This is a genomic window from Streptomyces sp. NPDC014891 (assembly GCF_043081085.1).
In the GTDB taxonomy this organism is placed as follows: domain Bacteria; phylum Actinomycetota; class Actinomycetes; order Streptomycetales; family Streptomycetaceae; genus Streptomyces.
The window spans coordinates 1-112,999 of record NZ_JBIBWF010000005.1; the positions used below are offsets into that span (position 1 = coordinate 1).

A 112,999-nucleotide genomic window follows, 5' to 3' on the forward strand; every position below is an offset into this window, starting at 1 on the left:
GCATACGCGCTGCGAGTCCTTGGCCAGTCATACGCCGAGCACCCCGCCTACCAGCAGGAATGGCGCCCATAGCCCTTCAAGGAGACAGGCCCTAGCCGGCCTGGGGGTTCTCCCGGTCGTAGACCTCGGTCAGCTCCCGGCAGCGCTTCACGTCGCCGGCCATCGCCTCCAGGAGGTCGTCCAGGGTGTCGAACTTCAGCATCCCGCGGACGTACGCGAGGAAGTCCACCGCCACGTGCAGCCCGTACAGGTCGAGGCCCTCGCGGTCGATCGCGTACGCCTCCACCGTCCGCTCGGTGCCGTCGAACTGCGGGTTGGTGCCCACGGAGATGGCGGCCGGCATCCGCTCCCCGGCGGCCGTCAGCCAGCCGGCGTAGACGCCGTCGGCGGGGACGGCGGTGTGCGGGAGGGTCTCGACGTTGGCCGTCGGGAAGCCGAGCTCGCGGCCGCGCTGCGCGCCGCGGACCACGACGCCCTCGACACGGTGCGGACGGCCGAGGATCTCGCCGGCCCCGGCCATGTCGCCCTCGGCGACCAGGCGGCGGGTGAGGGTCGAGGAGAAGGGGTCGCCGCCGCCCGCCGTACCGCTGACGTACAGGTCGATGACCTCGACCTCGTAGTCGTAGGTGGCGCCGAGTTCGGACAGGAAGGCGACGTTCCCGGCGGCCCGGTGGCCGAAGCGGAAGTTCGGGCCCTCGATGACGGCCTTCGCGTGCAGTTTGTCGACGAGCACCTTGACGATGAAGTCGGCCGGGGACAGCTGGGAGAACTCGGCGGTGAACGGCAGGACGAGCACCGCGTCCACGCCGAGGCCGGCGATGAGCTCGGCGCGCCGGTGGTGCGGGGCGAGCAGGGGCGGGTGGCTGCCGGGCCGCACGACCTCGGAGGGGTGCGGGTCGAAGGTGACCACCACGGAGGGGACGCCGAGTTCCCGGGCGCGCTCCACGGCCCGCCCGATGATCAGCTGGTGTCCGCGGTGCACCCCGTCGTAGGAGCCGATGGTGACGACGCTGCGCCCCCAGTCCTGGGGGATGTCCTCCAAGCCACGCCAGCGCTGCACTGTGACCGCTCCTCGTCCGCCTGTTCGCCGATTACGCAGGTCTAAGACTGCCATGCCCGGGGCCGTCGGTTCGCATCGGCATGGAAGTGCCGTGGGTCCGCAGCGCCCGGAGGGTCTCCGCCCCGAGCAGCGGCACCCACGCCCCGGGGTCGGCGGACGCCCAGCCGGCGAGCAGCCCGGCGAACACGGGCCGGCCGCGGACCCGTCCCGCCAGGGCCCGGTCGAACAGGAGCGTTCCGTCGGGCGTACGGGACCAGAGGGTGCCGACCCGGTGGGTGAGCGCCCGGGTGCGCGGCTCGCTGCGCCGCTCGGCGTCCTCGGCCGCGGCCGCCAGGAGGGCGTCCAGGACGGTGGACTCCCCCGTCCCGCCCGTGGACCGCTCGTGCTCCAGGAGTACGTCGAGGAGTTCGGTCCGCAGGTACCGGGAGGCTCCGGTGCCGGGCGCGGCGAGGACGGGGGCGAGGGCGCGGCGGACCGGTGCGGGGCCGCCCCGGATCAGGCCCGCGACCAGCGGGAAGAGGACGGCCCTGGCGGCGGGGCCGTGCTCCAGGCGGTGGTCGACGAAGGCGGCCGCGTGGACGGCGCCCTCCGGGTGGCGGACGAGGTAGCCGCGGACGAGGGCGGCCGCCCGGCGGGCGAGCGCGGGCGTGTCGACGTCGGCGAGGGCCCGCAGGGCGGCGGCCGGGGCCTCGCCGGTGCCGTCCAGGCGTGCCCCGAGGGCGGCGAGGACCGGCCCGGGGTCGGCGGGGAGGGCCGCCACGAGGGCCGCGGGCGGCACCCGGGGTTCGGCGAGGGCGCGGGGCAGGTACCGGTCCCGGGTGTGCGGGTCGCGGATCAGGAGGCCGAGGGCCGCGCCGTGGAGGGGCCGGTCGCCGGGCCGGGAGAGCAGGGCGAGGGCGGCGAAGCGGAGGAGTTCCCGGTCGGCGGGGCGGTGGGCGTGGTCGGCGGCCAGGTGGCCGTACGCGGCGGCGGCGACCCGCCGCTCCGGGCGCCCGTCGTCGTGGGCCCAGCGGTCCACGGCCCGGCAGACGGCGGAGGGCTCGTCCTCGGCGAGGGTGGCGAGGAGGCCGTCGGCGAGCGGGTGGGCGGTGGCCACGAGCGCCTCGCACAGGTCGTCGACGGCACGTCCCCGGTGGGTGTGCAGCAGGTCCCGGGCGGCGGTGGCCACGGTCGCGCCGGGGTGCGCGGAGAGGGCGCGGTCGTCGCCGAACCAGCGGCAGAGCTGGGGCTGCACGCCGCGCGGGTCGGCGGCGAGCAGCGCGGCGACGACGCCGAGGGACCGCTCCTCGTCGATGGTCTCGCCGATGTCCTCGCCGGCCGGTCCGCCGGGGTCCGTGACGGGGGCCGGGTCCGCGGGGACGAGCCGGCGCAGCAGGTCGATCCGTTCGTCCTCGCCGAGCGGGAGCGCCAGCCAGAAGTCCGGCCCGAACGCGGCGAAGACGGCGTGCCGCCCCGCGTGCGGCGCGTCCGGTCCGGTGCCCGCGCCGATCCGGTCGGCGAGCAGCCGGAGGACGGGCAGGCAGGGCCGGGGGTCGGGCAGCCGCCGCAGGGTCTCGCCGAGCAGCCGGGCGGCCCACCAGGGCCCGTCGCCCGAGGCCCCGCCCGGGATCGCGGCGTAGCGCCCGAGGGCCTCGGCGAGCACCGCGAGCCGGGGCGCGAGGGCGGCCGGGCCCCGCTCCCGGTGGAGCAGCAGGAGGGCCTGGAGGACGGGTCCGATGCGGTGCCGGGGCACCGGTGGTGGCGCCTCGTCGGGGGTGCGCGGGCGCGGCACGGCGGGCCCGGGCGCCGGGCCGGGCGGACCGGCGGAGGGGAGCGCCGAGGGGGCGCGGGGCGCAGGCGGGGCGGCGGGTCCCTGCGGGACAGCGGACCCCGATGGGGCCGCGGGCTCCGACTGGGACGCGGGCTGCGACGGGGCCGAGGATCCCGACAGAGCCGCGGACCCCGACAGAGCCGCGGACCCCGCCAGGGCCGAGGATCCCGACAGGGCCGCGGGATCCGGCGGGGCCGCGGGATCCGGCGGGGCGGCGGGTCCCTGCGGGAGGAGCGCCGCCAGGGCGGCGTCCAGGTCCAGGTGCGCGGCCTGCACCCAGTCGGCGAGCTCCTCGTGGGCGAAGCGGTAGCCCGCTCCCGCTGGAACCAGCAGTCCTTCGGTGAGGACCGCCGAGGCCCAGCCCTCCCGCCAGGGGAAGAGCTCCTCGAAGGAGGGGCGGTCGAGGACGCCGTGGCCCGGGCCGAGGCAGCGGCGGGCCGCCTCGTGGACCTGGCCGGTGACGCGTGCGGCGAGGCGGCGCACGGCGGTCCCGGAGGGCAGCGGCCGGGATCCGGCGGCGATCCGGACGGCGATCCGCAGGCACATCAGGTCGAGGTGGGCGGTGAAGATCTCCTCGCGGTCCGGGCGTCCGGGGACGTCGGCCGGCAGCGCGGCCCGCACCTCGGCGAGCAGTCGCAGGGCCAGCGGGTGGCGGGCGTCGGCCTCCGCGAGGTCCTCCTCCCCCAGCCCGTACCCCGCGCGTACGGCCCGGGCCTCGGCGGCCGAGTAGGGCCCGAGGACGAGGGCGGCCGGCAGCCCTCGGGAGGCCGGGTCGCGGCGGCCCGGGGCGGGCCGGTGGAGGGCGCCGGGGCGGTAGAGGGCGCCAGCGCGTTCCCAGTGCTCGGGGCGGCAGGCGGTGACGAGGCGGACGTGGTGGGCGCGGAGCCAGGTCTCGGTGGCGGCGGTCCAGTCGGCGAGGCGGTGGGCGAGCCGGGGCGGCATCTCCTCGGGGCCGTCGAGGACGACGAGGAGGGGGCGGCCCGCCTCGTGGGCGAGGGCGGCCGCCCGTTCGGGGGTGGCGGTGCCGGTGTCGCCGGGCGCTCCGGAGGCGGCGACGATCCGGCCGGCCTGGCCCAGGGCCCGGCCGACGGCGTCGGCGAGCGAGCGGTCCTCGGCGCGCAGGTCGGCTCCGCGGAGCCGGACGGTGGGGGCCGGGGCGACGCCGCGGGCGCGGCGGGCGCAGAGGGCGGCGAGGGCGGTCGTCCGTCCGGTGCCGGGTGCGCCGACGAGGGCGAGCACCGGTGCCCCGCCCGCGGCGAAGCGGGCGAACTCGCGGACGCAGTCGGGGCGTTCGACAGGCTCGGGCCAGGGGTCGGGTTCCCGTGCGGGGCCGGTGGAGGTGGCGGTGAGTTCGAGGATGCCGGCGAGGTTGAGGTCGGGTCCGTAGGCGGGGACGGTGGCCGCGTTGCGCCGGAGGAGGGCGGCGAGCCGGTCGTCGGTCCGCAGCCGCACGGCGTATCCGGCGGCCCGGCGGTCGCCGTGCAGGGCGGTGCCGAGGACGGCGAGGACGGTGCCGGTGGCGGTGTCGAGGACGGGGCCGCCGGCGGCCTGGCCGCCGAGCCGGAGGGCGTCGGCGCCCTCGGTGCCGACGGCGAGTTCGAGGGCGTCGGAGAGGCGGTGGAAGCGGTCGGCGGCGGTGTAGGTGACGGCGGCGGGGCCGAGGACCCGCGCCTCGCGCCAGCCGTGGGCGGGGATCCGCACGTAGGTGCCGGGCTCGATCTCGGGCCGGGTCGCCAGCGGCAGCGGCCGGACGCCGAGGCCCTCGGTCCGGACGAGCGCGAGGCCGCTCTCCGGCAGCGGGGTGACGGCCTCGGCCTCGGCGAGCCAGGTCCGGTCGTCGGGCGTGCGCAGGAGGACGCGGCTGAGCCCGTCGACGGCCTCGTGGCTGGTGACGACCGTTCCGTGGTGGTCGGCGAGGAAACCGGTGCCGCGCGGCCGTCCCGCCGGATCGCAGATCCGCACCAGCGTCGCCAGGTCCCCGCGTCCCATGGTGTCGACGGTAGGTCGCCGTTGATCACACGGGAGACCATCGGGAGGGAAAGCGCCCCCTGGCGCTCCCCCTTTCACTTCGAGCGCCTCCCTGATCGGGTGGTTCTCCGGTGTTCCGCCGGACAGGATCTCGCGGGGGAATCCCGGGGGGGGGGAGACGAGTGGGGCGGGCACGCGTGCGTGCCCGCCCCACCGCGAGCCCCCGAGGGGCTCCGAACCGCTCGGATCAGCCGAACTCAGCCGAACACGGCCAGGCTCTTGGCCTTGCCCTTCTGGTCCTCCACCAGGGCCAGCAGCGTCCCCTCGGGCCCGAAGACGGCGACGGGACCCGCCGGGTACGCGGGCATCTCCAGACGGACGCCGTTGAGGAGCAGCTTGGCCCGCTTCGCGTCGACGTCCCACCGGGGGAAGGCCGCCGAGGCGGCGTCGGCGACCGGCATGACCGTGAGCTCCTCCTGGAGCTGGTCGAGCGTCCGCGCCGAGTCCAGCTTGTACGGGCCGACCCGGGTGCGGCGCAGCGCGGTCAGGTGTCCGCCCACGCCGAGGCCCGCGCCGAGGTCCCGGGCGAGGGCCCGGATGTACGTACCGGAGGAGCAGACGACGGAGACGACCAGGTCGACGACGGGGGTGCCGTCCTCGGCGGTCGCCTCGCGGACGTCGTACACCTGGAAGGAGGAGACCGTGACCGGACGGGCCGGGATCTCGAACTCCTCGCCGCCCCGCACGCGGGCGTACGAGCGCTTGCCGTCGATCTTGATCGCGGAGACCTTCGACGGCACCTGCATGATGGCGCCGGTCAGCTCGGCGACGCCCGCGTCGATGCCTTCGCGGGTCACCTTGGAGGCGTCGACCGAGGCGGTGATCTCGCCCTCGGCGTCGTCGGTGATCGTCGTCTGGCCGAGGCGGATGGTGCCCAGGTACTCCTTCTCGGTCAGCGCGAGGTGACCGAGGAGCTTGGTGGCCCGCTCCACGCCGAGGACGAGGACACCGGTGGCCATGGGGTCGAGGGTGCCCGCGTGGCCGACGCGGCGGGTCTTCGCGATCCCCCGCATCTTGGCCACGACGTCGTGCGAGGTGAAGCCCGACGGCTTGTCGACGATGACGAGGCCGTCCTGGGGACCCCGCCCGGCCTGGGCCGGGGGGGTCTTCGCTGCGTTGCTCATTCGGCGGCTTCGTCCTCGCCCGGCTTCTTGTAGGGGTCGGCGTCTCCGGCGAAGGTGGCGCCCGAGGACGCCTCGCGCACCTGCTCGTCCGAGGCGCGCGCCCGGTCGAGGAGGTCCTCGATGGTCCGGGCGTTCTCCGGGAGGGCGTCGGCCACGAAGGCCAGGGTCGGGGTGAACTTGGTCCCGGCCGCGCGGCCCACGGCCGACCGGAGGATGCCCTTGGCGCTCTCCAGGCCGGCGGCGGCGCTCGCCCGCTCCTCCTCGTCGCCGTAGACCGTGTAGAAGACCGTGGCCTCCCGCAGGTCGCCGGTGACGCGGGTGTCCGTGATGGTCACGTGCGTGCCCAGGCGGGGGTCCTTGATGCCGCGCTGCAGCTTCTCGGCGACCACCTCCCGGATGAGGTCTGCCAGCTTCTTCGCCCGCGCGTTGTCGGCCACTGGTCCTTCTCCTTCTTTGCCTTGCTCAACTTCAGTCTTCATCAGTGTGGAGCCTGCGGCGCACCGACAGCAGCTCCACCTCGGGGCGGGCGGCGACGAGCCGCTCGCACCGGTCCAGTACGTCGCTGAGGTGCCCCGTGTCCCCCGACACCATCGCGACGCCGATCTCGGCCCGTCGATGGAGGTTCTGGCCGCCGACCTCGGCCACGCTCACCGCGAATTTCCGCTGGAGCTCGGCGACGATCGGTTTGACGACGGAGCGCTTCTCCTTCAACGAACGAACGTCGCCGAGGAGCAGATCGAAGGACAGTGTCCCCACGTACATGTATGTCCGGATGTCCCGCCGGTTCGGGTTCGGTGTGCCCGCCGACCGCTCGGCGGGGACATCCGAAACCGTACACGCAACGGCCGGGGCCGATCGACGGAATAGTTTCCGCCGACCGGCCCCGGCTCACTGCTGCGATCGGACGCGATCAGGCGCGCGGCTTCTCGCGCATCTCGTACGTCGCGATGACGTCGTCGATCTTGATGTCGTTGAAGTTTCCGAGGTTGATACCGCCCTCGAAGCCTTCGCGGATCTCGGTGACGTCGTCCTTGAAGCGGCGCAGACCGTGGATCGTGAGGTCCTCGGCGATGACCTTGCCGTCGCGGACGAGGCGCGCCTTGGTGTTGCGCTTGACCTCGCCGGAGCGGATGAGGACACCGGCGATGTTGCCCAGCTTGGACGAGCGGAAGACCTCGCGGATCTCCGCCGTACCGAGCTCGACCTCTTCGTACTCGGGCTTGAGGAGGCCCTTGAGCGCCGCCTCGATCTCCTCGATCGCCTGGTAGATGACCGAGTAGTACCGGACGTCGACGCCCTCGCGCTCCGCCATCTGCGCGGCACGGCCGGCCGCACGGACGTTGTAGCCGATGACGATGGCGTCGGAGCCCATGGCCAGGTCGATGTCCGACTCCGTGACCGCACCCACACCGCGGTGCAGGACGCGGATGTCGACCTCTTCGCCGACGTCGAGCTGGAGCAGCGAGGCCTCGAGGGCTTCGACCGCACCGGACGCGTCGCCCTTGATGATGAGGTTGAGTTCCTGGACGAGACCGGCCTTGAGCACCTTGTCGAGGTCCTCGAGGGACACCCGGCGGACGCGCTTGGCGAAGGCGGCGTTGCGCTCACGCGCAGCGCGCTTCTCGGCGATCTGACGGGCCGTACGGTCCTCGTCGACGACCAGGAGGTTGTCGCCGGCACCCGGGACGTTGGTGAGACCCAGGACCAGGACGGGAGTCGACGGGGCCGCCTCCTCGACGTTGTTGCCCTTGTCGTCGAGCATCGCCCGGACGCGGCCGTACGCGTCGCCGACCACCACGGTGTCGCCGATGCGCAGCGTTCCGCGCTGGACCAGGACGGTCGAGACGGCACCGCGGCCGCGGTCGAGGTGGGACTCGATCGCGATGCCCTGCGCGTCCTGGTTCGGGTTGGCCCGCAGGTCGAGCGAGGCGTCGGCGGTGAGGACGACGGCCTCCAGCAGGGAGTCGATGTGCAGACCCTGCTTGGCGGAGATGTCGACGAACATCGTGTCGCCGCCGTACTCCTCGGCCACCAGGCCGAACTCGGTCAGCTGACCGCGGACCTTGGTCGGGTCCGCACCCTCGACGTCGATCTTGTTGACCGCGACGACGATCGGGACGCCGGCGGCCTTGGCGTGGTTGAGCGCCTCGATCGTCTGCGGCATGACGCCGTCGTTGGCCGCGACCACGAGGATCGCGATGTCGGTCGACTTCGCACCACGGGCACGCATGGCGGTGAACGCCTCGTGACCCGGGGTGTCGATGAAGGTGATCTTGCGGTCCTCGCCGTTGACCTCGGTGCCCACCTGGTAGGCGCCGATGCCCTGCGTGATGCCACCGGCCTCGCCCGCGACGACGTTCGTCTTGCGGATCGCGTCGAGCAGTCGGGTCTTACCGTGGTCGACGTGACCCATGACGGTGACGACCGGCGGACGGGAGACCAGAGCCTCTTCGCCGCCCTCGTCCTCGCCGAACTCGATGTCGAAGGACTCGAGGAGCTCGCGGTCCTCCTCCTCCGGGGAGACGATCTGAACCTGGTAGTTCATCTCGTCGCCGAGCATCTGCAGCGTGTCGTCGGAGACGGACTGCGTGGCCGTGACCATCTCACCGAGGTTCATCATCACCGCGACGAGCGACGCCGGGTTGGCGCCGATCTTCTCGGCGAAGTCGGTGAGGGAGGCACCGCGCGACAGGCGGATGACCTCGCCGGCACCGCGCGGGAGCATCACGCCGCCCACGGACGGGGCCTGCATGGCCTCGTACTCCTGGCGCCTCTGACGCTTCGACTTGCGACCGCGACGCGCGGGACCGCCGGGACGACCGAAGGCGCCCTGCGTGCCACCACGGCCACCGGGACCGCCGGGACGACCGCCGAAGCCGCCGGGACGACCGCCGAAGCCGCCGCCACCGCCGGGACCACCCGGACGACCGCCGCCGCCACCGGGACCGCCGGGACGACCGGCGAAGCCGCCGCCGCCGGGACCGGCCGGACGACCGGCGAAGCCGGGACGACCGCCGCCGCCGGGACCGCCCGGACGACCGCCGGGACCGCCGGGACCACGGCCGCCGCCGCCCGGACCGGGACGCGGGCCGGCAGCGGGACGCTGCGGCATCATGCCCGGGTTGGGACGGTTACCGCCGGGCGCGCCGCCCGGACGCGGAGCCTGCGGACGGGGCATGCCGCCGGGGGTGGGGCGAGCGCCGCCCTGACCCTGCGGGCGCGGGGCGCCACCGGGGCCGCCCTGCGGGCGCGGGGCGCCCGGCGTCGCGCCGGGGCCGCCGGGACGGGGGGCACCGCCGCCGGGACGGGGCGTCTGCGGACGCGCCATGCCGGTGGAGCCACCCGAGGTGAAGGGGTTGTTGCCCGGACGCGGGCCGGCCGGACGGGCACCGCCCGGCCGGGGAGCGCCCTGGCCCTGCGGACGCGGGGCACCCTGGCCCTGCGGACGCGGTGCGCCCTGACCCGGACGGGCGGGACGCTCGCCGGTGGGGCGGGGGCCCGGAGCGGCGCCACCGGGGCGCTGACCGGCGGCGGGAGCCGACGGAGGCGCGGTGAACTCGGGGGCGGCCGGAGCCGGGGTGACCGGCTTGGGCGCGGGCTTCGGGCCCGGGCGGGGGCCCGAGGCGGCCGGAGCCGGAGAGGGGGTGCTGCTCGCGGGCGCGGCCGGGGTGGCCGGGGCCGCAGGCGCGGCGGGGGCCGGCTTGGGGGCCGGGGCGCCGGGCTTGGGGGCAGCGGGACGGGCCGCGGCGGCCGGAGACGGCGCCGCGGGCTTCGAGGGGGCGGCCTTGCGAGGCGCGCCGGGCTTGGCAGCGGTCTTGCCGGCGTTGCCACCGGGACCCTGCAAAGCATCAGTCAACTTGCGCACGACCGGCGCCTCGATCGTCGAGGACGCCGAACGGACGAATTCACCGAGTTCTTGGAGCTTGGCCATGACGACCTTGCTCTCCACACCGAACTCCTTGGCGAGTTCGTATACCCGGACCTTAGCCACTTCGCTCCTTTGAGGTCCGGGTTACCGCCGGACCGTCGCTACTTCATGGGCGTACTCATCGCGTACTCATCGAGTGCTCATCGCAATCTCGACCTACTTCCAACTCGCGAGGTACCTGACCGCACGGTGTTCCGTGCCGTACTTCTTCACTGCGGTGCCGGCCGTTCGACGGTGAGGCGTACGTCCGCCGTGTCGAGCGGGCCCTGGACCCTGAAGGCCCTCGGGAACGCTCGGCGGCGGACCGCCAGGTCGAGACAAGCCACGGCGGGGTGCACGTACGCACCCCGGCCGGGCAGCGTACCGCGATGATCGGGGACGCACTCGTCCTTGTTCACCACGATCCGCAGCAGATCGCTCTTGGCCGCTCGCTCCCGGCATCCCACACAGGTTCGCTCAGGGCACGCGCGGGCATGCGTCCGGCCAGACACGATTAAGTCTACCTCCCCGTACCGACCTCACCTGTTTGGGGCAAGAATCGAACAGTTGTTGGCCAAAAACGGTCTCAGGCCTCGGAACCGCTCGGCTCGGTGTCCGGGCGGATGTCGATCCTCCACCCGGTGAGGCGCGCGGCGAGGCGGGCGTTCTGCCCCTCCTTGCCGATGGCCAGCGACAGCTGGTAGTCGGGGACCGTCACCCGGGCGGAGCGGGCCGCCAGGTCCACGACCTCGACCTTGGACACCTGCGCCGGGGAGAGCGCGTTCGCCACCATCTCGGCCGGGTCGTCCGACCAGTCGACGATGTCGATCTTCTCGCCGAGCAGCTCCGCCATCACGTTGCGGACGCGGCTGCCCATCGGGCCGATGCAGGCGCCCTTGGGGTTCAGGCCCGAACGGGTGGAACGGACGGCGATCTTGGTGCGGTGGCCGGCCTCGCGGGCGATGGCGGCGATCTCGACGGAACCGTCGGCGATCTCCGGCACCTCCAGGGCGAACAGCTTCTTCACCAGATTGGGGTGGGTGCGCGACAGCGTGACCGAGGGGCCGCGGACGCCCTTCGCCACCCGGACGACGTACGTCCGCAGGCGCAGGCCGTGCGTGTACTCCTCGCCCGGCACCTGCTCCTGCACCGGGAGGATGGCCTCCAGCTTGTCGTCCAGCCGGACCAGGACGTTCTTCGGGTCCTTGCCCTGCTGCACGACACCGGCGACGACGTCGCCCTCGCGGCGCGCGTACTCGCCGAACGTCACGTCGTTCTCGGCGTCCCGCAGACGCTGCTGGATCACCTGGCGGGCGGTGCTCGCCGCGATCCGGCCGAAGTCGGACGGGGTGTCGTCGAAGTCCTTGGGCTCCTGGCCCTCCTCCAGCTCGGAGGGGTCTTCCTTGGCCCACACCGTCACGTGGCCGGTGGCCCGGTCCAGCTCCACGCGCGCGTGGCGGCGGGCGTCGGGGGTGCGGTGGTAGGCGATGAGGAGGGCCGACTCGATCGCCTCGACCAGCAGGTCGAAGGAGATCTCCTTCTCATGCGCCAAGCCCTTGAGAAGCTTCACGTCGATGTCCACGGCTACGCCTCCTCTTCCTTCTTGTCCTTGCGGTTGAACTCGATCTCGACACGCGCCTTGGCGATGTCGGCGAAGACGACCCGGCGGGCGGTGGGCTTGCGCCCCTTCACGCCCGGCACTTCGAGGTCGAGGCCGTCCTCGTCCACGGCGAGGATCCGGGCGACGAGCTCGCCGTCCTCGGCGAGCTGGAACTTCACCAGGCGGCCGGTGGCGCGCACGTAGTGGCGGTGCTCGGTCAGCGGGCGGTCGGCACCGGGGGAGCTGACTTCGAGGACGTACTCGCCCTCGCCCATCGCGTCGCTCTCGTCGAGCTTCTCGGAGATCGCGCGGCTCAGCTCGGCACAGACGTCCAGCTCGACGCCCTCGTCCGAGTCGACGACGATCCGCAGCAGCCCGCGGCGGCCGGCCCGGGACACCTCGATCTCTTCCAGATCCAGGTCCTTCGCGGCGACGAGCGGCTCCACGAGTCCGCGCAGCCTGTCGCTCTGGGTGGTGCTCATCCGGGTGACTCCTCGGCCGCGTGTGCTGTTGTGGGTTCGTCGCGTGTCAGACCAAAGGGTATCCGGTCCGGGAGGGTGTTGCCGTCCACCGGCCCGGGGCCCGCGGGTACGCTCGCCTGCGGTGATCCCGACGATCTTCGACGACGTACCACGGCTGAGGGAGAGAGCGTGACGACGACGGGCAGGCGCGCACTCCTGACGGCGGGGGCCTCGGCCGCCGCGGCCGCGCTCGCGGGCTGCACCTCCGCCGGGGACCCGGGTCCCCGGAAGCCCGACCCGGCCGCACGGGAGGCCGAACGGGTGGCGCGCGCCGAGGCGGCGCTCCGACTGCGCTCCGTGACCGCCTCCAGGACCCTGCTGGAACGTTACGACGCCGCCCTCGCCGCCCATCCGGCCCTCGCTCCCCGGCTGACCCCGCTGCGACGCTCCGTAGCGGCGCACGCCGCGGCGCTCGGCGAGGGCGGGACGACCGTGAAGCCCGCGACGGCCCCGCCGACCACCGGCGCGACCACCGGCGCCCGCGCCTCCGCACCCGCCTCGGCCCGCCCCTCCCGCCCGTCCCCCGCCGTCGCGGCCGACCCCCGGGCCGCGCTGAAGGAGCTCGCGGCGGCCGAGCACGCGGCCGCCGACGCGCACACCGCCGCCCTGCTCACCGCCCCGCCCGAGTACGCCCGGCTGCTGGCCTCGGTGGCCGCCGCCGGCGCCGCCCACGCCTATCTGCTGACCGAAGGAGCACGGGCATGAGCGCCCTCGACGCGACCCAGGCCGCGCTGGCCGCCGAACACGCGGCGGTCTACGGGTACGGGGTCGTCGGCGGCCGGATCGGTCCGGACCGCCGGGCCGAGGCCACCGCCGCGTACGAGGCGCACCGGGCCCGCCGGGACGCGCTCCGCCGGAGCGTCCGCGACCTGGGCGGTGCGCCGGTGGCGGCCGAGGCCGCGTACGAGCTCCCGTTCCGGGTCGCCGACCCGGCCGGCGCGGCCCGGCTCGCGGCCGTCCTGGAGGACCGGGTGGCCGGGGTCTACTCCGATCTGGTCCGCGCCGCCGAGGGCCCCCGGCGGCGCGAGGCGGCCGCCGCGCTGCGGGAGGCGGCGGTACGGGCGGTGCGCTGGCGCGGCAGCGACGTAACCTTTCCTGGGCTCGCCGAGCGGGTGTGAGCCCCGCCCCGACCGAAGGAACAACGTACGCATGGCTTTCGAACCGCCGCAGCGACTGATCAGGACGCTCGGCGAGACGTACGGGGACGCCGCGGCGGCCGAGTGGCTCGGGAGGCTGCCCGGGCTCGCCGACCAGGTGCTCGACGGCGCCTCGCTGGACGGCGAGCGGGTGATGGCGCCCGGCGGACGCAGCAGCCTGGTCGTCCTCGTCAGGCGGTCCGACGGCTCCCCCGCCGCCCTCAAGCTCGCGCCCGCGTTCGCCCGGCCCGACCTGGAGCGGGACGCCCTCGCGCACTGGAACGGCTGGGGCGCGGTCCAGCTGCTCGACGAGGCCGCGGAGGGCGCGCTCCTCCTCGAACGCCTGCACCCCGAGGTCGCGCTGCGCTCGCTCCCCGAGGCCAAGGCGCTCCTGGAGGCGGCCGGGACCGTGCGGAAGCTGTGGGTCGAGCCGGCCACCGGCCACGGCTTCGAGACGGTGGCCGAGCGGACCGCCCGCCAGGCCGCGGCGATGGCCCCGCACCTGGCCGGGGAGGCGACCGCCGAGCTGACGGCGGCGGCGCTGGCGGCGCGCGAGGAGCTGCTGGCCGGCCCCTCGGAGACGCTGCTGCTGCACGGGAACTTCCGGCAGGGCAAGGTGCTCGGCGGGGACCGCGCGCCGTGGCTGGCCGTCGGCCCCGAGCCGCTGGTCGGCGAGCGGGCGTACGACCTCGCCCGGCTCGTACGGGACCGGGTCGAGGACCTGGTGGCCGCCTCCTCGGGGGCCTCCGCGGCCCGGCGGCGGGTCAACCGGCTGGCGGACTCCCTGGACCTGGACCGGGAGCGGCTGCGCGGCTGGACCCTGTTCCGCGCGGTCGAATCGGGCACGCGGGCGCTCACCGCGGGACGGCGGCAGGATGCCGAGCTGCTCCTGGAGTTCGCGGGCTGGCTGTAGGGGAATACCCTTTTTGTACCGTTCGGCTCGACTCAGGGGGCCGTGATGATCGAAGAGCTGCTGATGGCGGCTGCCGGTGCGGCCGCGGCGATGGCCGTCTACACGGGCGCGGCGGCGCGGATCGTGAAGCAGTACGAGCGCGGGGTCGTCTTCCGCTTCGGCCGGCTGCGCCAGGACGTGCGGACGCCCGGCTTCACGATGATCGTTCCCGTCGTGGACCGCCTCCACAAGGTGAACATGCAGATCGTCACGATGCCCGTGCCCGCGCAGGAGGGCATCACGCGGGACAACGTGACGGTGCGGGTCGACGCGGTCGTCTACTTCAAGGTCGTGGACGCGGCGGAGGCGCTGATCCGGGTCGAGGACTACAAGTTCGCGGTCTCGCAGATGGCACAGACCTCGCTGCGGTCGATCATCGGCAAGAGCGACCTCGACGACCTGCTGTCGAACCGGGAGAAGCTGAACCAGGGTCTGGAGCTGATGCTGGACTCCCCCGCGATCGGCTGGGGCGTGCAGATCGACCGGGTCGAGATCAAGGACGTCTCGCTGCCGGAGACGATGAAGCGCTCGATGGCGCGGCAGGCGGAGGCGGACCGGGAGCGCCGGGCGCGGGTGATCAACGCGGACGCCGAGCTGCAGGCCTCGAAGAAGCTGGCGGAGGCGGCCGGGGTGATGTCGGCGCAGCCCGCGGCGCTCCAGCTCCGGCTGCTGCAGACGGTGATGGCCGTGTCGGCCGAGAAGAACTCGACGCTGGTGCTGCCGATTCCGGTGGAGCTGCTGCGGTTCCTGGAGCGGGCGACGCCGGGGGCCGGGGCGGAGGAGGCGGACGGCGCGGCGACACGGCCGGCCGCCCCGCCGGTGTACCCGCGGGGACTGGTGGACGGGGCCGGGGTGGAACCGGTGGAGGACCTGACGGGCGCCTCGGTGGAGCCGGCGCCGCCAAAGGAGTGAGCGCCGCCTGGGCACGACGACGGGGTGCGGGGCCACCCGGAGAAGTGACCGCCCGGGCACGACGACCCCGGGCACGACGACGGGGTGCGGGGCCGCCGGACGGCTCCGCACCCCGTTCGCGTCACGCGGTGAGGCGGGCCAGGGCCTCGTCGACGGTGAGCTCCTCGCGCTCACCGGTGCGGCGGTCCTTCAGCTCCACGACGCCCTCGCCCGAGCGTCGGCCGGCGACCAGGATCTTCGGGACGCCCATGAGCTCGGCGTCGGTGAACTTGACGCCCGGCGAGACGCCCGCGCGGTCGTCGACCAGGACGCGCAGGCCCGCGGCGGCCAGCTTGCCGGAGACCTCCAGGGCCAGCTCGGTCTGGAGGGCCTTGCCGGCGGCGACGACGTGGACGTCGGCCGGGGCGACCTCGGCCGGCCAGCACAGGCCCTTCTCGTCGGCCGTCTGCTCCGCCAGCGCGGCGACGGCACGCGAGACGCCGATGCCGTACGAGCCCATGGTCACGCGGACCGGCTTGCCGTTCTGGCCCAGGACGTCGAGCTTGAGGGCGTCGGCGTACTTGCGGCCCAGCTGGAAGATGTGGCCGATCTCGATGGCGCGGTCCAGCGTGAGGCCGGTGCCGCAGCGGGGGCACGGGTCGCCCTCCTCGACCACGACGACGTCGACGTACTCCTCGACCTCGAAGTCGCGGCCCGCGACGACGTTCTTCGCGTGCATGCCCTCCTTGTTGGCACCCGTGATCCACGCGGTGCCGGGCGCCACGCGCGGGTCGGCGACGTACCGGACCTTCTCCAGGCCCTGCGGGCCGACGTAGCCCCGGACGAGGTCGGCGCGCTCGGCGAAGTCGGTCTCGGTGACCATCTCGACGGCGGCCGGCGCGAAGTGGTCCTCGACCTTGCCCATGTCGACCTCGCGGTCGCCGGGGACGCCGACGGCGACGATCTCGCCGTCGACCTTCACGAGGAGGTTCTTGAGGGTGGCGGAGGCCGGGACGCCGAGGGAGGCGGCGAGGGTCTCGATCGTCGGGGTGTCCGGGGTGGGGATCTCCTCGGCGGCCGCGACGGCCGAGCCGTCGACCGGCGCGAGCGGGTACGAGACGGCCTCGGTGTTCGCGGCGAAGTCGCAGTTCGGGCAGTCGGCGAAGGTGTCCTCGCCGGCCTGGGCGGGGGCCAGGAACTCCTCGGACTTCGAGCCGCCCATGGCGCCGGCGGTGGCCGCGACGATGCGGTAGTCGAGGCCGAGGCGCTCGAAGACCCGCTGGTAGGCCTCGCGGTGCAGGGCGTAGGACCGGGCGAGGCCCTCGTCCTCCGTGTCGAAGGAGTACGAGTCCTTCATGAGGAACTCGCGGCCGCGGAGGATGCCGGCGCGGGGGCGGGCCTCGTCGCGGAACTTGTTCTGGATCTGGTAGAGGATGACCGGCAGGTCCTTGTACGACGAGCACTGGTCCTTGACGAGGAGGGTGAAGATCTCCTCGTGCGTCGGGCCGAGCAGGTAGTCGCCGCCCTTGCGGTCCTGGAGGCGGAAGAGCTCCGCGCCGTACTCGTCCCAGCGGCCCGTCGCCTCGTAGGGCTCACGCGGCAGCAGCGCGGGGAGGGTGACCTCCTGCGCGCCGATGGCGTCCATCTCCTCGCGGACGATGCGCTCGACGTTGGAGAGGACCTTCTTGCCGAGGGGCAGCCAGCTCCAGATGCCGGCGGCGGTGCGGCGCACGTAGCCGGCGCGGACGAGGAGCTTGTGGCTGAGGACCTCGGCGTCGGCCGGGTCGTCGCGCAGCGTCTTCGCCATCAACTGGGACATGCGCTGGACCGGTGCGTTGGCCATGGTTCTCGTACTCCTGCCGGGTAAGGATGATGGCCCCGAGATTAGCCGGGCCTCCCCGGGTCGGAGAAATCAGTTCCGGCGCTTGAGCGGCAGGGACGCGCCCATCACCGCGTACGGGCGGACGGCGCTCGGGAAGTGCACCTGGCGGGCGAGGTCGTGGTAGCCGAGGGAGCGGTAGAGGCCGCGGGCCGGGCTGTCGGTGTCGATGGCGGAGAGGATCGAGCGGGGTTCGGCGGCCTCGTCGGTGATGGCGGTGATCAGCTCGCGGCCCACACCGCGCCCCTGGTGGTCAGGGTGGACGTGGAGTTCGGTGATCACGAACGAGTCGTCGAGCCACTCGACGGTGCCGGTGGAGCGCAGGTACGACTCGACGACGGTGGACCACCAGTGGCCGCGGTCGTTGGGCATCCCGTACACGAACCCGACGAGCCTCCCGTCGGGGGTGGTGGCCCCGTGGGCGCGGGCGCCCGGGTTCAGCAGGTGGCGCAGCACGATGTGGCGGCGCACGGCGACCTCGTCCTGGTCCAGGCCGAAGGCGACCGCCTGCACGGCGAGTGCCTCGTCCACCCGGGCGGCGAGATTGACCGGTCCGATCATGACCTCTGCGTCATCCATGCGGCGCACCCTACAAGCGGCCGGGTGCTCAGAACAGCACGCTCATGAAGGCACCGGTCTCCTGGAAGCCGACGCGGCGGTACGAGGCCCTCGCGGGGGTGTTGTAGTCGTTCACGTACAGGCTGACGACGGGTGCGACGTCGGCCAGGGCGTACTGGAGGACGGCGGCCATGCCCGATTCGGAGAGGCCCTTGCCGCGGTGCTCGGGGGCGACCCAGACGCCCTGGATCTGGCAGGCCTGGCGGGTGGCGGCGCCGATCTCCGCCTTGAAGACCACCTTGCCGTCCTCGATGCGGGCGAAGGAGCGGCCGGAGCCGACGAGCTCGGCGACCCGGGCCTGGTAGAGCAGTCCGCCGTCGTTGGCGAGCGGGGAGATGCCGACCTCCTCGGTGAACATGGCCACGCACGCGGGCATGATCACGTCCATCTCGTCCTTGCGGACGCGGCGCACCAGCGGGTCGGGCGCGACGGTCGTGGAGGGCTCCTCGGCGACCATGAGCGGCTGCCGGGCGCGGACGTCGCGCGCGGGGCCCCAGCTGGGCTCCAGCAGGCGCCACAGTTCGGTGGTGGGCTCGGCGGGCCCGACGATCGAGGAGCAGCGGCGTCCGGTCCTGCGCGCCCGGTCGGCGAAGGCGCGCACGGCCTCGGGCGTCGCGCAGAGGGGGACGAGGTTGGCGCCGGAGTAGCAGAGCGAGCGCAGCCGTCCCTCGCTGTACCAGCCCCACATCTCGCCGCCGAGGCGCCAGGGGTCGAGCCCGGCGACCTGGACGCGGGCGGTCACGAAGGCGTTCTCGACGGGGGCGCTCTCCAGAACGGCGAGTGCGGCGCCGAGGTCGGCGGGTTCGAGGACCCGGGTGGCGGGTTGTGTCAGCACGAGGGGGCCTCACCGTACGGTTCTACGTGGTCTCCGCACTGTACCCCTCCCGCCTGGGGCGGGGCCCTCCGCGCGGACGAAGCCCCCCGTCCCGGGCGGGACGGGGGGCTTCGGGGGGGCCGGGACCGCTCAGCCGGCGACGGCGACCGACGGCTCGCCGCTGGCGACGCCGTCCTTCTCCATCTGCTCGGCGATCTTGAGCGCCTCCTCGATGAGGGTCTCGACGATCTTCGACTCGGGGACGGTCTTGATGACCTCGCCCTTGACGAAGATCTGGCCCTTGCCGTTGCCGGAGGCGACGCCGAGGTCGGCCTCGCGGGCCTCGCCCGGGCCGTTGACGACGCAGCCCATGACGGCGACGCGCAGCGGGACGGTCATGCCGTCGAGGCCGGCGGTGACCTCCTCCGCCAGCTTGTAGACGTCCACCTGGGCGCGGCCGCAGGACGGACAGGAGACGATCTCCAGGCGCCGCTGGCGCAGGTTCAGCGACTCCAGGATCTGGATGCCGACCTTGATCTCCTCGGCCGGCGGCGCGGAGAGGGAGACGCGGATGGTGTCGCCGATGCCCTGGGACAGCAGCGCGCCGAAGGCGACGGCCGACTTGATGGTGCCCTGGAACGCGGGGCCGGCCTCGGTGACGCCGAGGTGCAGCGGGTAGTCGCACTGGGCGGCGAGCTGGCGGTAGGCCTCGACCATGACGACCGGGTCGTTGTGCTTGACCGAGATCTTGATGTCGCGGAAGCCGTGCTCCTCGAAGAGGCTCGCCTCCCAGAGGGCGGACTCGACGAGCGCCTCGGGGGTGGCCTTGCCGTACTTCTTGAGCAGGCGGGCGTCGAGCGAGCCGGCGTTGACGCCGATGCGGATCGGGGTCCCGGCGTCGGAGGCCGCCTTGGCGATCTCCTTGACCTTGTCGTCGAACTGCTTGATGTTGCCGGGGTTGACGCGGACGGCGGCGCAGCCGGCGTCGATCGCGGCGAAGACGTACTTCGGCTGGAAGTGGATGTCGGCGATCACCGGGATCTGCGACTTCCGCGCGATGACCGAGAGGGCGTCGGCGTCGTCCTGGGTGGGGCAGGCCACGCGCACGATCTGGCAGCCGGAGGCCGTCAGCTCGGCGATCTGCTGCAGCGTGGCGCCGATGTCGGACGTGCGGGTCGTGGTCATCGACTGCACGGAGACGGGTGCGTCACCGCCGACGGCCACGGTGCCGACCTGGATCTTGCGGCTCTTGCGCCGCTCGGCGAGCCGGGTCGGGACGGTCGGGATACCGAGAGAAATCGCGGTCATCTTTTGTGCAACCTCAAGGTTGTGCGTCGGCGGGCTCAGGTGTCCGAGGTTACCGCCCCGGGGACGGGGGGCCGGACACCACCGGGTCCGGCCCCCCTGCGGGCTACGTGATCTTCACCGGGTTGACGAGGTCGGCGGCGAGGACGAGCAGCGTGAAGCAGACGAAGACTCCGGCCACCACGTACGCGGCGGGCATGAGCTTCGCCACGTCGAAGGGGCCCGGGTCGGGGCGCTTGAAGATCCGGGCCGTGTGACGGCGTACGGACTCCCACAGGGCACCCGCGATGTGACCGCCGTCCAGCGGCAGCAGCGGGAGCATGTTGAACAGGAACAGCGACACGTTGAACCCGACGAGCAGGTTCATGAACATCACGAGGATCGTCGTCGGCGGGGCCTCGACGGTCATCAGCTCGCCGGTGATGCGGGCGGCGCCGACGACGCCGACGGGCGAGTCGTCCGCCCGCTCGCCGTCGCCGAAGGTGGCGTCCCACAGGCCGGGGATCTTGCCCGGGAGGGCGATGACCGAGTGGACGCCGTTCTCCAGGAGGTCGCCCATGCGGTCGGTGGTCTCGCCGAAGCTGAGCGGCGCGACCTCGGTCTTGGAGGCGAAGCCGAGGTAGCCGGCGTCGACGTACCGGACCGGCTGGACGACCCGGCCGTCCTCGTCCTTGGCGAGCACCTTGTTGGCGACGAGGTCGGGGCGCAGCTCAAGGCGCTGACCGGCCCGCTCGACGGTGATCGTCGCCGGGCCGATGGTGTCGCGGATGCGGTCGGAGAGGGTGTCCCAGTCGCCCACGGGGGCCCCGTTGAACGCGACGATCTTGTCGCCGTCCTTCAGGCCGGCCTTGAAGGCCGGGGAGACCGGGTCGCCGGCGGCGCACTTGTCGCGCTTCTCGTCCTGCTCGATCACGCACTTCTGGACGCCCGCGACCTGGGTCGTCTGGCCCTCGATGCCCAGCGTCATCATCGAGCCGAAGAACAGCGCCACCGCCAGGACCAGGTTCATGAACGGTCCCGCGAACATCACGATCACGCGCTTCCACGGCTTGCGCGTGTAGAAGAGCCGCGTCTCGTCGCCGGGCCGGAGCTCCTCGTACGAGGCCTCCCGGGCGTCCTCGATCATCGAGCGCCAGGGCGAGGTCGAGCGGGCCTCGATCTTGCCGTCCTCGCCGGGCGGGAACATCCCGATCATCCGGATGTAGCCGCCGGCGGGGATGGCCTTGATGCCGTACTCGGTCTCGCCGCGCTTCTTCGACCAGATCGTGGGGCCGAAGCCGACCATGTACTGCGGCACGCGGATGCCGAAGAGCTTGGCCGTGGAGAGGTGGCCCAGCTCGTGCCAGGCGATGGAGACGAGCAGGCCGAAGGCGAACAGCACGAGGCCCAGGATGTACAGGAGCATTTCGGTCATGCGCGGGCCTCCGCTGTTGCCTTCGCTGCGAGCTCTCGGGCCCGGGCGCGCGCCCAGGTCTCCGCTTCGAGGACGTCCGGCACGGTGAGGGAGGTTCCCGAGGCGGGAACGCCGTGCTCCGCGACGACCGCTGTGACCGTATCCATGATTCCGTTGAACGGCAGCCGTCCCGCGAGAAACGCCTCCACGCACTCCTCGTTGGCGGCGTTGAAGACGGCGGGAGCCGTGCCGCCCAGCTCGCCGACGTGCCGGGCCAGCGCGACCGACGGGAACGCCTCGGTGTCGAGCGGGAAGAACTCCCAGGTGGAGGCCTTGCTCCAGTCGAAAGCGGGGGCCGCGTCGGGGACCCGCTCGGGCCAGCCGATGCCGATCGCGATCGGGCCGCGCATGTCGGGCGGGGTGGCCTGGGCGAGCGTGGAGCCGTCCGTGAACTCGACCATCGAGTGCACGTAGGACTGCGGGTGGACGACGACCTCGATGCGGTCGAAGGGGATGTCGTAGAGGAGGTGCGCCTCGATGACCTCCAGGCCCTTGTTGACCAGGGTGGCGCTGTTCACCGTGATCACCGGGCCCATGGCCCAGGTCGGGTGGGCCAGCGCGTCCTCGCGGGTGACGTCGGCGAGCTGCGCGCGGGTGCGCCCGCGGAACGGGCCGCCGGACGCGGTGACCACCAGCTTGCGGACGTCGGCGCGGGTGCCCGCGGCGAGGGCCTGGAAGAGGGCGGCGTGCTCGGAGTCGACCGGGATGATCTGGCCGGGCTTCGCCAGCGCCTTCACCAGCGGGCCGCCGACGATCAGCGACTCCTTGTTGGCGAGGGCGAGGGTCCGGCCCGCCTCCAGGGCGGCGAGGGTCGGCGCCAGGCCGATGGAGCCGGTGATGCCGTTGAGGACGGTGTGGCACGGCGAGGCGGCGAGGCGGGTGGCCGCGTCGGGGCCGGCGAGGAGCTCGGGCAGCGGCTCGGAGCCGTACAGCGCCTTCAGGGCCGCACGGAGCTCCTCCACCACGTCCTCGCGGGCCACGGCGACCGCGGCGACCTTCAGCCGGTGCGCCTGCTCGGCGAGCAGCGCGACCCGGCCGCCCGAGGCGGCGAGGGCGGTGACCCGGAAGCGGTCGGGGTTGCGCAGCACCAGGTCGATGGCCTGCGTGCCGATGGACCCGGTCGAGCCGAGGACGACGATGTCCCGGCGTCCTTCGGAGACGTCGAAGGCGATATGGGGGTCGGCGAGAGGAGAGGGGCGGTCGCTCATGCCCCCATTCTTGCCGCAAACGCCGTGCGGTCTTCACGGGGTGGCGGTCTTCACGTGGATGGCCGCCCCGCCGGACCGCCGGCCGTCACGCGGCGGCGGCCCTCACGGGGTGCCGGCGAAGCCGCCGAAGACCCGGTGGAAGTCCGGGAAGGTCTTCTTCACGCACCCGGGGTCGTCGAAGGTGATGCCGGGCGTGCGCAGGGCGGTGACCGCGAACGACATGACGATCCGGTGGTCGCCGTGGGTGGCGATCTCGACGGGGCCGGAGGGCGCGCCCGGCTGGATCTCGATCCAGTCGGGGCCGGTGCGGACCGTGATGCCGAGCCGGCGCAGGTTCTCCGCGCAGGCGTCGAGGCGGTCGCACTCCTTGACGCGGGTGTTGGCGACGTCCTCGATGCGGACCGGGCCGTCGGCGAAGGGCGCGAGGGCGGCGAGGGTCGGCATGGTGTCGGAGATGTCGCGCATGTTGACCGTGAGGCCGCGCAGCGTGCCGGTGGAGCGGACGGTGGTGCCGGCGGCGGTGGTGTCGACGTCGGCGCCCATGCGGCGCAGCACCTCGACGAAGGCGAGGTCGCCCTGGAGGGCGCCGGTGCCCAGCCCGGGGACGGTCACGGAGCGGCCGGGCTCCAGGGCGGCCGCCGCGAAGAAGTAGCTGGCGGTGGAGGCGTCGGGCTCGACGCCGTAGGTCCGGGCGCGGTAGCCGGTGGGCGCGACGCGGTAGGTGCGGCCGCCTTCCCGGCCCCGCTCCTCGGTGATCTCGGCGCCGAAGGCGCGCATCATCGCGAGGGTGATCTCGACGTACGGCTCCGACACCAGGTCGGTGACGGTGATGTCGAGGCCCTCGGCGGTGAGCGGGCCGAGCATCAGCAGCGCCGTCAGGTACTGCGAGGACTGGCCGGCGTCGAGGGTGAGCGCGCCGCCCTTCACCCCGCGGGCGTGGACGTCGAGGGGGTGGTGGCCCTCCGCGCCGCCGTGCCGGAGGTCGACGCCGAGGTCGCGCAGGGCGGTGCTGAGCGGGCCCAGGGGTCGTCGCCGCATCTGGGCGGAGGCGTCGAAGCGGTACGTGCCGTGGCCGGCGGCGGCCAGGGTGGGCAGGAAGCGGGCGGTGGTGGCTCCGTCGCGGCAGTACACGTCGGCGGAGTCCGCGCCGGGGCCGGCGGGACGGCCCTCGACGTGCCAGGCGTCGGCCTCGCGGCGGACGGCGTAGCCGAGGGCGGTCAGGCCCTCGGCGAAGCCCTCGGTGTCGTCGGAGACGAGGGGCCGCAGGAGGGTGGTGGTGCCCTCGGCCGCGGCGGCGAGGAAGAGCGCGCGGGCGGTGACGGACTTGGATCCGGGGATGTCGATGACGGTCACCCGCCCCATCCTGCCGTGCCCCGTCCCCTGCCCGCGCCGCGGTCCGGAGCGTGGACGGGGGCGTGGACGGGGACGCCTGAGACCGGACGGGACGGGACCGGCCTGGGACCGGACCGGAACCGCCTCGGACCGGACCGGGCCCGCCTCGGGCGGCGCCTCCGCGCCGTCCGCGCGGAGGCGTCAGGGGATCCGGCGGTGGACGTCCGCTTCCGTCGAGGGTCCCGGGCTCGCGTCCGCGATCCACGGGCCCTCGTCGCCCGGGTCCACGATGCCCTCCTCCAGCCAGGTGTACCGGCCGGCCAGGACGCCGTCGGCGACCCGCCGGTCGACGTCGTCGGTGTTGGACCAGAGCCGTCCGAACAACTCCTCGATCCGCAGCCGGGCCTGGTCGCAGAAGGCGTCCGCGAGCTGGCGGGCCTCCCGCCCGTGGTCGCCCGTGGTGCGCAGGAGTTCGGCCCGTACACAGGCCGCGCTCATCGCGAAGAGCTCCGCGCCGATGTCGACGATCCGGCCGAGGAAGGCCTGCTTGAGCTCCATCCGGCCCTGCCAGCGGGACATCGCGTAGAACGTGGAGCGGGCGAGCTTGCGGGAGGTCCGCTCGACGTACCGCAGGTGCCGCGCCAGCTCGCCGAACTCCCCGTACGCGCCGGGCAGCTGTCCCGGTCCGGTGACGAGTCCCGGCAGCCAGCGGGCGTAGAAGCCGCCCGCCCGCGCGCCGGCCCTCGCCTTGTCGGTGAGGGACTTCCCGGGGTCGATGAGGTCCCCGGCGACGGAGAGGTGGGCGTCGACCGCCTCGCGGGCGATCAGCAGGTGCATGATCTCGGTCGACCCCTCGAAGATCCGGTTGATCCGCAGATCGCGCAGGACCTGCTCGGCGGGGACGGCGCGCTCGCCGCGGGCGGCCAGCGAGTCGGCGGTCTCGTAGCCGCGACCGCCGCGGATCTGGACGAGTTCGTCCGCGATGAGCCAGGCCATCTCCGAGCCGTACAGCTTGGCGAGGGCGGCCTCGATGCGGATGTCGTTGCGGTCCTCGTCGGCCATCTGGGAGGCGAGGTCGACGACCGCCTCCAGCGCGAAGGTGGTGGCCGCGATGAAGGAGATCTTGGTGCCGACGGCCTCGTGCCGGCCGACCGGTCCGCCCCACTGCTCGCGCACGCCCGCCCATTCGCGGGCGACCCTCAGGCACCACTTCCCGGCGCCGGCGCAGGCGGCGGGCAGCGAGAGCCGTCCGGTGTTGAGGGTGGTGAGGGCGATCTTGAGGCCGGCCCCCTCGGGCCCGATGCGGTTCTCGGCGGGGACCCGTACGCCGTGGAAGCGGGTGACGCCGTTCTCCAGGCCCCGCAGGCCCATGAAGGCGTTGCGGTGCTCGACGGTGATGCCGGGCGAGTCGGCCTCGACGACGAAGGCCGTGATGCCGCCGGGGCCGCCGTCCGAGGCGGGGACCCGGGCCATCACGACGAGCAGGTCGGCGATGACGCCGTTGGTGGTCCACAGCTTCACGCCGTCGAGGACGTACGCGTCTCCGTCGGGCACGGCGGTGGTGGCCAGCCGCGCCGGGTCGGAGCCGACGTCCGGCTCGGTCAGCAGGAACGCGGAGATGTCCGTACGGGCCAGCCGGGGCAGGAAGGCGTCCTTCTGCTCCGGAGTGCCGAAGAGCTTCAGCGGCTGCGGTACGCCGATCGACTGGTGCGCCGAGAGCAGGGCGCCGACGGCGGGGCTCGCGGAGCCGACGAGCGCGAGGGCCCGGTTGTAGTACAGCTGGGTGAGGCCGAGGCCGCCGTACTTCCGGTCGATCTTCATGCCGAGCGCGCCGAGCTCCTTGAGTCCGGCGATCGTCTCGTCCGGGATGCGGGCCTCGCGCTCGATGCGGCCGCCGTCGATCCGGGTCTCGCAGAACGTGCGGAGGGCGGCGAGGAAGGCCTCGCCCCGCCGGGCGTCCTCGTCGGCGGGGAGCGGATGGGGGTGGACGAGGTCGAGCCGGAACCGGCCGAGGAAGAGCTCCTTGGCGAAGCTGGGCTTGTGCCAGTCCCGCTCACGTGCGGCCTCGGCGGTCTGCCGGGCCTCGTGCGCGGTGACCCTGGGCCGCTGGGTGGGGGCGGACATGGACACCTCCTCGGTCTCACTGTCCGTCGTACCCGATTTCCCGGGGTCCGGACAGGCGGGAGAACCGTCTCTCCGGCGTACGGAGGCGCCGGTGGGGACGGGCGGAGGCCCGGCGGTACGACGAAAGGCGGTCCGAACCCCCGCACAGTGGGTTCGGACCGCCTGGTCTCGTGGTCGTGGGCCGTACGGGGTACCGGTCGTGCCGTACTCCGCCGCCCCGCGCCGTGCTCCTAGAGCGCGAGGCCCGTCAGGACGAGGACGCGCTCGTAGGTGTAGTCGTCCATGGCGTACTTGACGCCCTCGCGGCCGACGCCGGAGCGCTTGGCGCCGCCGTACGGCATCTGGTCGGCGCGGTACGAGGGGACGTCGCCGACGATCACGCCGCCGACCTCGAGGGCCCGGTGGGCGCGGAAGGCGGCCTGGAGGTCGTGGGTGAAGACGCCGGCCTGGAGGCCGAAGTCGGAGTCGTTGACCGCGGCGAAGGCCTCGGCCTCGCCGTCCACCCGGGTGATGGTCAGGACCGGGCCGAAGACCTCGGCGCGGGCCAGGGTGACGTCCGCCGGGAGCTCGGTGAGCACGGTCGGGGCGTAGGTCGCGCCTTCGCGCTTGCCGCCCGCGAGGAGCTTCGCGCCGGCGGCGACGGCCTCGTCGACCCAGGACTCGACGCGCTTCGCGGCGGCCTCGTCGACCAGCGGGCCGACGTCGGTGGCGGCGTCGGACGGGTCACCGGTGACCTGCGCCTCGACGGCGGCGACGATCTTCGGCAGCAGGCGGTCGTGGACGGAGGAGTCGACGATCACGCGCTGGACGGAGATGCAGGACTGGCCGCCCTGGTAGTTGGAGAAGGTGGCGATGCGGCTCGCCGCCCACTCCAGGTCCTCCTCGGAGGACCAGTCGGGGAGGACGACCGCCGCGGCGTTGCCGCCGAGCTCCAGGGTGCAGTGCTTGTGGGGCACCGACTGCTGGATGGCGTAGCCGACCGTGTCCGAGCCGGTGAAGGAGATGACCGGGAGGCGCTCGTCCTTGACGAGGGCGGGCATGCGGTCGTTCGGCACGGTCAGGATCGACCAGGAGCCGGCCGGCAGGTCGGTCTCGGCCAGGATCTCGCCCAGGATCAGGGAGGAGACCGGGGTCGACGGGGCCGGCTTGAGGATGATCGGGGCGCCGACGGCGATGGCCGGGGCGACCTTGTGGGCGCTGAGGTTCAGCGGGAAGTTGAACGGCGCGATGCCGAGGACGACACCCTTGGGGATGCGGCGGGTCAGCGCGAGGCGGCCCGCGCCGCCGGCCTCGGTGTCCAGGCGCTGGGCCTCGCCGGCGTTCCAGCGGCGGGCCTCCTCGGCGGCGAAACGGAAGACGGAGACGGCACGGCCGACCTCACCGCGGGCCCACTTGATGGGCTTGCCGTTCTCGGCGGAGATCACCAGGGCGATCTCCTCGGTGCGCTCGGCGAGCCGCTTCGACACGTGGTCGAGGGCGGCGGCGCGGACGTGCGCCGGGGTCGCGGCGAACTCGTCGACGACGGCGTGCGCGGCGGCGACGGCCTCCTCGACCTGGGCCTCGGTGGGCACGCTGACCTTGCCGACCAGACGTCCGTCGAAGGAGTTCGTGACGTCGAAGGTGGCCTCGCCGGTGGCCTCGCGGCCGGCGAGCCAGAAGGCGTGGGTGGTCGTCATTGCGTCCCGGCCCTTTCCGTATCGGGGGGTGCGAGCGATTGCTCTCGTGACACGTTAGGGCCGGGGCGGCGCCCGTGGGCTTGTCCGGTGTGGAGTGATGGGCCGGAAGGGCTGTCCGAATTGGCCGAAGCGAGGGGGTGCGGCGGGCGGCCGCGGGCCGGGGCGGACCGGGGCGGGAGCCCCGGCGGTCAGCCGCGCCGCTCCGTGGAGACGATGAGGCAGACTCCGCCGACGACGATCGCGCCGCCCAGGACGATGGGCCACGACAGGGCCTCGTTCAGGACGAGGGCGCCGAGGGCGACCGCGACGACCGGGTTGACGTAGGCGTAGGTGGCGACGAGCGACAGCGGCGCGGCCTGGAGGAGCCAGGCGTACGCGGTGAAGGCGATCAGCGAGCCGAAGACGATCAGGTAGGCGAGGGCGATCCAGGAGCGGGTGGAGATCTCCGCGAGGTCGAGGCCGTGCTGCTCGCCCCGGAAGAGGCCGAGGGCGATGCCGGCGAGACCGCCCGCGACCATCTCGTACGCGCTGGCCGTGAAGGGGTTCGGGGGCATCGGGAGGCGGGCGGAGGAGAACGAGCCCACGGACCACAGCAGGGTGGCGACCACGACGAGGACGACGCCGCCGACCTTCACCTCGCCGCTGATCCCCGGCAGGGTGAGGACGGCGAGGCCCACGAGCCCCAGGAGCACTCCGGCGAGTCCCCCGGCGCTGGGCCGCAGGCCGGTGGCGGCCTTCAGGATGACGACCCAGGCCGGGACGACGGAGATCAGCAGGGCGGCCAGGCCGGAGGGTATGGAGGTCTCGGCGAGGACGACGAGGGCGTTGCCGCCGAGGATCAGGAGCAGGCCGACGAGGACGGCGGAGCCGAGCTGCCGCCGGTCGACCCGGAGGGCGGCGGGGCCCTGGCGCCAGGCGATGATCCCGGCGAGGAGGAGTCCGGCGGTGACGAAGCGGACGCCGGCGGAGAGGAACGGCGGCATCGTCTCGACGGCGATCCGGATCCCGAGGTACGTGGAGCCCCAGACGACGTAGACGATGCCGAGCGCGGCCCAGACGGCCCCGGTGATCCGGCGGACCGGCGCGGCGGGCGGGGTGGCGGGCGTGCGGGGCCCGGGTGTGGCGGCGGCCCGGGGTGCCGGTGTCTCGGGGGCCGGATCGACGGCGGGGCTTGTCATGAGCAGGAGAGTAAGGAGTCACCGGCCGGATGACCAGGAGAACTGCCCGCGATCGGGCAGGCGGGGCCGGGGTTCCGCGCGCCGGGAGGGTGCGGACGGGAGGTGGCAGGATGTCGGGACCCCACCGCGGAGGCGGTGCGGGGACACGGAGGACAGGGGGACTCGCATGATCATGGTCGCGTTGACCGGCGTCCTGGTACTGGTCGTCGGAGGCTGCGTGTGCGTGGTGTGGGCCGCGCGGGGCGGCCCGCGCTGGGTACGCGGGGTCGCCGCCGTGACCCTGGCCCTCGGAAGCGCGGTGCGCAGCGGCAACCGCCGACCGGGCGTGAGGAGCGGCGGGGACGACGGGGGCGGGGACAGCTAGGTCCGGTCGTCGACCTCCCGTCGCCGCCCTGAGGGTGGGGTGGGGACAGCTAAATCCGGTCGTCGGCGTCCCCTCGCGCCCTGGGGGCGGGGCGGGCGGGAGTTCGACGAAGGGGCCCGGGCGCCCCCGGCGGCTGCCGCCGCTACTCCGCCCCGCCCTCCCCGGTGGCCTTCAGCGCCAGCCAGAGTTCCATCCGCACGTCCGGGTCGTCGAGCGAGCGGCCGAGGATCTCCTCCACCCGCCGCATCCGGTAGCGCAGCGTGTGCCGGTGCACGCCCAGGTCGGCGGCGGCCGCGTCCCACTGGCCGTGCCGGGACAGCCAGGCGCGCAGGGAGGCGACGAGGTCGCCGCGGCCCGTGGCGTCGTGGTCCCGGAGGGCGCGCAGCATGCCGTCGGCGAAGGCGCGGACCGCGTCGTCAGCGAGGAGCGGCAGGACCGAGCCCGTCGCGAGGTCCTCGTGCTCGACGAGGGCCTTGCCCCGCCGCCGCGCGACCGAGAGGGCCTGTTCCGCCTGCTTGTACGCGGCGGCGGCGGTGACCGGGCCGGCGGGGGCGGAGAGCCCGATGGTGAGGCCGGCGTCCTCGGCGTCCCGTTCCGCGTAGCCCTCGCAGGCGGCGACGACCGCGCCGGCGTCGCCGGCGAGGACGACGAGCCGCTGCTCGCTCTCGGGCACGGTCAGCACCGCCTCCCCGGCCCGCGCGGCCGCGGACTCCAGGGCTTCGGCGAGGACCTGGAGCGCCGGTTCGCCGGCGGGCTCGGCGCCCGCGGTCTCGGCGACGAGCAGCCGGAAGGGGGCGTCGAGGAGCCCGCCGTACACGTCCCCGGCCACCGCGCGCGCGTGGTCGGACTGACCGGCGAGCATCAGCTGCAGGACCGCCGCGCCGAGCCGCTGCTCGGCCGCCTGGAGCGAACGGGAGCGTTCCGTCGTGAGGGTGAGCAGGGCGATCGCCGAGTGCACGGCGTACCGCTCGGCCGTCCCGAGGGGGGCGCCGGTGCCGACGGCGAGGGCGCCCCGGACGCGCCGGCCGGTGCCCAGCGACTGGAGCTCGACGCGGTCGTCCGTGCCGCCGACGACGGCGCTGGCGGGCGCGGGCCGGTCGCGGAGGCGCTCCACGTCGGTGGTGAGCCGGGCGGCCCGGCGCGCCGCCCATTCGGGGGAGACCGCGACGACGGTGCCGGAGGTGTCGTAGAGGGCGGCCCAGCCGTCGACATGGGCGGCGAGGCGGGCGACGACGGCCTCGGGGCCCTCGGCGAGCGCCGCGCGGGTCAGCTCGCGCTGGGCGTCGAAGCCGGCGGTGACGGCGCGGTACTGGTCGGCGGAGATGGCGGCGGACACGGCCTTGCTGATGGCGAGGAAGGGGGTCCGGCGGGGCACTTCGAGAAGGGGCAGGTGCTCGTCGCGGGCCGCGTCGAGCAGGGCGGCCGGGATCTCGTCGTAGTTGACGCCGACGGCGAAGCCGAGCCCGACGACCCCCGCGCCGAGCAGCCGCCGCACATAGCGGCGCATCGCCTCCAGGTCCTCCGCGTCGAGGGTGAGCGCGGTGGTGAGGAGGAGCTCGCCGCCCTCCATGTACGGGACGGGGTCGGCGAGCTCGCTGACGTGCGCCCAGCGGACGGGGGTGTCCAGGCGGTCCTCCCCCGCCCGGACGACGAGCTTCAGGGAGGAGTGCTGGACGAGCGAGGCGAGGGTGGGCGGCATTGGGGACCGTCGGACCTTTGAGCGAGGGGGCGCCGCTCAGCCGAGCGGCGCCCCCGATTGTGCCAGGGCGGCGGGGTGGCCGCTCAGGCTCGGGGGCACCCGGGTGGCGGCCCACGGCGCGGGGCCCGGGCGACGGCCGGCGTCCGGCCCCTGCCTCAGCCCCGCAGGTCGATCAGCAGCGGCGGCGTGTGCTCGCCCCGCACATGGGCGAGGGACAGCACGGCGTGCCCGGCGGGGACGTCGTGCGCGAGATCGGACGCGGACCAGCGCTGCCGCTCCACCTCTCGTACGGTGACGGCCTCGGTGGTCACGGCCTTGCCGGTCACCAGTTTCCGCAGCGCGTGGAAGGCCCGGGTCATGGGCTGGTCGGCGAACACCGTGTGGTGGGCCACCTCGGTGGTCTCCACCCGCTCGGTGCCCCACGCGTCCGCGAAGGCCCGGCCGTCCCAGGTGGGGAGTCCGGCGAACGCCATCCGGCAGCCGACGACGGCGAGGAGCGGGCCGTGCAGCGCCTCGGGGACCTCCGCGAGCGTACGGAGGGCGAGGACCACGGCCGCCTTCTGCGGGCGCAGCCGCTGGAGGGCTCGTACCGTGCCCGGGGTGAGCGCGCCGGCCGCGTCGTCGAGGACGAGGAAGGCGGTGTGGCCGCGCCCCGCGCGGTCCCGGGTGACGGACTGGAACTGGGCGAGCAGCAGTCGGTTGAGGAGCCGGGAGGCCTCCTCGTGGCCGCCCTCCGGGAGGCTGATCCGCACCCGCATCGGGTGCTGGGCGACGGCGGCCAGGGAGAAGGCCCGCGTCTCGCGGCCGCCGCCGAAGAAGTCGGCCAAGGCGGGCCGGTCGAGGGCGGCGAGCCGGTCGGCGAGCACCGGCCCGAGATCGGTCGCCGTGCCGATCTGGCGCATGCGGGAGTCCAGCTCGCGGCGCATGGTCGGCGCGCCGTCCGCGGGCAGCAGGTCGAGCAGGGCCGCGAGCGCCTCGGGGCGCGCTTCGAGCAGTTCCCGCAGGACGGGCACGGTGGGGAAGCCGCCGTACGCCGCCCGGTAGGGGCCGATGAGCTGGGCGAGGACGGTGGCGGCGCGCCGGGTCTCCATGCCCTCCACGTCGCCCACGAGCCCTTCGGCCAGGAAGGCGGCCGCCGCGTCCGGGTCGGTGACCCCGGCGTACAGGTCGAGGTCGTACCGGGAGGCCGGGTCGCCGAGCCGGATCACGACGTCGTACGCCGCGTCGGGACCGAGCTGCGAGCCGTCCGGGCCGACGGCGACGACGGCGCAGGCGCCGGTGAGCGCCTGGAGGGTGAGGGACTCGACGACGGGGGCGACGAGGGAGCGCGTCTTGCCCGTTCCCGACGGGCCCACCGCGAGGAGCGAGGTGCCGAGGAGTCCGGGGTCGAGCGCGAGTCCGGCGCCCTGGTAGGCGTGCGGGGTGCGCTCGGCGGTCGTGTACCGGCCGATCCTCACCTGGTCCACGAGCAGGTCGTGGGCGGCCGAGCGGTGGGGCAGGTCGCGGTCGCCGGACGGGTGGGCGCCCGTGGCCGCGCCCTGGTCCAGCAGCGTCCGCACGAGGGCCGCGCGGCGGGCTGGATCGCGGTCGGTGTCCTGCCAGGCGCGGCGCACCCGGCCGCAGTCGACGTCGTTCATCCGGCCGGTGGCCAGTTCGCCGGCGAGCAGGTCGGCGGCCCGGTGCTGGCCCGCCTCCCGCAGTTCGGGCCACTGGGAGCGGGGGACGCCCGGGGCGGATTCGGGTGCCGGCGCGGTGGCGCCGGCGGCCCGGCGGGCGCGCCAGGCCCGGTAGAGGCTCCCCCACTCGCCGACGCGGGCGAAGGGCCATACCGCGAGCGCGGTGATCAGCGCGTACAGCGGATAGACGAGGACGGGCGATTCGAGGATGTCGTAGCCGCCTCCGACGAGGGAGACGAGGGAGAGCACGGGCAGGGCGAGGGGCAGCGGGTCCCAGCCGAGTCCGAAGGCCTCCGGCCAGACGAACGCCAGCGCGATCAGGGCTCCCACGGCGGCGATCACGGCGCGGACGGGCGCCCGGAAGCGGCCGAGATAGTGCCGGACGATGCGGCCCCAGGAGCCCAGCGCGGCGACCGCGCAGACGAGTCCGACGAAGACGAAGCCGCCGAAGACGGCGTGCGCCGCCTGGCCGTGCCAGTCCCGGGGCGCGGTGGTGCCGTGGTACCACCAGTCGCCGGGGGTGAGGGTCTGGAGCACCGCGTACATGTACGGGAGGGTGCCGCGCCGGTAGGCCGACCAGATGAGCAGGCCGACGGCGACGGGGATCAGCATGCCGGCGACGGTGGCGGGCGCCAGCCTGGCGGGCCCGGCGGGCGGCGGCGGTACGTGCCGGAACCGCCAGATGCCGAGCCCGGTCTCGGGGCGGGGGGCGTCCAGCCACTCGACGACGGGGTGACGCGTCGCGGGAGCCCCGGCCGGCCGCGGCGGGGCGGCGGGCGGCTCGTGTGCGGGGACGGGCGGGGGGCCGGCCGGCGGGCGGGCGGGGGGCGCGCCGGTCGGCGGCGGACCCGCGGGGCGCGGCACCGGCGGCGGGATCCGTCCTGAGGGGGGTGACGCCGCACCGCCGAACGGGTCGCGTGACTCGTACGTGCCGTCGGTCTCCATGAACCCCTGCCCCCTGACCAGCCAGGTCGCCGTCTCTGTGCCACCGTCAATCTAGTGGCCCGGGGACGCCCCGGAGGGGTTTCACCCACCCGTGTGCCCGTACGCCGACGGGAGCCGGGCCCCGTCCCCGTCCCGATCGGGTGGCGCAGGCGCCCTCCCCTCCCTCTCGTTCACCCCTTCCCCACCCCCTCTCCACCCCCGCCCTGTCCATCCCGGACAACGACACACCCCCCACCACTCCCGATCGGCGCATGCCCCCGCCCCTCCCCCGCGCCTAGCCTGCGGAGGAAACCCGCAAGTGCGTCCAGAACACCCCCAGGAGCCCCGCATGAACGCTGTCCCGCAGGAGCGGCGCATCGTCACCGCCATCCCCGGTCCGAAGTCGCAGGAGCTTCAGGCCCGCCGTCTCGACACGGTCGCCGGTGGCGTGGGCTCCACGCTCCCCGTCTTCACCCAGCGGGCCGGCGGCGGCATCATCGAGGACGTCGACGGCAACCGTCTGATCGACTTCGGTTCCGGCATCGCCGTGACCTCGGTCGGCGCCTCCGCCGAGGCCGTCGTGCGCCGCGCCTCCGCGCAGCTGCAGGACTTCACCCACACCTGTTTCATGGTGACGCCGTACGAGGGCTACGTGGAGGTCTGCGAGGCGCTCGCCGAGCTGACCCCGGGCGACCACGCCAAGAAGTCCGCGCTGTTCAACTCCGGCGCCGAGGCCGTCGAGAACGCGGTCAAGATCGCCCGTTCGTACACCAAGCGCCAGGCCGTCGTCGTCTTCGACCACGGCTACCACGGCCGTACGAACCTCACGATGGCGCTGACCTCGAAGAACATGCCGTACAAGCAGGGCTTCGGCCCGTTCGCCCCCGAGGTCTACCGCGTGCCGGTGGCCTACGGCTACCGCTGGCCCACCGGCCCGGAGAACTGCGGCCCCGAGGCCGCCGCGCAGGCGATCGACAACATCACCAAGCAGATCGGCGCCGACAACGTCGCCGCGATCATCATCGAGCCGGTCCTCGGCGAGGGCGGCTTCATCGAGCCGGCCAAGGGCTTCCTGCCGGCCATCGTGAAGTTCGCCAACGACAACGGCATCGTCTTCGTCGCCGACGAGATCCAGTCCGGCTTCTGCCGGACCGGCCAGTGGTTCGCGTGCGAGGACGAGGGCATCGTCCCCGACCTCATCACCACCGCCAAGGGCATCGCGGGCGGCCTGCCGCTCGCCGCCGTCACCGGCCGCGCCGAGATCATGGACTCCGTCCACGGCGGCGGCCTGGGCGGCACCTACGGCGGCAACCCGGTGGCCTGCGCCGGCGCCCTGGGCTCCATCGAGACGATGAAGGAGCTCGACCTCAACGCCAAGGCCCGCCGCATCGAGGAGGTCATGAAGACCCGCCTCACCGCCATGCAGGAGAAGTTCCCGGCCATCGGCGACATCCGCGGCCGCGGCGCCATGATCGCCATCGAGCTGGTCAAGGACCGCGACACGAAGGAGCCGTACGCGGAGGCCGCCGCCGCGCTGGCCAAGGCCTGCCACGCCGAGGGCGTGCTGGTCCTGACCTGTGGCACCTACGGCAACGTGCTGCGCTTCCTGCCGCCGCTGGTGATCGGCGAGGACCTGCTCAACGAGGGCCTCGACGTGATCGAGAACGCGTTCGCCCAGATCTGATCCGGCGACCGTGCCGGGCCGGGCGACCGGCCCGGCACGGGCCCGGCGGCAGGCCGGGGCACCGGCTCCCGGGCCGGTCCGGTGACGGATCCGGTGACGGATCCGGCGCGGGGCGGGACCTCGGATCTGACACTCCGTGTGAAGACTGTGTGGGGGGCCGATGGCGGGACGCGTTTCCCGCTGTCGGTCCCCCCTTCTCTGACGTACGGTTTCTGCAGATGAGAGAAACACCCCGGGCGGAGCCTCCCCAGCACCGTCCACACCGTGCCGCCGCGCACACCCCTGGAGCCTCGTGCTCCGGAACTCCTCACCGATCGGACGGCCGCCCGCCCCACACCCCCCGGGGCGTGCGGCGATCCGATCCTCTCGGCCGCCCTGGAACCACCCCCCCTGTTCCAGGGCGGCCGGCTCTCTTCTCGGCGCTCGTCGCCCTCGTCGTCGTGACCTGGCAGGTGCTCGTCCACGGCCCCCTGGCCAGGCTCGACGAGCGGGTGTCCCGGGCCTTGGTGGACTCGGTCCCCCGGCCCCTCTCCGAACTCGCCGCCGACCTCGGCAACATGACCGTCGCCCTCCCCGTCCTCGCGTGCGCGATGGCGTACGCGGTGTGGCGCGGCCGCCGGCTCGCCGCCCTGTACGCGGGTCTCGCGATGGCCGCGGTGCCCCTCCTCGTGATCCCGCTCAAGGAGTGGACGGCCCGCCCCGGCCCGCTGGAGCCCTGGGCCCACGGCTACTACCCCTCGGGCCACACGGCCACGGCGATGGTCGCCTACTTCGGCGCGGCCTTCCTGGTCTCGAACCGCCTGATCCCCGCCGCCGCCGTACTGACGGCGGTGACGGGGACCGGGCTGGTGCTGCGGGGCTACCACTGGCCGCTGGACGTCCTGGCCAGTCTCTGCCTGTCGCTGCTGATCCTGGCGGTCAGCTCCAGTTGTACGCGTCGAAGTTCTGCGAGAACTGCCACTGGTTGAAGCGGTCCCAGTTGATCGACCAGGTCATCAGGCCGCGCAGGGCGGGCCAGGTGCCGTGGGTCTGGTAGGTGCCGCAGTTGGTCTTCCGGGTGAGGCAGTCCAGGGCCTTGTTGACCTCGGCCGGGCTCGTGTGGCCGTTGCCCGCCTGGGTGGAGGCCGGGAGGCCGATCGCGACCTGGTCGGCGCGGAGCGCGGGGAAGAAGCGGTCCGTGTTGCCCGCGACCGGGAAGCCGGTGAGCAGCATGTCGGTCATCGCGATGTGGAAGTCGGCGCCGCCCATGGAGTGGTACTGGTTGTCCAGGCCCATGATGGAGCCCGAGTTGTAGTCCTGGACGTGCAGCAGGGTGAGGTCGTCGCGGAGGGCGTGGATGACCGGCAGGTAGGCGCCGGCGCGCGGGTCCTGGCCGCCCCAGGGGCCGGAGCCGTAGTACTGGTAGCCGAGCTGGACGAAGAAGGTCTCCGGGGCCATGGTCAGGACGAAGTTCTGGCCGTACTTCGCCTTGAGGGTCTTGACCGCCTGGATCAGGTTGACGATGACCGGGCTGGTCGGGTTCCGGAAGTCGGTGTCACCGGTCTGCAGGGACAGCGAGTGGCCCTCGAAGTCGATGTCGAGGCCGTCGAGGCCGTACTCGTCGATGATCTTCGAGACGGAGGAGACGAAGGTGTCGCGGGCGGCGGCGGTGGAGAGCTGCACCTGGCCGTTCTGGCCGCCGATCGAGATGAGGACCTTCTTGCCCGCGGCCTGCTTGGCCTTGATGGCGGCCTTGAAGTCGGCGACCGACTCGACGTTCGGGCACTCGGTCGCCGGGCACAGGCTGAAGCGGATGTCGCCCGAGGTCACCGACGTCGGCTCGCCGAAGGCGAGGTTGATGACGTCCCAGGAGTCGGGGACGTCGGCCATCCGGGTGTATCCGGAGCCGTTGGCGAAGCTGGCGTGCAGGTAGCCGACGAGGGCGTGCGCGGGCAGGCCGGGGTTGCCGCCTCCGCCGCCGCTGGTCGTGGTCGCGCTCACGGCGGCCGACTTGGCCGACTCGCCCGCGCTGTTCACGGCGCTGACCTGGAAGGTGTACGCGGTGGAGGCGGTGAGCCCGGTGACGGTGGCCGAGGTGCCGCTGACCGTCTGGACCTTGGTGGTCCCGCGGTAGACGTTGTACGAGGTGGCCCCGGAGACCGCGGACCAGGTCAGGGGCACGCTGGTGGAGGTCGGGGAGCCGGCGGCGAGGCCGCCGGGCACGGCCGGGAGCTGGACGGGGTCGCCGCCGGGGCCGTAGAGGGAGAGGTCGTCGGCCTGGTAGGCGGGGGTGCCGTACCAGCCGTGGGTGTAGACGGTGACCGAGGTCGTCGAGGCGCCCGTCGTGAAGGTGGTCGCGAGCCGCTGCCAGTCGGGCGCGGAGCCCGTCCAGGTGGAGACGTCGGTGGTGCCCGTGCCGGAGGCGCCGAGGTAGACGTAGCTGCCGCGCACCCAGCCGCTGAGGGTGTACGAGGAGTTGGGCTTGACGGTGACGGTCTGGGAGCAGCGGGCGTTGTCGCTGCCGGCCGGGGTGGCCTGGAGGGCCTTCGTGCCGCTGCGGGTGGGGGTGGAGACGGCGGCGCCGCTGCCGGCGGTGCAGGTCCAGCCGTCGAGGCCGGCCTCGAAGCCGCCGTTGCGGACGAGTTCGGCGTCGGCGGCCTGGGCGGCGGGGCCGAGGGCGGCGAGTCCTCCGGCGGCGAGGACGCCTGCGAGGAGCAGGGTGAGGGGTCTGGCGCGGTCCACAACTGCCTCCGGGGATGGGGGAATCGAGGTGGGAGCGCGCCTCAGCATGGTCCAGACCAATCGAGTGGTCAAGACCTCTGGCCCCGACGTCCGCACGGCGGACGGGGCGATCCGCCCTCCGGACGGAACGCGTCCGTCCGATCCGCCCGGCGGGACGTCCCTTACGGCGTCTCCCGCGACCGCCCGAGCCGACCCGCCGCCTCGTGCATGGCGAGCTCCAGGAGCGCGGCGTCGGTGAGGGTGCCCGCGCCGTCCGGCGCCACCAGCCAGCGGACCGCTCCGGTCGACCGGCCGGGGTACGGGACGACGATCCAGGTCCCGGCGCCCGCGCCGCGCACCCCGGTGCCGAGCCAGCGGGTCACGGTGCCGGGCGGCACGAAGAAGCCCATCCGGGCGTCGCCGAAGTCGGCGAGGACCGGGCCCGGCCTGCCCACCAGGCGGGTCAGCACGTCGAGCGTGGGATAGCCCAGCTCGGCGGGGAGGATCAGGACGTCCCAGCGCCTGCCGGCGGGCAGCAGCGCGACCCCGTGCGGGTTGCGCTCCCACTCCCACCGGCAGGCCTCGGGATCGGGTGCGACCGAGGCCAGCCACTCCACCGCGCTCTTGGCGCCCGAGGCCCCCGTACCAGTCATCGCAACGGTCTCCTTCCGTGTGGACACGGTGTCCGTACGGAGAGAGCGATTCGGGCGGCTGCTCTTACGCGGTTTCAGCTACCCGGCAGTTGTGATGTGGCTCACAGAGGCCGGCCGGAGGGCCGTGCGGCCTCAGCTGTCGAAGCCCAGCCCCACCCGGTCCATCGCCTTGAGCCAGAGGTTGCGGCGGCCCCCGTTCTCGTCGGCCTTCGCCAGCGCCCACTTGGTGATGCCGATGCCGGCCCAGGCGATCGGCTCGGGCGGGAAGGGCAGCGGCTTGCGGCGGACCATCTCCAGCTCGGTGCGCTCGGTGCGCTCCCCCGCGAGCAGGTCGAGCATCACGTCGCCGCCGAAGCGGGTGGCGCCGACGCCGAGTCCGGTGAACCCGGCCGCGTACGCCACCCTGCCCTGGTACGCCGTACCGAAGAAAGCCGAGAAGCGGGAGCAGGTGTCGATCGCCCCGCCCCACGCGTGGCTGAAGCGGAGCCCCTCCAGCTGCGGGAAGCAGCGGAAGAAGTGCTCGGCGAGCTTGAGGTACGTCTCGGGGCGGTGGTCCATCTCGGCGCTGACCTTGCCGCCGAAGGGGTAGATCGCGTCGTAGCCGCCCCAGAGGATGCGGTGGTCGGCGGTGATCCGGAAGTAGTGGAACTGGTTGGCGGAGTCGCCGAGTCCCTGCCGGTTCCTCCAGCCGACGGAGGCGAGCTGCTCGGCGCTGAGCGGCTCGGTCATCAGGGCGTAGTCGTAGACCGGGACGGTGTACGCGCGGACGCGCTTGACCAGCGACGGGAAGACGTTGGTGCCGAGGGCGACCCGGCGGGCGAGGACCTTGCCGTACGGGGTCCGCACGCCCATGCCGGCGCCGGCCTGCACCAGTTCCAGGCCCGGGGTGTTCTCGAAGACGCGGACGCCCAGGTCCAGGCACGCCCGCTTCAGGCCCCAGGCCAGCTTGGCGGGGTTCAGCATGGCGACCCCGCGGCGGTCCCAGAGCCCGCCGAGGAAGGTCGGCGAGTCGACCTCGGCCCGGACGGCGTCCCGGTCGAGGAGTTCGATGCCGTCCGCGAGTCCGAGCCGCTCGATCTCCTCGTACACCTCGTGGAGCTCGTCGACCTGGTAGGGCTCGGTGGCGACGTCGATCTCGCCGGTGCGCTCGAAGTCGCAGTCCAGCCCGTAGCGGGCGACCGCCTCCTCGATGCCGTCGAGGTTGCGCTCGCCGAGCTCCTCCAGCTTCGGCAGCTCGCCCGGCCAGCGGGCGAGCCCGTTGCCGAAGCCGTGGGTGAGGGAGGCGGCGCAGAATCCTCCGTTGCGGCCCGAGGCGGCCCAGCCCACCTCGCGCCCCTCGATCAGCACGACGTCCCGGGCGGGATCGCGCTCCTTGGCGAGGAGCGCGGTCCACAGTCCGCTGTAGCCGCCGCCGACGACGAGCAGGTCGCACGTCTCGGTACCGGTGAGGGCGGGCAGGGCGCCGGGCTTGCCGGGGTCTTCCAGCCAGAAGGGGACGGGCTGGGCGTCGGAGAGAGATTGTGCAGCGAGACGCATGGCGACTGGGGCCATGGTTTCCAACTCCTTCGGTGCCCGACCGGGGCTCGGTCAGGCTGTTGCTGTTTTCTTGCGCCGGTTCGTAATGATTTGCCCGGCCACGACCACCAGTACCGCGAGGACGAACATCGCGGTGCCGATGACGTTGATCTGAACGGGGGTTCCGCGCTGCGCCGAGCCCCAGACGAACATGGGGAAGGTGACGGTGGAGCCCGCGTTGAAGTTGGTGATGATGAAGTCGTCGAACGAGAGCGCGAAGGCGAGCAGCGCGCCGGCGGCGATGCCGGGGGCGGCGATCGGCAGGGTGACGCGCAGGAAGGTCTGCACCGGCCCCGCGTAGAGGTCGCGTGCGGCCTCCTCCAGGCGGGGGTCCATGGACATGACCCGCGCCTTGACGGCCGTGACGACGAACGACAGGCAGAACATGATGTGGGCGATCAGGACCGTCCAGAAGCCGAGCTCGATGCCCATGTTGAGGAACAGGGTGAGCAGCGAGGCGGCCATGACGACCTCGGGCATCGCCATCGGCAGGAAGATCAGCGAGTTGATCGCGCCGCGCGCCCGGAAGCGGTAGCGGACCAGCGCGAAGGCGATCATCGTGCCGAGGACGACCGCGCCGACCGTCGCCCAGGCGGCCAGCTGGAGCGAGAGGGAGAGCGACTCGCACATGTCGGCGACGCCGCAGGGGTCTTTCCAGGCGTCGAGCGAGAACTCCTGCCAGGAGTAGTTGAAGCGTCCCTTCGGCCTGTTGAAGGAGAACGCCATCACGACGAGGTTGGGCAGGATCATGTACGCGAGCGTGAGCAGGCCCGCGATGACGACCAGGTTGCGACGGATCCAGCGCATCGTCCCCATCAGACGAGGTCCTCCGTTCCCGCTCGGCGGATGTAGACGGTGACCATGACCAGCACGATCGCCATGAGGATGAAGGAGAGCGCGGCCGCCGTCGGGTAGTCGAGGACGCGGAGGAACTGCGACTGGATGACGTTGCCGACCATCTTGGTGTCGGTCGAGCCGAGCAGTTCGGCGTTGACGTAGTCGCCGCTCGCCGGGATGAAGGTGAGCAGGGTGCCGGAGACGACGCCGGGCATCGACAGCGGGAAGGTCACCTTGCGGAAGGTGGTGGCCGGGGAGGCGTAGAGGTCCTGCGCGGCCTCGTGCAGCCGGCCGTCGATCCGCTCCAGGGAGGTGTAGAGGGGCAGGATCATGAAGGGCAGGAAGTTGTACGTGAGACCGCAGACGACCGCCATCGGGGTGGCGAGGACGCGGTCGCCCTCGGTCCAGCCGAGCCAGCTCGTCACGTCGAGGACGTGGAGCGCGTTCAGCGCGTCGACGACGAGGCTGTCGTCGGCGAGGATCGTCTTCCAGGCCAGCGTCCGGATGAGGAAGCTGGTGAAGAAGGGGGCGATCACGAGGACCAGGAGCAGGTTGCGCCAGCGGCCCGCCTTGAACGCGATGAGGTACGCGAGCGGATAGCCGAGCAGCAGGCAGAGGATGGTCGCGGTCCCGGCGTAGAGCAGGGAGCGGACGAACTGCGGCCAGTACTCCTGGAAGGCGTCCCAGTAGGTCTGGAAGTGCCAGGTGACCTGGAATCCCGCTTCCAGGCTGCCCTCCTGGACGGAGGTGGAGGCCTGGTAGACCATCGGCAGCGCGAAGAAGACGAGCAGCCAGACGATGCCGGGGAGCAGCAGCAGGTACGGGACGAGCCGCTTGCGGGTCGAAGGCTTGCGCAGAACCGGTTCCTCGGTGGGCGGCGCGTCCTTCACGAGGGTCGCGGTCATCCGGCGTCCTCCACCGTCTCCACACCGGCGTCGATGTCCTGGTCGGCGTCGAGCCCGAAGGTGTGCGCCGGGTTCCAGTGCAGGACGACCTCGGCGCCGGGGACGAGCCGGGTGTCCCTCTCGACGTTCTGCTCGTAGACCTGGAGTTCCGCGCCCGCCGGGCTGTTCACCACGTACTGGGTGGAGACGCCGATGAAGGAGGAGTCGGCGATCCGGCCGGTGACGCGGTTGCGGCCGTCGGGTATCGAGCCGGCGTCGTCCTTGTGCGTCAGCGAGATCTTCTCGGGGCGGACGCCCACGAGCACCTTGCCGCCCTGGCGGACGGCGGAGGTACAGCGGCCGGCGGGGACGCGGAGCTTGCCGCCGCCGGCCGTGACGAGGACGTCCGCGGTGGCGGAGCCCGTCTCCAGGACCTCGGCCTCGATGAGGTTGGAGGTGCCGAGAAAGTTCGCGACGAACGTGGTCTTCGGGTTCTCGTACAGGTCGGCGGGGGCGCCGAGCTGCTCGACGCGGCCGCCGTTCATCACCGCGACCTGGTCGGCCATCGTCATGGCCTCCTCCTGGTCGTGGGTGACGTGCACGAAGGTGATGCCGACCTCGGTCTGGATGCGCTTGAGCTCCAGCTGCATCTGGCGGCGCAGCTTGAGGTCGAGGGCGCCGAGCGGCTCGTCGAGGAGGAGCACCTGGGGGTGGTTGATGAGGGCGCGGGCGACGGCGACGCGCTGCTGCTGGCCGCCGGAGAGCTGGTGCGGCTTGTGGCGGGCCTTGTCGCCGAGCTGGACGAGCTCCAGCATGTCGTCGACCTGCTTCTTCACCGACTTGATGCCGCGGCGGCGCAGGCCGAAGGCGATGTTCTCGGTGATGTCCATGTGCGGGAAGAGGGCGTAGGACTGGAAGACGGTGTTGACCGGCCGCTTGTACGGCGGGAGGTCGGTGACGTCCTTGTCGCCGAGGAAGACGGTGCCGGTGCTGGGGTCCTCCAGGCCGGCGATCATCCGCAGGGTGGTGGTCTTGCCGCAGCCGGAGGCGCCGAGGAGGGCGAAGAAGGAGCCCTGCGGGACGGTCAGGTCCAGCGGGTGGACGGCGGTGAAGGAGCCGTAGGACTTGCTGATCCCGGTGAGACGGACGTCGCCGCCGCCCGTGGTCTTTCCGGTGTGAGGAGTCTTGTCAGTCATGGGTTGTGGTCCCGGGGAGTGAGAGAGAGGTGGACGACGGGGGCCTCAGGCTCCGATGAGCTTGGCGAACTTCTCCTCGTACGCCGTCTCCTCCGCGCTGGTGAGCGAGCGGAAGGCGTGGGACTTCTTGGCCATGGCCTTGTCCGGGAGGATCAGCGTGTTGTTCGCGAGCTCGGGGTCGATCTTGGAGAGCTCGTCCTTCACCCCGTCGACGGGGCACACGTAGTTGATGTACGCGGCGAGCTGGGCGGCGACGGGGAGCTCGTAGTAGTAGTCGATGAGCTTCTCGGCGTTCGTCTTGTGCCGGGACTGCGCGGGGACGAGCAGGTTGTCGCTGGAGGTGATGTAGCCGGCGGAGGGGATGGAGAACCTGATGTCCGGGTTGTCCGCCTGGAGCTGGATGACGTCGCCGGCCCAGGCGAGGCAGGCGGCGATGTCGCCCTTGTCGAGGTCGGAGGTGTAGTCGTTGCCGGTGAAGCGGCGGATCTGCTTCTTGTCGACGCCCTTCTGGAGGCGTCCGATCGCCGCGTCGTAGTCGGCGTCCGTGAAGTTCCCCGGGTCCTTGCCGAGGTCGAGCAGTGTCATGCCGACGGAGTCGCGCATCTCGGTGAGGAAGCCGACCCGGCCCTTGAGCGAGGGGTCGTCGAGGAGCTGGGTGACCGAGTCGACCTTCTTGCCGCCGGTGGCCTTGACGTTGTACGCGATGACCGTGGAGATGCCGGTCCAGGGGTACGAGTAGGCGCGGCCGGGGTCCCAGTCGGGGGTGCGGAACTGGGCGGAGAGGTTCGCGTACGCGTGGGGGAGGTTCGAGGCGTCGAGCTTCTGGGCCCAGCCGAGGCGGATCATCCGGGAGGCCAGCCAGTCGGTGACGCATATCAGGTCGCGGCCGGTGTCCTGGCCGGCCGCGAGCTGCGGCTTGATCTTGCCGAAGAACTCGACGTTGTCGTTGATGTCCTCGGTGTACTTGACCTTGATCCCGGTGCGCTTCGCGAACGCCGCCAGGGTCGGGCGGGACTTCTCGTCCTCGCTGACGTCCATGTACTCGGTCCAGTTGGAGAAGGCGAGGGTCTTCTCCTTGGCCGAGTCGTCGATGGACGCGGGCCCCTGGCCCTCCCGCTTGGCCGGCGGGATGCCGCAGGCGCTCAGGGAGGCGAGGCCTCCCACGGTGAGCGCGCCCACACCGCCCGCGCGCAGCATCGAACGGCGGGTGAGGGCGCCCCGGCCGCTCGTCAGGCTGCGACGTATCGCCGCCACCTGCGCGGCGGAGAGGCTGTCGGGCTCGTACTGCTCCATGCGCTGTGCCCTTTCGGGATGGTGTGGCCGCTGGTCTGGCGGCGGGCTGCTATCGGTCCCCGAAGATCGTGCGGTGCCAGTCCTTGGCCGCCACCGCGGTGTTGTCGAACATCACGTGCTTGACCTGCGTGTACTCCTCGAAGGAGTACGCCGACATGTCCTTTCCGTAGCCGGACGCCTTGGTACCGCCGTGGGGCATCTCGCTGATGATGGGGATGTGGTCGTTGACCCAGACGCAGCCGGCCTTGATCTCGCGGGTGGCCCGGTTGGCGCGGTAGACGTCCCGGCTCCAGGCGGAGGCGGCCAGGCCGTAGGGGGTGTCGTTGGCGAGCCGGATGCCCTCGTCGTCGCCGTCGAAGGGGAGGGCGACCAGGACCGGCCCGAAGATCTCGGACTGCACGACCTCGCTGTCCTGCGCGGCGCCGGTGATCAGGGTCGGACGATAGTACGCACCGTCCTTGAGGTCGCCGCCGGGGGCTTCCCCGCCGGTGACCACGGTGGCGTAGCCGCGGGCCCGCTCCACGAAGCCGGCGACGGCGTCGCGGTGGCGGTGGCTGACGAGCGGGCCGAGGTCGGTGGCCGGGTCGAAGGGGTCGCCGAGCCGGACGGTCTCCATCAGTTCGGCGACGCGGGCGACGAAGGCGTCGAAGAGCGGGCGCTGGACGTACGCGCGGGTGGCGGCGGTGCAGTCCTGGCCGCTGTTGATGAGGGAGGCGGCGACGGCGCCGTGGGCGGCGGCCTCCAGGTCGGCGTCGTCGAAGACCACGAAGGGGGCCTTGCCGCCGAGTTCGAGGTGGAGTCGCTTGACGGTGGCGGTGGCGATCTCGGCGACGCGCTTGCCGACGGGGGTGGAGCCGGTGAAGGAGGTCATGACGACGTCGGGGTGGCCGACGAGGTGCTCGCCGACGGTCCTGCCGGCGCCGTTGACGATGTTGACCACTCCGTCGGGGATGCCGGCCTCCTTCGCCGCCTGCGCGAACATCAGGGAGGTCAGCGGGGTCAGCTCGGCCGGCTTGAGGACGATCGTGTTGCCGGCGGCGATGGCCGGCAGGATCTTCCAGGCGGCCATCTGGAGCGGGTAGTTCCAGGGGGCGATGGAGCCGACGACGCCGATGGGCTCGCGGCGGACGTACGAGGTGTGGTCGCCGCTGTACTCGGCGGCCGACTGGCCCTGGAGGTGACGGGCCGCCCCCGCGAAGAACGCGGCGTTGTCGACGGTGCCGGGCACGTCGAACTCGGTGGTGAGCTTGAGCGGCTTGCCGCACTGGAGGGACTCGACGCGGGCGAAGTCCTCGGCCCACTCGGCGAGGACGGCGGCGAAGCGGTGGAGCGCGTCGGAACGCTCCCCTGGGGTCGCGCCGGCCCAGCCCGGGAAGGCGGCCTTGGCGGCGGCGACCGCCTCGTCGACGTCGGCGGTGGAGGCGAGCGTGTAGGTGTACACGCTCTCCCCGGTCGCCGGGTCGATCACGCTGTGTTCCCGGCCGGAGGTCCCGGCCCGGAGCCGCCCGCCGATGTACTGTGCGCCGTCCGCGAAGCGGTCCGTCACCTGGAAGCGGTTGCCCATGACGCTCTCCGTTGTCCCAGCTCGAATTGAGTGCCGATCCTGACAGAGGGATGATGGCCCAACAAGTGATTCCGTTGTTGCCTTTTGGTTACGCGACGGAATCGGTCGACCATGTGTCGAGGCGGCCGGAAAATCTCCGTACGGAGTGTCCGTGGCGAATGCCACACTCCCATGCATGAGCGCGATCGAGGCACTGACACAGCAGGTCAACCGGGGTGATCGGGTGAAGTGGCTGCACTTCTGGGGTCACCGTCCGCACCCGGACGGGCGGCTCACGGCGAGCTGTCTCAGCCAGTGGTGGCCGGCACCCTTCGTGGTCTCGGGCGTGTCGTACGCGACGGCCGAGCACTGGATGATGGCCGCCAAGGCCCGCCTCTTCGAGGACGCCGACGCGGAGCGGGCCGCGCTGGCCGCCCGTACCCCGGCGGAGGCCAAGAAGGCGGGCCGGCTCGTCCGGGGCTTCGACGAGGCGGTGTGGGCGCGGGAGCGCTTCGGGATCGTCGTCGAGGGCAGCGTGCACAAGTTCGCCTCGGACGAGGCCCTGCGCTCCTACCTCCTCGGCACCGGCACCCGGGTCCTCGTGGAGGCCAGCCCGGTGGACCGGATCTGGGGCATCGGCCTGGCGGCCGACGACCCCGCCGCCCACGACCCGGCCCGCTGGCGCGGCGAGAACCTGCTGGGCTTCGCCCTGATGGAGGCGCGCGAGCGGCTGCGCCAGGGAGCCTGAGCGGCACGGCACCGGCGGGATCGCGCGACCGGTACGCGGAAGGGCCCCGCACCCAGGGGGTGCGGGGCCCTCTCGCGCTGGCGCGTCCGGCCCGGCGGCCGGAGTCGCTCAGCGTCCGGAGCGGCTCAGCGGCCGCTCTCGACCACCAGGCTCGACGCGAACGGGTCGTCGTCGTAGCCGGAGTCGAACGAGCCGGAGTCCTGGCTGGCCGCCCAGATGATGAACCCCAGGAAGACGGCGCTCACCACGGTGCCGATCGCGCCGAGCACGATGCCGGTGACGGCCATGCCCCGGTTGGTCGCCTCGCCCCGGCCGCACTTCTTGACCCCGATGATGCCGAAGATCAGCGCCAGGATGCCGAGGATGGCTCCCAGGCCCCACAGGCAGAATCCGGCCACCGCGATGATGCCCAGCACCATCGAGGCGATCCCCATGCCGTTGGACGGGGACTGCTGCCAGCCCGTCTGGCCGGGGTAGCCGCCGGGCGACGGGTAGCCCGGGTAGCCGTACCCGGAGCCCGTCGGAGCCGGCGGGGTCGCCGCCGGGTAGCCGTACCCGCCGGACGTGTCCGCCGCCGGGTAGCCGTACGCCCCGGGCGTGGCCGCCGGGCCGCCGGGGGCGACCGGCGGCGGCGGCACCTCGGCGGGGCCGGGCGAAGCGAGCGGAAACGACGTGACGGTCTGCTGGTCGTGCACCGGCGGCGGCGACGGGGTCGCCCCCTTGCTCAGCTCCACCCCGTCACGGTTCGGCGGAGCCCACGGGTCCGTCGGGTCGTACCCGCCCCGCGACTGGTCTTGGTTGTCAGACATGGGCCTCCCCCATCATGGTCCCGCCATGCTACGGCCTCACCCGTGAGGGGGAACCGTCCGGCCTACGATGAACGGATGACCGATCTCCATCCCTTCATCGCGGGCCTGCCCAAGGCGGAGCTGCACGTCCACCACGTCGGCTCCGCCTCGCCCCGGATCGTCGCCGAGCTCGCCGCCCGGCACCCCGACTCCAAGGTCCCCACGGACCCGGAGGCGCTGACCGACTACTTCACCTTCACCGACTTCGCCCACTTCATCGACGTCTACCTCTCGGTCGTCGACCTGGTCCGCACCCCCGAGGACGTCCGGCTGCTGACCTTCGAGGTCGCCCGTGACATGGCCCGGCAGAACATCCGGTACGCCGAGCTCACCATCACCCCCTACTCGTCCACCCGCCGGGGCATCGACGAGCGCGCCTTCATGGCCGCCATCGAGGACGCCCGCAAGGCGGCCGAGGCCGAGTTCGGCACCGTCCTGCGCTGGTGCTTCGACATCCCCGGCGAGGCCGGCCTGGCCTCCGCCGAGGAGACCGCCCGCCTCGCCACCACGGACGGGCTGCGCCCCGAGGGCCTGGTCTCCTTCGGCCTCGGCGGCCCGGAGATCGGCGTGCCGCGCCCCCAGTTCAAGCCGTACTTCGACCGGGCGCGGGCGGCCGGCCTGCACTCCGTGCCGCACGCGGGCGAGACGACCGGCCCGCAGACCGTGTGGGACGCGATCAACGACCTGGGCGCCGAGCGCATCGGCCACGGCACCAGCTCCGTCCAGGACCCGGCGCTCCTCGCCCACCTGGCGGAGCACCGCATCGCCCTGGAGGTCTGCCCGACCTCGAACATCGCCACCCGGGCCGTCGCCACCCTGGACGAGCACCCGATCCGGCAGATGGTCGACGCGGGCGTCCTCGTCACGATCAACAGCGACGACCCTCCCATGTTCGGCACCGACCTCAACAACGAGTACGCGGTCGCGGCCCGCCTCCTCGGCCTCGACGAGCGCGGTGTCGCCGCCCTCGCGAAGAACGCGGTGGAGGCCTCGTTCCTCGACCGGCCCGGCAAGGACCGGATCGCCGCCGAGATCGACGCGTACACCGACACCTGGCTCGCGCGCTGACGACTGGCCCGCCCGCCCGCGACGGCGAGAATGGGCCCATGGACTCCGACACCCCCATGGACCCGACCGCCGTCGTGACACCCGCCGTGGCCCCGGCCTCCGTGACCGTCGTGGGCCATCGCGGCGACCCGTACCGCGTCCGCGAGAACACCCTCAGCTCGATCGCCTCGGCGATCGAGCGGGGGGCGGACGCGGTCGAGGTCGACGTCCGGCTGACCAGGGACGGCGTGCCCGTCCTCCTCCACGACGAGACCCTCAAGCGGCTGTGGGGCCACGACCGGCCGCTCCGCGTCCTCTCCTACGAGCAGCTCCGCGAGCTGACGTACGACGGCGTCCCCACCCTGCGCGAGGCCCTGCTCGCGGCCGGCGACAGGCGGCTGATGCTGGACCTGCCCGGCGGCGACGAGGACTCGGTCCGGACGATCGTCCGGACGGTCCGCGAGTGCGGCGCCGGGGAGCGGGCCTACTACTGCGCCGGGGCCGTCGCCATGCTCCAGGTGCGCGCGGCCGACCCGGCCGCCGAGATCGCCCTCACCTGGACCTCGCTCGCCCCGCCCCGCCCGGTCCTGCTCGACGTGGTGCGGCCCCGCTGGCTCAACTACCGCTTCGGCCTGGTGAGTCGGGCCCTCACCGACCGGGTGCACCGGGACGGCCTGCTCGTCTCGGCCTGGACGGCCGACACCTCGCGGAGCATGCGTAAGCTGATCACGAACGGGGTCGACTCGATCACCACCAACCGGGTCGACGCCCTCGCCGCCGTCCTGCGAAAGGCCCAGGCATGAACGACCGGATCCGGACCGACGTCGCCCACAACGCGCGGGTGTGGAACTACTGGCTGGGCGGCAAGGACAACTACCCGGTCGACCGCGCGGTGGGCGACCAGGTCACCGGCTTCTACCCGAGCATCGGCGAAGTCGCCCGCGCGGACCGGGCGTTCCTCGGCCGCGCCGTCACCTTCCTCGCCGCGGACGCCGGGGTCCGCCAGTTCCTCGACATCGGCACCGGTCTGCCGACCGCCGACAACACGCACGAGGTCGCCCAGCGGGTCGCGCCGGACTCCCGGATCGTCTACGTCGACAACGACCCGATCGTCCTCACCCACGCCCGCGCGCTGCTGACCAGCGCCCCCGAGGGCGTCACGGACTACGTGGACGCCGACGCGCACGAGCCGGATAAGATCCTGGCGGCCGCCGGAGCGACCCTGGACCTCTCCCGTCCGGTCGCCGTGATGATGCTCGGCATCCTCAACTTCGTCCTGGACACCGCGAAGGCCCGGTCGATCGTCCGCACCCTGATGGACGCCGTCCCCTCCGGCAGCCACCTGGTCCTCACCCACCCGACGCTGGAGCCGGAGCTCGGCGGGGAGGGCAACAAAGCCGCGATGGCGTTCTGGAACGAGAACGCGACCCCGCCGATCACCGCCCGCAGCCGCACCGAGTTCGTCTCCTTCCTCGACGGGCTCGACATCCTGGAGCCGGGCGTCCTGTCCTGCTCGCGCTGGCGCGCGACCGCCGAAGGCGCCCCCGTGGTCGCGCAGTTCGGCGCGGTGGGCCGCAAACCGTAATGGGAGGACGCGGGGACGTCCGCGCCCGGTGGGAGCGGACGCGGACCTGGGGCGGGGCCAATCCGTGGGCGGTGGACGCCGGGATCGCGCTGCTCGTCCAGGCGGCGATGACGATGCCGTTCGTGGTGCCGCGCCCGCCCGAACTCGAACCGGCGACCTGGACCGCGTACGGGCTGACGACGCTCACGGTAGTCCCGCTCGTCTGGCGGCGGCGGGCACCGGTCGCCGTGCTCCTCGCGATCCTGGCGGCGAGCACGCTGTACATCGTGGCGGTGGACGGACCGGGGCAGCCGCTGCCGTACACCGGACTCGTCATCGTCTACACCGTGGCGCTGCACTCCCCGGCGCGCAAGCGGCTGGCGACGGCGGGGCTCATGCTGGTCGCGGTGCCCGTCTCGGTCTGGCTCAACACCCGGTCGGCCCGCGAACTGACCTTCTCACTCTTCGTGTTCGGCGCGGCCTACGTGTTCGGCCGGCTCCAGGACGCGCGGCAGCGCGCGCACCTGGTCGAGGCCGAGCGGGCCGCGGCGCGCGAACGGGCCCGGATCGCACGGGAGATGCACGACATCCTGTCGCACGCGGTGAGCCTCATGGTCGTCCAGGCGGAGGCGGGCCCGGTGGCGGTCCGGGCGGCGCCGGAGCGCGCGGAGGCCGCGTTCGAGGCGATCTCCGAGACGGGCCGGGAGGCGATGACCCAGCTGCGGCAGATGCTGGGTCTGCTGCGGGAGGGGTCCGAGGGGGCGCCGCCCCGGGAGCCGCAGCCGGACATCTCCGGGATCCCCGCGCTGGTGGAGCGGGTGCGGTCCGGCGGCCTGCCGGTCGCGTACACGACGCGGGGCGGGGTCCGGGCGCTGCCGGCGGCGACCGGCGCGAGCGCCTACCGGATCGTGCAGGAGGCCCTGACCAACGTCGTCAGACATGCGGACGCGCGCCGGGCCGAGGTCCTGCTCGCGCACGCCGACGGCGTCCTGCACGTCACCGTGACGGACGACGGCCGCGGCCCCGCGCCGGCGGCGGGGACGCGGGGATCCGGCGGCCACGGCCTCACCGGCATCCGGGAGCGGGCCGCCGCGCACGGCGGGACGGCGACAACCGGCCCCGGTCCGGACGGCCGGGGCTTCGAGGTGCGGGTCCTGCTGCCCGTACCGTCCACGGCGGAGGCGGGGAGATGACGACGATCCGGGTGGTGGTCGCGGACGACCAGGAACTGGTCCGCAGCGGTTTCGCGATGATCCTCGACGCGCAGCCGGACATCGAGGTGGTGGCGGAGGCCGGGGACGGCGCCGAGGCGGTCGATGCGGTGCGCCGCCACGCCCCGGACGTGGCGCTGCTCGACATCCGGATGCCCGGCACCGACGGCATCGAGGCCTGCCGGGAGATCAGCGCGGGCGGCGGCTGCCGGACGGTGATCCTGACGACCTTCGACACCGACGCGTACGTCTACGAGGCGCTGCACGCGGGTGCGAGCGGCTTCCTCCTCAAGGACGTCCGGCGGGACGATCTGGTGCACGCGGTACGGGTGGTGGCGGCCGGCGACTCGCTGCTGGCACCGTCCGTGGCCCGTCGGCTGGTGGAGCAGTACACGGCGGGCGGTCCGCGCAGGACCGCCCCGGACCCCCGGCTCGACGTGCTGACCGGCCGGGAGCGGGAGACGCTGCTGCTCCTGGCGCGCGGCCTGTCCAACGCGGAGATCGCCGCGGAGCTGGTGGTGAGCGACCACACGGTGAAGACGCACGTGGGGAACGTGCTCGCCAAGCTCGGCCTGCGGGACCGGATCCAGGCGGTGATCTGCGCGTACGAGACGGGCCTGGTCGCGGCGGGCTCTCCCCCGCCCGGGGGAGCCGGCGGTCCGGCCTTCTCCCCCTGGTCGGCGAGGAGTTGACCACGGGAAGACCGCCGGTGCGGGCGATCCGGTGAGCGTCGCGGGTCAGCAGGATGGAGTCGTCGAGAACAACGGCTCACACCCACGGAGTTGACCATGAGGACGTCCACCCGCTCGCTGCTCGCCACCGCCCTCGTCCTGGGGGTGGCCGCGGGGCCGGCCCTCGCACCGGCCTTCGCGGCTCCGGCCGCTCCGGTGACGGCGCCGGCCCCGGCGGCCCGCCCGGCGAGCCCGGACCTGAGCGCGGTGATCGCCGGGCTTCCGCGGGCCGACGCCACGGCCGCGCTCGTCCGGGTCGGCGGCTCCGAGGGGGTCTGGCGGGGCAGCGCCGGCGTCCACGACCTGGTGAGCGGCGCCCCGGCGGACCCGGGGGCCCGCTTCCGGGCCGGCTCGGTGACGAAGGTCTTCACGGCGGCGACCGTCCTCCAGCTGGCCTCCGAGGGCCGGATCGACCTGGACCGCACGGCCCGTTCCTACCTGCCGGAGCTGATCCCCGGCCGGTACGCGACGGTGACGGTGCGCCAGCTCCTGAACCACACACACGGCATCCCGGCACCCGACCTGGGCGTCGGCGACACGGTGGAGGAGTGGTACGCGCACCGCTTCGACGTCCACGACCCGGAGGACATGGTCCGCTCGGCGACGGCGAAGCCGCGCGAGTTCCGGCCCGGCACGAAGCAGCACTACCTCAACATCGGGTACACGATCGCCGGTCTGATCGTGGAGCGGGTCACGGGCGACACGTACGAGCACCAGGTGGAGCGGCGGATCCTGCGCCCGCTGGGTCTCCGGGACACCTTCCTGCCGGGCGAGGCGGCCGAGCTCCCGGGCCCGTACAACCACGGCTACCAGACGATGCGGCTCGACGACGGGACGACCGGGCTACGGGACGTCTCGGTGTGGGGGGTGACGGACGGCTGGGCGGCCGGCGACCTCGTCTCGACCACGGCCGATCTGGAGCGGTTCACCCGGGCGCTGTTCGCGGGCCGGGTGGTGCGGGGGCCGCTCCTGGAGGAGATGTTCACGCTGCCCAAGGTCGCGGACCTGAAGTCCGGCGATCCGGCAGCGCACTCCTCGGGCCTGTCGATGAAGAGGCTCGGGGGCCGCGAGGTCTGGGGGAAGACCGGCGGCCGCTGGGGGTACAACGCGGCCGTCGCCTCCACCCGCGACGGCGCGCGCACCCTCGTCTACAGCGTCAACTCCACCGACGCGAAGGGCCAGGACATGAACCCGACCGCCCTGAACCTCATGGTCGCGGCGTACGGCCTGCCGGACTAGCGGGCGCCGGCCGGCACGGGCTCCGGTGCCGTGGCGGCTTCGAGCCGCTTGATCAGCCGGCGCACGTGGAGCAGGGGCAGGATCCCGACGACGCCGAAGGACATGTCGATCACCGACCACCAGAAGGGGATGCCCCGGATCGGTCCGCAGATCAGGGCGAGCGGGATGATGCCGACGCAGGCGATCATGCCGAACTCGACGACCCAGACGTTGCGGACGGGGTCGCGGTGGACGCCGTAGAAGGCGACCGCGATGACGAGGTGCGCGAAGGCGAGCCAGTCGGTGCCGTAGAGCAGGTACGGGGCCTGCGCGTCGGCGGTCTCCAGGCCGCCCCGCACCCGGTCGATCCACTCGGCGAGTCCGGGGAGCAGGTCGGCCGCGGGGGCCGCCCAGCCGTCGAGCGCGGAGTCAAGGAGCCGGAGTTCGGTGACGAGCGGGAACGCGGTGATCCCGCTCAGGACCAGGCAGACGACGAAGACGATCAGCCAGACGCGGATGCGCGTGAGAAGGGCTCTCGGCCCGTTCGAGTCGCTCATGAGGGCAGCGTACGCCCTTCTTGAACGCGTTCAGAAACGGGGGGGTGCCGTGGGTGCGACCCCCGCGGCGACCCCCCGCGCGGCTCACAGGCCGACGATCGCGTTCCACCGCTTCGTGAAGTCCTGCCGCTCCCGGGCGGTGATGTCCCGGGCGATCGCGAGACGTCCCCGCATGTCCGCGTCCGGGAAGATCAGCGGGTCCTCCGCGAGGGCCACGAGCTCCTCGTCGCCGGAGTCGGCGAGGACCTGCTGGGCGGCCGGCACCGGGCAGACGTAGTTGACCCAGGCGGCGAGTTCGGCGGCGACCTCGGGTTCGTAGTAGTAGTCGACGAGCTTCTCGGCGTTCGCCTTGTGCTGCGCGAGGTTGGGGACCAGCAGGGACTCGGCCCACAGTTCGGCGCCCTCCTCGGGGACGACGAACTCGATGTCCGGGTTGTCGGCCTGGAGTTGGATGACGTCGCCCGAGTAGGCCTGGCAGGCGAGCACGTCGCCGGTCGACAGGTCCTTGATGTAGTCGTTGCCGGTGAAGCGGCGGATGTGCCGGGACTTCACGAGGCCCTCGACCTGCTCGCACAGGGCGTGGAAGTCGTCGCCGGTCCACCGGGTGACGTCGACGCCGCGGCCCATCATGAGCAGCGCGAAGGACTCGTCGAGCCCGGACAGCAGGGTGACCTTGCCGCGCAGGTCGTCGGCCCACAGCTCCTTGGTGGAGCGGAGTTCACGGCCGAGCTTGCGGCGGTTGTACGCGATGCCGGTGATCCCGGACTGCCAGGGGACGGTGTGCAGCCGGCCCGGGTCGAAGGCGGGCGAGCGGAGCTGCGGGTCGAGGTGCTCGGTGACGTTCGGCTGGCGGGCGCGGTCCATCTCCTGGGCCCAGCCGAGGCGGACGAAGCGGGCGGCCATCCAGTCGCTGACGACGATCAGGTCGCGGCCGGTCTGCTGGTGGTTCATCAGCGACGGGCTGATCTTGCCGAAGAACTCGTCGTTGTCGTTGATCTCCTCGGTGTAGCGGACGGAGATCCCGGTGCGCGCGCGGAACGCGTCGAGGGTCGGCCGCTTCCGGGCGTCCTCGTCGTCGGTGTCGATGTAGAGCGGCCAGTTGGCGAAGTCGAGCGTCCTGTCCCGGGCGGAGAGGTCGCGGCCGGCCCGGTCGGCCTCGTCGACGTAGGCGGCGGGGACCCCGCACCCGGCGGCGAGCAGGCTCGCGGCCCCGGCACCCCCGATGCCGCGCAGCAGGGACCGGCGGGAGATGTTGTTCCTGGCTGTCGCTCTCACCCGTGCAGCATCCCGGGAGGCCCCGGGCCGGGGCAATGGACGCTCCGTCGAGCGACGCGGCGCGGCCCCGACACCCTGTCGACCGGGGTGCCGGGGCCGCGTGGCGTTCAGGCGGGGGTTCAGCCCAGGGAGGTCATGACGTGCTTGATGCGCGTGTAGTCCTCGAAGCCGTAGCCGGAGAGGTCCTTGCCGTAGCCGGACTTCTTGAAGCCGCCGTGGGGCATCTCGGCGACCAGCGGGATGTGGGTGTTGATCCACACGCAGCCGAAGTCGAGGGCCTTGGACATGCGCATCGCGCGCTGGTGGTCCTTGGTCCAGACGGAGGAGGCGAGGGCGTACTCCACGCCGTTCGCGTACTCCAGGGCCTGGGCCTCGTCCGTGAAGGACTGGACGGTGATGACGGGGCCGAAGACCTCGTTCTGGATGATCTCGTCGTCCTGCTTGAGGCCGGACACGACGGTCGGGGCGTAGAAGTAGCCCTTGTCGCCGACCCGGTGGCCGCCGGCCTGGACCTTGGCGTGCGCCGGGAGGCGGTCGATGAAGCCGGTGACCTGCTTCAGCTGGTTGGCGTTGTTGAGGGGGCCGAAGAGCACGTCCTCGTCGTCCGGCTGTCCGGTCTTGGTCTCGGAGGCGGCCTTGGCGAGCGCGGCGACGAACTCGTCGTGGATGGACTCGTGCACGAGCACGCGGGTGGCGGCCGTACAGTCCTGGCCGGCGTTGAAGAAGCCGGCGACGGAGATGTCCTCGACGGCCTTGTCGATGTCGGTGTCCTCGAAGACCACGACCGGGGCCTTGCCGCCCAGCTCCAGGTGGACGCGCTTGACGTCCTTGGCGGCGGACTCGGCGACCTGCATGCCGGCGCGCACGGAGCCGGTGATGGAGGCCATGGCGGGGGTCGGGTGCTCGACCATCGCCTTGCCCGTCTCGCGGTCGCCGCAGACGACGTTGAAGACGCCCTTGGGGAGGATCTGGCCGATGATCTCCGCCATCAGGACGGTCGACGCGGGGGTCGTGTCCGAGGGCTTGAGGACGACGGTGTTGCCCGCGGCGAGCGCCGGGGCGAACTTCCACACGGCCATCATCATCGGGTAGTTCCACGGCGCGACCTGGGCGCAGACGCCCACCGGCTCGCGGCGGACGATGGAGGTCATGCCCTCCATGTACTCGCCGGCCGAGCGGCCTTCGAGCATCCGGGCGGCACCGGCGAAGAAGCGGATCTGGTCCACCATCGGCGGGATCTCTTCGCTCGCCGTGAGGGCGACGGGCTTTCCGGTGTTCTGGACCTCGGCGGCGATCAGGTCCTCGGCGCGCTCCTCGAAGGCGTCGGCGATCTTGAGGAGTGCCTTCTGGCGCTCGGACGGCGTGCTGTCACGCCAGGCGGGGAAGGCGGCCGCGGCGGCCTCCATCGCGGCGTCGACGTCGGCCTGGCCCGAGAGCGGGGAGGTGGCGTACACCTCGCCGGTGGCCGGGTTGACCACCTCGATGGTGCGGCCGTCGGCCGCGTCGCGGAACTCCCCGTTGATGTAGTTACGCAGCCGGCGCAGCTCGGTGGTCACTTGCCACCCCTCCTGTCACGTTCTGTCGTCGCACGTCCTTGTGCGGCGTCCCGATGGGCGAGACACCTCAGCCTAATCGCTCGGCTGACGCTTTCAACAGGCCCACCCTCCTCCATCTTCGGATTCCGCGTGATTCGAGGACCTCAACAACGAATTTCATCGATCTGGGGTTGCGAGACCGACATTCTCGGTGCACAGTGAAGCCGTGGCCAGTCGAAGCACAGAACCCAGAACCGGAACCGGTTCGTCCCCGACGATCGACGCCGTCTCCCTGGCGATCATCGAACAGCTCCAGGAGGACGGCCGCCGCCCCTACGCGGCGATCGGCAAGGCCGTGGGCCTCTCCGAGGCCGCCGTGCGGCAGCGCGTCCAGAAGCTGCTCGACCAGGGCGTCATGCAGATCGTCGCCGTCACCGACCCGCTCACCGTGGGCTTCCGGCGGCAGGCGATGGTCGGCATCAACGTCGAGGGTGACCTTGATCCGGTTGCGGAAGCCCTGACGGCCATGGCCGAATGCGAGTACGTGGTGATGACCGCCGGCTCGTTCGACCTCATGGTGGAGATCGTCTGCGAGGACGACGACCACCTGCTGGATGTGATCAACAAGCGCATCCGCACCCTCCCCGGCGTGCGCTCCACCGAGAGCTTCGTCTACCTCAAGCTCAAGAAGCAGACCTATATGTGGGGAACTCGATAATCGTGACCCAGTCCCGAAGTGACATGTCAAAGACCGCCTACGACCACCTGTGGATGCACTTCACCCGCATGTCGTCGTACGAGAACGCGCCCGTTCCCACCATCGTGCGGGGTGAGGGCACCTACATCTTCGACGACAAGGGCAAGCGCTACCTCGACGGTCTCGCGGGTCTCTTCGTGGTCAACGCCGGACACGGCCGCAAGGAACTGGCCGAGGTCGCGTACAAGCAGGCCCAGGAGCTCGCGTTCTTCCCCGTGTGGTCGTACGCGCACCCCAAGGCCGTCGAGCTCGCCGAGCGCCTCGCGGACTACGCACCGGGCGACCTGAACAAGGTCTTCTTCACCACCGGTGGCGGCGAGGCCGTCGAGACCGCCTGGAAGCTCGCCAAGCAGTACTTCAAGCTGCAGGGCAAGCACACCAAGTACAAGGTCATCTCGCGTGCGGTCGCCTACCACGGCACCCCGCAGGGCGCCCTGTCCATCACGGGTCTGCCGGCCCTGAAGGCCCCCTTCGAGCCGCTGGTCCCCGGCGCGCACAAGGTGCCGAACACCAACATCTACCGCGCCCCGATCCACGGCGACGACCCCGAGGCCTTCGGCCGCTGGGCCGCCGACCAGATCGAGCAGCAGATCCTCTTCGAGGGCCCCGAGACCGTCGCGGCCGTCTTCCTGGAGCCGGTGCAGAACGCCGGCGGCTGCTTCCCGCCGCCGCCCGGCTACTTCCAGCGCGTCCGCGAGATCTGCGACCAGTACGACGTGCTCCTCGTCTCCGACGAGACGATCTGCGCCTTCGGCCGCCTCGGCACGATGTTCGCCTGTGACAAGTTCGGCTACGTGCCGGACATGATCACCTGCGCCAAGGGCATGACCTCGGGCTACTCCCCGATCGGCGCCTGCATCGTCTCGGACCGCATCGCGGAGCCCTTCTACAAGGGTGACAACACCTTCCTCCACGGCTACACCTTCGGTGGCCACCCGGTGTCGTCGGCGGTGGCCCTGGCCAACCTCGACATCTTCGACAAGGAAGGCCTGAACCAGCACGTCCTCGACCAGGAGGGCAACTTCTTCGAGACCCTGAAGAAGCTGCACGACCTCCCGATCGTCGGCGACGTCCGCGGCAACGGCTTCTTCTACGGCATCGAGCTCGTCAAGGACAAGGTCACCAAGGAGTCCTTCACGGACGAGGAGACCGAGCGCGTCCTGTACGGCTTCCTCTCCAAGGCGCTGTTCGAGAACGGCCTGTACTGCCGCGCCGACGACCGAGGCGACCCGGTCATCCAGCTCGCCCCGCCGCTGATCGCCGACCAGGGCACCTTCGACGAGATCGAAGGCATCCTGCGCTCGGTGCTCACCGAGGCCTGGACCAAGCTCTAAGGTCCCCGCCCCGCGAGGCGCACGACATCACGCCGCCCTCACGGCGTGACCCCGGCCCGGGCCTGCGGCCATCCGAGTGGATGGCGGCGGCCCGGGCCGTGTGCTGTCCGTACAAACGGATCCGAATACTTACGGTGCCCAGTGACCGACAGGCCCGTCCCTTCGTTCCCCCGGACGGGGGACACAGATCGGATCCGACATCGAGGTGTACGCGATGGCACCACCGGACAACGACGTGCTCTGGGCGCGTTCCCTGCACTGCTCCCTGGGCGGTGCGGACGCCCTCAGCGGCGTCTCCCTCGGCGTCCGCGAGGGCGAGATCCTCGCCCTCGTCGGCCCGCGCGGCAGCGGCAAGACCACCCTCATGCGCTGCCTGTCCGGCCAGCTCGTCGCCCAGCAGGGCGAGGTCTGGTTCAACAGCGGCCCGGTGCACACCCTGGGAACCGCCGACCGGGAACGGCTCCGCCGCGACCGCTTCGGCTGGATCGACCCCGAACCCGGCCTCGTGCCCGAGCTCAACGGCTGGGAGAACGCCGCCCTGCCGCTGCTGCTCCGGGGCACCCCCCACCGGGCCGCCCGGACGGCCGCCGTCGAATGGCTGGACCGGCTCGACATCGGGGCCTGCGCCCGCAAGCGCCCGCACGCCCTCAGCCACGCGGAGCGCCAGCGCATCGCCATCGCCCGCGCGCTGGTCACCACCCCGTCGGTCCTCTTCGCCGACGAACCCACCGCGATCCTGCACCGGGCCGACGGCGCCCAGGTCCTGCGCACGCTGACCGCCGCCGCCCGCTCGCACGGCATCACCGTGCTCCTCGCCACCCACGACGCCGAGGTCGCGGCGCTCGCCGACCGCACGGTCGCCCTCCTCGACGGACGCCGGGTCGGCACCGTACCCCCGGCGTCAGGGGCGGAGGGCGTCGCGGCGTGCTCGCTCTCCGTCTAGCCCGCGGGGCCCACCCCCTCGTCCAGACGCGCCGGCTCCTCGTCGCCGTCGCGGCGGCGGGGGTCGGCTTCCTCCTGCTCTGCACCCTCGGATACGCCGTCGGGCACCCAGAGCGGTCCTCGGCGTCCGTGCTGCGGCTGCTCTGGTGCGTCCTGCCGCTCGCCGCGACCGTCCAGTTCGCGGTCGCGGTCGCCCGTACCGACCCCAGCACCCGTCCGCGCCCCGGGCTCTCCGCCATCGGCCTCGGCCCCGCCCGCCTCACCGCGATCGCCGCCGCGTCGACCGCCGTCGCCTGCACCCTGGGCTCCGCGGTCGCCCTGCTGTTCTACCTGCACCTGCGCGGCGACATCACCGGCCTGCCGTTCGACGGGGCCGCCGCCGAGCTCCTCGCCGCCGACCAGCCGATCCCGCTCGCCGCCGCCCTCACCCTGCTCGCCGTCCTCCCCGTCGTCGCCGCCACGGCCGCCGGACTCACCCTGCGGCCGCGCCCCGCGCCCGCCCCGCCGGAGGGCGCGGAGAAGCCGATGCCGTCCGGGCTGCCCTGGGGCGTCGCCCTGGTCGCGGTCGGCCTGGCCGTCGAGACCTACGCGGGCCGGGGCGGAGGCGGCGCCGCCCTCCCCCTGCCGGGCCGCTTCGACGGCAACCCGGCGGGCGTCCTGGCCGGCTGGGTCCTCACCGCCGTCGGCCTCGCGATGGCCGGCCCCGGCATCGTCCACGGCTGCGGACGCCTCCTCCAGGCCGTCCGGCCGGGCGCCACCCGGCTGCTCGCGGGCCGCGTCCTGATGGACGAGGCCCGGCGCATCGGCCGCCCCCTGGGCGTGGTCAGCGCGGTGCTCTCCGGGACGCTCGCGGCGGCCGCCCTCCACCAGGAGGACACCGGGCCCGGCGCCTTCGGCCCGCTCACCGGCCTGGGCGCTGCCCTCGTCCTCGCCTGCACGACGGCGACCCTGCTCACCGCGGCCCTGGAGTCCCGGCAGAGCCGCGCCCACACCACCGAGGCCCTGCTCCGCATCGGCGCCCCGCCCACGGTCCTCCGCTCGGCAGCCCTGCTGCGCGCCGGCGCCCTGCTCGTGGTCTTCCTGCCCCTCACCTGGGCCGTGGCCGAACTGGCGGCGCTGCCGCTGACCGGCTGAGCCGGACCTCAGGGGGGTGCCGTGTCCGCACGGCACCCCCCTGAGGCGTCCCCCGAGGGCGGGGAGGACGGCGAGGGCGGGCGGCGAGGGCGCCTCACTTCCGCCAGAACAGGTGATGCGTGACCGCGCCGCCCGGACTGGGCACGACGTCGCGGTGGTACCGGTCGAGCAGCTCGTCGGGCGACTCCCAGAGACGTACCCCCGCCCCGAGCTTCACCGGCGCCACCGCGACGTGCAGCGTGTCGACGAGGCCCGCGTCCAGGAACGCGCGGACGACGGTCGCCCCGCCGCCCAGCCGGACGTCCTTGCCGTCCGCCGCCTCCTTCGCCCGCGCCAGCACACTCGCCGGGTCGCCGTCGACGAAGTGGAACGTCGTGTCGGACAGCGTGAACGACGGACGCGGGTGGTGCGTCATCACGAACACCGGGGTGTGGAACGGCGGCTCGTCACCCCACCAGCCCTGCCACTCGTGGTCCTGCCACGGGCCGCGCTGGGGCCCGAACTTGTTGCGGCCCATGATCTCGGCGCCGATGTGGTGGGAGAAGTCCCGGGTGAAGTAGTCGTCCAGACCGCGGCTGCCCCCGGGATCGGTGCGGTTGGGCCAGCTCGCCGTGGCACCCGCCCAGGCGAACAGCGCGCCGGGGTCCGCGTGCCCGAAGGGGCGCTCCAGGCTCTGCCCCTCCCCCGTGCCGAATCCGTCGGACGAGACCATGAAGTTCTGGACTCTGAGCAGCTGGCCCATGGGGTACCTCCCGGGTGGTCGACAGCAGGACGAACAACCAGGAGACTCCACGGCCCCGGGAAAGTCATCGCACCACTACGGGGTGTCGTCCCCCAGCACCACCACGTCCTCCACCCGGAACTCCACCCCCACCGCGGCGCCCTCCTCCGGCACCTCCCGCAGCGGCAGCTCCGCGTCCAGCGGCGGCCCCTCCATCGGGCGCAGCCGTACGGCCACCCGGCTCCCGCGGAAGGTCCGGGACTCGACGGTCCAGGCCGGCCGCTCCTCGGCGGGCACCAGCCGCACCCCGCCCGGCCTGACCAGGAGACGGCGCTCGCCCTGCGGCGACCCGTCCGGCACCGGGACCTTCCCCCAGGCCGTCTCCGCGACCGGACCGGTCACCCGGGCCGCCACCACGTTGTCGAAGCCCAGGAAACGGGCCACGAACTCCGAGGCCGGCCGCGACCACACCTCGACGGGCGCACCCGACTGGGCGATGCGCCCGTCCCGCATCACGACCACCCGGTCGGCCAGCGCGAAGGCCTCTCCCTGGTCGTGCGTCACCGCGAGCACCGTCGTGCCGAGCCGGCCGAAGAGCTGCCGCAGCTCCACGACGAGCCGCTCCCGCAGCCCCCGGTCGAGCTGGCCGAGGGGCTCGTCGAGCATCAGCAGCCGCGGGCTGGGCGCCAGGGCCCGGGCCAGCGCCACCCGCTGCTGCTCACCGCCGGAGAGAGCGGCGACGGGCCGCCGCTCGGCGCCCGGCAGGCCGACGAGGTCGAGCAGCTCCGCCACCCGCCCGGCCTGCTCCGCCCTGCCCGCCCCGCGCATCCGCAGGCCGAAGGCGACGTTGCCGCCGACGTCGCGCTGCGGGAACAGCTGGTGGTCCTGGAACATCAGGCCGACGCCCCGCCGGTGCACCGGCACCCCGCGCTGGTCGGCGCCGCCCAGCAGCACCCGCCCGCCGTCGAGGGCCTGCAGCCCGGCGACGGCCCGCAGCAGCGTGGACTTGCCGCTCCCGCTGGGCCCGAGCACGGACACGATCTCGTGGTCGGCGACCTCCAGGTCCACGCCGTCGAGCGCGGCCCGCGCCCCGAACCGCACGGTCGCCCCGTCGAGTACCAGCATCAGAACTCCCCCGAGGTGCGTTCGGTCCGGAGCCGTTCGAGGAGCAGCAGGGACACCGCGCACACCACCATGAGGATCGTCGAGAGGGCCATGGCCTGGCCGTAGTTGAGTTCGCCGGGCCGGCCCAGGAGCCGGGCCACCGCCACCGGCAGCGTCGGGCTGTCGGGACGGGCGATGAAGACGGTCGCGCCGAACTCGCCCAGCGAGACGGCGAACGCGAAGCCGGCGGCGATCAGCAGGGCCCGCCGCACCAGCGGCAGGTCCACCTCCCGCCAGGCCCGCCACGGCGAGGCACCGAGCACGGCCGCGGCCTCCCGCAGCCGCTCGTCCACCGCCCGCAGCACCGGCAGCATGATCCGTACGACGAAGGGCACGCCGACCAGCGCCTGCGCGAGCGGTACGAGGATCCAGCTGGCCCGCAGGTCGAGCGGCGGCTCGTCCAGCGTGATGAGGAACCCGAAGCCGACGGTCACGGCCGACACGCCCAGCGGCAGCATGAGCAGCGCGTCGAAGCCCCGCACGAGCCGCCCGGCGCGCCTGGTCAGCGCGGCCGCGGCGAGCCCCCCGACGACGAGGGCGATCAGGGTGGCGACGACCGCGTACCGCAGCGAGTTCCCGATCGTGTCGAGCAGCGGCACCAGGAAGGTGCCGGAGGGGTCCGGGGTCTGGAGGGCCCGGTAGTAGTCGAGCCCGTAGCCGTGGGAGGTGGCGAAGGAACGCTCGACGAGCACCCCGAGCGGCAGCACGACCAGCAGGACGATCGACAGCAGCACGCCCGCGAACAGCGCCCACTGGCCGACGCCCCGCGGCCGGCGCGACGTCTGCTCGGGCGCCACCATCCGCAGCGCCGTCTCCCGTCGGCGGACGGCCCGGGCGTGCACGGCGAGGACGGCGCCGACGGCGGCGAACTGCAGCATCGTGAGGACGGCCGCCGTGGTCAGGTCGAAGCGGACGACGGTCTGCCGGTAGATCTCCGTCTCCAGGGTGGAGTACGTGGAGCCGCCGAGGATCTCCACGACGGCGAAGGAGCTCGCCGTGAACAGGAAGACCATGAGCGCCGCCGCGGCCACCGAGGGGGCCAGCGCCGGCAGGGTCACCGTCCGCCACGCCCGCCAGCGGGACGCGCCGAGCACCCGGGCCGCCTCCTCCTGCCGCGGGTCCAACTGCGCCCACAGTCCGCCGACGGTCCGTACGACCACGGCGTAGTTGAAGAACACATGGGCGATCAGGATGGCCCAGACCGTGGTGTCGAGCCGTACGCCCCACAGCTCGTCGAGGAGGCCGCCGCGCCCGACGAGCGCCAGGAAGGCCGTACCGACCATGACGGTCGGCATCACGAAGGGCACGGTGACGACGGCGCGCAGCAGCACCTTCCCGCGGAACTCGAAGCGCGCGAAGACGTACGCGCCGGGCAGCGCGATCAGCAGGGTGAGACCGGTGGAGGCGAGCGCCTGCCAGAGCGTGAACCACAGGACGTCGAGGATCTCCGGCCGGCTCAGCGTCTCGCCGAACCGGCCGAACCGCCACAGCCCGTCGACCCGGAGCCCGCGCTCGACGATCGAGACGACGGGCCAGGCGAAGAAGAGCGCGAAGAAGGCGACGGGCAGGGCCATCAGGCCGAGCCGCGCCGCGCTTCCCCGGCGGTCGGGGACTACTTCAGAACGAGTGACGACCACTGCTGGATCCACGGGTCACGCTTCTCGGCGATCTTCTCGGGCGCCATGGTCTCCGGCTTGTCGATCACGACGCCGTGCTTCGTGAACAGCTCGGGCAGGGCCGCGTCCTTCGCCACCGGGTTGACGAACATCTGGAGCGGCATGTCCTCCTGGAACTTCTTGGAGATCAGGAAGTCGATCAGGGCCTTGCCGCCCTCGGGGTTCTTCGCGCCGTTCAGCAGGCCCGCGAACTCGGTCTGCCGGAAGCAGGTCCCAGTGGACACCCCGGTGGGGGCGGTCTTCGGCTGCGGCTCGGCGTAGAGCACCTCGACCGGCGGGCTGGAGGCGTACGAGACGACGAGCGGCCGGTCGCCCTTGGCCTGCTTGCCGCCGGCGGAGCCGGAGAACTCCTGGTTGTAGGCGAGCTCCCAGCTGTCGACGGTCTTGACGCCGTTGGCCTTGAGCTTCTTCCAGTAGTCCTGCCAGCCGTCGTCGCCGTACTTCGCGGCCGTGCCGAGGAGGAAGCCGAGGCCCGGGGAGGAGCGCTCGGGGTTCTCGACGACGAGCAGGTCCCGGTACGCGGGCTTCGCCAGGTCGTCGAAGGTCACCGGCGGCGCCAGCTTCTTGTCGGCGAAGTACTTCTTGTCGTAGTTGACGCAGATGTCGCCGGAGTCGATCGGGGTGACCCGCTGCTCCTTGTCGAGCCGGTACGCGGCCGGGACACCGTCGAGGCCCTTCGCGGCGTACGGCACGAAGATCCCGTTGTCGAGGGCGCGGGACAGCAGCGTGTTGTCGACGCCGAAGAAGACGTCGCCCTGCGGGGAGCCCTTGGTCAGGATCTCCTTGTTGACGGCCTCGCCGGCGTCGCCGCTCTTCAGCACCTTGACGGTGAAGCCGGTCTGCCGGGTGAACGCGGCCAGCACCTCCTTGGAGGCGTTGAACGAGTCGTGGCTCACGAGGGTCACGGTCTTGGGCGCGGGCGCGCCGGACGGGCCGGACGCCTTGCCGGCGTCGTCCGCGCCGCAGGCGGCGAGGGTGGTGACGCCGAGCGCCGCGACGAGCGCGGCGGCGGCGGCCTTCTTGATGCTCACCGGAATGGTGCTCACTGAGATTCCTCCTGGGTGTGACCAGGAAGAGACGCGGCCCTGCCCACGACCGGCGGACCGGACGCGGGCAGGGCGCAACAGCTTGAGTTAACGACCGAACTTCCTACCCAGAATGACCTGGGCAAGGTTCAGAGGGTCTGCGGTCCTACGGTGACCGCACTCTCAGCGCTGTGGCGCTCCCCTGTCGGAATATGGAGATGTGTTCGACCTCAGAGTACAAGGTCAGCGTTCGGCGGCCGCCAGCTGTCCACAGGCACCGTCGATCTCCTGGCCCCGGGTGTCCCGCACGGTCACCGGCACGCCGTGGCGGGCGATGGCCTCGACGAAGGCCTTCTCGTCCTCCGGACGCGAGGCCGTCCACTTCGAACCCGGCGTCGGGTTCAGCGGGATCAGGTTCACGTGGACCCGGCGCCCCTTGAGCAGTCGGCCCAGCAGGTCGCCGCGCCACGCCTGGTCGTTGATGTCCCGGATGAGCGCGTACTCGATGGAGATCCGGCGGCCGGACTTCTCCGCGTACTCCCAGGCCGCGTCGAGGACCTCGCGGACCTTCCAGCGCGTGTTAACGGGCACCAGGGTGTCCCGGAGCTCGTCGTCCGGGGCGTGCAGCGAGACGGCGAGACGGCACTTGAAGCCCTCGTCGGCGAAGCGCAGCATCGCGGGCACCAGACCCACCGTGGACACGGTGATCCCGCGCTGCGAGAGCCCGAGGCCGTCCGGCTCGGGGTCGGTGAGGCGCCGGATGGCTCCGACGACCCGCTTGTAGTTCGCGAGCGGCTCCCCCATGCCCATGAACACGATGTTGGAGAGCCGCGCCGGTCCCCCGGGCACCTCCCCGTCGCGCAGCGACCGCATGCCGTCCACGATCTGGTGCACGATCTCGGCGGTCGACAGGTTCCGGTCGAGCCCGGCCTGCCCCGTCGCGCAGAACGGGCAGTTCATCCCGCAGCCGGCCTGCGAGGAGATGCACATGGTCACCCGGTCCGGGTAGCGCATGAGCACCGACTCGACGAGCGTGCCGTCGTGCAGCCGCCACAGGGTCTTGCGGGTGGTGTCGTCGTCGCACGAGATGTGCCGGACGACGGACATCAGATCGGGCAGCAGCTCCCCGGCCAGCTTCTCCCGCGAGGCGGCCGGGATGTCGGTCCACTCGGCGGGATCGTGCGCGTACCGCGCGAAGTAGTGGGTGGACAGCTGCTTGGCGCGGAACGGCTTCTCACCGATCGCGGCGACGGCCTCCTTCCGCTCGGCGGGCGTGAGGTCGGCCAGGTGCCGCGGCGGCTTCTTGGCTCCGCGGGGGGCGACGAAAGTGAGTTCTCCGGGCTTGGGCATGGTTCCCCCAGTGTCGCAGACGGAACGCGGTAACCAGGGGCCCGAGCCTCCGGTGCCGGTCGTCCCGGGGCGTCCGGGCCGTCCGCGGGCCGTCCCCGGGCGGCCCGGAGTCGGCCGGGGGCATCCTGGAGGTATGGACAGTGCCCCGATCGTCGTCCATCAGCCCTCCCCCTCCGGCGGAAGGCGCGTCACCGCGCGCGGCACCATCCTCGGCCTCGCCCACAGCGACGAGGACGTGGTCGAGTTCCTCCGCCGCGCGGGCCTCCGGGACGCCGAGGACCTCCTCGACGACCCGGCCTGGGTGACCTGGCGAGGCGGCAGGGCCCACGAGTACGAGGCGGCCTGAGCGCCGGCTTCTCGCGCCCCACGCCACGCGCGTCTCCGGTCGTGTCTTCCACCCGTCCGGGACGAGGCCGACGGGAAATGCGGATTCCCCCTCACCGCGCCCGACCAGGCGCTAGCGTGTGCGCCCACGCGCCGACGTCAGGGGCCGCACATGGGTATCGCACTTTCATTCGATGACCTTCTGGAACGCCTACCGGAGGGAAACTTCACCGGGCACGGATCCAGGGCTTTCCGCATCTCGCAACCGCACGAGACCTTCATTCCGCCGAATCTCGACATACTCGATTCCAGCCCTGCCCCGCTGATCACTCTCATCTCCGCGCGCGGCGCCACCGGAAAGTCCCGGCTCGCGGAGCAGGTGTCGGCGGTCAAGCAGGCCCCCCTGTGGCTGCTGGACCAGGACATGGCCGTGAGCGGCGACGCCTTACGCGCCCGCCTGTGCGACTACACGACGACCACGGACGGATTGCACCGGCTCACCGAGAGTCCGACGTCCTTCATCCTCATCGACGCCCTCGACGAGGCACGCATGAGGGTTTCCGGCGCCTCGTGGTACGAGTACATCCAGACGCTCTTCGCCGCATCGGAGAAGAGACATTCCCTGGTGCTCTTCGGTCGCGAGCGAGTACTGGAGGACGTCTGGGCGAACTTTCCGGGAAACAGTGCGAACTGGTTCGAGATCTCACACTTCGACGCCGACCAGCGCGCGACGTACATCGACCTGTACGTGGGGGAAGCGCAGTCGAAGGAGAGCGACACCTACATCGAGGCCCGGGACACCGTACTCAAGGCCCTTTCGGGCGCGGTGGAGGGGAATCAGGCGGACTCCTTCATCGGCTACGCACCGGTCCTGTACGCCGTCGCCCTCCTCCTCGAAGGGAATCTGCTCAAGATCCGGAACTCCTTCCTGCCCGAGGTGGGCAACGAGCGGCGGATCACGGTGCTCGGCGACATCATCGAGCAGCTCCTGAAGCGCGAACAGGAGAAGACGCGGAAACTCGCAGAACAGCTCGGCCTCGCACCGAGCAGGGCGTACACGCCCGGCGAGCAGATCGACTGGCTCGCGCACCACCTGCTGAACTCGAAGGCTCCCGATCTCTCGTGGTGTCCGGACCCGCTGAAGGCCGAGTACCGGAACAAGATTCGCGAGTTCATCGACGACCATCCGTTCCGAAGCGAGAACCGGTGGGCCAATCCGGTGTTCTCGGCCTATGTCGCAGCCGAGAGATTCGACCGGATCGAGATTCGAGAGGACCTTCAGCCCGTGGGTCTCGCGACCGGGCTCCTCTTCGAGTTCATCTCCGCGAAGGAAGACGAACTCGTCGTCGACGAGTGGCAGTTCGCCGCGCTTCACGCATCCCTCATGGCGTCCGAGCGCCACAATGTCGAAGTATCGGTCAGCATTTCGGGCGGGGAACCCCCGGCCGCCTCCGATCCCCCTGGCGACACTCTGCACATGGAAGGCGAGCTCACGCTGTGGGAGAACAGCGGAAGCCGGAACAGCATCCGCGTCGACGTCGTCCTCGACAAGGAGGGAACAGTCGACCTGAAGGGCCCGCTCGCATCCCTCTCGCTGACCTTCCCCGGCCTGGTCACCGTGAATCCCAGCTCCGGCTCGGCGAATTTCGGCCCCGACTGCTTCATCCGCTGCCGTGATCTCCGCGTCTCGGGCGACAGCGTGCAGGTCTCCCTTCGCCCGAACGTCGTGGGCTCGGACGACCTTCAGGACGGCAGCACGAGTGTCACGTTCGAGCTGACGGGCGGCCTGCTGTGCAATGCCCAGCTGGCGGGGAACCCGCCCGTCGACAGCTTCGAGGTGTCCATTCCTCCGGGCCGGCAGATCGGCTACCCGTGGTTCCCCTATCAGAAGACCATGGAGCTTCCGTCCGCGGAGCCGAACGAACGTGCGATCAGGTTCGTGAAGATGCTGATGAACCTCCTCAGGAACCACGGGCACAAGGGAACCCCCGCGGTCTTCGACAAGAAGCTGGAGGGGCGTCAGTCCATCAAGGGAGGGGAATTCAAGCGCGTGATCTCGGCGCTCCAGAAAGCCGGTGTCGTGTCGCTCGACGGCCCGATGATCCACCTCACGAGCGAGTGGGTGCCCCACAGGTTCTCCGGCAAGAAGAGGGAGGGCGCCACGACGTTCGAGGACAAGCGCGACGTCTGGATGCCGATCGTGGACGCCGTCACGGAGGCCATGGGCCGGTAGGCCGGGCCCCGGGGCCGGTACTCCTCGTCCGGGCCCGCGGCCGCTTCCGGTCCGGGTGATCCGGACCCCGGCGCGTCGGGTCAGGGCGCCGGTGCACCGGGTTGGGTCCTGGGGATGCGGTGGGTGAAGAAGAGGGCGACCACCGACGCTCCCGCCAGGATCGCCAGGGCCGCCTTCAGGCCGTCCAGGCGGGCGGTCTCGTTGGCCTCCAGGGCTGCCGCGGTGACCTCCTCGCCGGTGCCCGCCTCGTCGAGGGCCGTCGTCAGCTGGGCGTCCGAGAGGAACGGGACGCCGCTCTGGAGCTCGACGGCGGCCTGGCTCCTCACCTCGGCCGGGATCGCGTCGTTGCGCTCCACGGCGGTCAGGAACGAGGAGGTGAGCGCCGCGATCATCAGCGAGCCGGCCAGCGCCGTACCCATCGAGGAGCCGAGGTTGGTGACGGCGTTCTGGATGCCGCCGACCTCCGCGCTCTCCCGGTCCGGGACCGCGGAGACCGTGACCGAGCCGAGCTGGGAGGCCAGGGCGCCCATCCCGAAGCCGATCAGGAGCAGCGGGACCGTGACGATCTCCGCCCCGGCGTCCGCGTCCAGCGCGGCCATCAGGGCGACCGCGCCGGCCAGCAGCGCGAGCACCCCGGTGCGTACCACCCGGCGCGGGGACACGGCGGGGAGGAACCGGGGGATCAGGACCGCGGCGGCCAGCAGCGTCAGCGAGAGCGGCAGGATCCGCGCACCCGTCTGCAGCGCCGAGAGGCCGAGGGCCACGGAGAGGTAGAGCGGGACGACGAAGAAGACGCCCATCTGCACGAGGTACTGGAAGAAGAACATCGTCAGACCACCGGTGAGCTGCCTGTTCCGCAGCATGGCCGGGTGGACCAGCGGTTCCCCGCCCCGCTCGACGAGCCGGGCCTCCCAGCGCAGGAAGAGGTACAGCAGGAGGAGGCCCGCCATCATCAGCCACACGGTCAGCGACACCCCGAGCCACGCGGGCGCGTCCGCCTTCGGCCGGACCCAGCCCCATTCGTCCGAGCGCAGCACGCCGTAGACGAACACCCCGAGCCCGGCGGCGGACAGGACGGCGCCGAGGAGGTCGATGCGCGGGCGCTCCTGGTCGGTGGTGTCGGCGATGCGCCGGGCGAACAGCAGGATGACGAGGACGACGAGGACCTCGCCGGCGAAGACCCAGCGCCAGGAGAAGTAGGTCGTGGCGACTCCGCCGATGAGGGGGCCGAGCCCGATCGCCACGGCTCCCGCGGCCGCCACGATGCCGTACGCCGCGGCCCGGCGTCCGGCAGGGAAGTTGCCGGCCACCAGCGCCACGATCGACGGCAGGATGAGCGCCGCCCCGACGCCTTCGAGGAGCGACCAGCCGAGGAGCAGGACGGGGAGGTTCGGGGCGAGCGCCGTGGTCAGCGAGCCGCAGCCGTAGATCACGCAGCCGACCATGAAGGCGCGCCGGCGGCCGATCAGGACCCCGATCTTGCCTCCGGGGATCATGAACATCGCCATCACCAGGGTGTAGGCGGTGATGGCTCCCTGGATGCCGGTCACCGTCGTGCCCACGTCCTCGGCCACGGTCGCGATCGCCACGTTCATGACGGAGCTGTCGAGGGCCATGAGGAACTGGCCCGCCGCGAGGGTCAGCAGGACGAGCCGCGTGCCCGCGGGTCCGCCACCCGCGCCTGCCGTGGATGCCATGACCGCATTCTGCCCATAGGAGGACCTTTCGGCTCGGTGGCGCCGTCCGTACGCCGCACGGGCCCGCACGCACGAGGGCCCGCCGCCCCCGGAGGGGTGACGGGCCCGTGCGCGGCGCGTACCGGTCAGGTGGAGCCGACGAAGACCACGAACAGCAGCCACACGACCGGGGCCGTGGGCAGCAGCGAGTCCAGCCGGTCCATGATCCCGCCGTGTCCCGGAAGCAGGGTCCCCATGTCCTTGATACCGAGGTCCCGCTTGATCATCGACTCGCCGAGGTCGCCGAGCGTCGCGCTGACCGCCACGGCGAGGCCCATCAGCAGCCCCTGCCACCAGGCGCCGTCGTCGATCATGAACTGCATGCACAGCGCACCCGCCGCCATGGCGAAGCCCACCGCCCCGAACAGGCCCTCGCGGGTCTTTCCGGGGCTGATCCTCGGCGCCAGCTTGTGCTTGCCGAAGCGCCAGCCGATCGCGTACGCGCCCGTGTCGCTGACCACCGTCAGCAGCAGGAACGTCAGCACCCGCTGCGGACCGTCGTCGGCGGTGAGCATGAGCGCCACGAACGTCGCCAGGAACGGGACGTAGAACGCCGCGAAGACACCCGCCGTGACGTCCTTCAGATAGCCCTCGGGAGGCTCCGTCATCCGCCAGACGAGCACCGCGAGCGCCGTGAGCGCCATCGCCACCCAGGCGCCCTCGGGCCCCCGGACATAGCCGGCGACGACCATGGCGGCACCGCCGACCGCGAGCGGGACGAGTGGAGCCCTGATCCCCTTGCGCTCCTGGAGGCGGGAGGTGAGCTCCCAGAGCCCGACCACGACGGCGACCGCTATCACGCCGACGAACGCCGGGGCCCAGACGTACAGCGAGGCGATGATGACGGCCCCGAGGCCGACCCCGACCCCTATGGCCGCGCCCAGATTGCGCCCCGCGCTCTTCTTCTGCCGTGGCGCCGGCGGCGCGGGCGGCGGAGGCGGGGTGGGGCTGGGCATGGGCTCCTGCGGGTGCTCGTGCGGCGTCTCGTCGCGGAACAGGGGACCGCTCTGGTGAGCGGCCCCCCGACCGTGATCGTCCTGGAATCCGCCGGCGGGAACGTCGGGCACGATGGGCATGGGCCGAGTCTGCGCCGCCTGATGCCGATCGTATGCGGGACCCGCCGGGACGGGCCCCTGGTCGGGTCCCCCACGGCCGGAACCGGCCGGGGCCCCCCAGGAAGAGTCGTTCATCAGACCTCGAGCAGCTCGGCTTCCTTGTGCTTGAGCAGCTCGTCCACCTGCGTGACGTACTTCGCGGTGGTGTCGTCGAGCTCCTTCTCGGCGCGGCGGCCCTCGTCCTCGCCGACCTCGCCGTCCTTGACGAGCTTGTCGATGGTCTCCTTGGCCTTGCGGCGGACCGAGCGGATCGAGATCTTCGAGTCCTCGGCCTTGCCCTTGGCGACCTTGATGTACTCCCGGCGGCGCTCCTCGGTCAGCTCGGGGAACACCACCCGGATGATGTTGCCGTCGTTGCTCGGGTTGACGCCGAGGTCCGAGTCCCGGATCGCCTGCTCGATGTTGCGCAGCGCGCTCTTGTCGAACGGGGTCACCACGGCCATCCGCGGCTCCGGGACGGAGAAGGACGCCAGCTGGTTGATGGGGGTGATGGCACCGTAGTAGTCCGCCACGATCTTGTTGAACATCGCCGGGTGCGCACGGCCGGTGCGGATCGCGGCGAAGTCCTCCTTGGCGACCACGACGGCCTTCTCCATCTTCTCCTCGGCCTCGAGGAGGGTCTCTTCGATCACCACATGCTCCTGCGTGTCGTCGCGTTGTGTCCTGCACGGTGTACGACCGGCAGGGCTCTGTCCATCCCCTTGCGGGGCGGTTCCCCGGTTCGGGTCAGGCCCGGGTGCCCTGGTCGCTCACGAGCGTGCCGATCTTCTCACCCTTCACCGCGCGCGCGATATTGCCCTCGGTGAGCAGTTCGAAGACGAGGATCGGGAGGTTGTTGTCCCGGCACAGGGTGATGGCGGTGGCGTCGGCGACCTTGAGGTCGCGGGAGATCACCTCGCCGTACTCCAGTGCGTCGAACTTGACCGCGTCGGGGTTGGCCTTCGGGTCGGAGTCGTAGACGCCGTCCACGCCGTTCTTGCCCATCAGGAGGGCCTCGGCGTCGATCTCCAGGGCGCGCTGGGCGGCGGTGGTGTCCGTGGAGAAGTAGGGCATGCCCATGCCCGCGCCGAAGATGACCACGCGGCCCTTCTCCAGGTGGCGCACGGCGCGCAGCGGGATGTACGGCTCGGCGACCTGGCCCATGGTGATGGCGGTCTGGACGCGGGAGTCGATGCCCTCCTTCTCCAGGAAGTCCTGGAGGGCGAGGCAGTTCATCACGGTGCCGAGCATGCCCATGTAGTCGGAGCGGGCCCGGTCCATGCCGCGCTGCTGGAGTTCGGCGCCACGGAAGAAGTTGCCTCCGCCGATCACGATCGCGATCTCCGCGCCGTCGCGGACGACGGCCGCGATCTCACGCGCGATGGCGTGCACGACGTCGGGGTCGACGCCCAGGCCGGTACCGCCGGAGAAGGCTTCTCCGGACAGCTTCAGCATGTAGCGGCCGGCCTTTTTGCCGTTGTTGTCGTCGCCCTGTACGGCGCCCTGGTTCATGGAGATCTCCTCGTGCACATACGAAGGAGGCCATTGCCTTGGGTCCTCGCGGGTTTCCCGTACGGCAATGGCCTCCTCGTCAGATCTGCGGTCGTCCTGCGCGTGCGCGGACGACTGCCTCAGACCCTACCGGGGTCCGGTGTCCGTCGCGTTCGCGTACGGACTCAGATGCCGACCTTGATGCGGGTGAAGCGCTTCAGGGTGACACCGGCCTCGTCCAGGATCTGCTGGACGGACTTCTTGTTGTCAAGGGCGTACGGCTGACCGAGCAGCGTCGCGTCCTTGAAGAAGCCGTTCACGCGACCCTCGACGATCTTCGGGAGCGCGGCCTCGGGCTTGCCCTCGGCGCGGGTGGTCTCCTCGGCGACGCGACGCTCGGTCTCGACGACCTCGGCCGGGACGTCCTCACGGGTGAGGTACTTCGGCGCGAAGGCGGCGATGTGCTGGGCGACACCCTTGGCGACGGCGGCGTCGGCCTTGTCGAACTCGACGAGGACACCGATCTGCGGCGGCAGGTCCGGCATCGTGCGGTGCATGTACGCGAAGACGAAGCCGTCCGCGTACTGCGCGAAGCGGTCCAGGACGATCTTCTCGCCGAGGTTGGCGTTGGCCTCGTCGACGAACGCCTGCACGGTCTTGCCGGCCTCGATCTCGGAGGCGAGCAGCGCCTCCAGGTCGGCCGGGGCGGTGGCGGCGACGTGCGCGGCCAGCTGGTTGGCGACGGCCTGGAACTTGTCGCCCTTGGCGACGAAGTCCGTCTCGCACTTCAGCTCGACGAGGACGCCGGAGGTGTTGTCGTCGGCGATGAGGGAGACCACGGCGCCGTTCTCGGCGGAGCGGCCCTCACGCTTGGCGACACCCTTCTGGCCCTTGATGCGCAGGGCCTCGACGGCCTTGTCGACGTTGCCGTCGGCCTCGTCGAGGGCCTTCTTGCAGTCCATCATGCCGGCGCCGGTGAGCTCGCGGAGCTTCTTGACGTCAGCGGCGGTGTAGTTCGCCATGAGTCTGTTTCTCTCTCGAAGTCTGAAAGATCGGGCGGGTCCACGGGTGGACGGCGGGGGCTTCGTGGGCCCCCGCCGTCGTCACCCGAAGGTCCTGAAGGGTCAGGCCTGCTCGGCGTCCGCGGCCGGAGCCTCGGCGGCGGCCTCGGCCGGAGCGGCCTCGGCGGCGGGGGCCTCGGCGGCGGCGGGAGCCTCGTCGGCCTTCTTCTCACCCTCGAGCAGGTCGCGCTCCCACTCGGCGAGCGGCTCGCCCTGGGCCTTCTCGCCCGGCTTCGAGTCGCCGGTCGCGGCGCCGGAGCGGGCGATGAGGCCCTCGGCGACGGCGTCGGCGATCACGCGGGTGAGCAGGGTGACGGAGCGGATCGCGTCGTCGTTGCCCGGGATCTTGTAGTCGACCTCGTCGGGGTCGCAGTTGGTGTCGAGGATCGCGACGACCGGGATGTGGAGCTTGCGCGCCTCACCGACGGCGATGTGCTCCTTCTTGGTGTCGACGATCCAGACGGCGCTCGGCACCTTCTGCATCTCGCGGATACCACCGAGGGTCTTCTCCAGCTTGGCCTTCTCGCGGGAGAGGACCAGGAGCTCCTTCTTGGTGAGGCCGGAGGCGGCCACGTCCTCGAAGTCGATCTGCTCGAGCTCCTTGAGGCGCTGCAGACGCTTGTAGACGGTGGAGAAGTTGGTGAGCATGCCACCGAGCCAACGCTGGTTGACGTACGGCATGCCGACACGCGTCGCCTGCTCGGCGATGGCCTCCTGGGCCTGCTTCTTCGTACCGACGAACATGATGGAGCCGCCGTGCGCGACGGTCTCCTTGACGAACTCGTAGGCGCGGTCGATGTACGACAGCGACTGGAGCAGGTCGATGATGTAGATGCCGTTGCGCTCGGTGAAGATGAAGCGCTTCATCTTCGGGTTCCAGCGACGGGTCTGGTGACCGAAGTGGACGCCGCTCTCCAGCAGCTCCCGCATCGTGACGACGGCCATGGCCGTATCTCCTTGGGTTTTCTCGGTTATGTTCCTGACGCCCCGGCGCGCCATGCCCGCGAGGGACCGAAAGGCGCTGCCACGGCCGGTGACGGCAGTGGCGGGGCGTGCGAAGTCGACCCGGTGACCCGGGTCGCCATAGGAAGTGTACGGGACCCCGGGAGCAGCGGGTGACGGCGCTGTCCACATCCGGGCGCCGGTCCACAGATGCCGCCCGGCTCCGCCGCGGGGCCGGGGCGCGGGGGAGCGTTCTCCCATGCACCTCACGGCACTGATCCTGTTCCTCGGCCTGGTGTGGCCGGTGGGCCCGCCCGCGGAGATCGTCCGCGGCTGGCAGCCGCCGCCGGGTCCGTACGCGGCCGGTCATCGCGGCGTCGACCTGGCGGCGGCGCCGGGCACCCCGGTGGTGGCCCCCGCCGCCGGCACGGTGACCTTCGCGGGGCCGGTCGGCGGGCGCGGGGTCGTCACGCTGACGCTGCCGGGCTCGGGCACTCCCCCGCTGCGCACCACCTTCTCGCCGGTGGAGCCGCTGGTGGCGGCCGGTACGCGGGTCCCGGCGGGTACGGCGATCGCCCGGGTCGCGCCGGGCACGCACTGTCCGGAGTCCTGCCTGCACTGGGGCCTGCTGAGAGGCGACTGGTATCTGAACCCCTTGGTCCTGGTCCCGCGGGGGCCGTCCCGACTGCTGCCGGTCGGGGGCGACCGGGCCGGGCCGGGGCGGTGAGGGGCCCGTCGCTGAACGGTGAGGGCCCGTCGCTGAACGGTGAGGGCCCGTCGCTGAACGGTGAGGGCCCGTCCCTGAGCGGGGAGGGCCCGTCCCGAGCGGTCAGGAGGCGGTGCCGTTGACTCCGTGGAGGGCCATGGTGACCGCCGCCTCGGCGACCTCGGCGGGGTCCTCGGCCGCGCCGAGCTCGATGCGGCGGACCGCGGCGTCGACGACGCCCTGGAGCAGCATGGCTCCCAGCCGGGGCTGCGGCTGGCCCAGCGCCGCGAGGGCTTCGACGATCATGGCGACGAGGCCGCCGTGGGCCGCGCGGATCTTCTCGCGGGCGCCGTCGTCGAGCTCACTGGCCGAGATGGCGACGACCGCGCGGTGGCGGCGGTCCCCGACCAGCTCCAGCTGCTTGCGGACGTAGGCCTCGACCTTGCCCTGCGGGGTGTCCGCGCCGTCCATGGCGAGCTCGACCTCGGCGGCCCAGACGGGGAAGTCGACGGCGCACAGTTCCTCGACGACGGCCGCGCGCGATCGGAAGTACTCGTACACCGAGGACCGGGCGAGGCCCGTGCGCTCGGCGAGTGCGGGGAAGGTCAGCGCCTCCGTCCCGCCCTCGGACAGCAGGGAACGCGCGGCGTCCAGGAGGGCGCCGCGCTGCATCGTCCGGTGCTCGGCCACGGAGGCCGCTCGAATCCTGGGCACGGCTCCACTGTACGACCGGCTCGCCTCCGGTCAGCGTCCGACGTCGGCCAGCTTGGCCCGGAGCTGGAGGACGGACTTGGTGTGGATCTGGCTGACGCGGCTCTCGGTGACGCCGAGGACGTGGCCGATCTCGGCCAGGGTGAGGCCCTCGTAGTAGTAGAGCGTGACGACGGTCTTCTCCCGCTCGGGGAGCGTGTTGATGGCACGGGCGAGCAGCCGGCGCAGCTCCCGGTCCTCGGCGACCTCGACGGGGTCGTCCGCGGCGGTGTCCTCCAGGGTGTCCATCAGGGAGAGCCGGTCGCCGCCTTCGCCGCCGACGTGCAGCAGCTCTTCGAGGGCGACGACGTTCGCCAGGGACAACTGACTGAAAACCGCGTGCAGTTCCTCCAGCGTGATGTCCATCTCCGCGGCGACCTCGGTCTCGGAGGGGGTGCGCCGGAGCTGGGCTTCGAGGGTGGCGTACGCGCGCTCGACGTTGCGGGCCTTCTGGCGGACGGAGCGCGGGATCCAGTCGAGGGCGCGGAGTTCGTCGATCATGGCGCCGCGGATCCGGGTGATGGCGTACGTCTCGAACTTGATCGCGCGCTCGACGTCGAACTTCTCGATGGCGTCGATGAGGCCGAAGACGCCGGAGGAGACGAAGTCGGCCTGTTCCACGTTGGACGGGAGCCCGACGCTGACGCGTCCCGCGACGTATTTGACGAGGGGCGAGTAGTGCAGGATCAGCTGTTCCCTCAGCCGCTCGTCGCCCGTGTCCTTGTACGACCGCCACAGTTCGTCGAGTGAGGTCGGTGCGGGTGGTCGCACGGTGCCCCGGGCTGCTGGGGGCACCGCAGCGCGGTCAGACCCGGAGGTGTGCTGGGGCATGCGTTGCCTTGAGCCGTTCTGCTGTCGGTTGGGCCGGTGCGGGTGTCCTGGACGGAATTCTGGTGAGCGTAGCGTGAGTGCGCGGTCGCGGTGCGCGAACGCCGGCGGTTCGCGCCGCTCCCGGTGGACGCGGTCGACCACATCTTCGAACCCGGGCCGTGGCGCGCGTCGGCCCCTCGGGTGCGGCCGAGAGAACTCGGTTGTTCATCGGCTTCACCCTTTCACCCGAATGCTCCAGGTCAAGGACCGCCTCGCCGCGCGTTCGACGCGGGAGTGGTCGTGTTCGTCAACCGCCAGCCCTCTCCGAGCCGTTCGACGAAGCCGAGGGAATGGAGTTCGTACAGCCTGGCGAGGGTGTCGTCGGGGGTGGTTCCGGCTCGGCGGGCGATGGCGGTGGTGGGAGCGGGGCCGCGGGCGGGCACGGCTTCGAGGACGTGCGCGGCGGCGGGGGCGAGGAGGTCGCGCGGGAGGACGGGTCCCCGGCGCGGCGGGGCGAGCTGCCCCATGTCGCCGACGAGTTCGACGATCTCGTCGGCGTCGGTGACGAGGGCGGCGCCGCCGCGCAGGAGTTCGTGGACTCCGGCGGAGAGCCCGCTGGTCACGGGGCCGGGGACGCCCATGGTGTGGCGGCCGAGGCGGGTCGCGGCGCGGGCGGTGACGAGTGAACCGCTGCGGTGCTGGGCCTCGATGACGACGGTGCCCCGGGTGAGGGCGGCGATGACCCGGTTGCGGAGGATGAAGCGGCTCGGGGTCGGATGGCTGTCCGGCGGCAACTCCCCCACGACGAGGCCTTGTTCGGAGATGCGTCGGATGAGCTGGTCGTGACCCCTCGGGTAGGGCGTGTCGACGCCGCAGGCGAGGACGGCGACGGTGGCTCCGCCGGCGGCGAGGGCTCCGCGGTGGGCGGCCCCGTCGATGCCGTAGGCGGCTCCGGAGACGACGACCCAGCCCCGGCGGGCGAGCCCGGTGGCGAGGTCGGCCGCCGTGTGCGCGCCGTACGGGGTGCAGGCGCGGGCGCCGACGAGGGCGACCGAGCGGAGGGCCCAGGCGCGCAGGTCGGCGGGTCCGCGGACCCAGAGGCCGAGGGGGCGGGTGTCGGCGAGGTCGTCGAGCTGGCTGGGCCACTCGGTGTCGCCGGGGACGAGGAAGCGTCCGCCGAGGTCGTGGACGGTTTCGAGGTCGCGTGCGGGGTCGGCGGTGGTGGCGCGGAGTCGCCAGGAGGCGACGCGCTTCGGCCCGGTGCCGGGGAAGGGGCCGTCGTCCCCGTCCCTCGGGGCGGCGGGTGCGGGGTCGAGCAGCCGGTCGGCGAAGCCGCGGGCTCCGTAGCGGCGGAGCCAGCGCCCGGCGTGCTCGTCGCCGGGCTCGACGGCCCGGCTGAGCACGACCCGGGCCAGCCGCTCGTCCACGCTGACGGAGCCGTGGGGGACGGGGCGGGGGCCGGAAGCGCCCGGGCGCGGCCCGGAGGGCCCGGCCGGGTCGTCGGGTGCACCGGGGCGGGCGGGTCGGGCGGCGCGGGGGGCGGGGCCGCCCGCGGCCCGGCCGGGCTCGTCCGGGCCGTCCGGGCCGTCCGGGCCGGAGGGGTGGCGGGCAGGACCGGTCATGAGAGGGCCCCCGCTCCGGCGGGTACGCCCCGGGCGATGGAGGTGCGGAGTTCGAGGGCCAGGGCGATGTCCTCGCTGTCGGGGCGGTCGTGTCCGGCGAGGTCGGCGACGGTCCAGGCGACGCGGAGGACCCGGTCGAGGCCGCGGGCGGTCAGGAGTCCGCGCTCGATGTCCCGCTCGGCGGCGGCGAGGGCTCCGGGTGCGGCCAGATAGCGGGTGCGGAGTTCGTGTCCGGGGATCTCGCTGTTCACGCTCCAGGGGGTGCCGTCGAGGCGTGCGGCGGCGCGGGCCCGGGCCTCGCGGACGCGGTCCGCCACGGCCCCGGTGGTCTCGCCGCGGCCGCCCCGGCCGAGCAGGTCGGCGCGGGTGACGGGCTCGACCTCGACGCGGAGGTCGACGCGGTCGAGGAGGGGCCCCGAGAGCCGCGCCTGGTAGCGGCGGACGAGTGCGGCGGGGCACTCGCAGCCGGCGCCGTGCAGCGTGTGGCGTCCGCAGGGGCAGGGGTTGGCGGCGAGAGCGAGGAGGAAGCGGGCGGGGAGGCGGACGACGCCGGCGGCGCGGGCGATGACGACGTGCCCGGATTCGAGGGGCTGGCGGAGGGCGTCGAGCGCCTTCCCTGAGAACTCCGGCGCCTCGTCCAGGAAGAGGATGCCGCGGTGGGCGAGGGAGACGGCGCCGGGCCGGGGCAGGCCGTTCCCGCCGCCGACGAGGGACTGCATGGTCGCGGAGTGGTGCGGTGCGCAGTAGGGGGCCCGGCGGACGAGGGGTTCACCGGGCGGGAGGAGGCCGGCGACGGAGTGGACGGCGGTGACTTCGAGGGACTCCTGCCGGGTGAGCGGCGGGAGGATGCCGGGGAGGCGCTCGGCCAGCATCGTCTTCCCCGCTCCGGGCGGGCCGGAGAGCAGCAGGTGGTGGCTGCCCGCGGCGGCGACCTCCAGGGCGCGGCGGGCGCGGTGCTGGCCGGCGACGTCGGCGAGGTCGGGCCCTTCGGCGGGGTCGGCGGCGAGTCCGGTGCCGAGGCCGGCGCCCGGGACGAGGAGTCCGGCGAGCATGGCGTCGGGCCGGCCGGGCTCGGTGTGCTCCTCCTCGGGGACGGGTTCGTCGCCGAGGACGGCGATCAGCTGGCGGAGGCTGCGGACGCCGAGGACAGAGACCCCGGGGACGAGGGCGGCCTCGCCCGCGGTCTGCTCGGGGACGACGACCTGCCGGTAGCCGGCGTCGGCGGCGGCGAGCACGGCGGGGAGGATGCCGCGGACGGGCCGGACGCGTCCGTCGAGGCCGAGTTCGCCGATGAGGACGAGATCGGCGATGGCGCGCGGATCGATGCGCTCGGCGGCGCCGAGGACGGCCGCCGCCACGGCCAGGTCGAATCCCGATCCCCCCTTAGGCACGGAGGCCGGGCTGAGCCCCACGGTCAGCTTCTTCTGGGGCCATTCGGCGCCGGAGTTGACGACGGCGGCGCGGACCCGGTCGCGGCTCTCGCTGAGGCTCTTGTCGGGGAGGCCGACGAGGGTGAAGGCGGCGACTCCGGGTTCGAGGTCGGCCTGGACCTCGACGACGACGCCCTCGACGCCGACGAGGGCGACGGAGCAGGTGCGGGCGAAGCCCATCTCAGGCCACCCCCCGGGCGTGGGTGAGGAGCGGGGCGCCGCGGCGGGGCAGGACGATGCCGATGAGGTCGATGCGGACGCCCTGGACGGAGTCCGGGACGCCGTTGCGGTCGATCCAGCAGGCGGCGAGGCGGCGCAGCCGGTCCGCCTTGCGGGGGGTCACGGCGGCCATGGGGTCCTCGAACCCGCCGTCGCGCCGGGTCTTGACCTCGCAGACGACGAGGGTCTCGCCGTGGCGGGCGACGATGTCGATCTCGCCGGTCCGGCCGCAGCGCCAGTTGCGGGCGAGGATGTGCATGCCGGTCGCGGTGAGCCGGCGGGCTGCCAGCTCTTCTCCGTACCGACCGAGCGCTTGGGTCCTGTTCATGCGGTACCACCTCCGTCACCGACTGTGACGGAGGTGGGTGTGGCCGTGTGCGGCGCTGTGGACGGCCGGGGGCCTGGGGAGAACCTCCTCACCCGTGCGGGTGAGGAGGCGGCTCAGCTGCCGGGGAGTTCGAGGTCGCTCTTGTTGAGCTCCTCGATGTTCACGTCCTTGAAGGTGAGGACGCGGACCTGCTTGACGAACCTGGCCGGCCGGTACATGTCCCAGACCCAGGCGTCCGCCATGCTGACCTCGAAGAAGACCTCGCCCTGGACCGAGTGCACCTGCATCTCGTAGTCGTTGGTGAGATAGAAGCGCCGCTCGGTCTCGATCACGTATTTGAACAGCCCGACGACATCGCGGTACTCCCGGTAGAGCTTCAGCTCCATCTCGGTCTCGTACTTCTCGAGGTCCTCGGCGCTCATGGCATGTTCCCCTTCAGCCGTGCGTCCCCCTATTGTGCGCCAGGCGGACGCGCCCCTAAACGATTTCCGGGGCGAGAACCACCGGTGCACGCGGAGGTCCCTCGTCGAGCAGTGTGCGGAGCAGCTCGGCGAGTCTGGTCGGGTACACCGTCTCACGCGCCGCGGACAGTTCGGCGGAGGTCCACCATCTGAGGCCCGCGAGGCTGCGGTTCTCCAGCTCGGTGAGGGCCCGTGGCCGGGGCGCCGCCTCGGTCCGCCGGGTGCGGGCGAGGTAGTACCACTCGTCCTGGTCCCAGCGGCGGCCGTCGAAGGGGAACGAGCAGTACCGCGTCCAGAGCACCGGCCCGAGGTCGATGTCGGTGATGCCGGTCTCCTCGGCGAGCTCGCGCAGGGCCGCCTCCTGGCGGCTCTCGTCGCCCTCCAGGCCCCCGCCGGGCGTGAACCACCAGGTCTGGCCGGGGTCTTCGGGCTCGAAGCCGTGCAGCAGCAGGATGCGGTCGTCGGGGTCGAGCAGCACGACCCGCGCCACCCGCCGGACCTCCGTGCCTGGGGCGGTGCCCGATGCGTCCGTCATGTACCCACCTTCTCGCGCGGTTCGGGCGCGGCGCCCGCCGACCGGCGCTTCGCGATCCGCGCCGCGCGCTGCGCCACCGGCCCGTACGCGCCTCCGGCCAGGACCAGGACGGCTCCGGCCGCGACGGCGCCGAGGAGGGGCATGACGGGGCCGGGCTCCGAGATCCCGCCGGGCAGGCCGGCGAAGCCCGTGGGCCGGTCCAGGAGGCCCTTCGCGGGCCAGACGACGGCGTCGACCCGGGCGACGACGGAGGAGCGGGGCACGGAGCCCTGTCCGGCCTCCTCCATGTGCGTACGGGAGTCGAGCGAGGTGTGCCGGTCGTCGCCGAGCAGGAAGAGGTTGCCGGCCGGGACGGTCACGGAGAACTCCGTGCCGGAGGCGATGATCCGGCCGCCCGGTCCGGGCCGCAGGTAGGGCTCGTCGACGGGCTCGCCGTTCACGGTGAGACGGCCGTCCGCGCCGCAGCAGGCGACCGTGTCGCCGCCGACGGCCGCGACCCGCTTGACCATGGGCGAGTCGCCCCAGAGCGGGTCGGTGAAGACGACGACGTCGCCGCGCCGTACCTCGTCCCCGTCGACGCGCTGGGCGAGGATCTTGGACCCGACGTCGAGGGTGGGGGTCATGGAGTCGGTGGGGACGGAGTACGGCTGGTAGAGCAGCGCACCCCAGACCAGGCCGCCGAGGAAGAGCACACAGCCGACGGCCACGGCCAGCCCCGACAGCGTGCTGCCGAGGCGGCCGCGGCCGCCCTTGGTCCGTATGTTTCCGCTCATGTGCGCACCCCGTAGGTCTGTCGGCGGACCGCTGGTCTGTCGACGGTCCGGGACGGCACCCTACCCGCGGGTCACTACTCGGCGGTATGCCGTGCGGCGACCTTCTTCCGGCGCCACAGGACCAGCGGGAGCGCTCCGGCGAGACCGGCCGCGCCCAGCGGGGCGGCACCCAGGGCCTTGTTCAGCGCGGGGTTGTCGAAGATCTCGGGCACCGGGAGGGTCGCCCAGCGGGTGACCGGCCAGGCGATCACGACGGCGCGGCCCACGACCTCGTCGTCGGAGACGGTGCCGCCGCCGGGGAGCTGCTGGTGGAACCGTGAGTCGAGGGAGTTCTGGCGGTTGTCGCCCATCACCCAGATGCGGTTCTCGGGGACCTTGATCGGGCCGAAGGAGTCCTGGCAGGGGACGGAGCCGGGGTAGAGGTACGAGGTCTCGTCCAGCGGCACGCCGTTGAGGACGACCTTGCCGCCCTCCTTGCAGGAGACCGTGTCGCCGCCGACGGCGATGACCCGCTTGATGAGGTCCTTCTCCTCGGCGGACGGCATGAGGCCGATGAAGCTGAGGAACTTCTGGACCACGTTGGGCGTGGGGGTCTCCTGGCCCTCCAGCCAGCCGCCCGGGTCGTGGAAGACGACGACCTCGCCGCGCTCGGGCTCGGAGCCGAACCAGGGGGTCAGCTTGTCGACGAGGACCCGGTCGCCCCGCTGGAGGGTGTTCATCATCGATTCCGAGGGGATCGAGAACGCCTGCACCAGGAAGGTCTTGATCAGGAGGGCGAGGACGAGCGCGATGCCGACCAGAAGGGGCAGCTCCTTCCAGAAGGAACGCTGCCTCCGGGGGGCGCTGTCGGCGCCGCCCGGCGCCCCGTCGCCGTCGTCCGGCGTCCCGCCGCCCGGTGCCCCGCCGTTCGGCGGCTGCGCCCGCCCGTCATCCGTCACGTCGTCACCCGTCGTGTCATCGCCGAAGGCCCCGCCGGCCCTCCTGTCGGGCTCATCGTGTCCGGATCGTGCGCCGACGGCCAAATCCCCCACATCCACTCCTCAGTCCGTGCGATCGCCTGCCCCGGAACAGGGACAGGCCCACCACTCCCATAACGAGCAGAAGTTCCGCAGGGGTCGGGAGCCCGGTGAATCCGTTGAGATTCCGCTGGGACACACTATGCGACGCGCCGAGCGCGGACTCGGAACTCGCACGCGCGTCCGGTACGGCGGCGAACGTCCCGCGTTCCTCCAGGCCGCGCCAGTGGGCGACGGGCCAGGCGATCACCACGGCGCGCCCCACGACCTGCTCCTCGGAGACGGTGCCGCGGTCCTTCTCGTCGAGGTGGTAGCGGGAGTCCGCCGAGTCGGACCGGTGGTCGCCGAGGACGAAGATGCGGCCCTGCGGGACCTTCACCTCGAAGGGGATGGTCGACGGCTCGTTGCCCGGGTGCAGATAGGGCTCGTCGAGCGGCACCCCGTTGACGGTGAGCCGCCCGTCCTTGCCGCAGCAGCGGACGGTGTCGCCCCCGACGGCGACGACGCGCTTGATGAGGTCGCGGTCGTCGGCGGAGGGCAGCAGCCCGATGAAGGTGAGGAACTGCTTGGCCTGCTTGATGCCGACCGGGTCGTCGGCGGGGGGCGCGGCCTCCTGCTGGAGCCAGTTGCCGGGGTCCTTGAAGACGACGACGTCGCCGCGCTGCGGGCGGGAGCCGAACCAGGGGGTGAGCTTGTCGACGAGGACCCGGTCGGAGATCCGGATCGTCTGTTCCATGGAGCCGGAGGGGATGACGAACGCCTGGACCAGGAAGGTCTTCAGCACGAGCGCGATGAGGACGGCCACCGTGACCAGGATGGGGATCTCGCGGATCGCCGAGCGCTGCCGGCGCCGCTTGACCTTGCGGGCGAGCCGGCGCCGCTCGGCCCGGCCCGGCAGGGGTGCGGGCTGCTCGGGACCGCGGTCGGAGGTGCGGCCGCCGCCGGGCGGCCGTCCCCGGCTACCCATGGGGCGCCGCCCCGTGCCCGCCGGCCGGCGCGGCCGGTACGGCGTCGAAGGCGTCGGTCTCCTGGACGGTGGTCCAGCGGCCGAGGGGCCATGCGATCCAGTCGGCGCGGCCGACGACCCGGTCGACGGGGACCATGCCGCCGCCGGGGCTGCCGAGGTGGTCGCGGGAGTCGCTCGACTGGCTGCGGTGGTCCCCCATGACCCAGAGCCTGTCGGGGGGGACGACGATGTCGAAGGGCACGCTGGACGGCCGGTCGCCGAGCTTCACGTACCACTCCTGCACGGGGACGCCGTTGACCGTGAGCCGGCCGTCGGCGTCGCAGCAGACGACCCGGTCGCCGCCGACGCCGACGACCCTCTTCACGAAGTCGGTCTCGTCGGGTTCGGCGAGCCCGAGGGCGGCGGCGCCGTCGTGCAGGAGGCCGGTGACGGGGTCGCCCGGGGGCTGTTCGCGGACGAAGGAGCCGGTGCCGTCGAAGACGACGACGTCGCCGCGCTCCGGCTCACTGCCGAAACGGTACGCCAGCTTGTTGACCAGGATCCGGTCGCCGACCTGGAGGGTCGGTTCCATGGACCGGCTGGGGATCAGGAAGGGCTGCATCACGAAGTGGCTCAGGAGCAGCAGGAACATCACGCAGGCGCCGCCCACGAGTGCCGTGCGCCGCCAGGTGGAGGCGCTCGGCCCCGCTCCGGCGCGCTCCGCGGTCTCCTCCGCGGTCCCGGCGTCCCCCGGGTCCCGCGTCTCCCCCGGGCCCTGCGCGTCCTCGGAAACGCGCGCGGAGCGCGACCCGTCCTCCGTACCGGAAGAGGGGTCGCGCTCCGTGTGCTGTGCTTCGGTGTCCATCGCTGGCAGAGCCTATCCGGACTGCCTGTGCGCGGGCTCGGAAGCGTCGAGCGTGCCGGGAGCCGAGGCTCAGCGGTCGCGCTTCTCCTTGATCTTGGCGGCCTTGCCGCGCAGCTCGCGGAGGTAGTAGAGCTTGGCGCGACGGACGTCACCGCGGGTCACGAGCTCGATCTTCTCGAAGATCGGGCTGTTCACCGGGAAGGTGCGCTCGACGCCGACGGAGAACGAGACCTTGCGGACCGTGAAGGTCTCGCTGACGCCCGAACCCTGGCGGCGGATGACGACGCCCTTGAACTGCTGGATACGCGAGCGGTTGCCTTCGATGACGCGCACGTGGACGTTCACGGTGTCGCCGGGGCGGAAGGCGGGGAGGTCGGAGCGGAGCGAACCCGCGTTGACCTGGTCGAGCAGGGAGGCCATGGAGGTCTCTTTCCTCGCTGATGCCACAGGTCATCAGCGGTACGTTCGGAGCGAATCCGAAATGAACGGGAAGACCGTCCGCGCCTGGCCGCGTCGTTCCCCCTGTGGCAGGGGCGCGCGCCGGACGGACGGCAGCGGCCTATTCTTCCACGTCGTGGAGCTTGCGCCAAAATCGGCCGCCGGGCTCGGGGGCCCAGCCCATCATCGAGAGGATCTCGCGGTCCTTCTTGTCGAAGGCGGCGGGGTCGCAGCGCTCGATGAGGTCGGGCCGGTTGGCGGCGGTGCGGCGGAAGGCCTCGTCCCGTCGCCAGCGGGCGATCCTGCCGTGGTGACCGCTGAGGAGCACGTCGGGGATGCCCCGGCCGCGCCACTCCGGCGGCTTGGTGTAGACGGGCCCTTCGAGGAGGTTGGCCATGGCGCCGGGGGCGAAGGAGTCGTCCCGGTGGGACTCGGCGTTGCCGAGGACGCCCGGCAGGAGACGGGCGACGGCCTCCGTGACGACGAGGACGGCGGCCTCCCCGCCGGCCAGGACGTAGTCGCCGATGGACACCTCGTAGACGGGCATGCGGGTCGCGTACTCGTCGATGACGCGGCGGTCGATGCCCTCGTAGCGGGCCGGGGTGAAGATCAGCCAGGGCCGCTCGGAGAGCTCGACGGCGAGCTCCTGCGTGAAGGGGCGGCCACTGGGGGTCGGGACGACGACGACCGGGCCGTGGGCGCCGCTCTCGTAGCCGTCGGCGAGGGTCTGGTCGAGCGCGTCGCCCCACGGGTCGGTCTTCATGACCATGCCCGGACCGCCGCCGTACGGGGTGTCGTCGACGGTGTTGTGCCGGTCGTACGTCCACTCCCGCAGGTCGTGGACGTGCACGTCGAGCTGTCCGCGCGCGCGGGCCTTGCCGACGAGGGAGACGTTCAGCGGTTCGAGGTACTCGGGGAAGATGGTGACGACGTCGAGCCTCATGCCTGGCCCTCACCGGACTCGTCGTCGGACTCCGGGTCGCCGGACGGCCCGCCCGGCCCGTCGCCGTCCTCGTCTCGGGAGGAGGCGATCTCTGCGCGGTCGTCGATGAGGCCGGGCGGCGGGTCGATGACGGCCCGCTGCTCCTCCAGGTCGATCTCGGTGACGATCGACTCGACGAACGGGATCATCAGCTCGGTGCCGTCGGGGCGCTCGACGATGAAGAGGTCCTGGGACGGCAGGTGGGAGATCTCGGTGATGCGGCCGATCTCGGTGCCGTCGGCGAGCACCACGTCCAGGTCCATGAGCTGGTGGTCGTAGTACTCGTCCTCCTCCTCGGGCATCTCCGCCGGGTCGACCTCGGCGATGAGGAGGGTGTTGCGCAGGGCCTCGGCGGCGTTGCGGTCGCGGACGCCCTCGAAGCGCAGCAACAGCCTGCCGCTGTGCACGCGGCCGGTCTCGATGGTCAGCGGCCCGGTCGCGGCCGGGTCGGTGAGCAGTACGGCACCGGGGCCGAGCCTGAGTTCGGGCTCGTCCGTGCGCACCTCGACGGTGACCTCGCCCTTGATCCCGTGGGCGCGGCCGATCCGCGCGACTACCAACTGCACTGCTCCACACTCTCCTGTCACACAGCTCGTACGACGCGAACGACAACGGGCCGGGGCGGGCTCGAAAGCCCTCCCCGGCCCGTGCCGGCACAACTAAGGTGATGCTGCCGGCCTGCTCAGCGGACCTGGTCCACGTCGACGAGGTCGACCCGGATGCCACGGCCGCCGATGGCGCCCACGACGGTGCGCAGCGCGCGTGCGGTGCGGCCGTTGCGGCCGATCACCTTGCCGAGGTCGTCCGGGTGGACCCGGACCTCCAGGACGCGGCCGCGACGCAGGGTGCGCGAGGCGACCTGCACGTCGTCGGGGTTGTCGACGATGCCCTTCACGAGGTGCTCGAGAGCCTCCTCGAGCATGCTCAGGCCTCGGTCGACTCGGTCGACGCGGCCTCGGCCTCGTCAGCCTTCTTGTCGGCCTTCTTGGCCTTGGGGGTGATGGCCTCACCCTTGTCGTCGCCGCCCTCGAGGGCCTTCGCGAACTCGTCGAACGAAGCGCGCTTGGCCTCCTTCGTCGCGGGGACGAGCAGAGCCTTCTCGGGGGCCGGGAGGCCCTTGTGCTTCTGCCAGTCGCCCGTGAGCTTCAGGATGGCGAGAACCGGCTCGGTCGGCTGGGCGCCGACGGACAGCCAGTACTGCGCACGCTCGGAGTCGACCTCGATACGCGACGGGTTGTACGTCGGGTGGTAGAGGCCGATCTCCTCGATCGCGCGGCCGTCGCGGCGGGTGCGCGAGTCGGCGACGACGATGCGGTAGTGAGGCTGGCGGATCTTGCCGAGGCGCTTGAGCTTGATCTTGACTGCCACTGGAGTGGTGTCTCCTGGTCTTGACGTGGTTGGGCACTTTGAGATGCCACGTGGGGTTGCGGTACTCGGATGCCCGATGGACGCGTCAGCCGGAGGAGAGAGGGGTCCTGTGCGACTGTCGAGTACAGCTAGCCATTGTGCCACACACCGCGAGGTCAGCTCACGGCGCCCACGGTCTCCGGGATGCGGAAGGGCTTGCCGCAGCCGCCGCAGACGATCGGGGCCTGGGCGAGCACCGAGGGCACCACGCGCACGTTGCGTCCGCAGTCGCAGACGGCCTTGACGCGGACGCCGCCGCCCGAGGAGCCGTGCCGGGCGGCCGGTCCGCGGAAGGAGCGCTTGGTGTCGGCCGCGGTGGCGACCGTGTGGGCCTTGAGGGCGCGCTGGAGCCGCTCGATGGTGGGGCGGTAGCGCCGCCTCGCCTCGGGGTTGAGCGTGACCAGGGAGAAGCCGCTGCTGGCGTGCGGCTCCTCGGGGTGGTCGAGCCCCATCTCCTCGGCGATCGCGAGGAATCTGCGGTTGTGGTAGCGGCCGGCCCGGGAGGTGTCGCGGACACCCCGGGCGGCGGCGATGCCGTGGACTGCCTCGTGCAGCAGTCGTTCGAAGGAGAGCTCGGCGCCGCAGGCGGACGAGGACTCTCCGATCAGGGACTCGGGCGCGGCAAGATCGGGCAGCTCGGGGTGGTGCCGCTGAATGTCGGCCCACGCCTGTGCCAGCTCTGCGGCGAGAACAGGTGGTGTCGTGCTCACGTCGCGTCTAACGAGCCGGAGTGCCCCCGGGTTCCATTCCGGGGCATCCCAAATATTTTGCACGTACCCGTCAGTTGCCGTCGATGGGTCGGGACGAGGGCCAGTGCGCCGATCTGCGGAGGAGTCACGCAGGGGGCGGCAAGCCGGGGTGTAGTGGCGCATACGCCCCGGCGCGCGGAGGCGGTGCGCGCGCTCCTCGGGGAACCTGGCCGGAGAGGAGCGGGAAGCCTGACAGGGACATTACCGGGTCGGCTCTTCCCCGGACGAATCGGTGCGGTACGAGCACTGGACGTGGCACCGGATGCGCAGTTCCCTGGCTACGGGGGGTCGTCGTCCGAGCACGGATTGGGGCAGTTTTCCATGACACCTACGCTCGTCCCGCACCACCCCGCGCGCGACTGGGCCGAGATCCAGGAGCGGATGCTCGTCCCGCTCTACGAGGCCGTGTACGACCGTCTCGGCGTGGGCGCCGGCACCAGGGTGCTGGGACTCCGCTGCGGCTCCGGTCTGGCGCTCCTCATGGCGGCGGCGCGGGGCGCCCGGGTGACCGGTGCGGACCGGGACCACGCGCGCGTGGAGCTGGCGAGGGCGCGGCTGCCCGAGGGCGTGACGGTCATGGAGGAGCCCCCCGAGGGCGCCGTCCACGACGTGATCACCGCTTTCCACACGACGGACGCCATGCTGCCGGAGCTGTCGGCGCTCACCCGTACGGCCCTCTCGGGGGCGACGGTCGTCGTCGCCGGCTGGGGGCCGCCCGAGCGGTGCTCCACGGAGGCGGTGCTGCGGGTCGCGGCGCGCCTCGCGGACCGCCGGCCGGCCCTCCGCACGGACCTGGAGGGGCTGGTGGCCGGGGCGGGGCTGCGGCCCGCCGGCTCGGGCCGGGTGTCCTGCCCGTTCGGGTACGCGAACGGGGGCAGCGCGGTGCGCGGGCTGCTGTCGACGGGGGCCTTCGACGAGGCCGTGCGGGTGAGGGACCTGACCCAGGTGGAGAAGGAGATCGAGGAGGCGATCGCCCCGTACACGCGCGCGGACGGCACGGTGTGGATGCCGAACGTCTTCCGGTACGTGATCGCCCGGGTGCCGTAGCCGGCCCGGGCCGGCGGCGCGGACGCCGCGGCACGCGGACGCCCGCGCGCGGGTGGCGGCCCCCGGGGCCGGCTCAGTCCTCGCGGCCCGGGCGGTCGATGCCCGCCGCCCGGTAGGCGGCCGCCTCCTCCAGGGTCTCGTTCTCCAGGAGCGCGGCGGCCAGCGCGTCGAGCCGTCCGCGGTGCTCGCGGAGCTGCCGCACGGCGCTCTCGTAGCACTCGTCCACGATGCGCCGCATCTCCGCGTCGACGGTGTCGAGGGTCGCAGGGGCGGCCGAGAGGCCGTACGCCTGCTGGGCGTCGCCCGGGATGGCGGTGAGGCGGCCGACCCGCTCGCTCATGCCCCAGCGGCCCGCCATGCCGCGGGCGATGTTGGTGACCTGCTCCAGGTCGCTCTCGGCGCCGGTGGTGACGACCCCGAACACCACCTGCTCGGCGGCCATGCCGCCCAGGGCGCCGATGATCCGGCCGCGGAGGTACTCCTCGGTGTAGGCGTACCTGTCGGAGTCGGGGGTGGACAGGGTGACGCCGAGGGCGCGGCCGCGGGGCACGATGGTGATCTTGCGGACGGGGTCGGCGCCGGGCTGGAGCATGCCGAGGAGGGCGTGGCCGCTCTCGTGGTACGCGGTACGGCGCCGCTCCTCCGCGGGCATCACCAGCGGGCGTTCGGCGCCGAGCTGGACCTTCTCCAGGGCGTCGGAGAGGTCGGAGCGGGTGACGGCCTTCTGGTCCCGCTTCACGGCGAGCAGGGCGGCCTCGTTGGCGAGGTTGGCGAGTTCGGCGCCGGTCATGCCGGGGGTGGTCCGGGCCACCTGCTCCAGGTCGACGTCCTGGGCCAGCGGGATCTCGCGGGTGTGGATGCGGAGGATGGCCTCGCGGCCGCCGCGGTCGGGCGGGTTGACGTGCACGATCCGGTCGAAGCGGCCGGGCCGGGTGAGGGCGGGGTCGAGGACGTCGGAGCGGTTGGTGGCGGCGAGCACGATGACGCCCTCGGAGCCGCTGAAGCCGTCCATCTCGGTGAGGATCTGGTTGAGGGTCTGCTCGCGCTCGTCGTGGCCGCCCATCCCGGAGCCGCCGCCCCGGGCCCGGCCGATGGTGTCGATCTCGTCGATGAAGATGATCGCGGGGGCGACCTTGCGGGCCTCGGCGAAGAGCTCCCGGACCCGGGAGGCGCCGACGCCCACGATCATCTCGATGAACTCGGACGCGGAGGCGGAGAAGAAGGGCACCCCCGCCTCGCCGGCGACGGCCCGGGCGAGCAGGGTCTTGCCGGTCCCGGGAGGACCGGCGAGCAGCACGCCGCGGGGCATCCTGGCGCCCATGTCCCGGTAGGCCTGCGGGTTCTTGAGGAAGTCGACGACGTCGTTGAGCTCGCCCTCGACCTCGTCGATGCCGGCGACGTCGGCGAAGGTGGTGCGGGTGGCCCCCGGCTCCAGCTCCACGGGCCTGGGCGGGGTCTTGCGCCCGAGCATGCCGCCCGCGCCGCCCATGCCGGAGCTCATCCGGCGGGCGATGAAGATCCACAGCACCACGAGCAGCAGCATCGGCGCGAGCGAGAGGAGGAGGTTGGCCAGGAAGCTGCGCTCCCGGACCACCGGCTCGGCGGTGACGACGACGTTCTGCTTGGTCAGCTGGGCCCACAGGTCGTCGTCGGCGAAGGCGGGGCGCTGGGTGGTGAACTCGGTGTAGTCGCCGTCGCCGTCGGGGACGGGCTGCTTGTTCTTGAGCTGCCCCTCGATCGCGTCGCCCTTGGAGTAGATCTTGGTGACGTTCCCGGCGGCGACCTGCTTGTCGAACTCGGTGTACGAGATCGTCGGCTCGTCGCCCCGGTTGAAGAACGACAGGACGAGGTTGGCGATCAGGTAGACCACCAGGGCCGTGAGGATGAGCCCTCCCCAGCCGCCGGGCATCTTCCTCTTGGCCGGCGGTGGCGGCGGGGCCCCCTCCGAGCGCCAGGGCTGGTCGGTCCGGTCGCGCGGGGGTACGGGGTTGGCCACGTGGCTCTCCTCGGGGCGGCTGTGGCCCCAGTATCGAAGAGCCCGTCCCCCGCGGCACCGCGGGTGATCCGGAGGGATGAGAAGGGGCCCGCGGCGGTCTCGTCCCGCCACGGGCCCCTCACGCCGTCCCGGGCACGCGGCCCGGGACGTCCGTCAGCTCATGAACTTCTTGAACTCGTCCGGCAGCTCGAAGTCCTTCGGGGTCTGCCCCGGCGCCGGCAGGCCGAAGGCGCCGCCCTGCTGCGCCTGGTCGCGGCGCTCGGCGGCGGCCTGCTCCTCGGCCTTCCGCTTCATCGGGTTGCCGCTCTTGCGCTTGCCCTTGGCCTGCTTGACCTGCTTCTTCTGCCGGCCGGGGCCACCGCCCATGCCGGGCATGCCCGGCATGCCGGGGAGGCCGCCGCCCTGGGCCATGCGGGACATCATCTTGCGGGCCTCGAAGAACCGCTCGACGAGGCCCTTGACCGCGCTGACCTCGACGCCGGAGCCCTTGGCGATACGGGCGCGGCGCGAGCCGTTGATGATGGTCGGGTCCTGGCGCTCGCCCGGGGTCATCGACTTGATGATGGCGGCCGTCCGGTCGACGTCCTTCTCGTCGATGTTGGCGATCTGCTCCTTCATCTGGCCCATGCCCGGGAGCATGCCGAGCAGCTTCGAGATGGAGCCCATCTTGCGGACCTGCTCCATCTGCGCCAGGAAGTCGTCGAGCGTGAACTCCTGGCCCTTCTTCGACGCGAGCTTCGAGGCCATCTTGGCGGCCTCTTCCTCGTCGAAGGTCTGCTGCGCCTTCTCGATGAGGGAGAGCATGTCGCCCATGCCGAGGATGCGGGACGCCATGCGGTCCGGGTGGAACGCGTCGAACTCGTCCAGCTTCTCGCCGTTGGAGGCGAACATGATCTGCTTGCCCGTGACGTGGGCGATGGAGAGCGCGGCACCACCGCGGGCGTCGCCGTCGAGCTTGGAGAGCACGACGCCGTCGAAGCCGACGCCGTCGCGGAAGGCCTCGGCGGTGTTGACCGCGTCCTGACCGATCATGGCGTCGACGACGAAGAGGACCTCGTCGGGGCTGACGGCGTCGCGGATGTCCGCGGCCTGCTGCATCAGCTCCTGGTCGATGCCGAGGCGGCCGGCGGTGTCGACGATCACGACGTCGTACATCTTGGTCCGGGCGAACTCGATCGAGTCCTTGGCGACCTGGACGGGGTCGCCGACGCCGTTGCCGGGCTGCGGGCCGTAGAAGGCGACGCCCGCGCGTTCGGCGACGACGCCGAGCTGGGTGACGGCGTTGGGGCGCTGGAGGTCGCAGGCGACGAGCAGCGGGGAGTGGCCCTGGCCCTTGAGCCAGAGGCCGAGCTTTCCGGCGAGGGTGGTCTTACCGGCACCCTGGAGACCGGCGAGCATGATCACGGTGGGCGCGGTCTTGGCGAACCGCAGGCGCCGGGTCTCGCCGCCGAGGATGCCGATGAGCTCCTCGTTGACGATCTTGATGACCTGCTGGGCCGGGTTCAGGGCCTGCGAGACCTCGATGCCGAGGGCGCGCTCCTTGACCTGCTTGATGAAGGACCGGACGACCGGCAGGGCGACATCCGCTTCGAGCAGCGCGATACGGATCTCGCGGGCGGTGGCGTCGATGTCCGCCTCGGACAGGCGACCTTTGCCCCGGAGGGTCTTGAAGGTATTCGCCAAGCGGTCGGAGAGAGTATCGAACACGGCGCTCGTCGGTCCTTGGGGTCGGGGGCGGAGAATCGCCCTCCAGAGTATCCGGCCCGGCAAAGGAATCGCTCCCGCCCACCGAGAACTGTGAGCGGGAGCAGATCTCCGCGTGGGCGGAGAGCAGGTTGGACACGCTCGCCGAGCGTCTTGCAGCGACCGGATCGCCCCCGCTCGCGCGGGGAGCACTCCGTGCTCAACGACGGGCAGGTCGGCGCGTCACGCTGTCACCTCAGCTCCGACTCCAGGGCCCGGGCCAGGTCGATCGCCTCCTCGTCGGGGAGGAGGGAGCCGTCGGGGCGGGTCACGTACAGGGTGTCGACGGCGTTGGCGCCCAGCGTCGACACGTGCGCGCTGCGCACCCGTACCTCCGCGCCCTCCAGGGCCCGGCCGATGCGGTGGAGCAGGCCGGGCGCGTCCTGGGCCCGGACCTCGATGACGGTGGCGAGGCGGGAGTCCGCGGCGGCGACGGTGACGCGGGGCGGCGGGGCGGTGAGGCCGCGCCGGCGGGGGTAGGCGGCCTCGCGCTCGGCGAGCCGGGCGGGGATGTCGAGGGAGCCGTCGAGGGCGCGGACAAGGTCGGCCCGGAGCCGGGCGGCCTCGGGCAGGGAGCCGTACTCGGCGGCGACCCGCCAGTCGAGGACGAGGACGGGCCCCTCCCCCGCCCCGAGACCGCCGGGGAGGTCGACGGCGCGCAGGTCGGCGGCGCGGACGGTGAGCCGGTGCAGGGCGAGGACGCCGGCGACGGCGGGCAGGACGCCGGGCCGGTCGGGCAGGGCGATGACGAGTTCCACGCCGACCGGTTCGGGTTCCTCGGGTTCTCCGGCGACCGGTTCGGTGCGGAGGGCGAGGACGGGTTCGCCGGTGCGCAGGGCCTCGATGGCGAGCCGTTCCTGTTCGGCGCTGGGTGCGGCGGCCTCGGGGTCGGGCGGGGTCTCCCCCGCCAGGACGCCGGCGACCCGCTTGACCAGGTCGGCGACGAGGGAGGCGCGCCAGGCGGACCAGGCGGCGGGCCCGGTGGCGAGGGCGTCGGCCTCGGTGAGGGCGTGCAGGAGTTCCAGGGTGCCGACGGAGCCGACCGCGGTGGCGACGGCGCGGACGGTGGCGGGGTCGTCGAGGTCGCGGCGGGTGGCGGTCTCCACGAGGAGGAGGTGGTGGCGGACGGCGGTGGCGAGGGTGGTGACGTCGGTGCGGTCGAAGCCGATCCGGGTGGCGAGGTCGCGGGCGATGGTCTCGCCGGCGACGGAGTGGTCGCCTGGCCAGCCCTTGCCGATGTCGTGGAGGAGGGCGGCGACGAGGAGGAGGTCGGGGCGGCCGACGCGGCGGGTGAGCGAGGCGGCGCGGACGGCGGTCTCGACGAGGTGGCGGTCGACGGTCCAGGTGTGGACCGGGTTGCGCTGGGGGCGGCAGCGGACGCGCTCCCAGTCGGGGAGGAGGCGGGTGACGATGCCCTCGGCTTCGAGGGCCTCCCAGACGGGGACCGTGGCCTCGCCGGCGCCGAGCAGGGTGACCAGTTCCTCGCGTGCCTCGGCGGGCCAGGGCACCGGCAGCGGGGGCGCGGTGGCGGCCAGGCGGCGGACCGCGTGCAGGGAGAGCGGCAGGGCGGACTGGGCGGCCGCCGCGGCGGCCCGCAGGGGCAGGACGGGGTCGCGTTCGGGCCGGGCGGAGAGGGCGAGGACGACCTCGCCGTCCATCTCGACGACGCCCTCGGCGAGCGGGGCGCGCTCGACGGGCGGTTTCCCGGCGCCGCGTCCGGTACCGCCCCGGCCGCCGAGGAGGGCGCGGAGCCGGGGCCGGGCGGAGCGGGCCTTGAGGACCCGGTTGACCTCGCGCCAGGTGACGTCGGTGGCGTACGAGATCGTCCGGGCGGCCTCGTAGACCTCGCGGAGCAGGGTGTCGGCGTCGAGGAGGCCGAGTTCGGCGGCGACGGCGTCCTGCTCCTGGAGGGCGAGCCGGTCGGTGGCGCGACCGGTGGTGAGGTGGAGGGCGTCGCGGGCGTCGAGGAGGCGGCGGCGGGCGGCGTCGAGGCCCTCGCGGGGTGCGTCGGCGAGCCAGGAGGCGGCGACGGCGCGGAGGGCCTGGACGTCGCGGAGGCCGCCCCGGGCCTCCTTGAGGTCGGGTTCGAGGAGGAACTGCAGCTCGCCCATGCGCTCGGCGCGCTCGCGGCAGAGCGCGTCGAGCTCGGGGAGGCGGGCGGGGGCCTGGTTGCGCCAGTCGGCGAGGACGGTGGTGCGCAGGGCGGCGACGAGTCCGTGGTCGCCGGCGACGGGCCGGGCGTCGAGGAGGCCGAGGTGGACCTTGAGGTCGTCGGCGGCGGTGGCGCGGGCCTCGGCGGCGGTGCGTACGGAGTGGTCGAGGGCGAGCCCGAGGTCCCAGACCGGGTACCAGAGGCGGTCGGCGAGGGCGGCGATCGCGGCCTTGTCGGCGCTCCCGTCGTGGAGCAGGAGGAGGTCGAGGTCGCTGCGCGGGGAGAGCTCGGCCCGGCCGTAGCCGCCGACGGCGACGAGGGCGACCCCGCGGGGTGGGGCGGCGGCCGCGAAGAGCGCGGCCAGCCATTCGTCGGTGAGCCGGGCGAGGGCGGCACGGCGCGGCGGCCCGGACCGCTCCTTCTCGTGGAGGAGGAGCAGCCGGGCCGCCGCGTAACCGCCGGGTCCCGATTCTTCGGTCTCTTCGCTGACTTCGAGGCTCGTCACCCGGCGGCTCCTTCGTGTGCGTACGGTGCGTCCGGACCGCTGCTTACAGGGCGTCCGGGCCGCGTTCGCCGGTGCGGACGCGTACGGCGGTCTCCACCGGCACGCTCCACACCTTGCCGTCTCCGATCTTGCCGGTTCGGGCGGCCTTCACGACGACGTCGATGAGCTGTTCGGCGTCCTCGTCCTCGACGAGGACCTCGATGCGGATCTTGGGGACCAGGTCGACGGTGTACTCGGCGCCCCGGTAGACCTCGGTGTGGCCGCGCTGGCGGCCGTAGCCGCTGGCCTCGGTGACCGTGAGGCCGTGGACGCCGAACGCCTGCAGGGCCTCCTTGATCTCGTCGAGCCGGTGCGGCTTCACGACCGCGGTGATGAGCTTCATGCGTCCACCTTCTTGTTCTCCGTGACGGCCGGGGCGGGGGCGGCGGCGGTGGAGCGCGAGGACGCGCCGCCGCCGGCTCCGCTGAAGTCGTACGCGGTCTCGGCGTGCTCGACCTGGTCGATGCCGGAGACCTCGTCGTCCTCGCTGACCCTCATGCCCATCGTCTTGTCGATGATCAGCGCGAGGACCGCGGAGGCGATCAGAGAGTAGGCGAGGACGGCGACGACGCCCACGGCCTGCTTGCCCAGCTGCTCCAGGCCGCCGCCGTAGAAGAGGCCCTTGGCGTCGGACTGGACGCCGCCGGTGGCGAAGAGGCCGACGAGCAGCGAGCCGAGGACACCGCCGACGAGGTGGACGCCGATGACGTCGAGGGAGTCGTCGTAGCCGAACCGGTACTTGAGGCCGACGGCCATGGCGCAGAGGAGGCCGGCGATGGCGCCGACGGCGATCGCGCCGAGCGGGCTGACCGCGCCGCCGGCCGGGGTGATGGCGACGAGGCCGGCGACGGCGCCGGAGGCGGCGCCCAGGGTGGTGAAGGAGCCGTGGCGGATCTTCTCGTAGGCCAGCCAGGCGAGCATGGCGGCGGCGGTGGCGACCTGGGTGTTGACGAACATCACCGCTCCGACGCCGTCGTCGTTGCCGAGCCAGGATCCGGCGTTGAAGCCGAACCAGCCGAACCAGAGGAGACCGGCGCCGAGCATGACCAGCGGGAGGCTGTGCGGGCGCATCGGGTCCTTCTTGAAGCCGACGCGCTTGCCGATGACGAGGATGACGCCGAGGGCCGCGGCGCCGGCGTTGATGTGGACGGCGGTGCCGCCGGCGAAGTCGATGACGCCCATCTCGAAGAGCCAGCCGCCGGAGCCCCAGACCCAGTGGGCGACGGGGAAGTAGACGACGGTGACCCAGAGGGCGATGAAGAGGGCCCAGGCGGTGAACTTGACGCGGTCTGCGAGGGCGCCGCTGATCAGGGCCGGGGTGAGGATCGCGAACATCAGCTGGAAGACGGCGAAGACGTACACCGGGATGGTGTAGCCGTCCCAGAGCTCGGTGACGCCGATGCCGCTGAGGCCGACGTAGTCGGAGGACCAGCCGATGATCGAGCCCGAGTCGGTGCCGAAGGCGAGGCTGAAGCCGTAGAGGACCCAGAGGATCGTGACGATCCCGAGGCTGATGAAGCTCATCATCAGCATGTTGAGGGTGGACTTGACGCGGACCATGCCTCCGTAGAAGAAGGCGAGCGCCGGGGTCATCAGCATGACCAGGGCGGAGCAGATGAGCATGAACCCGGTGTTGGCGGCGGACAGCTCGGGGGCGTCTGCTGCCAGGGTCGTGATGGCTGGTGCCATCGGCGTCTCCTCGTCGTCGAATGCGGCCTGTGCGGGGGCGGGGCCGGCGGGCGGCTGCGGCCGTGAGGGGTGGCCGGTTATGCGCCAGAGATTCGCGCAGGGCCGTTTCCGCCGATGCCGCTCGATGTTTCGGAGCGGTGACGAAGGGGTGGGGCGTGTTACGCGACCGTGAACGGCTCCGTGGCGGCGGGACGGCGCCCGTACCCTCCGCACGGGGTGACGGGCCCGGGCACGGGTCGGCGCACGGCCCGGGCACGGGGTGGCGCGGGGTCCGGGGACACGGGAACGGGGGTCCGGACGGGGCCCGGGGGTCCGGGGACGCGGGACCGGCCGCGCCGGCGTCCGTGTGACCTTGCGGCGGGGGAGCCGAGTCGGGCAGTACGGGACGGCCGGCGCGGCCGGAGTACGGGGCGGCGCCGGGGCGCCGGACGGGTCAGACCGCTTCGGCGGCCTCGGGGAGCAGCTGGGTGAGCCGGTCGGTGAGGTGGACGACCTCGGCGACGTCGCTGAAGTTGCGGGCGGCGTGGTCGACGGTCTTGCGGAGCCGGGTGTTGACCCGCTCGGAGCGGATGCTGCGGGCGACTCCGAGGGCCTTCTCGGCGAGGACGACGGACTGCTCGGGCTCGCGCTTGAGGAGGTGGACGGTGGCCATGCCGATGAGGTTCAGGGCGTAGGACCGCTGGTGGTCGGCGTCCTTCTCGAAGAGCTCGACGGCCCGCTCCATGACGGGCTCGGCGAGGGAGGCGTAGGTCGGGGAGCGTCCGGCGACGTAGGCGAGGTCGCGGTAGGAGTGGGAGTTCTCGCCGTTGAGCTCGGCCTCGGAGAAGAAGCCGATCCAGTCGGGCTCGGGCTCGCCGTCGAGGCCGACGTCGGCGAAGGTGTCCTCGGCCATCCGGACGGCCCGCTTGCACTTCGAGGGCTGGCCCATGTTGGCGTAGGCGCGGGCCTCCATCGCATACAGCATGGCCTGGGTGCGGGCGGTGGCGCAGTCCCGACTGCCGTACTGGGCGAGGTGGATGAGTTCGAGGGCGTCGTCGGGCCGGCCCAGGTGGATCATCTGGCGGCTCATCGAGGACAGGATGTACGAGCCGAGGGGCTTGTCGCCGGCTTCCTTGGCCGCGTGCAGGGCGAGCACGAAGTACTTCTGGGCGGTGGGCTGGAGGCCCACGTCGTAGCTCATCCAGCCGGCGAGTTCGGCGAGTTCGGCGGCGCAGGTGAAGAGGCGCTTGGCGGTGGCGGCCGGCTGCGGTTCCTGGAGAAGGTCGGTGACCTCGTGGAGCTGGCCGACGACGGCCTTGCGGCGCAGTCCGCCGCCGCACTGGGCGTCCCACTTGCGGAACATGGCCGTAGTGGATTCGAGGAGGTCGAGTTCGATCTCGGAGAGCCGGTTGGGGCGGCGGGCGTCGGAGAGCGCGTCGGGGCGTTCGAGGTCGCCCGCGGGGGTGGGGACGAGCCAGCGCTGCATCGGCTCGATGAGGGCGGGGCCGGCGGCGAGCGACAGGGAGGAGCCGAGGAAGCCGCGGCGGGCGAGCATGAGGTCGCTGCGGGAGAAATCGCCGAGCAGGGCGACCGTCTGCGGTCCGGCCCAGGGCAGGTCGACGCCGGAGACGGAGGGCGACTGGTGGGCGGTGCGCAGGCCGAGGTCCTCGACGGCGACGACGGAGCCGAAGCGCTCGGAGAACAGCTCCGACAGGATGCGCGGAATGGGCTCGCGCGGCTGCTCGCCGTCGAGCCAGCGGCGGACCCGCGAGGTGTCGGTGGAGATGTGGTGCGCACCCATCTGGCGTGCCCGGCGGTTGACCTGGCGCGCGAGTTCGCCCTTCGACCAGCCGCTGCGCACGAACCACGAACCCAGCTGCTCGTTCGGGCGCTTCCCGGCAGTCGTACCCTCTGCGCCGTTGCCGCCCACGGGAACGCCCCCATTCACCTGATCGCCTGTCACCTGAACCCCTACCAGAATGCCGCGTCTCGCGGCACCCGTCCGGCGTTCGCACTCCTTCGAACTGGAAACCGGGTTGCCTCCGGCATACCCGCGGGTGCAGACGACCGCGCGGTTCGAGTACCGAAAGTAATCCTACGATCACCCCTCCACGAGGGCGATTCAAGAAACGCCACCATTCGCCACCCCTTCGAATGAACTCGCCGCCCATGGAACGCGATTCACTTGACATGCGACGAACCCGAGTCGGCGGACGGAAGCGCGGAGAGGCGCGCGCACCGGTCCGCACCACCCCGTACACGACAGTGCGCCACCCCCGGCGACGGACCGTGACACAGGGTGACGACTATGCTTCGGGTCGTAACCACCGGCGCGCTCGACCCGTTGGAGGGGACATGGGTTTCACGATCGGCGGCATTCGTGAGATGCGGTCCGGCGCTCGTCGCCGCGTTCGCGCCACGGAGTGCACAGCGGTGGCCGAGTACACAGGACTGTGGGGCTGGGACGTGGTGCCCGGGGCGCGGGCGGTCTCCGGCCAGTGCTCCTGCGGGGATCCGTCGTGTACGGCCCCGGGAGCGCACCCCCTCTCCTTCGCCGAACCGGTCCCGGCGGGCGCCGGACTCGACGACGCGACCAAGGCGTGGTCGGAGCACCCCGGCGCGGCGATGCTCCTCCCGGTGGGGCGGGCCTTCGACGTGATCGAGGTCGCCGAGGCCGCGGGCCGCCGGGCGCTCGTCCGGCTCGAACGCATGGGCCTGCCGCTCGGCCCGGTGTGCGCGACGCCGACCGGCCGGGCGCGGTTCTTCGTGGCCCCCGGGGCGGCGGCGGAGCTTCCGCAGCTGCTCTACCGGATGGGCTGGGACGACGCCGATCTGGATCTGCACTGCCTGGGCCCCGGCGCCCATGTCACCGCTCCCCCGTCGGACCTCGGCGGCCTCGGGCCGGTGCGCTGGCTGCGTCCCCCGACGCTGGACACGGCGGGCGCGCCGCCGCAGGCGCGGCTGCTGCTCGGCACCCTGGCGTACATCTGCCACCGCACCCACTTCTGAGCGGTCCGGCGGCACCGGCCGCCGGACCCCGGGCCGCGCCGGACCCGTACCGACACGAGGGCCCCCCGCCACGAACCGGCGGGGGGCCCTCACGCGTGCGCGCGGCCGGCGGTCAGTCGCCGATCAGGGCGTCCACGAAGGCGCCCGGCTCGAAGGGCGCCAGGTCGTCCGGGCCCTCGCCCAGGCCGATCAGCTTGACCGGGACGCCCAGCTCGCGCTGGACGGCCACGACGATGCCGCCCTTGGCGGTGCCGTCGAGCTTGGTGAGCACGATGCCGGTGATGTCGACGACCTCGGCGAAGACGCGGGCCTGGATCAGACCGTTCTGGCCGGTGGTGGCGTCCAGGACGAGCAGGACCTCGTCGAGCGGGCCGTGCTTCTCGACGACCCGCTTGACCTTGCCGAGCTCGTCCATGAGGCCGGTCTTGGTGTGGAGCCGGCCGGCGGTGTCGATGAGGACGACGTCGGCGCCCTCGGCGATGCCCTCCTTGACCGCGTCGAAGGCGATCGACGCCGGGTCGCCGCCCTCCGGGCCCCGGACGGTCCGGGCGCCCACGCGCTCGCCCCAGGTCTGGAGCTGGTCCGCGGCGGCGGCGCGGAAGGTGTCGGCCGCGCCGAGGACGACGGACTTGCCGTCGGCGACGAGGACACGGGCCAGCTTGCCCGTGGTCGTGGTCTTCCCGGTGCCGTTGACGCCGACGACCATGACGACGCCGGGCACGTCCGAGGGGCTCTCGGTGTGCACGGTCCGGTCGAGGTCGGCGCCGAGCAGGACGACGAGCTCCTCGCGGAGCAGGGTGCGCAGTTCCTCCGGGGTGCGGGTGCCGAGCACCCGGACCCGCTCGCGGAGCCGCTCGACGAGCTCCTGGGTGGGGGCGACGCCGACGTCGGCCGTGAGAAGGGTCTCCTCGATCTCCTCCCAGGTGTCCTCGTCGAGGTGCTCGCGCGACAGGAGCGTGAGCAGCCCCTTGCCGAGCGAGGTCTGCGAGCGGGCGAGCCGGGCCCGCAGCCGCACGAGACGGCCCGCGGTGGGCTCCGGGACCTCGATCTCGGGGGCCTCGGGCGGGGCGACGACGGGGTCCTCGACGGCGGCGGGCGTCTCGACGGCCTCCTCGGCCGGGAGCCGGACCTCCTCGACCGTGCGGCGTGGTTCCTCCCGCGGTGTCTCCGCCTCCTCGCCGACGTGCGGCTCGGCGGGCGGAGCGGTGACGGTCGGCGTGGTGGACGGCGGCTCGGCCGGCGGCAGCTGCTTCTTCTTGCGACCGCTGATCACGAGCCCGCTCGTCACGGCGACCGCGACGACCAGAGCGATGACTACAGCAAGGATGAGTTCCATAACCCGACCAGTATCGGCCACGAAGGGACCGGAGAAAGAGCACGTACGCTGGGTGGGTTCCCCCCACATCTGTACGGAGTACCCCCATGCCCCACGACGCCTCCGAAGCCGCAGGCGCGACGCACGACGGCGCTTTGGAGACCCGCGGTCTCGAACCCGTCCCCGACGACGAGCGGACCGGGCGGGTCCGCGAGCTCTTCCCGACCTGGGTCGCGGCCAACATCAGTGTGCTGCTGCTCACGATGGGCGCCGGCCTGATCGTCTTCAACGGCCTCAACTTCTGGCAGGTCCTGGCCGTGGCGGTCGCCGCGCCGGTCCTCTCGTACGGGATCGTCGGGCTGATCTCGATCGCCGGCAAGCGGGGCGGCGCCCCCGGGATGGCGCTGTCCCGGGCGGTGTTCGGTCAGCGCGGAAACCTTTTTCCCGGTGCGCTGATCTGGGTGGCCCGGTGGGGCTGGGAGACCATCAACGCGGTCACCGGCGCCTACGCGGTGCTGACCGTGCTCGACCTGCTCTTCGGTGTGAGGTCGAACACCGTCCTCATCGTGGTGACGCTGCTGCTCTTCGTCACCTGCACGTTCCTCGTCTCGGGCCTCGGCATCAACGCGCTCCGGGTGTGCAGCAAGTGGTCCACGTACCTCTTCGGGGCCTTCTCGGTGCTCGTCCTGGTCTACCTGGCGGCGAACACGGACTGGTCGGCGGTCTTCGCCAAGCCGGCCGGCTCCACGGCCATGATGATCGCGGGCATCGGCACGATCGCGGCGGGCGGCATCAGCTGGGTCCCCTCGGGACCCGACTTCACCCGCTACCTGCCCCGCACGGCCTCGTCGGGGGCGATGGTCGGCTCCACGGTCGGCGGCGCGGGGATCGTGGTGCTGCCGATGGTCCTGATGGGCGCGGTCATGGCGGTGTCGACCCCCGACCTGGCCTCCGCGCAGGACCCGGTCTCCTTCATAGGCGAGCTGCTGCCGATGTGGATCTCGGTGCCGTACCTGGTGATCGCCCTGATCGGGATGCTCCTGATCAACTCGATGTCGATGTACTCGGCCGGGTTCACCGCCCAGACGCTGGGCATCAAGGTCTCGCGCGCGGCGGCGGTCAGCGTCAACGCGGTGATCAGCCTGGTCTTCGGCTTCCTGCTCATGGTGGTGGCGACCAGCTTCATCGGCTCGTTCATCTCCTTCCTGACGCTGCTCGCGGTGGCGTTCTCGGCCTGGATCGGCGTCTTCGGCGTGGACATGCTGCGGCGCCGGTCGTACGACGCGACGGCGCTCATGGACACCACCCGCACCAGCGCGTACTGGTACCGGGGCGGTTTCGCCTGGCAGGCGATGACGGCCTGGGCGGTCGCGCTCCTCGCGGGTCTCCTCTTCACGAAGGTCGACTGGTTCGCCGGCCCGCTCGCCTCCTCCTGGATCGGTGAGAACGGCCTGGGCTGGGCGGCGACGATCGTGGTGGCGGGCCTGCTGTACGCCGTGCTGCCGCGGACGCAGTCCGCCGGGTCCGCGACGCCCGCGGAGCCCGCCGGGACGCGCGAGACCGTTTCCATCTGACGCAACGTCAGATAACGTCCCCCTTCGCCGGCATCCCACCAGCGGAGGGAGACTTCCCATGCCGTTCACCGTCGTACGGTTCAACCTCGTCGATCCCCGCGCGACCCCCGAGTCCCTCTCCGCCCGCTACCGCGCCGCCGTCGAGATGGCCGCGTTCGCCGACGCCCACGGGGTCGACACCGTGCAGACCGAGGAGCACCACGGGGTCGCGAACAACTGGCTGCCCTCCCCCTTCGCCTTCGCGGGAGCGGTCTTCGGCGCCACGCGGCGGATCGCCGTGACGGTCTCCGCGATCATCGGCCCGCTGCACGACCCGCTGCGGCTCGCCGAGGACATCGCCGTCCTCGACCTGCTGAGCGGCGGGCGCCTGGTGACGGTGGCGGGCATCGGCTACCGCCCGGAGGAGTACGAGGAGCGGGGCGTCGACTGGGGGCGGCGCGGGAAGCTGCAGGACCTGCTCCTGGAGACGCTGCTCACGGCCTGGACCGGGGAGCCGTTCACGTACGGGGGCCGTACGGTACGGGTCACCCCGCGGCCCTTCACCCAGCCGCATCCGCTGCTGCTGGTCGGGGGGTCCTCCCGGGCGGCGGCCCGGCGGGCGGCCCGGCTCGGACTGCCGTTCTTCCCCAGCGCGCACCTCCCGGAGCTGGAGGCGTACTACCGGGAGCGGTGCGCGGAGTACGGCACGGAGGGCTGGACGATGATGCCGGCCGAGGTGACGCCGCTGCTGCACCTGTCGGAGGACCCGGACCGGACCTGGGCCGTCCACGGGGAGCACTTCCTGCACGAGGCCCGGACGTACGCCTCCTGGCAGTCGAAGGACATCCGCTCGGCGGTGCGGTCGACGGCGACGACGGTGGCGGAGCTGCGCGCCGAGGGGGTCTACCGGGTCGTGACCCCGGACGAGTGCCTGGCGCTCGATCCGGAGAGCCTCGTGCTGCATCCGCTGTGCGGCGGGATGCCGCTGGAGGAGGGGTGGCGGAGCGTCCGGCTGTTCTGCGACGCCGTGGTGCCGCGGCTCGCGGGATGACGGCTCGGACGGTGCGGCGCCCCCGGGACGCGCGTACTGCCCCGGTCCCGGGCGTGGGGCCGGGGACCGGGGCAGTTCCGTGGGTGAGGAGAGGGGCAGCGGGGATCAGCCCATCTCCTCCAACGCCTTGCCCTTGGTCTCCTTGACGTACCGGAGCACGAAGGGGATCGAGAGCACGGCGAAGACCGTGTAGATGACGTAGGTGCCGGACAGGTTCCAGTCCGCGAGGGACGGGAAGCTGGCCGTGATGGCCCAGTTGGCGATCCACTGGGCGGAGGCGGCGACGCCGAGGGCGGCGGCGCGGATCCGGTTGGGGAACATCTCGCCGAGGAAGACCCAGACCACCACGCCCCACGAGAGGGCGAAGAAGAGCACGAAGACGTGTGCGGCGACGAGCGCCACGACGCCCTGGGTCTCGGGCAGCTTGCCGTCGACGAGGTCGGCCGAGAAGGCCCAGGCCTCGAAGGCGAGGGCGATCGCCATGCCGATGGAGCCGACGAGGGCGAGCGGCTTGCGGCCGACCCGGTCGACGAGGACCATCGCGATCACGGTGCCGATGATGTTGATGATCGACGTGGTGAACGAGTAGAAGAACGAGCTCGACGGGTCGATGCCGACGGACTGCCAGAGCGTCGCCGAGTAGTAGAACGCGACGTTGATGCCGACGAGCTGCTGGAAGACCGAGAGTCCGATGCCGACCCAGACGATGGGCAAGAGCCGGAAGCGGGAGCCGGCGGCGAGCAGGTCCTTGAAGGTGGACTTGTGTTCGCTGCGCATGGCCCGGTCGATCTCGGCGACGCGCGCGTCGAGGTCGACGCCCTTGCCCTCGACCTCGGCGAGGACCTCCTTGGCCCGCTCGTTGCGCCCGACCGAGATGAGGAAGCGGGGGGACTCGGGGATGGCGAAGGAGAGCATGCCGTAGAGGACGGCGGGCACGACCATGACGCCGAGCATCCACTGCCAGGCCTCCAGGCCGCCGATCTCGCCGCGCTGGTCGCCGTCGGCGAGCTGGAGGATGCCGTAGTTCACCAGCTGGGAGACGGCGATGCCGATGACGATGGCGGCCTGCTGGAAGGAGCCGAGGCGGCCGCGGTAGGCGGCGGGGGCGACCTCGGCGATGTACGCCGGGCCGATGACGGAGGCCATGCCGATGGCGAAGCCGCCGATGATCCGCCAGAGGGCGAGGTCCCAGAGGGCGAAGGGCAGCGCGGAGCCGACGGCGCTGACGGCGAAGAGCACCGCGGAGATCTGCATGCAGCGGATGCGGCCGATGCGGTCGGCGATCCGGCCGGCCGTGGCGGCGCCGATCGCGCAGCCGATCAGGGCGATGGCGATGACCTGGGCGAGGGTGCCGGAGCCGATGTCGTAGCGGTCGCGGATCGCCTCGACGGCGCCGTTGATGACGGAGCTGTCGTAGCCGAAGAGGAATCCGCCCATCGCCGCGGAGGCGGTGATGAAGATGACGTGGCCGAGGTGGTCCGGATGTGCGGTGCGGCCGCCGGAAGGCGGCGGCGTGGGCGCCTGCGCGGTATTGGACACATGGACTCCTCGATGGGGGGAAGCCCTTCCAGTGGCGCACAACTTCACGCCGCCCACCACGTGAAGGTTAAAGCAACGTTGCAGAGACTATGCCTTCAAGTTTCTAAGTCAATAGCCCATGTCATGTGACTTAATAAGCATCACGAGGTGACTTGAGTTCAAGACTTGAAGTAATGAGTCCTGCCCGGACTCAGCGCAGACGCTGACTGATCACCTTCGAGACGCCGTCCCCCTGCATGGACACCCCGTACAGCGCGTCCGCGACCTCCATGGTCCGCTTCTGGTGGGTGATCACGATCAGCTGCGAGGACTCCTGGAGTTCCCGCATGATCCGGATCAGCCGCTGGAGGTTGGTGTCGTCGAGCGCCGCCTCGACCTCGTCCATCACGTAGAACGGGCTGGGCCGGGCCTTGAAGATCGAGACCAGCAGCGCGACGGCGGTCAGCGAGCGCTCGCCGCCGGAGAGCAGCGAGAGCCGCTTCACCTTCTTGCCGGGCGGTCGGGCCTCCACCTCGACGCCGGTGGTGAGCATGTCGTCGGGGTCGGTGAGGACGAGCCGCCCCTCCCCTCCCGGGAAGAGCCGCGAGAAGACGCCCTCGAACTCCCGGGCCGTGTCCCGGTAGGCCTCGGTGAAGACCTGCTCGACCCGCAGGTCGACCTCCTTCACGACCTGAAGCAGATCGGCCCGGGTCTTCCTCAGGTCCTCCAGCTGCTCGGAGAGGAAGCGGTGCCGCTCCTCCAGGGCGGCGAACTCCTCCAGGGCCAGCGGGTTGACCTTGCCGAGCTGGTGGTACGCCCGTTCGGCCGCCTTGAGGCGCTTCTCCTGCTCCGAACGGATGAAGGGGCGCCCCGCGTCGTCCGCCGACGGGCCCTCCCCCGTCTCCCCGGTGTCGGCTCCCTCGGGGCCCTCGGCGCCCGGCGACGGGGGCACCGGCTGGTCCGGTCCGTACTCGGCGACCAGCGCGGTCGCCTCCACCCCGAACTCCTCCAGGGCCCTGGACTCCAGCTGCTCGATCCGCAGCCGCTTCTCGGCGCCGAGGACCTCGCCCCGGTGCACGGAGTCGGTCAGCTTGTCGAGTTCGGCCTTGAGGTCGCGGCCCCGGGCCCGGGCGGTCGTCAGGCCCTCCTCGCGGTCGGCCCGCGCCGCCTGCGCCACCACCCGCTCCTGCTCGGCGCGGCCGAGGGACACCTCGACATGGGCCAGCAGGCTCCGGGCCCCGGCGGCGACGGCTCCGGCGACCCGCTCCTCGTGGCGCAGCCGGGCCCGGCGCTGCTCGGCGCGCGCGCGTGCCTCCCGTTCGGCGCGGGCGGCCCGGTCGAGCGAGTCGGCCCGGCCGGCGAGCCCCCTGACCCGCTCCTCGTGGGTGCGGACCTGGAGGCGGGCCTCCATCTCGGTCTGGCGCGCGTTGGACCCGTCGATCGCCAGCCGGTCGCGGACGGCGGTGTCGGGCTCCTCGTCGCCGTCCTCCCCGAAGGCGGCGGCCTCCTGGGCCACGAGCAGCCGCTCGGCGAGTTCCTCCGCCTCGGCGGTCGCCTTCTCCAGGGCCTCCTGGGCGCGGGCGGCGGCGGCCGCGGTCCGCTCGGCCTCGCCGGCCGCTCCCCTGGCCTGGCCCGCGAGCCGGCCGAGCTGCTGGGCGACCGCGGACTTCTCCCGTTCGGCGGTACGGCGCCGGGTGTCGCGTTCCTCGACGAGGGCGGCGGCGGTACGGCGCCGCTCCTCGGCCTCGCCGCGGGCGGCCGCCGTCTCCTCGCAGCGCACGGCCAGTTCGCCGAGCTCGGCGGCGGCCTCGGCGACCGAGGCCTGCACTTCGAGGAGGCTGGGCGCGCCAGCGGAGCCGCCCTGGGCGAAGTGCGCCCCGAGCAGGTCGCCCTCCAGGGTGACGGCGGTCGCCGCGGGCCGGGACCTGACCAGCTCGGCGGCCTGGTCGAGGTCGTCGACGACGACGATCCCGGCGAGCAACCGGCGTACCGCTGCCATGAGTTCGTCCGGGCCCCGGACGAGGTCGGCGGCCCACGGGTGGCCTCCGGGGGCGTCTCCGGTCTCTGCCGGGCGCTCGGGTTCGGGGGCTCCGGTCAGCAGCAGCGAGGCGCGGCCCGCGTCCTGCTTGCGCAGCAGGCGCAGGGCCTCGGCGGCGGCGGAGGGGCCCGTGGCGGCGACCGCGTCGGCCGCCGCGCCGAGGGCGGCGGCGACGGGGACCTCGTATCCGGGGGTGACGGCGAGCAGTTCGGCCGCGGGGCCGAGGAGGCCGCTGAGTCCGGCGGTCAGCAGGGTGCCGGTGCCGTCCTTGCGGCGCAGTCCGAGGGCGAGGGTGTCGTGCCGGGCCTGGGTCGCGGCGCGGCCGCGTTCGGCGGTGGCGGCGGCTTCGCGGGCGGCGCCGAGCGCGGTCTCCGCCTCGGCGAGGGCGCGGCGGGCGGCCTCGTGGCGCTCGCCGTGCTCGGTGCCCTCGGCGTCGAGGCCGTCGACCTCGGCCTTGAGCTGCTCGTACTCCTCCTGGGCGGCGGCCGCCCGCTCCCCCGCCTCGTCGCGGGCGGCGGCGAGGCGGTCGATCTCGGCCTGGGCGGAGGCGGCGCGCGAGCGCGCGGCGTTGACCTGGCCGTGGAGGCGGGCGAGGCCCTCGCGCCGGTCGGCGAGGGCGCGGGCCAGGTCCTTGAGGCGGCGTTCCTCGGAGGCCAGCGCCTGTTCGAGCTCGGCGCGGTGGGTGACGGTGTCCTCCAGGGCGCGTTCGGCCGCCTCCAGGGAGGCCTCCAGCTCGGCCTCCTGCTCGCGGACGCGGGCGGCCTCGCGCTCCAGGTCCTCCGGGTCACGGCCGCGGCGCTCCTCGACGGGTGCGGCGGTGGCGCTCTTCACGCGCGCGTCGGCCAGGGAGACGGTGCCGCGGACGCGCTCGGCGAGCTGGGAGAGGGCGTACCAGTTCTGCTGGGCGCGTTCGAGGCGGGGCACGAGCGCGCGTGCCTCGGCGTCCAGGGCGGCCTCGCGGGCGAGCGCGGCCCGCAGTTCGCCCTCGGTGGCCTCCTTGCGGGCGAGCAGGGCCGCCTCGTCGGCGACCTCGGCGGTGAGGGCCTGCTGGAGCCGGACGAGGTCGTCGGCGAGGAGACGGAGCCGGGCGTCGCGCAGGTCGGCCTGGATGACGACGGCGCGGCGGGCGACGGCGGCCTGCCGGCCGAGGGGCTTGAGCTGGCGGCGCAGTTCGTCGGTGAGGTCCTGCACGCGCGCGAGGTTGGCCTGCATCGCGTCGAGCTTGCGCAGCGCCTTCTCCTTGCGCTTGCGGTGCTTGAGGACGCCCGCGGCCTCCTCGATGAAGGCGCGGCGGCCCATCGGGTCGGCGTGCAGCACCGAGTCGAGCTGGCCCTGGCCGACGATGACGTGCATCTCGCGTCCGATGCCGGAGTCGGAGAGCAGGTCCTGGAAGTCGAGCAGCCGGCAGGTGTCGCCGTTGATCTGGTACTCGCTGCTGCCGCCGCGGAACATGATGCGGGTGAGCGTGACCTCGGCGTAGTCGATGGGCAGCGCGCCGTCGGAGTTGTCGATGGTGAGGGACACCTCGGCACGGCCGAGCGGCGGGCGCCCGGTCGTGCCGGCGAAGATGACGTCCTCCATCTTGCCGCCGCGCAGCGACTTGGCGCCCTGCTCGCCCATGACCCAGGACAGGGCGTCCACGACGTTGGACTTGCCCGATCCGTTGGGGCCCACGACGCAGGTGATTCCCGGTTCGAACCGCAGCGTGGTGGCCGAGGCGAACGACTTGAATCCGCGGAGGGTCAGGGCCTTGAGGTGCACGCCCGGACTCTACCGGGGCCCGCGCGTTTCACCCGCGAAGGTGCAGGGCAGATCCTCGGGTGAGAAGGGGGGTACGGGAGGGGAACGGCGGGTGAAAGAAGGAAGGGACGCCGGAGCGCCCCTTGCATGTCCGCTCTGCCGACATGAGTACTCGGTCGGCCCCACCGGCATGGATCTGCCGTCGGCGGTGCCGGCGTGAGTGGTTCCCACCTGGCCCCTCGGGGCTGGGTTGTCAGGTGAGCGCAGGCTCCGCCTGGGGTACGTCGAGGTCGATGCTGTTCAGCAGCGACTCTCCCTGGTGCTGAGCGGCGGCCGCGGCGAGCGAGTCGTTCTCGGACTGGATCCGTACCAGCTCGGATTCCAGGTCCTGGACGCGCTGCTGGAGCCGTCGCATCTCGGCGAGGAGTCGCGGGTCGGAGCCGCCGACGTAACCGAGAAGCGCCTTTGCCATGATGAGTGGTCCTCCACAATGAGTGACCGACCGTAGCGGTTGGGTCGTGAGGGATTTCGCACCCGCGGTGCTCGGCAGCACTTGCTTGTCGTGCCGGTTCCACTGCCAAACAGCTAAGGTGCGCGGGGATTCCAGAGTCTCACCAAAAAGTTTGACGGTCAACACGATCACGCCCCGCTTGAAGGGCCTACCGAGGAGTCCCGGGCCGCTCAGCGGGCGGCGGGGCCTCTGGAACTCGGTGCCTCAGGGCGTCGCGATCATCCTTACCCGGCAGCCTTCCATGACGGGCGCTCCTTGGCAACCACCAGGGGCTTTCCCCGTCGTCCGGCTGTTACCGCCCGTTCCCCCGGTACCCCTCTCGGTCACCGGGAGAGGGTGTCGGAGAGTGATCGTCAGCGGATGGCGAAGCCGTCGTAGCCACCGCGCGGGGTGGCCCAGATCTCAGTGACGCCGTCCACGCGCCCGGGTGTGTCGGCGGAGTGGAGCCAGGCGAGCAGACGGTGGCAATTCTCACGCGCCCCCTCGGCCACCACCTGCACCCGGCCGTCGTCGAGGTTCAGGGCGAAGCCGACCAGGCCGCCGATCTCCAAAGCGTTTGCCCTGGTGAACCAGCGGAAGCCCACTCCCTGTACCCGGCCGCGTACCCAGGCGGTCATCCGAACGTCGTCATCCATGCCTGCACGCTAACGGGCGGATTGCCAGATGAGCACATCGCCCCCGGCCCGCATGGACTACAGTCCCGACCGAACACGCCTCACCCATTCGGACCCGCGCCGTTCGAGCGCCGGCCCGAAACGGTACCGAGAGCAAAGATCAGCAAAGGCCCCGAGGGCCCGCACAGGACCACAGCAGGACCAGCAAGAGGAAGGCAGACCAGATGGGACGCCACCGTCGCGCCGGAGCCGCACCCGCCGCAGAAGACTACGCGGACGGATCGGACCGCCGTCACCGGGGTGCCCGCCGCAAGCGGCGCAGCCCCGTGCGCACCGGCCTGCTCGGAGCCTCCGCCGCCGTCGCGGTGGGCGCCATCGCCGTCACCTCGGGCCTGCTGCCCGGCGGCGACACCCTCACCGTCGGCAGCGCCGGTTCGAGCGAGCGCCCCAGCCAGTCCCGGCAGGCGCCGGAGCTGACGACGCAGGGCGGGGCCACGCAGACCCCGACCGGCGAGCGGGGCGGCCCGCACACCCCCGCGACGACGGGCACGGACAAGGGCCGGACGGCCTCGCCGTCGGCGACCCCGTCCGCGAAGCCGACCCCCACGGCGAAGCCGACCCCGTCGAAGACGCCGACCAAGGCCCCGACCAAGGCCCCGACGAAGGCGCCCGCCAAGCCGACGGCACCGCGGACCACGGCCGCGCCCACCACCAAGGCCCCCGCCCCGAAGCCGGAGCCGAAGCCCGACCCGACGACCGAGGCCCCGGCCCGGAAGTCGGCGGCCCCCACCATCACCGACCGCAGCGCGGCAGCGGAGGCCGAGGTCGTGCGCCTCGTCAACGACGAGCGCGCCAAGGTGGGCTGCTCTCCGGTGAGCGCGGACACCCGGCTCGCGGCGCTGGCCGGCGCGTTCAGCTCGGACATGGCGGCCCGCGGCTTCTTCGACCACACGGACCCGGACGGCGCCACCCCGTGGGTGCGCGCCGAGAAGGCGGGGATCTCGGGCCTCGGCGGCGAGAACATCGCCCGCGGCCAGGCGGACGCGGCGGCCGTGATGGCGTCCTGGATGAACAGCGACGGCCACCGCGCCAACATCCTGA

99 protein-coding genes and 1 riboswitch (1 of these 100 cut by a window edge) are annotated in these 112,999 nt (G+C 72.6%); of the genes, 27 read left to right on the plus strand and 72 right to left on the minus strand.

Translation table 11 applies throughout. The features are described from left to right. Positions 1-9 precede the first annotated feature (9 nt). Positions 10-72 carry a hypothetical protein gene (locus ACF09E_RS15335; protein WP_392206104.1) on the plus strand — a complete coding sequence of 21 codons (63 nt, stop codon included), beginning with the start codon at positions 10-12 and terminating at the stop codon, positions 70-72. Positions 73-91: 19 nt separating this feature from the next. Here ACF09E_RS15335 and ACF09E_RS15340 read toward each other — a convergent pair whose 3' ends face one another. The 9 genes from ACF09E_RS15340 to rimP form a co-directional block, all read right to left on the minus strand. Further along, the gene (locus ACF09E_RS15340) at positions 92-1,060 is read right to left on the minus strand and encodes a bifunctional riboflavin kinase/FAD synthetase (protein WP_392205669.1); all 969 of its coding nucleotides are present in this window, start codon (positions 1,058-1,060) and stop codon (positions 92-94) included. 31 nt (positions 1,061-1,091) lie between these two features. Beyond that, complete coding sequence (locus tag ACF09E_RS15345; RefSeq protein ID WP_392205670.1) at positions 1,092-4,859, minus strand: trypsin-like peptidase domain-containing protein; 3,768 nt, start codon at positions 4,857-4,859, stop codon at positions 1,092-1,094. 236 nt (positions 4,860-5,095) lie between these two features. Continuing rightward, the gene (truB, locus tag ACF09E_RS15350) at positions 5,096-6,022 is read right to left on the minus strand and encodes a tRNA pseudouridine(55) synthase TruB (protein ID WP_392205671.1); all 927 of its coding nucleotides are present in this window, start codon (positions 6,020-6,022) and stop codon (positions 5,096-5,098) included. After that, on the minus strand, positions 6,019-6,459 hold the full coding sequence (gene rbfA, locus ACF09E_RS15355; protein ID WP_361862069.1) for a 30S ribosome-binding factor RbfA: 441 nt from the start codon (positions 6,457-6,459) through the stop codon (positions 6,019-6,021). The genes truB and rbfA overlap by 4 nt, the downstream gene beginning before the upstream one ends. A gap of 31 nt (positions 6,460-6,490) precedes the next feature. Beyond that, on the minus strand, positions 6,491-6,784 hold the full coding sequence (locus tag ACF09E_RS15360) for a DUF503 domain-containing protein (protein ID WP_392205672.1): 294 nt from the start codon (positions 6,782-6,784) through the stop codon (positions 6,491-6,493). 148 nt (positions 6,785-6,932) lie between these two features. After that, complete coding sequence (gene infB / locus ACF09E_RS15365; protein WP_392205673.1) at positions 6,933-10,013, minus strand: translation initiation factor IF-2; 3,081 nt, start codon at positions 10,011-10,013, stop codon at positions 6,933-6,935. Positions 10,014-10,159: 146 nt separating this feature from the next. Continuing rightward, on the minus strand, positions 10,160-10,441 hold the full coding sequence (locus ACF09E_RS15370; RefSeq protein ID WP_361862888.1) for a YlxR family protein: 282 nt from the start codon (positions 10,439-10,441) through the stop codon (positions 10,160-10,162). Between the two features lie 74 nt (positions 10,442-10,515). After that, on the minus strand, positions 10,516-11,511 hold the full coding sequence (nusA, locus tag ACF09E_RS15375; protein WP_361862891.1) for a transcription termination factor NusA: 996 nt from the start codon (positions 11,509-11,511) through the stop codon (positions 10,516-10,518). Between the two features lie 2 nt (positions 11,512-11,513). Beyond that, positions 11,514-12,011, minus strand: coding sequence for a ribosome maturation factor RimP (gene rimP / locus ACF09E_RS15380; RefSeq protein WP_361862894.1), 498 nt, complete (start codon positions 12,009-12,011; stop codon positions 11,514-11,516). A gap of 168 nt (positions 12,012-12,179) precedes the next feature. On the opposite strand from rimP, the gene ACF09E_RS15385 reads away from it, so the two are divergent. Genes ACF09E_RS15385 through ACF09E_RS15400 form a run of 4 tightly spaced genes read left to right on the plus strand, consistent with a single transcriptional unit; the run spans position 12,180 to position 15,050 of the window. Beyond that, entirely contained in the window at positions 12,180-12,755 is a 576-nt protein-coding gene (locus tag ACF09E_RS15385; protein ID WP_392205674.1) for a hypothetical protein, read from the plus strand. Further along, on the plus strand, positions 12,752-13,168 hold the full coding sequence (locus ACF09E_RS15390) for a ferritin-like domain-containing protein (protein WP_388793942.1): 417 nt from the start codon (positions 12,752-12,754) through the stop codon (positions 13,166-13,168). The genes ACF09E_RS15385 and ACF09E_RS15390 overlap by 4 nt, the downstream gene beginning before the upstream one ends. 31 nt (positions 13,169-13,199) lie before the next feature. Continuing rightward, positions 13,200-14,099: an aminoglycoside phosphotransferase family protein gene (locus tag ACF09E_RS15395; protein ID WP_392205675.1), complete on the plus strand. Its 900-nt coding sequence runs from the start codon at positions 13,200-13,202 to the stop codon at positions 14,097-14,099. Positions 14,100-14,144: 45 nt separating this feature from the next. Continuing rightward, complete coding sequence (locus ACF09E_RS15400; protein ID WP_392205676.1) at positions 14,145-15,050, plus strand: slipin family protein; 906 nt, start codon at positions 14,145-14,147, stop codon at positions 15,048-15,050. A gap of 121 nt (positions 15,051-15,171) precedes the next feature. On the opposite strand, the gene ACF09E_RS15405 is transcribed toward ACF09E_RS15400, so the two are convergent. The 10 genes from ACF09E_RS15405 to ACF09E_RS15450 form a co-directional block, all read right to left on the minus strand. Beyond that, positions 15,172-16,872: a proline--tRNA ligase gene (locus ACF09E_RS15405; RefSeq protein ID WP_392205677.1), complete on the minus strand. Its 1,701-nt coding sequence runs from the start codon at positions 16,870-16,872 to the stop codon at positions 15,172-15,174. 69 nt (positions 16,873-16,941) lie between these two features. Then, positions 16,942-17,487, minus strand: coding sequence for a GNAT family N-acetyltransferase (locus tag ACF09E_RS15410; RefSeq protein ID WP_361850154.1), 546 nt, complete (start codon positions 17,485-17,487; stop codon positions 16,942-16,944). A gap of 28 nt (positions 17,488-17,515) precedes the next feature. Further along, the gene (locus ACF09E_RS15415; protein WP_392205678.1) at positions 17,516-18,361 is read right to left on the minus strand and encodes a GNAT family N-acetyltransferase; all 846 of its coding nucleotides are present in this window, start codon (positions 18,359-18,361) and stop codon (positions 17,516-17,518) included. A gap of 129 nt (positions 18,362-18,490) precedes the next feature. Then, the gene (gene ispG, locus ACF09E_RS15420; protein ID WP_361850150.1) at positions 18,491-19,648 is read right to left on the minus strand and encodes a flavodoxin-dependent (E)-4-hydroxy-3-methylbut-2-enyl-diphosphate synthase; all 1,158 of its coding nucleotides are present in this window, start codon (positions 19,646-19,648) and stop codon (positions 18,491-18,493) included. A 103-nt stretch (positions 19,649-19,751) separates the two neighbouring features. Next, on the minus strand, positions 19,752-21,059 hold the full coding sequence (locus ACF09E_RS15425; RefSeq protein WP_392205679.1) for a M50 family metallopeptidase: 1,308 nt from the start codon (positions 21,057-21,059) through the stop codon (positions 19,752-19,754). Then, a complete protein-coding gene (gene dxr, locus ACF09E_RS15430) occupies positions 21,056-22,306 on the minus strand; it encodes a 1-deoxy-D-xylulose-5-phosphate reductoisomerase (RefSeq protein WP_392205680.1) in 1,251 nt (416 codons plus the stop codon). The genes ACF09E_RS15425 and dxr overlap by 4 nt, the downstream gene beginning before the upstream one ends. Positions 22,307-22,408: 102 nt before the next feature. Then, positions 22,409-23,659 carry a 3-phosphoshikimate 1-carboxyvinyltransferase gene (aroA, locus tag ACF09E_RS15435; RefSeq protein WP_392205681.1) on the minus strand — a complete coding sequence of 417 codons (1,251 nt, stop codon included), beginning with the start codon at positions 23,657-23,659 and terminating at the stop codon, positions 22,409-22,411. A gap of 180 nt (positions 23,660-23,839) precedes the next feature. Beyond that, entirely contained in the window at positions 23,840-25,762 is a 1,923-nt protein-coding gene (locus ACF09E_RS15440) for an acyl-CoA dehydrogenase family protein (RefSeq protein ID WP_392205682.1), read from the minus strand. Between the two features lie 230 nt (positions 25,763-25,992). Next, positions 25,993-27,438 carry an aldehyde dehydrogenase family protein gene (locus tag ACF09E_RS15445; protein ID WP_392205683.1) on the minus strand — a complete coding sequence of 482 codons (1,446 nt, stop codon included), beginning with the start codon at positions 27,436-27,438 and terminating at the stop codon, positions 25,993-25,995. Positions 27,439-27,626: 188 nt separating this feature from the next. After that, complete coding sequence (locus tag ACF09E_RS15450) at positions 27,627-28,616, minus strand: EamA family transporter (protein WP_392205684.1); 990 nt, start codon at positions 28,614-28,616, stop codon at positions 27,627-27,629. A gap of 166 nt (positions 28,617-28,782) precedes the next feature. On the opposite strand from ACF09E_RS15450, the gene ACF09E_RS15455 reads away from it, so the two are divergent. Next, a complete protein-coding gene (locus tag ACF09E_RS15455; protein ID WP_388793914.1) occupies positions 28,783-28,980 on the plus strand; it encodes a hypothetical protein in 198 nt (65 codons plus the stop codon). A 142-nt stretch (positions 28,981-29,122) separates the two neighbouring features. On the opposite strand, the gene ACF09E_RS15460 is transcribed toward ACF09E_RS15455, so the two are convergent. Continuing rightward, entirely contained in the window at positions 29,123-30,679 is a 1,557-nt protein-coding gene (locus tag ACF09E_RS15460) for a PucR family transcriptional regulator (protein ID WP_392205685.1), read from the minus strand. Between the two features lie 155 nt (positions 30,680-30,834). Further along, positions 30,835-33,300, minus strand: coding sequence for an ATP/GTP-binding protein (locus tag ACF09E_RS15465; RefSeq protein WP_392205686.1), 2,466 nt, complete (start codon positions 33,298-33,300; stop codon positions 30,835-30,837). 328 nt (positions 33,301-33,628) lie between these two features. Between ACF09E_RS15465 and gabT the strand changes: the two genes are divergently transcribed. Together gabT and ACF09E_RS15475 are read left to right on the plus strand one after the other, a co-directional pair. Continuing rightward, the gene (gene gabT, locus ACF09E_RS15470; RefSeq protein ID WP_388793905.1) at positions 33,629-34,963 is read left to right on the plus strand and encodes a 4-aminobutyrate--2-oxoglutarate transaminase; all 1,335 of its coding nucleotides are present in this window, start codon (positions 33,629-33,631) and stop codon (positions 34,961-34,963) included. A 218-nt stretch (positions 34,964-35,181) separates the two neighbouring features. Next, positions 35,182-35,931: a phosphatase PAP2 family protein gene (locus tag ACF09E_RS15475; protein WP_392205687.1), complete on the plus strand. Its 750-nt coding sequence runs from the start codon at positions 35,182-35,184 to the stop codon at positions 35,929-35,931. On the opposite strand, the gene ACF09E_RS15480 is transcribed toward ACF09E_RS15475, so the two are convergent. From ACF09E_RS15480 to ACF09E_RS15515, 8 genes are all read right to left on the minus strand, one after another. Next, the gene (locus ACF09E_RS15480; RefSeq protein ID WP_392205688.1) at positions 35,882-37,684 is read right to left on the minus strand and encodes a chitinase; all 1,803 of its coding nucleotides are present in this window, start codon (positions 37,682-37,684) and stop codon (positions 35,882-35,884) included. The two genes, ACF09E_RS15475 and ACF09E_RS15480, sit on opposite strands and share 50 nt — an antisense overlap. Positions 37,685-37,845: 161 nt before the next feature. Next, positions 37,846-38,316: a hypothetical protein gene (locus tag ACF09E_RS15485; RefSeq protein WP_392205689.1), complete on the minus strand. Its 471-nt coding sequence runs from the start codon at positions 38,314-38,316 to the stop codon at positions 37,846-37,848. Positions 38,317-38,448: 132 nt separating this feature from the next. Then, positions 38,449-39,867, minus strand: a complete 1,419-nt coding sequence (locus ACF09E_RS15490; RefSeq protein ID WP_392205690.1) for an NAD(P)/FAD-dependent oxidoreductase — start codon at positions 39,865-39,867, stop codon at positions 38,449-38,451. 36 nt (positions 39,868-39,903) lie between these two features. Then, positions 39,904-40,707 (minus strand): ABC transporter permease, encoded by an 804-nt coding sequence (locus ACF09E_RS15495; RefSeq protein WP_361850121.1) that lies wholly within the window; start codon positions 40,705-40,707, stop codon positions 39,904-39,906. Continuing rightward, entirely contained in the window at positions 40,707-41,633 is a 927-nt protein-coding gene (locus ACF09E_RS15500) for an ABC transporter permease (protein WP_392205691.1), read from the minus strand. Before ACF09E_RS15500 ends, ACF09E_RS15495 begins: the two co-directional genes overlap by 1 nt. Next, on the minus strand, positions 41,630-42,808 hold the full coding sequence (locus tag ACF09E_RS15505; RefSeq protein WP_392205692.1) for an ABC transporter ATP-binding protein: 1,179 nt from the start codon (positions 42,806-42,808) through the stop codon (positions 41,630-41,632). The genes ACF09E_RS15500 and ACF09E_RS15505 overlap by 4 nt, the downstream gene beginning before the upstream one ends. A gap of 45 nt (positions 42,809-42,853) precedes the next feature. Beyond that, positions 42,854-44,101, minus strand: coding sequence for a PotD/PotF family extracellular solute-binding protein (locus tag ACF09E_RS15510; RefSeq protein WP_392205693.1), 1,248 nt, complete (start codon positions 44,099-44,101; stop codon positions 42,854-42,856). A 49-nt stretch (positions 44,102-44,150) separates the two neighbouring features. Then, entirely contained in the window at positions 44,151-45,665 is a 1,515-nt protein-coding gene (locus ACF09E_RS15515) for a gamma-aminobutyraldehyde dehydrogenase (protein WP_392205694.1), read from the minus strand. Positions 45,666-45,840: 175 nt separating this feature from the next. Here ACF09E_RS15515 and ACF09E_RS15520 point away from each other — a divergent pair, with 175 nt between their 5' ends. Continuing rightward, entirely contained in the window at positions 45,841-46,392 is a 552-nt protein-coding gene (locus tag ACF09E_RS15520; protein ID WP_392205695.1) for an NADAR family protein, read from the plus strand. Positions 46,393-46,517: 125 nt separating this feature from the next. Here ACF09E_RS15520 and ACF09E_RS15525 read toward each other — a convergent pair whose 3' ends face one another. Continuing rightward, entirely contained in the window at positions 46,518-47,201 is a 684-nt protein-coding gene (locus ACF09E_RS15525; RefSeq protein ID WP_392205696.1) for a DUF4190 domain-containing protein, read from the minus strand. Between the two features lie 75 nt (positions 47,202-47,276). On the opposite strand from ACF09E_RS15525, the gene ACF09E_RS15530 reads away from it, so the two are divergent. The 6 genes from ACF09E_RS15530 to ACF09E_RS15555 all read left to right on the plus strand — a co-directional run bounded on the left by ACF09E_RS15530 (position 47,277) and on the right by ACF09E_RS15555 (position 53,032). Next, positions 47,277-48,308, plus strand: a complete 1,032-nt coding sequence (locus ACF09E_RS15530; RefSeq protein WP_392205697.1) for an adenosine deaminase — start codon at positions 47,277-47,279, stop codon at positions 48,306-48,308. A gap of 56 nt (positions 48,309-48,364) precedes the next feature. Continuing rightward, positions 48,365-49,090 (plus strand): glycerophosphodiester phosphodiesterase, encoded by a 726-nt coding sequence (locus tag ACF09E_RS15535; RefSeq protein WP_392206105.1) that lies wholly within the window; start codon positions 48,365-48,367, stop codon positions 49,088-49,090. Then, entirely contained in the window at positions 49,087-49,872 is a 786-nt protein-coding gene (locus ACF09E_RS15540; protein WP_392205698.1) for an SAM-dependent methyltransferase, read from the plus strand. Before ACF09E_RS15535 ends, ACF09E_RS15540 begins: the two co-directional genes overlap by 4 nt. Next, entirely contained in the window at positions 49,872-51,044 is a 1,173-nt protein-coding gene (locus ACF09E_RS15545) for a sensor histidine kinase (RefSeq protein WP_392205699.1), read from the plus strand. The genes ACF09E_RS15540 and ACF09E_RS15545 overlap by 1 nt, the downstream gene beginning before the upstream one ends. Then, the gene (locus tag ACF09E_RS15550; protein ID WP_392205700.1) at positions 51,041-51,754 is read left to right on the plus strand and encodes a response regulator; all 714 of its coding nucleotides are present in this window, start codon (positions 51,041-51,043) and stop codon (positions 51,752-51,754) included. Before ACF09E_RS15545 ends, ACF09E_RS15550 begins: the two co-directional genes overlap by 4 nt. A gap of 96 nt (positions 51,755-51,850) precedes the next feature. Further along, positions 51,851-53,032: a serine hydrolase domain-containing protein gene (locus ACF09E_RS15555; RefSeq protein WP_392205701.1), complete on the plus strand. Its 1,182-nt coding sequence runs from the start codon at positions 51,851-51,853 to the stop codon at positions 53,030-53,032. On the opposite strand, the gene ACF09E_RS15560 is transcribed toward ACF09E_RS15555, so the two are convergent. From ACF09E_RS15560 to ACF09E_RS15570, 3 genes are all read right to left on the minus strand, one after another. Beyond that, a complete protein-coding gene (locus ACF09E_RS15560; RefSeq protein WP_392205702.1) occupies positions 53,029-53,568 on the minus strand; it encodes a hypothetical protein in 540 nt (179 codons plus the stop codon). The genes ACF09E_RS15555 and ACF09E_RS15560 overlap by 4 nt on opposite strands. Positions 53,569-53,652: 84 nt before the next feature. Continuing rightward, a complete protein-coding gene (locus ACF09E_RS15565; protein WP_392206106.1) occupies positions 53,653-54,819 on the minus strand; it encodes a spermidine/putrescine ABC transporter substrate-binding protein in 1,167 nt (388 codons plus the stop codon). Between the two features lie 143 nt (positions 54,820-54,962). Further along, on the minus strand, positions 54,963-56,399 hold the full coding sequence (locus ACF09E_RS15570; protein WP_361850008.1) for a gamma-aminobutyraldehyde dehydrogenase: 1,437 nt from the start codon (positions 56,397-56,399) through the stop codon (positions 54,963-54,965). A gap of 205 nt (positions 56,400-56,604) precedes the next feature. Here ACF09E_RS15570 and ACF09E_RS15575 point away from each other — a divergent pair, with 205 nt between their 5' ends. From ACF09E_RS15575 to ACF09E_RS15590, 4 genes are all read left to right on the plus strand, one after another. Then, complete coding sequence (locus ACF09E_RS15575) at positions 56,605-57,096, plus strand: Lrp/AsnC family transcriptional regulator (RefSeq protein ID WP_187284121.1); 492 nt, start codon at positions 56,605-56,607, stop codon at positions 57,094-57,096. Continuing rightward, positions 57,093-58,469, plus strand: a complete 1,377-nt coding sequence (locus ACF09E_RS15580) for an aspartate aminotransferase family protein (protein ID WP_392206107.1) — start codon at positions 57,093-57,095, stop codon at positions 58,467-58,469. The genes ACF09E_RS15575 and ACF09E_RS15580 overlap by 4 nt, the downstream gene beginning before the upstream one ends. Before the next feature lie 214 nt (positions 58,470-58,683). Next, a complete protein-coding gene (locus ACF09E_RS15585; RefSeq protein ID WP_392205703.1) occupies positions 58,684-59,412 on the plus strand; it encodes an ABC transporter ATP-binding protein in 729 nt (242 codons plus the stop codon). After that, positions 59,394-60,545 (plus strand): hypothetical protein, encoded by a 1,152-nt coding sequence (locus tag ACF09E_RS15590; protein ID WP_392205704.1) that lies wholly within the window; start codon positions 59,394-59,396, stop codon positions 60,543-60,545. The genes ACF09E_RS15585 and ACF09E_RS15590 overlap by 19 nt, the downstream gene beginning before the upstream one ends. Positions 60,546-60,639: 94 nt before the next feature. On the opposite strand, the gene ACF09E_RS15595 is transcribed toward ACF09E_RS15590, so the two are convergent. The 5 genes from ACF09E_RS15595 to rlmN all read right to left on the minus strand — a co-directional run bounded on the left by ACF09E_RS15595 (position 60,640) and on the right by rlmN (position 66,481). After that, complete coding sequence (locus tag ACF09E_RS15595) at positions 60,640-61,287, minus strand: dihydrofolate reductase family protein (RefSeq protein ID WP_392205705.1); 648 nt, start codon at positions 61,285-61,287, stop codon at positions 60,640-60,642. A gap of 75 nt (positions 61,288-61,362) precedes the next feature. Then, a complete protein-coding gene (locus tag ACF09E_RS15600; RefSeq protein ID WP_392205706.1) occupies positions 61,363-62,391 on the minus strand; it encodes an ABC transporter ATP-binding protein in 1,029 nt (342 codons plus the stop codon). After that, positions 62,391-64,004: an ABC transporter permease gene (locus ACF09E_RS15605; RefSeq protein ID WP_392205707.1), complete on the minus strand. Its 1,614-nt coding sequence runs from the start codon at positions 64,002-64,004 to the stop codon at positions 62,391-62,393. The genes ACF09E_RS15600 and ACF09E_RS15605 overlap by 1 nt, the downstream gene beginning before the upstream one ends. Before the next feature lie 38 nt (positions 64,005-64,042). After that, positions 64,043-65,137: a thiamine ABC transporter substrate binding subunit gene (locus tag ACF09E_RS15610; protein WP_392206108.1), complete on the minus strand. Its 1,095-nt coding sequence runs from the start codon at positions 65,135-65,137 to the stop codon at positions 64,043-64,045. Between the two features lie 97 nt (positions 65,138-65,234). After that, positions 65,235-65,345: riboswitch (TPP riboswitch) on the minus strand. Positions 65,346-65,374: 29 nt separating this feature from the next. After that, positions 65,375-66,481, minus strand: coding sequence for a 23S rRNA (adenine(2503)-C(2))-methyltransferase RlmN (gene rlmN / locus ACF09E_RS15615; RefSeq protein ID WP_055598437.1), 1,107 nt, complete (start codon positions 66,479-66,481; stop codon positions 65,375-65,377). A 133-nt stretch (positions 66,482-66,614) separates the two neighbouring features. On the opposite strand from rlmN, the gene ACF09E_RS15620 reads away from it, so the two are divergent. Together ACF09E_RS15620 and ACF09E_RS15625 are read left to right on the plus strand one after the other, a co-directional pair. Next, positions 66,615-66,827, plus strand: coding sequence for a hypothetical protein (locus tag ACF09E_RS15620; RefSeq protein ID WP_361849994.1), 213 nt, complete (start codon positions 66,615-66,617; stop codon positions 66,825-66,827). 150 nt (positions 66,828-66,977) lie between these two features. Next, positions 66,978-69,038: a hypothetical protein gene (locus tag ACF09E_RS15625; protein WP_392205708.1), complete on the plus strand. Its 2,061-nt coding sequence runs from the start codon at positions 66,978-66,980 to the stop codon at positions 69,036-69,038. A gap of 80 nt (positions 69,039-69,118) precedes the next feature. Here the strand turns inward: ACF09E_RS15625 and ACF09E_RS15630 are convergent, their stop codons facing one another. The 6 genes from ACF09E_RS15630 to rpsB all read right to left on the minus strand — a co-directional run bounded on the left by ACF09E_RS15630 (position 69,119) and on the right by rpsB (position 75,365). Beyond that, on the minus strand, positions 69,119-70,735 hold the full coding sequence (locus tag ACF09E_RS15630) for an MFS transporter (protein ID WP_392205709.1): 1,617 nt from the start codon (positions 70,733-70,735) through the stop codon (positions 69,119-69,121). 125 nt (positions 70,736-70,860) lie between these two features. Beyond that, the gene (locus ACF09E_RS15635) at positions 70,861-71,964 is read right to left on the minus strand and encodes a phosphatidate cytidylyltransferase (protein ID WP_392205710.1); all 1,104 of its coding nucleotides are present in this window, start codon (positions 71,962-71,964) and stop codon (positions 70,861-70,863) included. Next, positions 71,964-72,521: a ribosome recycling factor gene (gene frr, locus ACF09E_RS15640; RefSeq protein WP_148006369.1), complete on the minus strand. Its 558-nt coding sequence runs from the start codon at positions 72,519-72,521 to the stop codon at positions 71,964-71,966. Before frr ends, ACF09E_RS15635 begins: the two co-directional genes overlap by 1 nt. A 94-nt stretch (positions 72,522-72,615) precedes the next feature. After that, the gene (pyrH, locus tag ACF09E_RS15645) at positions 72,616-73,380 is read right to left on the minus strand and encodes a UMP kinase (protein ID WP_015036487.1); all 765 of its coding nucleotides are present in this window, start codon (positions 73,378-73,380) and stop codon (positions 72,616-72,618) included. 164 nt (positions 73,381-73,544) lie between these two features. Beyond that, positions 73,545-74,381, minus strand: coding sequence for a translation elongation factor Ts (tsf, locus tag ACF09E_RS15650; protein ID WP_148006367.1), 837 nt, complete (start codon positions 74,379-74,381; stop codon positions 73,545-73,547). A gap of 102 nt (positions 74,382-74,483) precedes the next feature. After that, the gene (gene rpsB, locus ACF09E_RS15655) at positions 74,484-75,365 is read right to left on the minus strand and encodes a 30S ribosomal protein S2 (protein ID WP_361849987.1); all 882 of its coding nucleotides are present in this window, start codon (positions 75,363-75,365) and stop codon (positions 74,484-74,486) included. Positions 75,366-75,621: 256 nt separating this feature from the next. On the opposite strand from rpsB, the gene ACF09E_RS15660 reads away from it, so the two are divergent. Further along, a complete protein-coding gene (locus ACF09E_RS15660) occupies positions 75,622-76,089 on the plus strand; it encodes a murein hydrolase activator EnvC family protein (protein WP_392205711.1) in 468 nt (155 codons plus the stop codon). Positions 76,090-76,191: 102 nt separating this feature from the next. On the opposite strand, the gene ACF09E_RS15665 is transcribed toward ACF09E_RS15660, so the two are convergent. From ACF09E_RS15665 to ACF09E_RS15745, 17 genes are all read right to left on the minus strand, one after another. Continuing rightward, positions 76,192-76,740 carry a helix-turn-helix domain-containing protein gene (locus tag ACF09E_RS15665; RefSeq protein WP_361850026.1) on the minus strand — a complete coding sequence of 183 codons (549 nt, stop codon included), beginning with the start codon at positions 76,738-76,740 and terminating at the stop codon, positions 76,192-76,194. 72 nt (positions 76,741-76,812) lie between these two features. Then, positions 76,813-77,649 (minus strand): RNA polymerase sigma factor WhiG, encoded by an 837-nt coding sequence (whiG, locus tag ACF09E_RS15670; RefSeq protein WP_361849983.1) that lies wholly within the window; start codon positions 77,647-77,649, stop codon positions 76,813-76,815. Positions 77,650-77,888: 239 nt separating this feature from the next. Further along, the gene (gene dprA, locus ACF09E_RS15675; protein ID WP_392205712.1) at positions 77,889-79,250 is read right to left on the minus strand and encodes a DNA-processing protein DprA; all 1,362 of its coding nucleotides are present in this window, start codon (positions 79,248-79,250) and stop codon (positions 77,889-77,891) included. Next, the gene (locus ACF09E_RS15680) at positions 79,247-80,860 is read right to left on the minus strand and encodes a YifB family Mg chelatase-like AAA ATPase (RefSeq protein WP_392205713.1); all 1,614 of its coding nucleotides are present in this window, start codon (positions 80,858-80,860) and stop codon (positions 79,247-79,249) included. Before ACF09E_RS15680 ends, dprA begins: the two co-directional genes overlap by 4 nt. A gap of 1 nt (position 80,861) precedes the next feature. Next, positions 80,862-81,227, minus strand: coding sequence for a YraN family protein (locus ACF09E_RS15685; RefSeq protein ID WP_388793845.1), 366 nt, complete (start codon positions 81,225-81,227; stop codon positions 80,862-80,864). A gap of 113 nt (positions 81,228-81,340) precedes the next feature. Continuing rightward, complete coding sequence (locus tag ACF09E_RS15690) at positions 81,341-81,649, minus strand: DUF2469 domain-containing protein (protein WP_005311352.1); 309 nt, start codon at positions 81,647-81,649, stop codon at positions 81,341-81,343. 55 nt (positions 81,650-81,704) lie between these two features. After that, positions 81,705-82,223, minus strand: a complete 519-nt coding sequence (locus ACF09E_RS15695) for an NUDIX hydrolase (RefSeq protein ID WP_392205714.1) — start codon at positions 82,221-82,223, stop codon at positions 81,705-81,707. Next, entirely contained in the window at positions 82,220-82,996 is a 777-nt protein-coding gene (lepB, locus tag ACF09E_RS15700) for a signal peptidase I (protein WP_392205715.1), read from the minus strand. The genes ACF09E_RS15695 and lepB (ACF09E_RS15700) overlap by 4 nt, the downstream gene beginning before the upstream one ends. A gap of 74 nt (positions 82,997-83,070) precedes the next feature. After that, positions 83,071-84,018, minus strand: coding sequence for a signal peptidase I (gene lepB, locus ACF09E_RS15705; protein WP_361847210.1), 948 nt, complete (start codon positions 84,016-84,018; stop codon positions 83,071-83,073). Continuing rightward, positions 83,987-84,979, minus strand: coding sequence for a signal peptidase I (gene lepB, locus ACF09E_RS15710; protein WP_392205716.1), 993 nt, complete (start codon positions 84,977-84,979; stop codon positions 83,987-83,989). Before lepB (ACF09E_RS15710) ends, lepB (ACF09E_RS15705) begins: the two co-directional genes overlap by 32 nt. Further along, positions 84,972-85,823: a signal peptidase I gene (gene lepB, locus ACF09E_RS15715; RefSeq protein ID WP_392205717.1), complete on the minus strand. Its 852-nt coding sequence runs from the start codon at positions 85,821-85,823 to the stop codon at positions 84,972-84,974. Before lepB (ACF09E_RS15715) ends, lepB (ACF09E_RS15710) begins: the two co-directional genes overlap by 8 nt. Positions 85,824-85,892: 69 nt before the next feature. Continuing rightward, a complete protein-coding gene (gene rplS / locus ACF09E_RS15720; protein ID WP_015036473.1) occupies positions 85,893-86,243 on the minus strand; it encodes a 50S ribosomal protein L19 in 351 nt (116 codons plus the stop codon). 139 nt (positions 86,244-86,382) lie between these two features. Next, positions 86,383-87,204 carry a tRNA (guanosine(37)-N1)-methyltransferase TrmD gene (gene trmD, locus ACF09E_RS15725; RefSeq protein ID WP_392205718.1) on the minus strand — a complete coding sequence of 274 codons (822 nt, stop codon included), beginning with the start codon at positions 87,202-87,204 and terminating at the stop codon, positions 86,383-86,385. Next, entirely contained in the window at positions 87,201-87,809 is a 609-nt protein-coding gene (gene rimM, locus ACF09E_RS15730) for a ribosome maturation factor RimM (protein WP_392205719.1), read from the minus strand. The genes trmD and rimM overlap by 4 nt, the downstream gene beginning before the upstream one ends. 116 nt (positions 87,810-87,925) lie before the next feature. Beyond that, on the minus strand, positions 87,926-88,165 hold the full coding sequence (locus tag ACF09E_RS15735) for an RNA-binding protein (protein WP_003980229.1): 240 nt from the start codon (positions 88,163-88,165) through the stop codon (positions 87,926-87,928). Between the two features lie 2 nt (positions 88,166-88,167). Beyond that, positions 88,168-88,611, minus strand: a complete 444-nt coding sequence (gene rpsP / locus ACF09E_RS15740) for a 30S ribosomal protein S16 (RefSeq protein WP_030325634.1) — start codon at positions 88,609-88,611, stop codon at positions 88,168-88,170. A gap of 155 nt (positions 88,612-88,766) precedes the next feature. Next, entirely contained in the window at positions 88,767-89,360 is a 594-nt protein-coding gene (locus ACF09E_RS15745) for a hypothetical protein (RefSeq protein WP_361847177.1), read from the minus strand. Positions 89,361-89,720: 360 nt separating this feature from the next. On the opposite strand from ACF09E_RS15745, the gene ACF09E_RS15750 reads away from it, so the two are divergent. After that, complete coding sequence (locus ACF09E_RS15750; RefSeq protein WP_392205720.1) at positions 89,721-90,446, plus strand: class I SAM-dependent methyltransferase; 726 nt, start codon at positions 89,721-89,723, stop codon at positions 90,444-90,446. Positions 90,447-90,519: 73 nt separating this feature from the next. Here ACF09E_RS15750 and ftsH read toward each other — a convergent pair whose 3' ends face one another. The 6 genes from ftsH to ACF09E_RS15780 form a co-directional block, all read right to left on the minus strand. Beyond that, positions 90,520-92,442 (minus strand): ATP-dependent zinc metalloprotease FtsH, encoded by a 1,923-nt coding sequence (gene ftsH, locus ACF09E_RS15755; protein ID WP_392205721.1) that lies wholly within the window; start codon positions 92,440-92,442, stop codon positions 90,520-90,522. Between the two features lie 153 nt (positions 92,443-92,595). Beyond that, positions 92,596-94,149 carry a signal recognition particle protein gene (ffh, locus tag ACF09E_RS15760; RefSeq protein WP_388793828.1) on the minus strand — a complete coding sequence of 518 codons (1,554 nt, stop codon included), beginning with the start codon at positions 94,147-94,149 and terminating at the stop codon, positions 92,596-92,598. 227 nt (positions 94,150-94,376) lie between these two features. Further along, complete coding sequence (locus ACF09E_RS15765; protein ID WP_392205722.1) at positions 94,377-96,842, minus strand: [protein-PII] uridylyltransferase; 2,466 nt, start codon at positions 96,840-96,842, stop codon at positions 94,377-94,379. 43 nt (positions 96,843-96,885) lie between these two features. Next, positions 96,886-97,224 (minus strand): P-II family nitrogen regulator, encoded by a 339-nt coding sequence (locus tag ACF09E_RS15770; protein ID WP_015036464.1) that lies wholly within the window; start codon positions 97,222-97,224, stop codon positions 96,886-96,888. Continuing rightward, complete coding sequence (locus tag ACF09E_RS15775; protein ID WP_392205723.1) at positions 97,221-98,570, minus strand: ammonium transporter; 1,350 nt, start codon at positions 98,568-98,570, stop codon at positions 97,221-97,223. Before ACF09E_RS15775 ends, ACF09E_RS15770 begins: the two co-directional genes overlap by 4 nt. A gap of 433 nt (positions 98,571-99,003) precedes the next feature. Next, positions 99,004-100,479: a hypothetical protein gene (locus ACF09E_RS15780; protein WP_392205724.1), complete on the minus strand. Its 1,476-nt coding sequence runs from the start codon at positions 100,477-100,479 to the stop codon at positions 99,004-99,006. A 425-nt stretch (positions 100,480-100,904) separates the two neighbouring features. On the opposite strand from ACF09E_RS15780, the gene ACF09E_RS15785 reads away from it, so the two are divergent. Next, on the plus strand, positions 100,905-101,558 hold the full coding sequence (locus ACF09E_RS15785) for a bifunctional DNA primase/polymerase (RefSeq protein WP_392205725.1): 654 nt from the start codon (positions 100,905-100,907) through the stop codon (positions 101,556-101,558). Between the two features lie 112 nt (positions 101,559-101,670). On the opposite strand, the gene ftsY is transcribed toward ACF09E_RS15785, so the two are convergent. Then, on the minus strand, positions 101,671-102,894 hold the full coding sequence (gene ftsY / locus ACF09E_RS15790; RefSeq protein WP_392205726.1) for a signal recognition particle-docking protein FtsY: 1,224 nt from the start codon (positions 102,892-102,894) through the stop codon (positions 101,671-101,673). 86 nt (positions 102,895-102,980) lie between these two features. On the opposite strand from ftsY, the gene ACF09E_RS15795 reads away from it, so the two are divergent. Both ACF09E_RS15795 and ACF09E_RS15800 read left to right on the plus strand, forming a co-directional pair. Further along, entirely contained in the window at positions 102,981-104,447 is a 1,467-nt protein-coding gene (locus ACF09E_RS15795) for a cytosine permease (protein WP_392205727.1), read from the plus strand. A 58-nt stretch (positions 104,448-104,505) separates the two neighbouring features. Next, on the plus strand, positions 104,506-105,477 hold the full coding sequence (locus ACF09E_RS15800) for an LLM class flavin-dependent oxidoreductase (protein WP_392205728.1): 972 nt from the start codon (positions 104,506-104,508) through the stop codon (positions 105,475-105,477). A 105-nt stretch (positions 105,478-105,582) separates the two neighbouring features. On the opposite strand, the gene ACF09E_RS15805 is transcribed toward ACF09E_RS15800, so the two are convergent. The 4 genes from ACF09E_RS15805 to ACF09E_RS15820 form a co-directional block, all read right to left on the minus strand. Then, positions 105,583-107,016 carry a sugar porter family MFS transporter gene (locus ACF09E_RS15805; RefSeq protein ID WP_392205729.1) on the minus strand — a complete coding sequence of 478 codons (1,434 nt, stop codon included), beginning with the start codon at positions 107,014-107,016 and terminating at the stop codon, positions 105,583-105,585. Between the two features lie 190 nt (positions 107,017-107,206). Continuing rightward, the gene (gene smc, locus ACF09E_RS15810) at positions 107,207-110,794 is read right to left on the minus strand and encodes a chromosome segregation protein SMC (RefSeq protein ID WP_392205730.1); all 3,588 of its coding nucleotides are present in this window, start codon (positions 110,792-110,794) and stop codon (positions 107,207-107,209) included. 232 nt (positions 110,795-111,026) lie between these two features. After that, entirely contained in the window at positions 111,027-111,245 is a 219-nt protein-coding gene (locus ACF09E_RS15815; protein ID WP_015036455.1) for a hypothetical protein, read from the minus strand. A 392-nt stretch (positions 111,246-111,637) separates the two neighbouring features. Continuing rightward, on the minus strand, positions 111,638-111,919 hold the full coding sequence (locus ACF09E_RS15820) for an acylphosphatase (protein ID WP_361847140.1): 282 nt from the start codon (positions 111,917-111,919) through the stop codon (positions 111,638-111,640). Between the two features lie 203 nt (positions 111,920-112,122). On the opposite strand from ACF09E_RS15820, the gene ACF09E_RS15825 reads away from it, so the two are divergent. Beyond that, a protein-coding gene (locus tag ACF09E_RS15825) for a CAP domain-containing protein (protein WP_392205731.1) crosses the window boundary here: on the plus strand, positions 112,123-112,999 show its 5' portion. The gene runs 80 nt beyond the window's last position; the window shows 877 of its 957 coding nt (coding positions 1-877); its start codon is at positions 112,123-112,125; its stop codon lies off the right edge, out of view.

Excerpts from the sequence above, each read along its gene's own strand:
- ACF09E_RS15345 (WP_392205670.1), bottom strand. The coding sequence starts at position 4,859 with ATGGGACGCGGGGACCTGGCGACGCTGGTGCGGATCTGCGATCCGGCG.
- truB (WP_392205671.1), bottom strand. The coding sequence starts at position 6,022 with ATGAGCAACGCAGCGAAGACCCCCCCGGCCCAGGCCGGGCGGGGTCCC.
- ACF09E_RS15360 (WP_392205672.1), bottom strand. The coding sequence starts at position 6,784 with ATGTACGTGGGGACACTGTCCTTCGATCTGCTCCTCGGCGACGTTCGT.
- rimP (WP_361862894.1), bottom strand. The coding sequence starts at position 12,011 with ATGAGCACCACCCAGAGCGACAGGCTGCGCGGACTCGTGGAGCCGCTC.
- ACF09E_RS15390 (WP_388793942.1), top strand. The coding sequence starts at position 12,752 with ATGAGCGCCCTCGACGCGACCCAGGCCGCGCTGGCCGCCGAACACGCG.
- ACF09E_RS15395 (WP_392205675.1), top strand. The coding sequence starts at position 13,200 with ATGGCTTTCGAACCGCCGCAGCGACTGATCAGGACGCTCGGCGAGACG.
- ACF09E_RS15400 (WP_392205676.1), top strand. The coding sequence starts at position 14,145 with ATGATCGAAGAGCTGCTGATGGCGGCTGCCGGTGCGGCCGCGGCGATG.
- ACF09E_RS15405 (WP_392205677.1), bottom strand. The coding sequence starts at position 16,872 with ATGGCCAACGCACCGGTCCAGCGCATGTCCCAGTTGATGGCGAAGACG.
- ACF09E_RS15410 (WP_361850154.1), bottom strand. The coding sequence starts at position 17,487 with ATGGATGACGCAGAGGTCATGATCGGACCGGTCAATCTCGCCGCCCGG.
- ispG (WP_361850150.1), bottom strand. The coding sequence starts at position 19,648 with ATGACCGCGATTTCTCTCGGTATCCCGACCGTCCCGACCCGGCTCGCC.
- ACF09E_RS15425 (WP_392205679.1), bottom strand. The coding sequence starts at position 21,059 with ATGACCGAAATGCTCCTGTACATCCTGGGCCTCGTGCTGTTCGCCTTC.
- dxr (WP_392205680.1), bottom strand. The coding sequence starts at position 22,306 with ATGAGCGACCGCCCCTCTCCTCTCGCCGACCCCCATATCGCCTTCGAC.
- ACF09E_RS15440 (WP_392205682.1), bottom strand. The coding sequence starts at position 25,762 with ATGTCCGCCCCCACCCAGCGGCCCAGGGTCACCGCGCACGAGGCCCGG.
- ACF09E_RS15445 (WP_392205683.1), bottom strand. The coding sequence starts at position 27,438 with ATGACGACCACCCACGCCTTCTGGCTCGCCGGCCGCGAGGCCACCGGC.
- ACF09E_RS15450 (WP_392205684.1), bottom strand. The coding sequence starts at position 28,616 with ATGACAAGCCCCGCCGTCGATCCGGCCCCCGAGACACCGGCACCCCGG.
- ACF09E_RS15455 (WP_388793914.1), top strand. The coding sequence starts at position 28,783 with ATGATCATGGTCGCGTTGACCGGCGTCCTGGTACTGGTCGTCGGAGGC.
- ACF09E_RS15460 (WP_392205685.1), bottom strand. The coding sequence starts at position 30,679 with ATGCCGCCCACCCTCGCCTCGCTCGTCCAGCACTCCTCCCTGAAGCTC.
- ACF09E_RS15465 (WP_392205686.1), bottom strand. The coding sequence starts at position 33,300 with ATGGAGACCGACGGCACGTACGAGTCACGCGACCCGTTCGGCGGTGCG.
- gabT (WP_388793905.1), top strand. The coding sequence starts at position 33,629 with ATGAACGCTGTCCCGCAGGAGCGGCGCATCGTCACCGCCATCCCCGGT.
- ACF09E_RS15475 (WP_392205687.1), top strand. The coding sequence starts at position 35,182 with ATGAGAGAAACACCCCGGGCGGAGCCTCCCCAGCACCGTCCACACCGT.
- ACF09E_RS15485 (WP_392205689.1), bottom strand. The coding sequence starts at position 38,316 with ATGACTGGTACGGGGGCCTCGGGCGCCAAGAGCGCGGTGGAGTGGCTG.
- ACF09E_RS15490 (WP_392205690.1), bottom strand. The coding sequence starts at position 39,867 with ATGGCCCCAGTCGCCATGCGTCTCGCTGCACAATCTCTCTCCGACGCC.
- ACF09E_RS15495 (WP_361850121.1), bottom strand. The coding sequence starts at position 40,707 with ATGGGGACGATGCGCTGGATCCGTCGCAACCTGGTCGTCATCGCGGGC.
- ACF09E_RS15500 (WP_392205691.1), bottom strand. The coding sequence starts at position 41,633 with ATGACCGCGACCCTCGTGAAGGACGCGCCGCCCACCGAGGAACCGGTT.
- ACF09E_RS15505 (WP_392205692.1), bottom strand. The coding sequence starts at position 42,808 with ATGACTGACAAGACTCCTCACACCGGAAAGACCACGGGCGGCGGCGAC.
- ACF09E_RS15510 (WP_392205693.1), bottom strand. The coding sequence starts at position 44,101 with ATGGAGCAGTACGAGCCCGACAGCCTCTCCGCCGCGCAGGTGGCGGCG.
- ACF09E_RS15515 (WP_392205694.1), bottom strand. The coding sequence starts at position 45,665 with ATGGGCAACCGCTTCCAGGTGACGGACCGCTTCGCGGACGGCGCACAG.
- ACF09E_RS15520 (WP_392205695.1), top strand. The coding sequence starts at position 45,841 with ATGAGCGCGATCGAGGCACTGACACAGCAGGTCAACCGGGGTGATCGG.
- ACF09E_RS15525 (WP_392205696.1), bottom strand. The coding sequence starts at position 47,201 with ATGTCTGACAACCAAGACCAGTCGCGGGGCGGGTACGACCCGACGGAC.
- ACF09E_RS15530 (WP_392205697.1), top strand. The coding sequence starts at position 47,277 with ATGACCGATCTCCATCCCTTCATCGCGGGCCTGCCCAAGGCGGAGCTG.
- ACF09E_RS15535 (WP_392206105.1), top strand. The coding sequence starts at position 48,365 with ATGGACCCGACCGCCGTCGTGACACCCGCCGTGGCCCCGGCCTCCGTG.
- ACF09E_RS15540 (WP_392205698.1), top strand. The coding sequence starts at position 49,087 with ATGAACGACCGGATCCGGACCGACGTCGCCCACAACGCGCGGGTGTGG.
- ACF09E_RS15545 (WP_392205699.1), top strand. The coding sequence starts at position 49,872 with ATGGGAGGACGCGGGGACGTCCGCGCCCGGTGGGAGCGGACGCGGACC.
- ACF09E_RS15550 (WP_392205700.1), top strand. The coding sequence starts at position 51,041 with ATGACGACGATCCGGGTGGTGGTCGCGGACGACCAGGAACTGGTCCGC.
- ACF09E_RS15555 (WP_392205701.1), top strand. The coding sequence starts at position 51,851 with ATGAGGACGTCCACCCGCTCGCTGCTCGCCACCGCCCTCGTCCTGGGG.
- ACF09E_RS15560 (WP_392205702.1), bottom strand. The coding sequence starts at position 53,568 with ATGAGCGACTCGAACGGGCCGAGAGCCCTTCTCACGCGCATCCGCGTC.
- ACF09E_RS15585 (WP_392205703.1), top strand. The coding sequence starts at position 58,684 with ATGGCACCACCGGACAACGACGTGCTCTGGGCGCGTTCCCTGCACTGC.
- ACF09E_RS15595 (WP_392205705.1), bottom strand. The coding sequence starts at position 61,287 with ATGGGCCAGCTGCTCAGAGTCCAGAACTTCATGGTCTCGTCCGACGGA.
- ACF09E_RS15600 (WP_392205706.1), bottom strand. The coding sequence starts at position 62,391 with ATGCTGGTACTCGACGGGGCGACCGTGCGGTTCGGGGCGCGGGCCGCG.
- ACF09E_RS15605 (WP_392205707.1), bottom strand. The coding sequence starts at position 64,004 with ATGGCCCTGCCCGTCGCCTTCTTCGCGCTCTTCTTCGCCTGGCCCGTC.
- rlmN (WP_055598437.1), bottom strand. The coding sequence starts at position 66,481 with ATGCCCAAGCCCGGAGAACTCACTTTCGTCGCCCCCCGCGGAGCCAAG.
- ACF09E_RS15620 (WP_361849994.1), top strand. The coding sequence starts at position 66,615 with ATGGACAGTGCCCCGATCGTCGTCCATCAGCCCTCCCCCTCCGGCGGA.
- ACF09E_RS15625 (WP_392205708.1), top strand. The coding sequence starts at position 66,978 with ATGGGTATCGCACTTTCATTCGATGACCTTCTGGAACGCCTACCGGAG.
- ACF09E_RS15630 (WP_392205709.1), bottom strand. The coding sequence starts at position 70,735 with ATGGCATCCACGGCAGGCGCGGGTGGCGGACCCGCGGGCACGCGGCTC.
- ACF09E_RS15635 (WP_392205710.1), bottom strand. The coding sequence starts at position 71,964 with ATGAACGACTCTTCCTGGGGGGCCCCGGCCGGTTCCGGCCGTGGGGGA.
- pyrH (WP_015036487.1), bottom strand. The coding sequence starts at position 73,380 with ATGAACCAGGGCGCCGTACAGGGCGACGACAACAACGGCAAAAAGGCC.
- tsf (WP_148006367.1), bottom strand. The coding sequence starts at position 74,381 with ATGGCGAACTACACCGCCGCTGACGTCAAGAAGCTCCGCGAGCTCACC.
- rpsB (WP_361849987.1), bottom strand. The coding sequence starts at position 75,365 with ATGGCCGTCGTCACGATGCGGGAGCTGCTGGAGAGCGGCGTCCACTTC.
- ACF09E_RS15660 (WP_392205711.1), top strand. The coding sequence starts at position 75,622 with ATGCACCTCACGGCACTGATCCTGTTCCTCGGCCTGGTGTGGCCGGTG.
- ACF09E_RS15665 (WP_361850026.1), bottom strand. The coding sequence starts at position 76,740 with ATGCAGCGCGGCGCCCTCCTGGACGCCGCGCGTTCCCTGCTGTCCGAG.
- whiG (WP_361849983.1), bottom strand. The coding sequence starts at position 77,649 with ATGCCCCAGCACACCTCCGGGTCTGACCGCGCTGCGGTGCCCCCAGCA.
- dprA (WP_392205712.1), bottom strand. The coding sequence starts at position 79,250 with ATGACCGGTCCTGCCCGCCACCCCTCCGGCCCGGACGGCCCGGACGGC.
- ACF09E_RS15680 (WP_392205713.1), bottom strand. The coding sequence starts at position 80,860 with ATGGGCTTCGCCCGCACCTGCTCCGTCGCCCTCGTCGGCGTCGAGGGC.
- ACF09E_RS15685 (WP_388793845.1), bottom strand. The coding sequence starts at position 81,227 with ATGAACAGGACCCAAGCGCTCGGTCGGTACGGAGAAGAGCTGGCAGCC.
- ACF09E_RS15690 (WP_005311352.1), bottom strand. The coding sequence starts at position 81,649 with ATGAGCGCCGAGGACCTCGAGAAGTACGAGACCGAGATGGAGCTGAAG.
- ACF09E_RS15695 (WP_392205714.1), bottom strand. The coding sequence starts at position 82,223 with ATGACGGACGCATCGGGCACCGCCCCAGGCACGGAGGTCCGGCGGGTG.
- lepB (WP_392205715.1), bottom strand. The coding sequence starts at position 82,996 with ATGAGCGGAAACATACGGACCAAGGGCGGCCGCGGCCGCCTCGGCAGC.
- lepB (WP_392205716.1), bottom strand. The coding sequence starts at position 84,979 with ATGGGTAGCCGGGGACGGCCGCCCGGCGGCGGCCGCACCTCCGACCGC.
- lepB (WP_392205717.1), bottom strand. The coding sequence starts at position 85,823 with ATGGACACCGAAGCACAGCACACGGAGCGCGACCCCTCTTCCGGTACG.
- rplS (WP_015036473.1), bottom strand. The coding sequence starts at position 86,243 with ATGGCCTCCCTGCTCGACCAGGTCAACGCGGGTTCGCTCCGCTCCGAC.
- trmD (WP_392205718.1), bottom strand. The coding sequence starts at position 87,204 with ATGAGGCTCGACGTCGTCACCATCTTCCCCGAGTACCTCGAACCGCTG.
- ACF09E_RS15735 (WP_003980229.1), bottom strand. The coding sequence starts at position 88,165 with ATGCTCGAGGAGGCTCTCGAGCACCTCGTGAAGGGCATCGTCGACAAC.
- ACF09E_RS15750 (WP_392205720.1), top strand. The coding sequence starts at position 89,721 with ATGACACCTACGCTCGTCCCGCACCACCCCGCGCGCGACTGGGCCGAG.
- ACF09E_RS15770 (WP_015036464.1), bottom strand. The coding sequence starts at position 97,224 with ATGAAGCTCATCACCGCGGTCGTGAAGCCGCACCGGCTCGACGAGATC.
- ACF09E_RS15775 (WP_392205723.1), bottom strand. The coding sequence starts at position 98,570 with ATGGCACCAGCCATCACGACCCTGGCAGCAGACGCCCCCGAGCTGTCC.
- ACF09E_RS15785 (WP_392205725.1), top strand. The coding sequence starts at position 100,905 with ATGGGTTTCACGATCGGCGGCATTCGTGAGATGCGGTCCGGCGCTCGT.
- ftsY (WP_392205726.1), bottom strand. The coding sequence starts at position 102,894 with ATGGAACTCATCCTTGCTGTAGTCATCGCTCTGGTCGTCGCGGTCGCC.
- ACF09E_RS15795 (WP_392205727.1), top strand. The coding sequence starts at position 102,981 with ATGCCCCACGACGCCTCCGAAGCCGCAGGCGCGACGCACGACGGCGCT.
- ACF09E_RS15800 (WP_392205728.1), top strand. The coding sequence starts at position 104,506 with ATGCCGTTCACCGTCGTACGGTTCAACCTCGTCGATCCCCGCGCGACC.
- ACF09E_RS15815 (WP_015036455.1), bottom strand. The coding sequence starts at position 111,245 with ATGGCAAAGGCGCTTCTCGGTTACGTCGGCGGCTCCGACCCGCGACTC.
- ACF09E_RS15820 (WP_361847140.1), bottom strand. The coding sequence starts at position 111,919 with ATGGATGACGACGTTCGGATGACCGCCTGGGTACGCGGCCGGGTACAG.